We start from the raw sequence: 97,959 nt of genomic DNA on the forward strand, positions 1-97,959 counted from the left end.
CTTCTCGCAGCATTCGGGCATGGTGATCGTGTGTGATGGCACCGACGAAGCGGCCGAACGCATTGCCCGCGTGCTGCACAACGACCCGGCCACCGGGGTGATGCGCCACGCCGACGCGGGGTACGACATCGCCATTGACTGCGCCAACGAGCAGGGTTTGAACCTGCCGATGATTAACGGCTAAGCCGTATGTTGATGACGCGCGTGCGCAGGCGTGGATGCGTCCCCCTGCGAGCACGTCAGCCCACAATAAAAACGTCATTTATCAACACGCGTGAAGGAGTATTAACGTGCTTGAGTTAAACCTGATTCCCGGCCAATTGAGCCTTGCCCAGCTGCGTGACATTTATCAGCAGCCAGTGGCCCTCACGCTGGATGAAAGCGCATCGGCGCAGATCGATGCCAGTGTTGCGTGTGTTGAACAGATCCTTGCGCAAAACCGTACCACCTACGGTATCAACACCGGTTTCGGGCTCTTGGCATCGACGAAAATCGCCAGTGATGACCTCGAAAACCTTCAGCGTTCTCTGGTGTTGTCCCACGCTGCGGGGATTGGCGAGCCGATCAGTGACGACCTGGTGCGCTTGATCATGGTGCTCAAGGTCAATAGCCTGAGCCGCGGCTTCTCGGGTATCCGCCGCGTGGTGATCAACGCATTGATCGCCCTGATCAACGCCGAGGTGTATCCGCACATTCCGCTCAAGGGATCCGTGGGTGCATCGGGCGACCTGGCGCCATTGGCGCACATGTCGCTGGTGCTGCTGGGCGAAGGCAAGGCGCGCTACAAAGGTGAGTGGCTGGACGCACGCACTGCCTTGAAACAGGCCGGTTTGGAGCCGCTGACGCTCGCTGCCAAAGAAGGGCTGGCGTTGCTCAATGGTACGCAAGTGTCCACCGCATTTGCGTTGCGTGGCTTGTTTGAAGGCGAAGACCTGTTTGCCGCTGCCATGGCCTGTGGCGGCCTGACGGTTGAAGCGGTGTTGGGTTCACGCTCGCCGTTCGACCCGCGCATTCACGCAGCGCGTGGCCAGCGTGGGCAAATAGATGCAGCAGCCATTTATCGCGACCTGCTGGGTGAAAGCAGCGAAGTGTCGCTGTCCCACAAGAACTGCGACAAGGTCCAGGACCCGTACTCGCTGCGCTGTCAGCCGCAGGTCATGGGCGCTTGCCTGACCCAGTTCCGTCAGGCGGCCGAAGTGCTGGGCATCGAAGCCAATGCGGTTTCGGATAACCCGCTGGTGTTCGCCGAGCAGGGCGACGTGATTTCCGGGGGTAATTTCCATGCCGAGCCCGTGGCCATGGCTGCCGACAACATGGCGCTGGCCATCGCTGAAATTGGCTCGCTGAGCGAGCGTCGCATCTCGCTGATGATGGACAAGCACATGTCGCAATTGCCGCCGTTCCTGGTGGCCAATGGCGGGGTCAACTCCGGTTTTATGATTGCTCAAGTGACCGCCGCCGCGTTGGCCAGCGAGAACAAGGCGTTGTCCCACCCCCACAGTGTCGATAGCATTCCGACGTCGGCCAATCAGGAAGACCACGTGTCTATGGCTCCTGCTGCGGGCAAGCGTTTGTGGGAAATGGCTGAAAACGTGCGCGGTGTATTGGCTGTTGAGTGGCTGGCGGCCTGTCAGGGGCTCGACTTGCGCGATGGCCTGAAAACCTCTCCGAAGCTGGAAATCGCACGCACCACGTTGCGTGAAAAAGTGGCGTTCTATGAAAAAGACCGTTTCTTCGCCCCTGACATTGATGCAGCCATGCAATTGCTGGCGTCGCGTTGCCTGAACGCGCTGGTGCCTGCGCGGATTCTGCCAAGCCTGTAATCACGTCGCCGCAGAGGGCGTTTAGCCCTCTGTGCGGTGGTGTGCGCCGACAAAAATAATTAAGGACGCGCGAAATGCACAAGCAAGCTCAAGGTTTGAAGCGCGGGCTGACGGCTCGCCACATCCGTTTCATGGCGCTGGGTTCAGCGATCGGGACGGGTTTGTTTTACGGTTCGGCGGCGGCCATTCAGATGGCCGGGCCAGCGGTTTTGCTGGCGTACCTGATAGGTGGCGCGGCCGTGTTCATGGTTATGCGCGCATTGGGCGAAATGGCCGTGCGCGATCCGGTTTCAGGGTCGTTTGGCCATTACGCCAGTACTTATTTGGGACCGATGTCGGGGTTTATCCTTGGCTGGACCTACGCATTTGAAATGATCATCGTGTGCCTGGCCGACATCACGGCGTTCGGCATTTACATGGGGTTCTGGTTCCCCGACGTGGCGCGCTGGATCTGGGTGCTGGGCATCGTGCTGCTGATTGGCGGCCTGAACCTGTGCAGCGTCAAAGTCTTTGGTGAGATGGAGTTTTGGCTGTCGCTGCTCAAGGTTGCCGCTATCGTCGCGATGATCCTGGCCGGTTTCGGCATCATGCTGTTTGGCATCGGCAGCGCGGGCAGTGCAGACGCCGCAGCTACCGGGATCAGCAATTTGTGGTCGTTCGGCGGGTTTATGCCCAACGGCGTGGGCGGGTTGATTGCCTCGTTTGCCGTGGTGATGTTTGCCTTTGGCGGTATTGAAATCATTGGCATCACAGCCGGCGAGGCCAAAGACCCGCAACGTGTCATCCCGAAAGCCATCAATGCTGTGCCGTTGCGTATTTTGCTGTTCTACGTGCTGACCCTGTTCGTGCTGATGGCCATTTACCCTTGGACGCAGATCGGCAGCCAGGGCAGCCCGTTTGTACAAATTTTCGACAGCCTGGGCATCAGCTCGGCAGCGACGATCCTGAACATTGTGGTGATTACAGCGGCGGTGTCGGCAATCAACAGTGACATCTTCGGGGCGGGTCGCATGATGTTTGGCCTGGCCCAGCAAGGCCAGGCACCTAAAGGCTTCGCGCAGATCTCGCGCCATGGCGTGCCGTGGATGACGGTGCTGGTGATGGGTGTGACGTTGCTGGCCGGTGTGGTGCTGAACTACCTGATCCCGGAAGACATCTTCCTGGTGATTGCCTCGATTGCGACGTTCGCCACGGTGTGGGTGTGGCTGATGATTCTGGTCACGCAAATCGCCATGCGCCGCTCGATGACGGCCGAAGAAGTGGCACAGCTCAAGTTCCCGGTGCCGTTCTGGCCGTATGCTCCAATCGCGGCCACCGTGTTCATGGTGTTTATCTTCGGCGTGTTGGGCTATTTCCCTGACACCCGTGCGGCACTGATTGTGGGCGCAGTCTGGATTGCATTCCTGGTCGTGGCGTACCGGTTGTGGGTAAAACCGTTGGCTGCGCATGCGGTCAAACCCCAGCCTGAGTTGTCCTGATCCCAACGATTAACTGCGGAGTGAGTGAATGAAAACGCTTTGGCAACACTGCAATGTCGCAACCATGGCCGGTGGTGCGTACTCGATCATTGAGGACGCAGCCATTGTTACCTGTGAAGGCTTCATTGAGTGGATCGGCCCTCGGTTGCACGCTCCGCAAGGTGCGTACAGTCACACCTATGGCCTAGAAGGTGCGTGGGTGACACCGGGGCTGATCGATTGCCACACGCACACGGTGTTTGGCGGTAACCGCAGCGGCGAGTTCGAACAGCGCCTGCAAGGCGTGAGTTATGCCGAAATTGCGGCAGCAGGGGGCGGAATTGCCAGCACTGTGCGTGCAACCCGTGCAGCCAGCGAGGAGGAATTGTTCGCCAGCGCACGTCAGCGGCTGATGTGTTTATTGCGCGAAGGGGTGACCAGCGTCGAAATCAAATCCGGCTACGGCTTAAGCCTTGAAAGCGAGCGCAAAATCTTGCGGGTGATTCGCCGCCTGGGCCAAACGCTGCCGGTCACGGTACGCAGCACCTGTCTGGCGGCGCATGCGTTACCGCCGGAGTTCAAGGACCGCGCGGACGACTACATTGACCTGATCTGTAATGAAATGCTGCCCGCGTTGGCGGCTGAAGGGTTGGTGGACGCGGTGGATGCGTTCTGTGAATACCTGGCGTTTTCCCCGGCGCAGGTGGAGCGTGTGTTCAAGGTTGCGCAGGCCTTGGGATTGCCGGTCAAGCTGCATGCAGAGCAACTGTCGTCGCTGCACGGTTCCAGCCTTGCAGCACGTTATCAGGCGTTGTCGGCGGATCATCTGGAGTTCATGACCGAAGAAGACGCCATGGCCATGGCCGCGTCCGGTACGGTCGCGGTGCTGCTGCCGGGTGCGTTTTATTTCCTGCGTGAAACCCAGCTGCCGCCGATGGAAGCTCTGCGCAAGCACGGTGTGAGCATCGCCATTGCCAGCGACCTCAACCCCGGCACCTCGCCTGCGTTGTCATTGCGTTTGATGATGAACATGGCCTGCACGCTGTTTCGCATGACGCCTGAAGAAGCGTTGGCCGGCGTCACGTTGCACGCGGCCACGGCGCTGGGCATGGGCGAGACCCATGGTTCGCTGGAACCGGGAAAAGTGGCCGATTTCGTGGCCTGGAACATTGATCGTCCGGCGGATCTGGCGTACTGGCTGGGTGGCGATCTGGACAAACGTGTCGTGCGCAACGGCGCCGATGTAGTGCTTTAGGAGAAAGGCGTGTGGAGAAGGTTCTGACATTCAAACAAGGCCGCGTGCCATTGCTGATCAGCATGCCCCACGCGGGGCTGCGCCTGATGCCTGAGGTCCGGGCCGGGTTAATCCCCGAGGCGCTCAGCCTGCCGGACACGGACTGGCACATCCCCAAGCTCTATGAGTTTGCAACCGAGCTGGGGGCCAGCACGCTGGCGGCCGAGTATTCGCGTTTCGTGATTGACCTCAACCGCCCGCAGGACGATGCGCCGATGTACGTTGGCGCGACCACGGGTTTGTTTCCGGACACGCTGTTTACCGGAGTGCCGTTGTTTCGCGAAGGGCTGGCGCCTTCAAAGACAGAGCGGGCCACGTACCTTGAGCAGATCTGGAAGCCCTATCACCAGACCTTGCAGCAAGAGCTGGCGCGGCTGAAGGACGAGTTTGGCTATGCATTGCTGTTTGATGCGCACTCGATCCGTTCATTTATCCCGCACTTGTTTGACGGCAAACTGCCGGATTTCAACCTGGGAACATTTAATGGCGCCAGTTGTGATCCGCAACTGGCCAGCGATCTGGAAGCAATTTGCGCGCAGCACCCTCAATACAGCCATGTGCTGAACGGGCGCTTCAAGGGAGGGCACATTACCCGCCATTACGGGAACCCGGCTGCCAACATTCATGCCGTGCAACTGGAGTTGGCCCAGAGTACGTATATGGAGGAGTTTGAACCGTTTGATTACCGCGAAGATCTGGCGAAGCCCACGCAGGTGGTGCTGAGGCAATTGCTGGAGCGGATTATTGCGTGGGGACAGGCGCGCTATGGGCGTGCCTGAATTCACAGGGCCTCAGCCACAAGCATCAGGAAGATAGACGGGGTTGGGGAGCGCGGCAGGGAAACGCCGCTGATCTTCAACCCTTGTTTCTATAAGGACATGCTCATTGCCGCGAATCGGGTTTATGATGCCGGACGGCAACATTTTTGAAGTCCCCCCAGGGATGACCTCAACCCCATGGAGTGCGCAATGCAGACCTTGTACCCGCAGATCAAACCCTACGCCCGGCACGATCTGGCTGTCGATGAGCCGCATGTTCTTTATGTCGATGAAAGCGGCACGCCAGATGGCCTGCCGGTGGTCTTCATCCATGGGGGCCCGGGCTCGGGCTGCGATGCCAACAGTCGTTGTTATTTCGACCCCAACAAGTACCGCATCATCACGTTCGACCAGCGCGGGTGCGGGCGCTCCACACCGCACGCCAGCCTTGAAAACAACACCACGTGGGATTTGGTCGCCGACATGGAGCGTATTCGCTCGCATCTGGGGATCGACAAATGGGTGCTGTTCGGTGGTTCGTGGGGCTCTACGCTGGCACTTGCCTACGCCCAAAGCCACCCGGACCGAGTGCATGGGCTGATTCTGCGCGGAATCTTTCTGGCCCGGCCACAAGAAATTGAATGGTTCTACCAGGCAGGGGCTAGCCGACTGTTTCCCGATTATTGGGAAGACTACCTGGCGCCTATCCCTGAAGACGAACGCCATGATTTGCTCTCGGCTTATTACAAGCGCCTGACCGGCAATGATCAGATCGCGCAACTGCACACCGCCAAAGCCTGGTCGACATGGGAAGGGCGCACGGCCACCCTGCGGCCCAATCCGCAGGTAGTAGACCGTTTTTGTGAGACCCAGCGCGCGTTGTCGATTGCGCGCATTGAATGCCATTACTTCACCAACAACGCCTTCCTTGAACCCAACCAACTGATTCGCGACATGCACAAAATCGCGCATTTGCCCGGTGTGATCGTGCATGGCCGTTATGACGTGATCTGCCCGCTGGATAACGCATGGGCGCTGCACCAGGCCTGGCCGGACAGCGAGCTGCAAATCATCCGCGAAGCAGGGCATTCGGCCACTGAACCTGGTATTACCGATGCACTGGTCAGGGCCACCGATGAGATGGCGCGTCGTTTGCTCAACCTGCAACCGGATGAAGCATGAAGGGGCTTTTACAACGGGTTACCGGCGCGCGGGTTGACGTGGCGGGGGAGACAGTCGGTTCGATTGATCAGGGTTTGATGGTGCTGGTGGCCGTCGAACCCGGCGACACCGAGGCCAATGCCGCCAAGCTGTTGCACAAGCTGCTCAATTACCGCGTGTTCAGCGATGCCGAAGGCAAAATGAACCTGTCACTGATGGATATCGGTGGCGGTTTGCTGCTGGTGTCTCAGTTCACACTGGCCGCCGACACCAAAAGCGGGCTGCGGCCGAGTTTCTCTACGGCCGCGCCGCCAGGCCTGGCCGAGTCGTTGTTTAACCACCTGCTGGACGAAGCAAAGCGGTTGCACACGAACGTGGCATCAGGACAATTTGGTGCCGATATGCAGGTCCATTTGGTCAATGATGGCCCTGTGACATTTCTGCTACAAACCTAAAACCCTGAAAAAACGCGTTTTCGTCAGAAAACAGGGTTTTTTAAGCACAAATACTTGCTGACACTAGATGCGTTGTAACGCGGCCTACTAGATAATCGCGCGCTACACAGAGACTAATCCGATGCGTTCGGGGAATCATTCATTCCTTTGAAGGTCGGAACAGTGCTCGCCAACCCGGCATTCAATCGCTGGCGGTTGGTTTCATCATCTGTATTCGGCGAGGTTTGCTCGTGATTGTTAGTCCCTTTAATGCACCAAAAAAGTCTGCCAAGCGGTTACGCAACGCACTGGTGACGGGCTCTGCGCTCTTTTGCTTGTTCGGTGCGGGTCAACTGTGGGCATTCAGTCTGGATGACGTGGCGGCGGAGGCTAAAACCCTCGCCGAGCAGAAGTACCAGGCTCCGCGCAGCAATCTGCCTAACGAATTCCGCGACATGAAGTTCGCGGACTACCAGAAGATTCGTTTCCGCAACGAGAAAGCGCAGTGGGCTGACGACAAAACGCCTTTCAAATTGTCGTTCTATCACCAGGGCATGCATTTCGACACACCGGTGAAAATCAACGAAGTCACCGCCACCAAGGTGGAAGAGATCAAGTACGACGCCAGTCGTTTCGATTTCGGCGATGTGCAATTTGACCCTAAAGCCACCGAGAACCTCGGTTGGGCAGGCTTCCGTGTCCTTTATCCACTGAACAAAGCCGATAAGCAGGACGAAGTCCTGACCATGCTCGGCGCCAGTTATTTCCGTGTTGTCGGTAAGGACCAAACCTACGGCCTGTCGGCCCGTGGTCTGGCGATCGACACGGCCTTGCCGTCCGGCGAAGAATTTCCGCGTTTCACCGAGTTCTGGATTGAACGCCCGAAAGCCGGTGACAAGCACTTGGTGATTTTCGCCCTGCTGGATTCGCCACGTGCGACCGGCGCATATCGCTTCACACTGCGCCCGGGTGTCGACACGGTGGTCGACGTCAAAGCGCAAATGTTCCTGCGTGACAAAGTCGGCAAGCTGGGCATCGCTCCGCTGACCAGCATGTACCTGTTCGGCGCCAATCAGCCGTCGAAGGTCCTCAACTACCGCCGCGAACTGCATGACTCGTCGGGTCTGGCCATTCATGCCGGTAACGGTGAGTGGATCTGGCGTCCGCTGAACAACCCGAAACATTTGTCGGTGAGCAACTTCTCGGTTGAAAACCCGCTGGGCTTTGGCCTGCTGCAACGCGGCCGTGATTTCAGCCATTACGAAGACCTTGACGACAACTACCACAAGCGTCCAAGTGCCTGGATCGAGCCACAGGGTGACTGGGGCAAAGGTACGGTGGACCTGGTCGAAATTCCGACCGCTGACGAGACCAACGACAACATCGTTGCTTTCTGGAGCCCGGAAACCCAGCCTGAGCCGCTCAAGCCTTTCGATTTCGCCTATCGCCTGCACTGGACGATGGACGAAGCCGCCCTGCACCCTAAAGACAGCGCCTGGGCCCAGCAAACGCTGCGTTCGACCGGTGACGTCAAGCAGTCCAACCTGATCCGTCAACCGGACGGCAGCGTGGCGTACCTGATCGACTTCGAAGGCCCGTCCCTTGAGAAGCTGCCTGCAGACGCCGCCGTACGCAGTCAAGTCAGCGTGGGCGACAACGCCGAGCTGGTGGAAAACAACCTGCGCTACAACCCGGAAACCAAGGGCTGGCGTTTGACGCTGCGCCTGAAGGTCAAAGACCCGGGCAAATCCACCGAGCTGCGTGCCGCGCTGGTCAAAGACGAAGAGCCTGCCCCGGCGGCTCCGTTGACCAAGGCTGAAAAAGCCGCCGCCAAGGCTCAGGAAAAGAAAGACCAGCAAAAAGCCAAAGACGCCAAAGCGCCTGCGGCCGAGGCTGCCCCTGCCACCCCAGCGCCAGTCAAGACTGAAAAGGTTTTGACCGAGACCTGGAGCTACCAGTTGCCAGCCGATGAGTAATGCTCAAGCACAGTCAGTCTCGCTCAGCGAGTACCTGGCGCACCTTCCGCTGAGCGATGAGCAGCGCGCCGAACTGGCGAACTGCGCATCCTTCGAGGAGTTGCATGAGCGCCTCTCGGCCCGTCCTGACGCGAACACCGCCGAGGCCGCTCAGGCGTCGGTGGGTTCGCGCTTGAAGCTCAGCACGGCTCAAGCCCTGGAAGACGCCGAAATGCTCGGCGTCGATGCCAGTGGCCGGGTCATGCTCAAGGCCACGCCGCCGATTCGTCGTACCAAAGTGGTGCCCGAGCCGTGGCGCACCAACATTCTGGTCCGTGGCTGGCGGCGTCTGACCGGGCGCAGCAACCCACCCGCACCGCCGAAAGATGAACGCGTGTTGCCCAAGGCGCGCTGGCGTACGGTGGGGTCTATCCGCCGTTATATCTTGCTGATCCTGATGCTCGGCCAGACCATCGTCGCTGGCTGGTACATGAAAGGCATCATGCCGTACCAGGGCTGGTCGTTTGTCGATCTGGACGAAGTGATTCATCAGCCGTTGCTGCAAACCGCGCAACAGGTGCTGCCGTATGCGCTGCAAACCAGCATCCTGATTCTGTTCGGGATTCTGTTTTGCTGGGTGTCGGCGGGTTTCTGGACGGCCCTGATGGGTTTTCTGGAACTGTTGACCGGTCATGACAAGTACCGCATCTCGGGCGCCAGCGCCGGCAATGAGCCGATCCCGCAAGACGCCCGCACCGCCTTGGTCATGCCAATCTGTAACGAAGACGTGACTCGCGTGTTTGCCGGTTTGCGTGCGACCTACGAATCAGTGGCGGCCACCGGTGACCTGGACCGTTTCGATTTCTTCGTCCTCAGTGACAGTAACGATCCCGACATCTGCGTGGCTGAACAGCAAGCCTGGCTTGACGTGTGCCGCGAGACCGAAGGCTTCGGGCGGATTTTCTATCGCCGTCGCCGTCGCCGTGTGAAACGTAAAAGCGGCAACCTCGACGACTTCTGCCGTCGCTGGGGCGGCGATTACAAGTACATGGTGGTGCTCGACGCGGACAGCGTGATGAGCGGCGAATGCCTGACCAGCCTGGTGCGCTTGATGGAAGCCACGCCGGACGCGGGCATCATTCAGACCGCGCCACGGGCGTCGGGCATGGACACGCTGTATGCGCGCATGCAGCAGTTCGCCACGCGGGTCTACGGCCCTCTGTTTACGGCCGGTCTGCACTTTTGGCAGTTGGGTGAATCCCACTACTGGGGCCACAACGCCATCATCCGCATGAAGCCTTTTATCGAGCATTGCGCCCTCGCGCCATTGCCGGGTAAAGGCGCGTTTGCGGGTGCGATTCTGTCCCACGACTTTGTTGAAGCCGCGTTGATGCGCCGTGCGGGTTGGGGCGTGTGGATTGCCTACGACTTGCCGGGCAGTTATGAAGAATTGCCGCCGAACTTGCTGGACGAACTCAAGCGCGACCGTCGCTGGTGCCACGGTAACTTGATGAATTTCCGTCTGTTCCTGGTCAAAGGCATGCACCCGGTTCACCGGGCCGTGTTTCTGACGGGCGTGATGTCATACCTGTCGGCGCCGCTGTGGTTCTTCTTCTTGCTGCTGTCGACAGCGTTGTTGGCGGTCAACACGCTGATGGAACCGCAGTACTTTATGGAACCGCGTCAGCTGTATCCGTTGTGGCCTCAATGGCACCCGGAAAAAGCCGTGGCGTTGTTCTCGACCACCATCGTGCTGCTGTTTTTGCCCAAGTTGCTGAGCATCATCCTGATCTGGGCCAAAGGCGCGAAGCAGTTTGGCGGCAAGTTCAAAGTCACGCTGTCGATGCTTCTGGAGATGTTGTTCTCCATGCTGCTGGCGCCGGTGCGCATGATCTTCCACACCCGTTTCGTATTGGCCGCTTTCTTGGGCTGGGCCGCGACGTGGAACTCGCCACAACGTGACGATGACTCTACGCCCTGGAGCGAAGCCGTGCGCCGCCATGGTCCGCAAACCCTGCTGGGTGCGGCCTGGGCAGCGTTGGTGTTGTGGTTGAACCCGAGCTTCCTGTGGTGGCTGGTGCCGATTGTGGGCTCGTTGATGTTGTCGATTCCGGTGTCGGTGATTTCCAGCCGGGTGAAGCTGGGCCTCAAGTCCCGTGACGCCAGCCTGTTCCTGATCCCTGAGGAATATGCGCCGCCCCGTGAATTGTCGGCCACCGCCGAATACACCCACGAAAATCGTTACCACGCGTTGCACGACGGGTTTATCCGTTCCGTGGTGGACCCGCAGCAGAACGCGTTGGCTTGTGCACTGGCGACCTCGCGTCACCGTCAGGCCGAACCGATTGAGTGGTTGCGTGCCGAGCGGGTGCGTCATGCCTTGAAAGTGGGGCCTGGCGGGCTTAACAACAACGAGCGCATGGCGCTGCTGAGCGACCCTGTTGCTCTGGCACGCTTGCACGCGTTGGTGTGGGACGAAGGCCACGAAGACTGGCTCAATGCCTGGCGCGAGTCGATCGCCGCCGACCCTCATGCGCCGCTGTTGCCGTTACAACCGGCCGCCTGATGCAGACAAACCCCACTTCGGTGGGGTTTTTTTTGGTTATCGCACAGGCCATGGCGCTATGTTCAACAGCAATCGCGGATATATATCCCGATGCGCACAACGCTTTTCTTACGCAAAACCTTTGTGCTCCCTCTGCTCTGAGTTAGCATCCGTCTCCGAGTGGGCGAATGCCCGGCTGTGTTGGCTTTGAGTATCGGGCCCGCCGTTGGCCAACGCCTTTTTTAAGTAGTTTCCGGGGAGTTGATGATGAAGAAGTTTCTGTCGAAACTGATGTTCGGTGTCACTGCACTACTGGCGGTCAGCGCAGCCCACGCAGGCGCTATTGATGATGCGGTCAAACGCGGTACGTTGAAGGTGGGCATGGACCCGACTTACATGCCGTTCGAAATGACCAACAAGCGCGGTCAGATCATTGGTTTCGAAGTCGACTTGCTCAAAGCCATGGCCAAGTCCATGGGCGTCAAGCTGGAGCTGGTTTCCACCGGCTATGACGGCATTATCCCGGCGTTGATGACCAATAAGTTCGACATGATCGGCAGCGGCATGACCCTGACTCAGGAGCGCAACCTGCGCCTGAACTTCAGCGAACCCTTCATCGTGGTCGGTCAGACCCTGCTGATCCGCAAGGAACTGGCTGACAAGGTCAAGAGCTACAAAGACCTCAACGATCCGCAATACCGCCTGACCTCGAAGTTGGGCACCACGGGCGAAATGATCGCCAAAAAGCTGATGTCCAAGGCCCAGTATCACGGCTATGACAATGAGCCTGAAGGTGTGCTGGACGTGGTTAACGGCAAGGCCGATGCCTTTGTTTACGACGCGCCTTACAACGTGGTGGCCGTTAACAAGTTCGGTGACGGCAAACTGGTGTTCCTCGATCAGCCCTTCACCTACGAGCCGTTGGCCTTCGGCCTGAAGAAAGGCGACTACGACAGCATCAACTTCATTAATAACTTCCTGCACCAGATCCACGAAGACGGCACCTACGATCGTATCCATGACAAGTGGTTCAAAGACACCACTTGGCTCAAGGACATGGAATAAACGCGGTCTCCTGTAGTCGCTGCCCAAGGCTGCGATAAGGCCCGAGGGCCTTCTGACACCTGGGCTGGCGCGCAGCCCATCGCAGCCTGCGGCAGCGACTTCACACAGTCTGCCGCGCTGACCTCGACGGAAATATTGCAACGTGATCAAACAAAAAAAAGCACAGTGGCCCTGGCATGTGTTGACCGTGCTGGTGCTTATCGGCCTGGCTGGCGCGCTGTATTACGCCACCTCGCTGATGTCCTACGAGTGGCGCTGGAACCGAGTCCCGCAGTACTTCGTCTATCAGGCGGAGGAAGCTCAGCGGGCAGCTGAAACCTCGACGGTGATTGAACTGGTACGCAAAGGCGATCAGGCCGAAGTGGTCTTGCGCGCCGACGATGGCACCGAACAACGCCTGACGGTGGCCGATAACAGCGTGCAACTGGCTGAGGGCGACGACGTTGCCGAAGGCGATGTGATTGGCGTCACCCGACATTGGGCCGCTGGCCCTTTGCTGCTGGGGTTGTGGACCACGGTGTGGTTGTCGCTGGTCTCGGGGGTGCTGGGGCTGATCATTGGCCTGACCACCGGCCTGTGCAGGCTGTCGAATAACCCGACCCTGCGCGACCTGTCGACCCTGTATGTCGAGCTGGTACGTGGCACGCCACTGCTGGTGCAGATTTTCATCTTCTACTTCTTCATCGGCACCGTACTCAACCTGTCCCGCGAGTTCGCCGGGATTGCAGCGCTGTCGCTGTTCACGGGCGCGTACGTGGCTGAAATCATACGTTCTGGCGTGCAGTCCATTGCCCGCGGGCAAAACGAAGCGGCGCGTTCATTGGGGCTCAATGCCACCCAGTCGATGCGTTACGTGGTGTTGCCGCAAGCCTTTAAACGCGTGCTGCCTCCGCTGGCCGGGCAGTTCATCAGCCTGGTCAAGGACACTTCGCTGGTGTCGGTGATCGCGATTACCGAGCTGCTCAAGAGCGGGCGCGAAGTCATTACCACCTCGTTCTCGCCGTTCGAGATTTTGTTCTGTGTGGCGGGCCTGTACCTGTTGATCAACCTGCCGCTGTCCAACCTGGCCAGCCGTCTTGAGCGGAGGCTCGCGCAAAGTGATTGAAGTCCGCGAACTGGTAAAAGTCTTCGACACCCGTGGGCAGATTGTCCGCGCGGTGGATAACGTCAGCACCACGGTCGCTAAGGGCGAAGTGCTGGTGGTGATTGGCCCGTCCGGGTCGGGCAAGTCGACGTTTTTGCGGTGCTTGAATGGCCTGGAAGATTTCGACTCGGGCTCGGTCAGCATTGACGGGGTCGACCTCGCCAACCCCAAAACCGACGTAAATGCTTACCGCCGAGAAGTCGGCATGGTGTTTCAGCATTTCAACCTGTTTCCACACATGACCGTGCTTGAAAACCTGTGCCTGGCACAGAAAGTCGTGCGTAAGCGGGGCAAGGCCGAGCGCGAAGCCAAGGCCCGTGCACTGCTGGAAAAGGTCGGTATCGGCCAGAAAGCCAATGAATACCCGTCGCGCCTCTCGGGCGGGCAGCAGCAACGGGTGGCGATTGCCCGGGCGCTGGCGATGGAACCCAAGGTTATGCTGTTTGACGAGCCCACCTCGGCGCTCGACCCGGAGATGGTCGGCGAAGTGCTGGACGTGATGAAAACCTTGGCGTTGGAAGGCATGACCATGGTCTGCGTGACCCACGAAATGGGCTTTGCCCGGGAAGTGGCGAACCGCGTGCTGTTCTTTGACCATGGCAAGTTGCTGGAAGATTCTGCCCCGGAGGACTTCTTCAATTCGCCAAAAGACCTGCGTGCCCAAGCGTTTTTGCGGCAGGTGCTGTAAGTACACGTTGCCCTCTGCCCGTGACAGCGGCAGAGGGCAAGCGGCCTACACTTTGAAACGGCCCACCAACCCTTGCAAATGCGTGCCCAGTCGCGCCAATTCAATGCTCGAAGCAGCCGTTTCCTCACTGGCTGCCGAGGTCTGCTCTGACACGTCGCGCACGTTCAAGACGCTGCGGTTGATCTCCTCGGCCACTGCACTTTGCTGCTCGGCCGCTGCGGCGATCTGCTGGTTCATGCCTTGAATCGTCGAGACCGTACGTGTGATGTTGCCCAGCGACTCACCCGCGCGGCGGGTCAGCTCGACACTGCTGTCGGTCAGGCTGCGGCTGCTGTCCATGCTATTGGCGACTTGCAAGGTGCCACTTTGCAGGCCCGCAATCAGTTCTTCGATTTCTTCGGTTGATTGCTGGGTGCGTTGCGCCAGGCTGCGCACTTCATCGGCCACCACGGCAAAACCGCGTCCCGCTTCGCCCGCCCGGGCCGCCTCAATGGCTGCGTTGAGGGCCAGCAAGTTGGTTTGCTGGGCCACCGATTTGATCACGTCCAGCACGCTGCCGATCTTGTCGCTTTCGCGTTTGAGGTGGCCCATGGCCTCGGTGGAGTGACCGACTTCAATCGCCAGTCTCTCGATCTGGGCGATGGCTTCTCCCACCACCTTGTCACCTTCACGCGCCTGTTGATCGGCGGCAACAGCGGCTTCTGATGCCTCTTCGGCATTGCGCGCTACTTCCTGCACGGTAGCGGCCATTTCATGCATCGCGGTGGCCACTTGATCGGTTTCGACCTTTTGGCTGTTGACCCCGGCGCTGGTCTGTTCGGTGACGGCGGACAGTTCCTCGGCCGCACTGGCGATTTGCGTCACGCCATCGGTAATGCCGCTGATCAACTCCCGCAGGCCCACGGTCATGCGCTGAACGGCGCGTTGCAACTGGCCCATTTCGTCGCGACGCGGTGTGTCGTAGTTGTGTGTCAGGTCGCCTGCGGCCACGCGCTCTACGGTTTCCAGGGTCTGGCGTAGCGGAATCACAATCTGGCGCGTGATGCTCCAGGCCGCGATAGCACCCAGTAGCAGCGCCAGCACGGTGCAGCCGAACAACAGGTTTTTCGCGTGCTGGCTGTCACTGTCGCGCTTGGCAGTTTGCATGCCCGAGAGTTGCTTGCTCAAGTCGATCAGTGTGGTGCCCAGAACGTGCATGCGCTCGAGCACTTGAGTATTGGCGACCTGAGCGTCACGGAAGCTGGCAACGGCCGCGCGGTAACTTTGCAGCGACTGGCTGGCCTGTTGCAGGTTGGCGATGTGTTCGCCTGGAAGCCGCGCGGGCAGGCTGTCGATTTCTTTGAGGGCGTTGTCGATTGCGTCCAGCGCCGGTTGTTCGGCCTCCGGTTTTGCGCTGTAGGTGTAACCGCGCACTTGGAAACGGGCTTGTTGCAGCAGTCTGCTCAGTTCAACCACGCTGTTGAACTGCGCCACGCTGTCGCCTTGCAGCAGGGCTTTTTCGATGTCTGCCACTTTGGCTACCGCGTTGTCAGCGGTCGCTCCCAGCTGGGTTCGGCTGTTCTCGCGCGCCTGGGTGGCCTGGGTGATGTCAGCCACGGCGCGGCGATAGTCAGCCACGGCTGCCAATTGCTGTTGCACCAGTTCGATATCTGCTGGCTGCGTCAGTTGCCGACGCGACGTCTCCAATGCGTCGTCCAGCCCGGCCAGGCTGGCGTTGAGTTCGCCAGGGCCGTGTTCGCCCCTGTCTCGCTCGTAATCCAGCCGCGCGATGCGCAAGTCTTTGGTCAGCGCGATGATTTTAGAAATATTCGCCAGCTTATCGCCGCGGTCGATCACAGACACCAGACCGTTCCAGCCTGTGGCGGTAATCAGCAGCGTCAATAGCAACACCAGGCCGAAGCCCAGACTGAGTTTACGATTGACGCTGACATTGCCTAGCGTGTGGGCTAACCAACGGTACATGGCGCAGCTCCTTTTTTTGACCGACTCGACTCCATAAGAGGCTGTCCCATGTATCGCGGTCTTTTTATTGGTTATCAGGCCATCGGCGCCGCGCCCCATAACTGAAGGCGCAGTTGCTCAGAGTGTGATGGACATCGCAGGCTTTATGCCATCACGCAGTGTAGTTGCTGCCGAACAGCAGCGAGGTTGCGAGTAGGCCGCTGCAAGCAGCCCCTCGCGGCAGGATTTAAACCTTGAACCGGCGTACCAGCCCTTGCAGGTGAGTACCCAGCCTCGCCAGTTCGACACTGGAGGAGGCGGTTTCTTCGCTGGCGGCGGCCGTTTGCTCAGATACGTCGCGCACGTTGAGCACGCTGCGATTGATCTCTTGCGCCACGCTGCTTTGCTGTTCGGCGGCGGCGGCGATTTGTTGGTTCATGCCCTGAATGGTCGACACCGTGCGGGTGATGGTGCTCAGCGATGCACCGGCGCGGCGCGTCAGTTCGACACTGCTGTCGGTCAGCACGCGGCTGTTGTCCATGCTTGCAGACACCCGCTGTGTGCCGTTTTGCAGGCCAACGATCAGCTCTTCGATCTCCTCTGTGGAGGCCTGAGTGCGTTGGGCCAGGCTGCGCACCTCATCGGCCACCACGGCAAAGCCGCGCCCGGCCTCGCCTGCACGGGCGGCCTCAATCGCCGCATTAAGCGCCAACAGGTTGGTCTGTTGCGACACTGACTTGATGACATCAAGCACGCTGCCGATCTTGCCGCTTTCCTGGCGCAGGTGCGTCATCGCCTCCGTGGATTTCTCGACTTCGGCGGCCAGATGTTCGATTTGTTCCATGGCCTGAGCCACGACCGTGTCCCCTTCACGCGCTTGCTGGTCGGCTGCGACGGCGGCAACCGACGCGTCTTCGGCATTGCGGGCCACTTCGTGCACGGTGGCGGCCATTTCATGCATCGCCGACGCGACTTGGTCCGTTTCGATTTTCTGACTGTTTACCCCGGCGCTGGTCTGTTCGGTCACGGCGGACAACTGTTCGGCGGCGCTGGCGATCTGGGTCACGCTGTCGCTGATGCCGCCGATCAGTTCACGCAGCTCGCCGGTCATGCGCGCAATGGCGTGTTGCACCTGCCCCAGCTCGTCGCGGCGTTGGGTCGGGTGATCCTGGGTCAGATCGCCAGCGGCCACCGCTTCGACAATGCGCAACGTGTGTTGCAGCGGGTTAACGATTTGCCGGGTAATCAGCCACGCCGCCAGCGAGCCGAGCACCAGCGCCAGGACGGCGCACAGCGCCAGCGCGGTTTTGGCATATTGCGCGTCGCTGTCACGTTTTTCGGTTTGCGATTGAGCCAATTGATTACTCACGTTCACCAGGCTGTCACCCAAGGCTTTGAGCTTGTTTTGTTGTTGGTCGCTGAGCACTTGCGAGTCACGAAACTGCACAAATGTGTCGCCATAGCGAGTCAGCGCTGTTTTGACTTGTTGCAGCTGCGGGGCGTATTCGGTTGGCAGGGTGCTCGACAGGCGGGTGAGTTCACTTTGGGCGCGGCTGATGGCGTCCAGTGCGGGTTGAGCCGCCTGTGCTTCACCACTGTGGGTGTAGCCGCGCACTTGATAGCGCGCGTTTTGCAGTTGGCGCAGCAACTGATCGACCCGGTTGAGCATGGCCAGGTCATTGCCCTTGAGCACGTCCTGCTCAATGGTGTCGATATGCGCGACGGCACTGTCGGCGCTGGTGCCCAGCAGCGCGCGGCTCACTTCACGGGCCTGAGTGGCCTCGTCGATCTGGCTGAAGATTTTTTTGTATTCACCGATGGCTTTCACTTCTTGAGTGATCATCGCCACATCTTGAGACAAGACCAGTTGTGTCCTGGCTTGCTTGAGGTTGTCTTCGATCCGGTTCAACAGATCGTTGACCTCGGTGGGGCCATGTGCGCCATTGTCGCGGTCATAAGAGACGCGGGCGATTCGCAGGTCTTTGACCAGTGCGACGGTGTTGGAAATGGTGCTGAGCTTGTTGCTGCGATCAATGATCGATGCCAGCCCGAGCCAGCCTGTGACGGTAATCAACAGCGTCAGCACCAGCACCAGGCCGAAGCCGAGGCCAAGTTTACGATTGACGCTGATATTGCCCAACGTGGTAGTCAACCAAGTGTTCATGGTGATGCTCCTTCTCTGATCGATTCACATCGATACAAGCCGTCCATGGCCACTGAGTATCTTTTTGCGGAGCCTGTCTATCGGCTGCCCGCGGGGCAACTTGAGGGATATGTACGAATTGTATTTATTGCAGGATGTTTTCCAGCAAACGAAACCGTGTTGGATGCCGCTGCATGGGCAGGAGCTGCAATCGGGTGCGAGGCACCCGCAAACAGTGATGAACGCCTTAAAAAAGACGGGCGAGGAGGGCGGTGACGGCTGTTTCGACCCGCAGGATGCGCGGCCCCAGTTGCACCGGTTGCAGGCCGGCGTTGGTCAATAAATCAATTTCGTAAGGGATCCAGCCACCTTCCGGGCCGATGGCCAGGGTCACGGCTTCGTCCAGCCCGCGCGGGCATTCAGGGTAATTGCCCGGATGGCCCACCAGCCCCAGCGTGCCTTGCACCAGGGCGGGCAGGCGATCCTCGACGAAGGGTTTAAAGCGCTTTTCGATGATGACTTCAGGCAGCACGCTGTCCCTGGACTGTTCCAGCCCGAGGATCAGTTGCTCGCGAATTGCGTCAGGCTCTAGGAACGGGGTCTGCCAGAAGCTTTTTTCAACCCGGTAACTGTTCACCAGTACCACGTTGGGGACGCCCATCGACGCCACGGTTTGCAGCACACGGCGCAACATTTTCGGGCGAGGCAGGGCCAGCAACAGGGTCAGGGGCAGTTTGGCCGGTGGCGGTTGGTCGAGACGGTGGATGACCAGCTCCGCCTCTTTGGCTTCAAGGCGCACCAACTCGGCAGTGCCCATCAAGCCGCCAATCCGACCGACTCGCAGGCTGTCGCCAACAGCAGCGCGGTGAACGTCTTGCATGTGTGTCAGACGTCGATCGCGCAGGATCACGCGGTCGGCGGCGATGAAATCAGCCTCTTCGAGGAGCAGCAGGTTCACGCGTGTGGCGCTGGCGGTTGGGCGTTTTGATCGGCCGGTTGATCGTCTGCGTCGCCGCGTTTGTTTTTGCTCACGAGGCTGCCGAACAGAATGCCGATTTCAAACAGCATCCACATCGGGATCGCCAGCAGGGTCTGGGAGAAGATGTCCGGCGGGGTCAGGATCATGCCGACCACAAAGCAGCCGATGATCACGTATGGGCGGATCTTGCGCAGGTAGCTGACGTCGACGATGCCGATCCACACCAGCAGCACCACGGCCACCGGGATTTCAAAGGCGACACCGAAGGCGAAGAAGAGGGTCATGACGAAATCGAGGTAGCTGCTGATGTCGGTCATCATGGCCACGCCTTCCGGGGTGGCGGCGGCGAAGAACTTGAACACCAGCGGGAACACCAGGAAGTAAGCAAAGGCCATCCCGGCGTAGAACAAAAAAATGCTGGAGATCAGCAGCGGCACGGCGATGCGTTTTTCGTGCTTGTACAGGCCGGGCGCAATGAAGCCCCAGATCTGGTGCAGGATCACAGGGATCGCAATGAACAGCGAAACCATCATGGTCAGCTTGAGCGGCGTCAGGAAGGGCGAAGCCACGTCGGTGGCGATCATCGTGGCGCCAACCGGAAGGTATTCGCGCAGCGGCGTGGAAACCAACGTGTAGATCTGCTGCGTGAAGGCGAACAAACCGGCGAAGATGATGAAAATCGCCGCGATGCAGCGCAACAGGCGGGTGCGCAGCTCGGTCAAGTGCGAGACCAGCGGCATCGGCTGGTCATTTTCAGGAATGTCGCTCATGCGCTTAAGGGGCTCGCGGTGGCAGGGTTGGGTCGTGTGGCGCTGCCGGTTCAGGCGCAGGCTCGGACGCGGTTTTGCTCAGGCTCACAGGCGCGGGGCTGGCGGGTTCGGCAGGCGCGGCCGCCACGGGAGTCGCAGGCGGCTCCACCGGTGTGACCGGCTTCAACGCGTCTTGCACAGGCGCCATGATCTTCTTGGCTTCCTCTTCCATCGACAGGATATGTTCGTTGTGCAGTTGCCGACGGATTTCGTCGGCCCCGATTTCACGTTCAACTTCCTGTTTTATCGCGTTGAAACTGCGTTTCAGGCGCCCGACCCACAGACCTGCCGTGCGTGCGGCCCCCGGCAGCCGCTCGGGACCGAGCACCAGCAAGGCCACGAGGCCGACGAGCAGCAGTTCACTGAAGCTGATACCGAACATGGGTTTTGGCTCACACGTCTTTGCGGGTTGGCTCTTCGACTTTTTGTGCCTGCACGTCGATGGTGTGCGGCTCGTTCAAGGTCGACGTGGTGTGCGGCTGCGGCGCGGCAGTAGGCTGCGCAGGCGGCACCACAGGCTCGGCCGGCTTCTCGTCATCGTTCATCGCCTTGCGAAAGCCTTTGATCGACTCGCCGACGTCAGTGCCCAGGTTTTTCAGTTTTTTGGTGCCGAAGACCAGTACCACGACTACCAGAATGACGATCCAGTGTTTCCAGTCAAAAATGCCCATGATCTGTTCCTTTGCAAAAGAGGTTAGGCGGACGGCCGCGAGGCTTTTTCCACGTGGCCGGAGGTGCCGATGCGACGCTCCAGTTCATCCAGCACAGCCTGGGGATGCTGCCCCAATTGGGCGAGCATGATCATGCTGTGGAACCACAAGTCAGCGGTTTCGTAGATCACATCGCTGCAATCGCCGCTGATGGCGGCGTCTTTGGCGGCAATGATGGTCTCTACCGATTCTTCACCGACCTTTTCCAGAATCTTGTTCAAGCCCTTGTGGTACAGGCTGGCGACATAAGAACTGCCCGGTTCGGCATTTTTACGTTCTTCAATGACCTGGGCAACGCGGCTCAAGGTGTCAGTCATGGGAGTGCCCTGCTTGGTAAATGGCGTGCGGGTCTTTAAGGACCGGATCAACGGTCTTCCACTCAGCGTTTTCATACACGCGGTAGAAGCAACTCTGACGTCCGGTGTGGCAGGCGATGTCGCCAATTTGCTCAACCATCAAGATGATGACGTCGGCGTCGCAGTCCAGGCGCATCTCGTGCAACTGTTGCACATGCCCTGATTCTTCGCCCTTGCGCCACAGCTTGCCACGGGAACGTGACCAGTAAATGGCACGGTTCTCGGCCGCAGTCAGGCTCAGCGCTTCGCGGTTCATCCAGGCCATCATCAAGACGCGCCCGGTTTTATGGTCTTGGGCAATCGCCGGCACCAGGCCGTCGCTGCCCCATTTGATCTCGTCCAGCCAGTCTTTCATGTTTGACTCCGACAACGGGCCCGAACCTGATGGCCCGGACCGGCGAATGCACAGTTTGCCAGCCTCACCTGGGGCTGGCTATCGGCGCACGATCAGATACAAGCCCACGGCCAGCATGATGCCAGCGGGCCAATAGCCGAGGGTGTGCAGGGGGCCAACGGAGGCCAGCAAAGCACCTGCGGCCAAATGTCCCGCCCCGAGCAAGCGCAAGAACCAGCTATCCCGAGGTTCAGTGACCACCAGTTTCTGGTTTTTCGCGTGAGGCTGCGAGAGGCGCTCCAGCAGGTCGCGGGTCATGCCAGCCAGATGCGGAATTTGCTCGACCTGGCTGTGCAAGTTGCGCAACAGGGTTTTGGGGCTGACGCGTTCACGCATCCAACGCTCAAGGAAGGGTTGCGCCGTGCTCCACAGATCGAGGTCGGGGTAAAGCTGGCGTCCGAGGCCCTCGATGTTGAGCAGGGTTTTTTGCAGCAACACCAACTGCGGCTGGACTTCCATGTTGAAACGTCGCGCCGTCTGGAACAGGCGCATCAGCACCTGACCAAAGGAAATTTCTTTCAGCGGTTTTTCGAAAATCGGTTCGCACACCGTACGTATGGCCGCTTCGAACTCATTGAGTTTGGTGTGTGCTGGCACCCAGCCCGAATCAATGTGCAATTGCGCCACACGGCGGTAGTCACGCTTGAAGAACGCGAACAAGTTGCGTGCCAGATAGTCCTGATCTTCAGGCGTAAGGCTGCCGACGATGCCGCAGTCGATGGCAATGTACTGCGGGCTCCAGGGGCTCACAGTGCTGACGAAAATATTGCCGGGATGCATGTCTGCGTGGAAGAAACTGTCGCGGAACACCTGGGTGAAGAAAATCTCGACGCCGCGTTCAGCCAGCAGTTTCATGTCGGTGCGCTGATCGGCGAGGGCGGCCAGGTCCGTGACCTGAATCCCGTAAATGCGCTCCATGACCAAAACTTTCGGGCGACACCAGTCCCAATAAATCTGCGGTACATACAACAGTGGCGAGCCTTCGAAATTACGCTTGAGCTGACTGGCATTAGCCGCTTCGCGCAACAGGTCGAGTTCGTCGTAAATGGTTTTTTCGTAATCGCTGACCACATCCACCGGGTGCAACAGACGGGCATCTGCGCTCAGACGCTCGGCGGTCTTGGCCAGAATGAACAGCCACGCCAGATCAGAACCGATGATCGGCTTGAGACCCGGGCGAACGACCTTGACCACCACTTCTTCGCCGGTCTTGAGCTTGGCGGCGTGCACCTGCGCGACGGATGCCGAAGCCAGCGGTTCGATATCGAAGCGGCTGAACACGTCACTGATTTTGGCCCCCAACTGCTCCTCGATCAGTTTCACGGCCAATTGCGGGTCGAACGGCGGTACGCGGTCTTGCAGCAGCATCAACTCGTCCGCGATGTCGGGCGGCAGCAAATCGCGACGAGTGGAGAGGATCTGCCCGAATTTGATAAAAATCGGCCCCAAATCCTGCAACGCCAGGCGCAACGCAGCGCCTCGGCTGAGTTCAAGCTTTTTGCGCGGGAACCAGCGCCACGGCAACACATAGCGCAGCGACAGCATCCACCATGGCAACGGCAGGGCGAACAGCAGGTCATCCAGTCGGTAACGAATGACAACGCGCTGGATGCGAAACAGACGACGAATGGCAAGCAGCTTCATGCGGGATCGCTGGAATTGAGGGATCGAGAAAGGCGCTCAACGCGCGCTTCCAGTCGGTCCAGGTCGAGTTTGAGTTGGTCCAGTTCGTTAAAGCGCGCTTGCGCTTCACGTTCTCCGACCAACGTGCGGGCTTCTTCGCTCAGGTATTCGGCCAGGTTCTGATTAAGGCTGGCGAACCCGTGTTGATACCAGTTGGCGCGGCTGCGCACATGACCGGCGATCAGGGCGGTCGCGACCGGGCCGATCCAGCGTGAGAGCTCGAACTCCCAGTCCAGCTCCAGATCTTGAAGGATTGCCGCCAGTTCCATCAGCACGTGGCTGTCGCCTTCGAGGTCGACCTGCGGGCCATGTAACACAGCGGTTTTGTCTTTGCTCAAGGCCAGGCGCAGCAAGCTGGACGCCGGGGCGCGCAGGGTGCAATCGGCGTCAGCGGCCCATTGGCCAGCCAGCAGCAATCCTTCATCGCTGGGCAGGATGAACAGCTGCAGCGCGGGGCTCGCGCATTCAACCGCAATAACCTTGCCGGTCAAAGGTCGCATGCGCGCCAGTGCAGTGCTGTCCAGGCGCAAGACACGGTTTACACCGCTCTCGACGCTGGCGAGAAGGCCGCTGAGCAGCATCAGGGCTTGATGCCGCGGTGCAAGGCAACAATGCCCGAGGTCATGTTGTGGTACGTCACACGGTCAAAACCGGCTTCGACCATCATTGACTTCAGGGTCTCCTGATTCGGGTGCATGCGGATCGATTCAGCCAGGTAGCGGTAGCTTTCCGGGTCGTTGAGCACCAGCTTGCCGACCATGGGCATGAACGCAAACGAATAGGCGTCATAGACCTTGGACATCAGGGCGTTGGTCGGTTTCGAGAACTCCAGCACCAGCAGGCGACCACCGGGTTTGAGTACGCGCAGCATCGAGCGCAGGGCGTCCTCTTTGTGGGTCACATTGCGCAAACCGAAAGCGATGGTCACGCAATCGAAGTAGTTGTCCGGGAACGGCAGCTTTTCAGCGTCGGCCTGAACAAACTCGATATTGCCGGCCACACCTTTGTCCAGCAGGCGGTCACGGCCGACTTTGAGCATCGAGGCGTTGATATCGGCCAAGACCACCTGACCGGTGGGACCGACCAGATGCGAAAACTTGCGCGCCAGATCGCCCGTGCCGCCAGCGATGTCGAGCACCTTGTTGCCCGGACGAACGCCCGACAGCTCGATGGTGAAACGCTTCCACAGGCGGTGCATGCCGCCTGACAGAACATCGTTCATCAGGTCATATTTGCCAGCTACGGAATGGAATACCTCGGCGACTTTTTCCGCTTTCTGGCTTTCCGGAACGTTTTTGAAGCCGAAGTGTGTGGTGGGTTCGGCATCGCTGCCTTTGCGCTGATCAGTCATATCGCTGTCACCAAAAGAGAATGCTGGCCATTCTAATCCCGGAGGCTGACTTTGTCTTGGCGAGGGTCAATGTAAGTATAGTGAGCGGCTTATTTATGAGGAGAACCGCCATGGCGCACATCAACGTTGAACGCACCCATACCCTTGGCCTGGAGGTCGCACGCGTGAAGGCGCGGGACGTGGTTGCCAAGCTTGAGTCGCAATACGGGCTCAAGCCTCAATGGTCGGGAGACAAGGTCGCCTTCAAGCGCTCAGGTGTGGATGGTGTGCTGGAAATCAGCGAGAACACCGTCAAGGTCGATGTGAAACTGGGCATGTTGATGTCAGCGATGAGCGGCATGATCAAATCTGAAATCGAGCGTTCGCTGGATAAGGCGCTGGCGTGAATTGACATCAGGCTTGCTGCCCCTGCCGTTCCCACTCGGCTGGGTGGCAAGTGGAAGTAAGGGGTGTGAACGCATGTGTTGGAGGCAGTCACTTTATTGTGTGCGAGGCGTCGGCGCTTGACGCTGATGACGTAAGCCATTGAGCGGGAAGTTTCTTAAGTTGTTTATTTGTATAGGGTTTAGTTGAAGGGAGTAGAGGTTTTCTTATTTTTGATAATTTCATGTTTGTGGGTATTGTTTGGCCAGAATTAACAAAACCAACAGGGAATTATTGAATGTCTGTTTATCGCTATATGGTTGTGCATGCCCCTAAAGTTGATCACAAAGAGGCGATTGAAAAGGCGCGAGCCGTGATCCATGCCTTCGTCAAGAATCGTGAACATCTAATCGTCGATGAGCAGCGAGAGGACGAAGATCTCACCAAGTTTTCCGTCCAGGATACGAGCGAGCTGAATGTCGGCTGTATTATTGTCTATCGCAACAGTGTGATGTTCACATTGATGGGGGAGGTTGCAGAGAAAGACAGTTGGAGCATGGAGATTGATGCAGTTGATTTAATGGAAGAAGCCTTCCCCGAGTCGCGTCTACAATAAGTATTGCCTCCGTACGGTACGCATTGTCGATAACGTCATCCCTTCCAGAAAGGGATGGCGTTTTTGCCTTGCGTGGAACCTGCGTACATGAAATGTGCTGCCTCGGCGGTTTTTTAGCAGATGAACGGCTTGATCACTCGACTGTTTGACAATGCCAGAGCAATTGGGCGTTGGGGCCAAGGCGCTCGCTCAAGAACAGGTCGGTGCATAGACGGCGTTGGTCGCGGGTCAAAAGCAAGTACGGTACGCTGATCAAAGGTTTATTTGGCATGAGCAACGCTCCCGACGGATGCTCGCCACACGACTTGCAGGTCTGAAAAGAACAATCCTTGTTTGATTTGTAGTGGTTTATCACTCTTTAAGTACGCTTGGGTGCTCTAAGTTGTAGGGGGTTTTACTTTTAAGCGCTTTAAAGCATGAAGTTAAAGGGATGAAAGATTTGTTAGGTGCATGTTAGAGCACTTGCATTAAAGGTCGGTCATTAGCTTGCTCGTGTTGTGGGTTTTTGGGAGCGCGCTACAGTTATTTATAGCGAATAAAGCAGTGATTATTGAAGGTCGAAGCTTTATTGGTTGCAGTCTTACTTGGAATAGTCCGGTACTCAGTTCTGTATGTTATCGGTGTCATGTGTGGCTGTGCTGCTCGCCCGGATTGGCGGGAGACTCATTTAATTAAATCAGCGAGATAATGTAACTATTTCTAACAGGCGCCTGGATGGCGTTTGATCTTGGTGATTAACACCTACTATTAAAAGGATTTATTTTATGGCGAATGTAAAGATTACACGTGAGCACAATTTGGGCCTTGATAAGGCATTGGCGAGCGCGCGCGCCCTGGTCGATGGCTTGGCTGAACAGTATGGTTTGACAACCTATTGGTCTGATACGGGCGTGACGGTTAAACATGGGCTGACCGGGATTACCGGTACGCTGGAAGTCACAGACAAAGTGGTGACGGTATTCGTGGAGCTGAATTTTTTACAAAGCGCATTCAAGGGCGTTATTGAGTCCACGATCAATTCGATCCTGAATAAAGAATTGGGTTGAGGCCTGGCGCCTCAAGCTCATACTTCTCGAAAACCATGGCCTTCGCAGGCCATGGTTGTATCTGGCGTAGCCGCCCCTTGAATTACACGGCTTTAGCGTCTAAACCTGTTGGAGGTGAACATTTTGTTCATCTTGATGATTCGACAGTTTGGCTACGTATGTCGCGACTGAACATTGAGGGGAACACGATGGCTGCTAAAAAACCGGCTGCACCTGCTAAAGAAAGCCATTCATGGGTAGGCAAAGTAGAAGAATATTCGCGCAAAATCTGGCTGGCAGGTCTGGGTGTGTATTCGAAAATTGACACCGATGGCAGCAAGCTTTTTGACAGTTTGGTCAAGGATGGCGAGAAGGCCGAGAAACTGACCAAGGCCGCTGAACCTAAATCAACCAAATCGGCCACCCGTTCCAAGGTCGAGGATGTAAAAGAGTTGGCCTTGGGTAAATGGGGTGAGCTGGAAGAAGCGTTCGACAAGCGCTTGAGCAATGCCATTTCTCGCTTAGGCGTGCCAAGCCGTGATGAAGTTAAAGTCTTGCAGGCTAAAGTTGAGACGCTGACCAAGCACATTGAAAAGTTGTCGACAGCAGCTGCCAAAGTAGCGGCAACCAAAACGCCAGCACCCAGCAAGCCTGCGCCAGCTAAACCAGCGGCCAAGCCTGCTGCCGCCAAAGCAGCGCCAGCCAAACCTGTCAGCAAACCTGCGCTCAAGCCAGCAACTAAACCTGCAGCCAAGCCAGCGGCCAAAAAAACACCTACTGCGGCCAGCAAATCTGCGGCTAAACCGGCAGCTCCCAAATCCGCCACGCAAAAGCCAGCAGCAAGCAAAAAGCCGACGCCACCCAAGACCACAGCAGCCACCCCTCCAGCAGCCACCCCGCAAAAAACTGAAACACCGGCGTCCTGACGAACGCTAAGCTTCGCAGCCGCTGACGAGCAGCACGAGATTGCGCCTGGCGTATGACCCCGCTACGGCGCAACCTCGCAATGAGCCGATGAAAGCCGTTTGGTGTGAGTCGTCAATTACAGCCAGTGTGCAAAGCAGGCAGCCAAGCCTCTCACAACATTAATTTGACGATTGACTCGGACGGGTCGCGAGACTTTCCGGCTTTTTTAAGTTCAGCCAGGTAGTCGTCCCAAAGCTCAGTCTGACGCCGCCCCAGCTCATGCAAGTACTCCCACGTAAACAGCCCGCTGTCGTGCCCGTCATCAAAGGTGATCTTTAGCGCGTATTGGCCTGCGTGCTCAACTTTGTTGATCCCCACATTGATCTTGCCCGTTTGCAGGATTGGATTGCCGTGGCCTTGAACCTCGGCGGACGGTGAGTGCACACGCAAGAACTCGGCAGGCAGATGGTATTCCTCGCCTGAGTGGTACTTGAGCGTGAGTGTTTTCGAGGCTTTATGCAGGTTGATGGCGTTCGGAATCATGGTCATAACCGTTGGTCTCCATAAACACCGTAGCCGCGGGTGCAGGTCACGAACAGGCTTAAGTCCTCTTCGCAACCTGCGCCAGCGGCTACAGGTGTCATGTTTGCCCTTGCGGGCACGTGGCTTACAAGATGTAGCGCGACAGGTCTTCGTTTTCTGCCAACTCGCCCAAGTGGCTGTTGACGTACTCGGCGTCGATCCGGATCGGCTCTTCTTGTTGCGCGCTGGCGATGTCGCCTGCGCTGAAGGACACCTCTTCCAGCAAGCGCTCAAGCAGCGTGTGCAAACGGCGCGCACCGATGTTTTCGGTTTTCTCGTTCACTTTCCAGGCAATCTCGGCCAGGCGCTTGATCCCTTCAGGCATGAACTCGATGTTCAGGCCTTCAGTTTTCAGCAACTCGCGGTATTGCTCGGTCAATGAGGCGTGCGGCTCGCTGAGGATACGTTCGAAGTCTTCAGGCGACAACGCTTTGAGCTCGACACGGATCGGCAAACGGCCTTGCAGCTCAGGCACCAGGTCGCTTGGCTTGCTCAGGTGAAATGCGCCCGAAGCAATGAACAGGATATGGTCAGTTTTGACCATGCCCAGCTTGGTGTTGACCGTGCAGCCTTCGATCAGCGGCAGCAAGTCGCGCTGTACGCCTTCACGGGAAACATCGGCGCCGCCCACGTTGCCGCGCTTGGCCACTTTGTCGATTTCGTCGATGAACACAATGCCGTGTTGCTCAACAGCTTCCAGCGCTTTGGCTTTGAGCTCTTCGTCATTGACCAGACGGCCGGCTTCTTCGTCACGCACCATTTTCAGGGCTTCTTTGACTTTCAGCTTGCGGCTCTTGCGCTTGCCTTTGCCCATGTTGGCAAACAGGCTCTGCAATTGGTTGGTCATTTCTTCCATACCTGGCGGCGCGGAGATATCGACGCCAACGGCATCAGCCACTTCGATTTCGATCTCTTTGTCGTCCAGCTGGCCTTCGCGCAGGCGCTTGCGGAACAGCTGGCGAGTGTTTGTGTCCTGCGGGGCAGCGGCTTCTTCACCAAAGGTACGCGCCGGTGGCAGCAACGCATCGAGGATGCGTTCTTCGGCAGCGTCTTCGGCACGGTGACGAACTTTGACGATTTCCTGTTCGCGCAACAATTTGATTGCAGCGTCTGCCAGATCACGAATGATCGACTCGACGTCGCGGCCCACATAGCCCACTTCAGTGAACTTGGTGGCTTCTACCTTGATGAACGGTGCATTGGCAAGTTTGGCCAGGCGACGGGCAATTTCGGTTTTACCGACACCGGTCGGGCCGATCATCAGGATGTTCTTGGGCGTCACTTCAACGCGCAGCTCTTCAGGGAGCTGCATGCGGCGCCAGCGGTTACGCAGCGCAATAGCGACGGCACGCTTGGCATCGTCCTGGCCGATGATATGGCGATTGAGTTCGTGGACGATTTCGCGGGGGGTCATGGACATAGTAGTTGGCGTTCCTCTAGCTGAATGAAGGGCACGAACGGGTCGATGAATTGACCCGGCAGGCTGTTTATTCAGCGAGGTCCTGCTCCTCAATAGTGATGTTGTGGTTGGTGAATACACAGATGTCGCCAGCGATGCCCAAAGCGGTTTCGGCAATTTCGCGGGCCGACAGCTCGGTTTTCATCAGCAGGGCGCGTGCAGCGGCTTGAGCGAATGCACCGCCCGAACCCATGGCGATCAAGCCGTCTTCAGGCTCAACCACGTCACCGTTGCCGGTGATGATCAATGAAGCATCTTTGTTGGCAACGGCCAGCATGGCTTCAAGGCGGCTCAGCGAGCGGTCGGTACGCCATTCTTTGGCCAACTCGACAGCAGCGCGAACCAAATGACCCTGGTGTTTTTCCAGTTGGCCTTCAAAACGTTCGAAGAGGGTAAATGCATCAGCGGTGGCGCCAGCGAAACCGGCAATGACCTGACCGTGATAGAGACGACGGACTTTTTTCGCATTGCCTTTCATGACGGTGTTGCCAAGTGAAACCTGGCCGTCGCCAGCCATGACAACTTTGCCGTGACGGCGTACTGAAACGATGGTGGTCAAGGGAAGAGTCTCCACGCAGCGGGGCGAAAATGCCTGTTGGAGATACATATGGGGGTGCAGTCGAGTATTTCAACTGCGAGAAGGGAATGTGGATGAGCGGTGAAACAACAATCGCCAGCCAACCTGTGCCTGAAGATCCTGAGTGGGATCTGCAAGCACGGCGGGCTGACGAGGGTTAGCGGCGCTGCTGTAGCAACAGGTTACTAAAGCCGCTGCCCGCCAATTGCTTTTGCGCAACGGTGAGCTGGTCGCGGTTGCTGAACGGCCCCACCAGCACGCGGTACCAGGTTTCATCCTTCACGGTACCGGCTTCGACCGTGGCGGTCTGGCCGAGCAGGATGATCTGGGCGCGCACTTTTTCTGCGTCCGCTTGTTTGCGGAACGAGCCCGCCTGCAAGAAGAACTTGGTGACCGGTGCTGCTTTGGCCACCGGTGGCGCAGGCGGTGGTGTGATGCCGCTCAATGCCGCCTGGGCACGCGCGGTGTCGATCTTGGCCGCTTCAGCCGGAGTCACGGGTGCCAGCGGCGCGGTTTGCGGCGTCGGCGGGGTTTTCTCCGGCACGGCTTCTGGCGGCACGATCACTTCAGACTCGGGCAGCAACGTGTAGAAGTCGTACTTAGGCTTGGCCGGTTGCGTCGGGCTTGGCGGTGTTTTATTAGCTTGCGCCGTTTGCGAAGCCTTCTGCTGCTCTTGCTTGACCCGTTTGACGTCGTCGCCCTTGCCGGGTTCGAGTTTCATCAGAAACACGATAAATGCGCCCACGGTCAGGCCGATGGCCATCCACAGCCAACCCGGAATCGGTTGCTTGGCGGGCGCCTGATACCGACTGGCGCCGCGCTTGGGTGCAGGTTTTTTCTTGGCGGCCAACTTACATGCGCTCCAGAGTTTCCAGGCCCAGCAATTCCAGACCTTGCTTGAGGGTACGGCCCGCCAGGGCTGCCAGGCGCAGGCGGCTTTGTTTTTGTGTTTCGTCTTCTGCGTTCAGGATCGGGCAGTTCTCATAGAAGCTGGAGAACAGGCCCGCCACTTCGTACAGATAGGTACACAGAATATGCGGCGTGCCTTTCTCGGCCACGTTGTTCAGCACTTCGCCGAATTGCGCCAGCTTGGCTGCCAGCTCGAGTTCTTGCGGCGCTTGCAGCACGATGTGACCTTCAACTTCGTTGAAGTTTTTGCCCAGTTTGCGGAACACGCCCGCCACACGGGTGTACGCGTACAGCAAGTAAGGCGCGGTATTGCCTTCGAAGTTCAACATCAGATCGAAGTTGAAGCTGTAGTCGCTGGCACGGTGCTTGGACAAGTCGGCGTATTTGACCGCGTCGATGCCGACCACTTTGGCGATGGCGCGCAGTTCTTCTTCCGGCAGCTCCGGGTTTTTCTCTTTAACCAGCGCGTAGGCGCGCTCTTTGGCTTCGTTGAGCAGGTCGATCAGTTTGACCGTGCCACCGTCGCGGGTTTTGAACGGGCGGCCGTCAGCGCCGTTCATGGTGCCGAAGCCCATGTGCTCCATGTCCATCGGGTGCGTCACGAAACCGGCCTTGCGCGCTACGGCGAACACTTGCTGGAAGTGCAGGGCCTGACGCTGGTCGACGAAGTACAACGCGCGGTCGGCTTTGAGGACGCCGCTGCGGTAGCGGATGGCCGCCAAGTCAGTGGTGGCATACAGGTAGCCGCCGTCGGCCTTGACGATGATCACAGGCAGCGGCTCGCCTTCAGCGTTTTTAAACTCATCGAGGAACACGCATTGTGCGCCGTTGCTCTCGACCAGCATGCCTTTGGCCTTGAGGTCGTTGACCACGTTGATCAAGTCGTCGTTGTAGGCACTTTCGCCCATGACGTCGGCCATGGTCAGTTTGACGTTCAGCAGTTCGTAAATTTTCTGGCAGTGTGACAGCGAGATGTCCTTGAACTTGGACCACAGCGCCAGGCAATCCGGGTCGCCGGCTTGCAGCTTGACCACCAGGCTACGGGCACGGTCGGCAAACTCGGGCGACTCGTCAAAACGCTGTTTAGCGGCACGGTAGAAGTTTTCGAGGTCAGACAGCTCGTTGCTGGTGATCGGGTTCTCTTCCAGATAGGCCATCAGCATGCCGAATTGGGTGCCCCAGTCGCCTACGTGGTTCTGACGGATCACTTCGTCGCCCAGGAACTCCAGCACGCGGGCTACGCCGTCGCCAATGATGGTCGAACGCAGGTGGCCAACGTGCATTTCTTTGGCCAGGTTGGGGGCGGACATGTCGATGACGGTGCGCATGGGCGGGGTGGCCTTGCGCACGCCGATTTTTTCGTCGGCCAGCGCGGCATCGAGACGCGATGCCAGCGCCTGGGTGTTCTGGAAGAAGTTCAGGAAACCGGGGCCGGCGATTTCAGTCTTGCTGATTTGTTCATCGGCCGGCAGGGCAGCGATGATTTTTTCAGCCAGGTCACGCGGCTTCATGCCCGCAGGCTTGGCCAGCATCATGGCGATGTTGCTGGCGAAGTCACCGTGGGTTTTGTCACGGGCGTTTTCCACCTGAATCGCTGGCGTCAGGCCTTCAGGCAACACACCTTCTGTGACGAGTTGAGCAAGGGCTTGTTGAATAAGCTGGCGAATGGTGTCTTTCATGGTCTTCTCTTTCGACCGCAAGCGCGGTAGCGCTTCATTGCGCAGGTGGAAAAACTGGGCATTATCCGTTGCCGGGTCGGCCTTGCCAACCTTGGCAGTCGGGTAATGGATCTGTGGTGGCGATCCCTTCGTGATCCGGGATCCGTTCACACCTTCAAGGGTGCCTATATAGATAGGGGCGCAGTTGCTCTCGATCAACAACTGTGCGGTCAATAGAGGTCAACCGGATCAACGTCCAGCGACCAGCGCACTTGTCGTCCGCCAGGCATTTGTTCGAGCACCAACAGCCATTGACTTAGCAACCGGTGCAACGGCGCACGGGCATTGGCCTGCAACAATAATTGAGCGCGGTAGCGCCCGGCACGGCGTTCCATTGGCGCGGGCACTGGGCCAAGCAGTTCGACGCCGGTCAGGTTCAGTTCGCCCAACAGGCGTTCGGCCTCGCTGCACGCTTCATCCAGAAACCCTTCGGCCTGCCCCGGTTTATGGGCTTCGGCCCGCAACAAGGCCAGGTGCGCGAACGGTGGCAACCCGGCCGCGCGGCGTTCACTGAGCGCTTGCTCGGCAAAGGCGAAGTAGCCTTGCTCTGTCAGCTGGATCAGCAGCGGGTGGTCGGCCAGGTGGGTCTGGATAATCACCTTGCCCGGCTCTTCGGCGCGCCCGGCACGTCCGGCCACCTGCACAATCAACTGCGCCATGCGCTCGCTGGCGCGAAAATCACCGGAAAACAGACCACCATCGGCGTCCAGAATTGACACCAGTGTGACCCGCGGGAAGTGATGGCCCTTGGCGAGCATTTGCGTGCCGATCAAAATGCACGGTTTGCCTTTCTGGATGGTGGCGAACAGTTGGTTCATCGCATCTTTGCGTGAGGTGCTGTCGCGGTCGACACGCAGCACCGGGTAGTCCGGGAACAAAATCCCCAGCCGCTCTTCGGCGCGCTCGGTGCCCGCGCCAACGGGGCGTAAGTCAACCTTGCCGCATTGCGGGCAATTGCGCGGGACACGTTCGACATAGCCACAGTGGTGGCAGCGCAACTCCCCCGAGCGCTGATGAACGGTCATGCGCGCATCACAGCGCTGGCACTCCGACATCCAGCCGCAGTCATGGCACAGCAACGTGGGTGCAAAACCCCGGCGATTGAGGAACACCAACACCTGCTGACCTGCTGCCAGCGTCTGACCAATCGCTTGTTGCATCGGCCCGGAAATGCCGCTGTCCAGCGGACGACTTTTTACATCGAGCCGCAGGAAGCGTGGCTGTTTGGCTCCACCAGCGCGTTCATTCAGGCGCAGCAAACCATAACGGCCGGTGTAGGCGTTATGCAGGCTTTCCAAAGACGGGGTGGCAGATCCGAGCACGATCGGGATGTTTTCCTGTCGTGCTCGCACCAGTGCCAGGTCGCGGGCGTGATAACGCAAGCCTTCCTGCTGTTTATAAGAGCCGTCGTGTTCTTCGTCGATGATGATCAGCCCCGGGTTTTTCATCGGGGTGAACAGTGCCGAGCGGGTGCCAATAATAATGTCGGCTTCGCCATCCCGGGCGGCCAGCCAGCTTTCAAGGCGTTCACGGTCATTGACCGCCGAATGCACCAGCGCGATGCGCGCATTGAAGCGCTGCTCGAAGCGGGCCAGGGTTTGCGGGCCGAGGTTGATCTCCGGGATCAGCACCAGCGCTTGCTTGCCGGCTTCCAGCGTCTCGCGGATCAGTTGCAAATACACTTCGGTCTTGCCGCTGCCCGTTACCCCGGCCAACAAAAATGCATGAAAGCTGCCGAGCCCGGCGTGGATGGCCTCATACGCGGCCCGCTGTTCACTGTTGAGTGGCAGTTCGGGCTGCGCCAGCCAGTGCTCGTGGCGCTCGCTTGGGGCATGACGGCGGATTTCCACGGTGACCAGCTCTTTGGCCAACAACAGGTCCAGGCTGTCTTTGCTCAGCATCAGCTTGCTCAACAACTGATGTGCAACGCCATGCGGATGCTGCGACAAGGTCGCCAGCGCCTCCCGTTGACGGGGTGCACGGGCGATGCGCGGGTCGTCCAGGCGAGCGCCGGGGGCCACCTGCCAAAAGCGTTCCTGACGCGCTTCGGCCAATTCGCCCTGACGCAACAGAACCGGCAATGCCCAACTCAGGGTGTCGCCCAGGCTGTGCTGGTAATACTGCGACGTCCACAGGCAAAGTTTGAACAGCGAAGGGGGCAGGGGCGCGGTGGTATCAAGCAGTGCAATCGCGGGCTTGAGTTTGTCGGCGGGCACATCGCTGTGATCGACCACTTCTACCAACATGCCAATCATCTCGCGTCGACCGAACGGCACCCGCAAGCGCATGCCCGGCTGCAGTTGATCGCGGCGTACGCCCGCAGGCGCCCGGTAATCAAACAAGCGGCGCAAGGGGGAAGGCAGGGCAAGGCGCAAAATGGCGTCGGGCACGCGGGGCTCTCAAGTGATGAACGGCAAAGATGGCCCGGAGACTAGCAGACAAAGCACTTCGGGACTAAAAGGCAGGCCGTTTAAAGATGAATGATTTTGGAGGGAGCATGCTTGGCCGCTTGCGTCAATGCAAAGGTCTGGTATTATCGGCGCCCTAAATTTACGTGCGGTATTCAACAATGGTGTTGAGTGGCGGCACGCTAGCCTGAGGAATACCCATGAAAGCCGATATCCATCCAGCGTACGAAGTCATCGAAGTAACTTGCAGCTGCGGCAACAAGTTCGAAACCCGTTCGAACCTGTGCAAGCCACTGAACACTGACGTATGCAACGAGTGCCACCCGTTCTACACCGGTAAGCAGAAAACTCTGGACGTTGGCGGTCGTGTTGATCGTTTCAAAACTCGTTTCGGTGCTTTCGGTACTACCAAAAAAGCCGCCGAGTAAGGCGTATGACTCTGGACAGGCTCTTGGGTCTGACCGGGTTATTGAAAAAGGCGTCCCTTGCGGGCGCCTTTTTTGTGCCCGCGATTTGGCTTTCTTGCGTTCAGGCCGAGGTATTGTGCCCGGCGGCGCGTGCTGTAACGCCAGCTCAGGTGGAGCGCGTGGTCGACGGCGACACCCTGCGGCTCAAAGACGGTCGCAGTGTGCGGATGATCGGCCTCAATGCGCCGGAAACCGGTAAAAAAGGCCAGAGCGCCGAGCCCTATGCTGATGCTGCCCGCAAGCGTTTGCAGGCCTTGGTAGCACGTAGCGACGGACGCGTCGGGTTGCTGATGGGCAAGCAGGCCAAAGACCGCTACGGTCGCACGCTTGCCCACGTGTTCGGCGCGGATGGCAGCAATTTTGAAGCGCAACTGCTGGCCGACGGCCTCGCCTATCAGGTCGCAATTGCGCCCAACGTAGAACTGCTGGCGTGCCAACAAACGGCCGAACAGCGCGCACGTTCGGCCGGGGCGGGGTTGTGGCGGCATTCGCCAGTGCTGGCGCCGTCGCAAATCAGCCGCTCGGGCTTCGTGCTCGTGAGCGGTACGGTGCGCAACGTTCAACGCAATCGCGGTGGATTTTGGATCGACCTTGATGGGGGTTTGGTGTTGCACATTGCACCCAATCATTTGGCCAGTTTCGACCCAAAAACCCTATCGCGATTGCAGGGAAGGCAACTAGAGGCGCGCGGTTGGGTGCTTGATCGCTCGCGCCGGGGTAATTTGAAAGCGGGGCAGGCACGCTGGATGTTGCCTTTGACGCATCCGGGAATGCTAAAAGTCAGTTTTCGCTAAAAATTGTAGACAATTTTAAATGTAGATTGTGAACACTCAAGCCCTTGCTGGCTGCGGGTCTTGGCCCAAAGTCGTAGGGTAAAGCCCTTGACACTGCTGACCGGCCAGTCTTGTCGGGACTTTACGACACGCGTATGCTCGGCGATCCGTCTGTCCAACAGCAAAAAAGCGGAATGCCCACATGTCTGATTTGAAAACCGCCGCTCTCGAATATCATGCCCAGCCCCGTCCAGGGAAACTGAGTGTCGAGCTCACCAAAGCCACCGCAACTGCCCGCGATCTCGCGTTGGCATACAGCCCGGGTGTAGCCGAACCAGTGCGCGAAATCGCCCGCGATCCCGAGCTGGCCTACAAGTACACTGGCAAGGGCAACCTGGTTGCCGTTATTTCCGACGGTACCGCCATTCTGGGCCTGGGTAACCTCGGTCCATTGGCTTCCAAACCTGTGATGGAAGGCAAGGGCGTACTGTTCAAGCGCTTCGCCGGTATCGATGTGTTCGATATCGAAGTCGATTCCGAGAGCCCTCAGGCTTTCATCGACACGGTTAAACGCATTTCCATCACCTTCGGCGGTATCAACCTCGAAGACATCAAGGCCCCTGAGTGCTTTGAGATCGAACGTGCTCTGATCGAGCAGTGCGACATCCCGGTATTCCACGATGACCAGCACGGTACTGCAATCGTGACCGCAGCCGGCATGATCAATGCCCTGGAAATCGCCGGTAAAACCCTGTCTGACGCCAAAATCGTCTGCTTGGGCGCTGGCGCTGCAGCCATCTCCTGCATGAAGTTGCTGGTGAGCATGGGTGCAACCATCGAAAACATCTTCATGGTTGACCGTACCGGCGTGATTCACTCCGGCCGTGATGACCTGAACCAGTACAAGGCAGTGTTTGCCCACGCCACCGAGAAGCGTTCCCTGGCTGACGCCCTGGAAGGCGCTGACGTGTTTGTCGGCCTGTCCGGTCCAAACCTGCTGAGCGCTGAAGGCCTGAAATCCATGGCGGCCAACCCGATCGTGTTCGCATGCTCGAACCCGGACCCGGAAATCGCCCCGGAACTGGCGCACGCCACCCGTGACGACGTGATCATGGCCACCGGCCGTTCGGACTACCCGAACCAGGTCAACAACGTGCTGGGTTTCCCGTTCATCTTCCGTGGGGCACTGGACGTTCGCGCCAAGCGCATCAACGAAGAGATGAAGATCGCTGCGGCCAACGCCCTGCGCGAACTGGCCAAGCTGCCAGTGCCACAGGACGTGTGTGACGCCTACGGCGGTATCAAGCTGGAATTCGGTCGTGAGTACATCATTCCGAAACCAATGGACGCTCGCCTGATCACCGTGATCTCCGACGCTGTGGCCAAAGCTGCCATCGAGACCGGTGTTGCAACCCTGCCGTACCCGAAGAACTACCCGCTCAAAAGCGTGGATGACGTGTTCAACGGCTAAATTGCGACAGCGCTAAACAAAAAGCCCCGGCACGCGAGTGCCGGGGCTTTTTTGGTTCTGCAGAAGGGGCATCCCAGCGTGCAGTGTTTAAGCGTGAGAGGCCGATTCCTTGGGGCTCGGCCTCTGGTGGGTGCGATACGTCAGAACAGGTCGATCGGGGCGCCATCTTCAGCGGGCAGCGGGCTGCCCGGTGCAACGCCATTGCCCAGCTCGCTGTTGGACGGTGGCGTGTCTTCACTTTTGAACAGTTCAAAGTACGCACCCGGTGTGCCCGGTGACGCGACGCGGCCGCTGATTGGGTCAACCCGCAGGCTGAGAATTCCTTCGGGCTCGGCCTGGGTATGAGCCGGTTTGCCTTTCAGCGCGCCGCCCATGTAGTTGATCCAGATCGGCAGCGCTACCGTGCCGCCATATTCACGGCGTCCAAGACTTTCGGGCTGGTCGAAACCGGTCCATACCGTGGTCACGTAATCGGCGTTATAGCCCGAGAACCACGCATCCTTGGATTCGTTGGTCGTACCGGTTTTACCGGCCAGATCAGTGCGGCCCAGCGACAAGGCGCGACGGCCGGTACCGAGCTTGATCACGTCCTGCAGCATGCTGGTCAGGATATACGTGGTGCGCCCGTCGACGATGCGCTCGGCCACGGCCTGGGTTTCAGTCGTTGGCAGGCCCGGCGCGGCATTGATCGTGTCGATGGTCAGTTCTTCGGCTTCAGGCGGTACATCCTTGCTGGCGTTTTTCGGTACGCTCGGCGGGTTGGCCACGAACAGGGTCTCGCCGTTACGGCTTTCTATCTTGTCGATCAGGTAAGGCGTGATTTTGTAACCGCCGTTGGCAAAGGTGCTCCAGCCCATGGCGATCTCCATGGGCGTCAAGGTCGCGGTCCCCAGCGCCAGCGACAGGTTGCGCGGCAAGTCCTGTTTGCTGAAACCAAATTTGCTGATGTAGTCGACGGTCTTGTCGACGCCCAGGCTCTGCAGCAGGCGGATAGACACCAGGTTGCGCGACTTGTACAGCGCTTCGCGAACACGGATAGGGCCGAGGAACGTGTTGTTGTCGTTTTTCGGCCGCCAGACTTTGTCCTGGTAGTCGTCAACAAATACGATGGGCGCATCGTTCACCAGCGTGGCAGCGGTATAGCCGTTATCCAGTGCTGCGCTGTAAATGAAGGGCTTAAAGCTCGAACCCGGCTGACGCTTGGCCTGCATTGCACGGTTGTAGTTGCTCTGCTCAAACGCGAAACCGCCCACCAATGCGCGGATGGCCCCATTGTTCGGGTCAAGTGAAACCAGCGCGCCTTGTACTGTCGGCACCTGGCTGAACTTGAAACTGCCATCGGGTTGTGGCTGGACGCGAATCAGATCGCCCACCTGCGCCACGTCGGCTGGCTGCTTGGGCATCGGGCCCATGCTGTTGGTGTTCAGGAAGCGTCGTGCCCACTTCATGCTGTCCCAGCTCACGCGGCCTTCACCCGTGCGGGTCAGGACGTGCAGGCCATCTTTGTCGACCTCGGTCACGATGGCAGGCTCAAGCCCGCTAATCGGGCGCTGCTTGGCCAGCTCTTGCTTCCATACGGCCAGCGTCTTGCCCGGGAAGCGTGATTCAGGGCCGCGATAGCCGTGGCGCTGGTCGTAGGTAATCAGCCCGTCTTCGACAGACTTGTTGGCCAGTTCCTGCAAGTCGCTCGGCACCGTGGTGGTGACGCGATAACCTTCTGTGTAGGCCTCGCTGCCATAACGACCGACCATTTCGGCGCGGGCCATCTCGGCAATGTAAGGGGCGTTCACTTCCGGTGTCGGCACGTGATAACTGGCGTTGACCGGCTCGGCAATGGCAGCTTCGTAGCTGGCCTGATCGATTTTGCCCAACTTGTACATGCGGCCCAGAATCCAGTCGCGGCGCTCTTTGCTGCGCACCGGGTTAGCCAGCGGGTTGAAGCGCGAGGGGGCTTTGGGCAGGCCTGCGATCATGGCCATTTGCGCCAGGCTCAAATCGCGGATCGATTTGCCGTAATACACCTGGGCGGCCGATTCGATGCCGTAGGCGCGATTACCCAGGTAAATCTTGTTCACGTACAGCTCAAGGATTTCGTCCTTGGTCAGCTCGCGTTCGATTTGCAGTGCCAACAGGATTTCGTTGGTTTTGCGGGAAAAGCTCCGCTCACTGGATAGGAAATAGTTCTTCGCCACCTGCATCGTGATGGTGCTACCACCCGATTGTATGTGTCCGCTTTTTACCAACTGGGTGGCGGCACGCATCAGGCTGCTGGGGTCGACCCCGTAATGATTGGCGAAGTTGTCATCTTCAGCCGACAGCAAGGCATTAATGAAATTGGGGGGAATGTCGGCGAACTTGATCGGAGAGCGGCGCATTTCGCCAAACTCTGCAATCAACTTGCCGTCGCTGGTGTAGACCCGCAAAGGAATCTGCAACTGGATGCTTCTCAACGACTCTACAGACGGCAAGCCAGGACTAAGATAGAGAAACGCGCCGCTTAGCCCGAGCACGAGCCCGCAGATCACAGCAACGAATGACCACCCGAAAAACTTCAGCAGACGAATCAAGGCTTTTGGATTTCCAGATTAAGAAATGGGTTGCACGTCAGGGTTGTGCGCAGGCGCGCCGGGTCGACAATGCGGAAAAAAACGCCCGGCATTATAAGCATTTTTCGGTCATGGGCGTCAGGGACCTCATGTCGGAACGGATTATGAACGGATCTCATTTTTCACCCTCCGTAAGCCACGGATTGCATTAGGGAAAATAGCTGTGCCCGGATTGTTCACAAAAAAACCTCAGCGTTACGCGGGTGTCGAGGTTGGACCAGACTCGATCAATATCGTCGAATTAAGCCGCTCACGCAGTGGCTATCAGCTTGAAGCCTATGCCATGGAGCCCTTGCCAGTCATGCCGTTGCACGATCTGACAGGTCTTACGGCAAAAAGTGTCGCGCAGGTTGTGTCTATCGCGTTGAACAAAGCGGGCATACAGGCACGCAGCGCTGCGATATCAATGCCCGACACGCAGGTGATTTGCAAAATCATCGAGGTGGAACCGGGCCTGAGCGAGCAGGACCTCGAACTGCATGTGCGCCTTGAGGCCGAACAGTACGTTCCGTATGACCTTGATGACGCCGCACTTGATTTCCAAGTGCTGGGGCCTTCACTCGAGAACCCACACCGCATCAGCGTGTTGCTGGCTGTGTGCCGCCAGCAAGCGCTTGAATGGCATCAATCGGTGCTGGCGGGTGCCGGCTTGCAGGCGAAGGTCATTGAGGTGCGCGATCACGCCCATGCCCGGGGCGTGCAATGGTTGAGTGGCTTGCCCGGTTATCAGCCTGACAACCCGCTTGCCGGGGTGAACGTGAATCCTCGCCTCGCACCCGAAGCGCTCTTCTGCGATGCTGCGCAGCTGTTGACAGCCTGTGGTCTGGCCTTGAGGGGGTTCGATTGATGGCGCGAATCAATTTGTTGCCATGGCGTGAGTGGCTGCGCGAAAAGCGTCGCAAAAGGTATGTGGGCATGCTGGTGGCGTTGCTGGTGGTGACGGCTGCCGGGTTGTTTGTGCTGGATCATTTCGTCGACCGCGCTGTGGAGCGACAGTTGGCGCGTAATGATCTGATCCGAAGTTCAATGGTCCAACTGGATGGACGTGCGCAGCAGATCGATCAGTTAAAAGTGCGCCGTGAGCAATTGTTGGAGCGCATGCAAACCATCGAAACACTGCAAGGCAATCGCTCCGGCAGCAGCATCGTGTTCGATCAACTGGCGCGCAGTTTGCCGGAAGGTGTGTATTTCACCGACGTGAAGATGGTCGAACGCACCATTGCGATTACGGGGGTGGCGCAGTCCACTGCACTGGTTGCCGAGTTGATGCGCAATCTGGACGCCTCCCATTGGCTGGAGGCTCCCACGCTGATTGAGGTGCGGGCCAAAGATGGGCAGGGGGACAGCCAGGCACGGTTATTTCAGATGACCGTGCTGCAATCCCAAAACGGCCATGATGGCGGGCAGTTTTGATGGGCGCGCAATGGCTGGAGAGCCTGCGTACTTTTGACCTGCAAGAATTGAATCTCAAACACGCCGGGATGTGGTCGCCCCGGCGTAAAGCAGTCGTCGCAGCGGGTCTCGCGGCGCTGCTTCTGCTGACGGGGTATGGGCTCTGGCTGAAGCCGGGGCTGGCCCGGTTCCATGAGCAGCGCAATGCCGAGCCCGAACTCACTGCTCAATTGGCGACCCGTGCCCGTGAGGCTGCGTCACTGGTTGACCATCACCGGCATCTTGAAGCGCTACAAGTGGCCTTCGACGATGTAATGCGGCAACTGCCGCGTCAATCCCAAGTGCCGGGTTTGCTGGACGAAGTGTCCCGGCTCGCCCAGAACAGCGGCCTGATCATCGAACAGATCCAGTGGCTGCCTGAAACACTACAACCCGTTTATAGCGAACTTCCCCTGCAATTGATGGTGGTGGGCGGGTATCACGACCTTGGGGTTTTTCTCAGTGGTATTGCGGATTTACCCCGGATCGTCACCGTGCATGATTTCACCCTGACGGCAGCCACCCCGGCAGCGAATGGCCCATTGCGCATGACGTTACTGGCCAAAACCTATCGCGCCAATGATCAAGGACTGATCCCGTGAGAGTGATGTATCGATGTGTGCTGGCCGGTGCGCTGGCAAGCCTCGCGGGTTGCGACAACCCGCAGGGTATTGAGACGCTGGAGCGTGAACTGCATGCGCTTCAAGCCATTGATGGCATTCCCGTGCCCCCCCTGCCAACCCGTGTGCAGCACCGAGCGTTTATCTACGAAGCCACTGCACTGCGCAGCCCTTTTCAGGGGGCGTTCGGGGTGGAAGGGGCTCGCTGGCAGGTGAGTGATGCAGACCACAGTGACCATGAGGGGCGCAGCAAAAGCGTTTTGGAAGACATTGATCTTGAGCAGTTCGAGATGGTTGGCACCTTGTCGGACCTGTATCAGGACAACGTCCTGTTACGCGCCAAGGGTGTCGTGCATCGTTTGCAGTCCGGTGACTATTTGGGTCGTCATAACGGCCGGATTGTCGCGCTTAACCCGCAGCACGTTGAAGTGTTTGAAGTGATTTCTGATGGTCGGGGCGGTTGGCTGGAAAGAACCCTGACGATTCCTTTGAAACAGCAGTCTTAACGGAAATAAACCATGAAAAGGATTTTCCCGGTCTGTGGACTGGCGCTATGGAGTGCGCTGAATTCACAGGCAGTGTTGGCCAGTGCGCCTTTGATACTCCCTGATGCGTCGACGCCTTGGGTTGTTCAGCCTGAGCAGGCCAAGGCTCAAACCTACGAGGGCGACCTGCTGTCGCTCAACTTTCAGGACATTGAAGTGCGCACGGTGCTGCAGATTCTTGCGGACTTTACCCGGTTCAACCTGGTGGTCAGCGATGGCGTTGAAGGCAATGTCACGCTCAACCTGCAAGACGTGCCCTGGGATCAGGCGCTGGACCTGGTACTCAAAAGCAAAGGCCTGGATAAACGCATGGAAGGCAATGTGATGTTGATTGCGCCAGCGGATGAAATAGCCGCCCAGGCGCGTCAGGCGCTGGAGGCACGTAACCAGATAGCCGACCTTGCCCCCTTGCGTCGGGAGGTGGTGCAGGTCAATCACGCCAAGGCTGCGGACATCGCCAAGCTGTTTCAGTCTGCGACCGGCCATGCCCCAGGCGTGGAAGGGCAAGGCTCGATCACTGTGGATGAGCGCACTAACCACATCATCGCGTTCCAGACTGCCGAGCGGCTCGGCGAACTACGGCGCATCGTGGCGCAACTGGATGTACCCATGCGTCAGGTGATGATTGAGGCGCGTATTGTCGAAGCAGGGGTAGATTTTGAAAAGAAACTGGGCGTGCGATGGGGTGGCGAGATTCGTAATGCGGGCAATTGGAAAGCAGGAGGCATCAACAAGCCCGTTGTAGAGGGCGCCGCTGAAGTCAGCGCACCGTTCGTGGACTTGGGCGTTGCCAATCACACCTCAGGGTTGGGCATCGCTTTCATCACCAACAATGTCTTGCTGGACCTCGAATTGAGCGCCATGGAAAAGACGGGCAATGGCGAAATCATCTCGCAGCCCAAGGTGGTTACTTCTGACAAGGAGACCGCAAAAATTCTGAAGGGCACTGAAATTCCCTATCAGGAATCCACCTCCAGCGGCGCCACCTCCGTGTCGTTCAAAGAAGCCTCGCTGTCACTGGAAGTGACCCCGCAGATCACACCGGACAACAGCATCCTCATGCAGGTGGTGGTGACAAAAGACGAGCCGGACTACATGAACATGGTCAACAACGTACCGCCCATCAAGAAGAACGAAGTGCGCGGGAGGGTGCTGGTCAAAGACGGAGAAACCATCGTGATTGGGGGCGTGTTCTCAAATACGCAAAGCAACGTGGTAGATAAAGTGCCATTTTTGGGCGATCTGCCGTATGTTGGCCGACTTTTCCGTCGGGACCTTGTCCTCGAAAAAAAATCCGAGCTGCTGGTGTTCTTGACTCCGCGTATCATGAACGACCTGGCGATTGCTGCGAGTCATTGATTCTGTGCGAAATTTGATTCTTGTTGGGCCGATGGGCGCGGGTAAAAGCACCATTGGACGTTTGCTGGCCAAGGAACTGCGGCTGCCGTTCAAAGATTCCGACAAGGAAATCGAACTGCGCACCGGCACGAATATCCCGTGGATCTTCGATAAAGAAGGTGAGGCGGGGTTTCGTGATCGTGAGACGGCCATGATTAAAGCGTTGTGCCATGAAGATGGCATTGTGCTCGCAACTGGGGGCGGGGCCGTGATGCGGCCTGAAAACCGTAAGTTCCTGCATGCAGGTGGGCGCGTGGTGTATCTGCATGCCTCCATCGAGCAGCAGGTGGCGCGTACGTCGCGCGATCGTAATCGCCCCCTGTTGCGCAATGCGAATCCGGAGAAAATCCTGCGCGATCTGCTGGCCATTCGTGATCCGCTTTATCGTGAAATCGCCGATGTGGTGGTCGAAACCGATGAACGGCCGCCGCGGATGGTGGTTTTGGACATTTTGGAGCGTCTGGCCCAGCTTCCTCCTCGTTAAAGCTTGGTACAAAATGCGCTATCCTCGGCGCCGGTCCTGCCCGCAAGCGGTATGACCCAAAGCTACTGGGCAGCGTCCCCACCGGCGCTGCCAACACTTGATAATTGCGAAACAGGGCGCCAGCCGTCCTTTTTCAATGCGGGGATTCATGCAGACACTGAAGGTTGATCTAGGCGAGCGCAGCTACCCGATTCATATTGGCGAGGGTTTATTGGATCAGCCTGAGCTGCTGGCGCCGCACATCGCCGGGCGCCAGGTGGCAATTGTGACCAACGAAACCGTAGCGCCTCTGTATCTCGAGCGTCTGACCCGCAGCCTGGCGGCTTATTCGGTGCTGCCGATCATCCTTCCCGATGGCGAATCATTCAAAAATTGGGAAACCCTGCAGCTGATTTTCAATGGCTTGCTCACGGCGCACCATGATCGGCGCACCACGGTCATTGCACTGGGTGGTGGCGTGATCGGTGACATGGCCGGTTTTGCCGCATCGTGTTACCAGCGCGGGGTCGACTTCATTCAGGTGCCGACCACTTTGCTGTCGCAAGTGGATTCGTCCGTAGGCGGCAAAACCGGCATCAATCACCCGCTGGGCAAAAACATGGTGGGCGCGTTTTACCAGCCAAATCTGGTACTCATCGACACCACCAGCCTGAACACCTTGCCAGCACGCGAACTGTCGGCAGGGCTGGCGGAAGTGATCAAGTACGGCCTGATTTGCGACGAGCCTTTTCTGACCTGGCTGGAAGAAAACGTTGACGCCTTGCGCGCCCTGGATCAGGCCGCGCTGACCACGGCCATTCAGCGTTCCTGCGCAGCCAAGGCCGCCGTGGTGGGTGCCGACGAACGTGAGTCGGGCGTGCGCGCCACCCTCAACCTGGGCCACACCTTTGGCCATGCCATCGAAACCCACATGGGCTACGGGGTATGGTTGCATGGAGAGGCTGTGGCGGCTGGCACGGTGATGGCGCTGGAAATGTCGGCGCGTCTGGGCTGGATCACCGAGGCCGAACGTGACCGTGGCATTCGCCTGTTCCAGCGTGCGGGTCTGCCGGTGGTGCCGCCCACCGAGATGACGCCTGCCGATTTCATGGAACACATGGCAATAGATAAAAAAGTGATCGACGGCCGCTTGCGCCTGGTGCTGTTACGCCGCATGGGCGAAGCCACAGTGACCGACGATTATCCACAAGAGGTTCTACAGGCCACGCTGGGTGCGGATTACCGCGCGCTGGCTCAGCTCAAAGGTTAATAAGATCCCGATGACTAGTTTGCATGCCGACGAGGCGTTTCTCGGTCACTTTCAACTCAACCACGACCCCTTTGCTCCACGGGTGCCAGGGTTCAAGTTCTTCCCGGCCCAGCGCAAGCCGGTGCTGGGGCAGTTGCACCACCTCGCCCGTTACAGCCAGCTGCTGCTGGTAGTCACCGGGCCTGAAGGCAGCGGCAAGACGTTGTTGCGTCAGGCGCTGGTCGCCAGCACCAACAAACAGTCAGTGCAAAGTGTCGTGGTTTCAGCGCGTGGCGCCGGTGATGCGGCCGGTGTGATGCGCCAGATTGCGCAAACCCTGAATGTCGCCAACCCCGACATCGGCTCAATTCTGGCGCAAGTGGTGCAACTGGCCCTGACCGGCCAGGAAGTTTACTTGCTGATCGATGATGCCGAGCAGCTTGACGACTCGGCGCTCGAAGCCCTGCTGGCGCTGGCGGCCGGGACGCCTGAAGGCCGACCGCATGTGTTCCTGTTTGGCGAGCCTTCGATGATCGCCGGTCTTGAGCAGCTCAGCGCGGACGAAGAGCGCTTCCACGTCATCGAATTGCAGCCGTATAGCGAAGAAGAGACCCGCGAATACCTGGCGCAGCGTCTTGAAGGCGCCGGGGCCGGAATCGAACTCTTGAGCGCGCAACAGATCTCAGATATTCACGAGAGCTCCGACGGCTGGCCTGGGAACATCAACCAGGTTGCCCGCGATGCAATGATCGAAGCCATGATTGCCAGCCGCACTGCGGTCAAGCGTCCAAGTATGGGGTTCAACATGCCGAAAAAACACGTATTGGCCATTGGTGCCGTAGTGGTAGTGGCCGTCGCCGCTGCCATCCTGATTCCGGGTCGCGGCAAAACGCCGACCACCCCAAATGCTGAACAGGCCCAGTTGCCGCTGGGGCAAGCCGCGCCGAATGCTGGCGCTAACCCGTCGGTAGATTTCGCCGGTTCTTCGCAGCCCATGCCGCTGCCGCTGGTCGGTCAGTCGCAGCCGGTGATGCGCGGTCCGCTGGCCGAGGCGGCCGGTGGTATTTCTGAAGGCGATGACGGTGGCGTGCCTGCGGTTGAAGGGGGCGCTGATGTGCCACCTACCGTGACCACCACGGCACCACCTGTCGGCGTTCCTGCGGGCGCTGAGCCCGTGCCGGCACCTGCTCCGGCACCACGTCCGGTACAGCAAGCGCCAGTGGCTGCGGCCAAGCCGACCCCCGCCCCGACCCCGGCTGCCAAGCCAACCCCTGCGCCTGTGGCCAAACCAGCAGCCAAACCGGCAGATAAACCCGTCACCCTGGCCAAGGCCGCGCCGGGCAGCAGCTGGTACTCCAGCCAGCCAGCGGGCAACTATGTGGTGCAGATCGTCGGCACCAGCTCTGAAGCCTCTGCGCAAAATGTCGTCAAAGAAGTGGGCGGTGAATCGCGCTACTTCAAAAAAATGCTTAACGGCAAACCGTTGTATGTCGTGACCTACGGCAATTTCCCAAGCCACGCCGCGGCCACTGCCGCCATCAAGAACTTGCCAGCGAAGATTCAGGCTGGTAAACCTTGGCCTCGCACTGTCGCCAGCGTCCAACAAGAACTGGCAGCAGCTCGCTGATGCTCCGGCGACCTTACCCAGGTCGCCGTGCTTCACACCTAACATTCCTGCTTGAGCATGCGGCTTTTTGGCCGTGTGCCTTGTGGTGTCTGCGCCTTGTGGCGGTCAACATCAAAAATGTTTTGACTAGCACAAGTAATCTCTTTAAACCTTTCACAAATGCGACACGAATTTACGGTTAATCGCCGCTTAATTTGTGGGCGTTTCTGGCGGTGTGTAGAATGACCACCCTTTTGCCCCTGCCAAGCTGGCGTACGTTCAGCGCGGGAAGCAAGTGGTTGAATTAAAAAGAAATTTGCCCCTTTTTGGGGCAGCCTGGTGAGAAAGTGTCTATGAAAGCAGGTCTGTACCACCCCGACGAATTCAAGGATAACTGTGGTTTCGGCCTGATTGCCCACATGCAGGGCGAACCCAGTCATACCCTTCTACAAACAGCCATTGAGGCACTGACCTGCATGACCCACCGCGGTGGGATCAACGCAGACGGCAAGACCGGCGACGGTTGTGGCCTGCTGATTCAAAAACCTGATCTGTTCTTGCGTGCAGTCGCCAAGCAACAGTTCGGCAGCGATTTGCCCAAGCAATACGCGGTCGGCATGGTGTTTTTCAACCAGGACCCGATCAAGGCCGAAGCGGCCCGCAACAACATGAACCGCGAAATCCTTGCGGCCGGCCTGCAATTGGTGGGCTGGCGCAAGGTGCCCATCGACACCAGCGTGCTGGGTCGTCTGGCGCTGGAGCGTTTGCCGCAGATTGAACAGGTGTTCATCGCCGGTGAAGGCCTGAGCGATCAGGACATGGCGATCAAGTTGTTCAGCGCACGTCGTCGTTCGTCAGTAACCAATGCTGCCGACACCGACCATTACATCTGCAGTTTTTCCCACAAGACCATCATTTATAAAGGCCTGATGATGCCGGCGGACCTCACCGCCTTTTATCCGGACCTCAGTGACGAGCGCCTGCAAACCGCCATCTGTGTGTTTCACCAGCGCTTCTCCACCAACACCTTGCCGAAATGGCCGCTGGCCCAGCCGTTCCGCTTTCTCGCCCATAACGGCGAGATCAACACCATCACGGGCAACCGCAACTGGGCATTGGCCCGTCGCACCAAGTTTGCCAACGACCTGATCGGTGATCTGGACGAACTCGGCCCGCTGGTTAACCGCGTGGGCTCTGACTCCTCAAGCATGGACAACATGCTGGAATTGATGGTCACCGGCGGCATCGACCTGTTCCGTGGCGTGCGCATGCTGATTCCGCCTGCCTGGCAAAACGTAGAAACCATGGACCCCGACCTGCGGGCGTTCTATGAGTACAACTCCATGCACATGGAGCCGTGGGACGGCCCGGCAGGTGTGGTGATGACCGACGGCCGCTACGCCGTCTGCCTGCTCGACCGCAACGGCCTGCGCCCGGCGCGCTGGGTCACGACCACCAACGGCTACATCACCATCGCCTCGGAAATCGGCGTGTGGAACTACCAGCCTGAAGACGTGATCGCCAAAGGCCGCGTAGGGCCGGGCCAGATTCTGGCTGTCGACACCGAAACCGGTCAGGTGCTGGACACCGACGCCATCGACAACCGCCTGAAGTCGCGTCATCCGTATAAGCAATGGCTGCGCAAGAATGCCCTGCGCATCCAGGCCACCATCGATGACCACGACCACGGTTCGGCGTTCTACGACGTCGATCAGCTCAAGCAATACATGAAGATGTATCAGGTCACGTTCGAAGAACGCGATCAGGTGCTGCGCCCACTGGGCGAGCAGGGCTACGAAGCGGTCGGCTCCATGGGCGATGACACGCCAATGGCCGTGCTGTCCCAGCGCGTGCGTACGCCGTACGACTACTTCCGCCAGCAATTTGCGCAGGTCACCAACCCGCCCATTGACCCGCTGCGCGAAGCCATCGTCATGTCGCTGGAAATCTGCCTGGGTGCAGAGCGCAACATTTTCCAGGAATCCCCTGAACACGCCTCGCGCGTGATCCTCAGCTCGCCGGTCATCTCGCCTGCCAAATGGCGCTCGTTGATGAACCTCGACCTGCCGGGCTTTGAGCGTCAGATCATCGACCTCAATTACGACGAGAGCCTCGGGCTCGAAGCGGCTGTGCGCAACATCGCGGATCAGGCCGAAGAGGCTGCCCGCGCGGGCCGTACGCAAATTGTCCTCAGTGACCGTCATATCGCGCCAGGCAAGTTGCCGGTTCACGCTTCGCTGGCGGTCGGCGCGGTTCACCACCGCTTGACAGAAAAAGGCCTGCGGTGTGACAGCAACATCCTGGTCGAAACCGCGACCGCCCGTGACCCGCATCACTTTGCGGTGCTGATCGGCTTTGGTGCGTCGGCGGTGTATCCGTTTTTGGCCTACGAAGTACTGGGCGATCTGATCCGCACAGGCGAAGTGTTGGGCGACCTTTACGAGGTGTTCAAGAACTACCGCAAAGGCATCACCAAAGGCCTGCTCAAAATCCTTTCGAAGATGGGTATTTCGACCATCGCGTCGTACCGCGGCGCGCAGTTGTTCGAAGCCATCGGCTTGTCTGAAGAAATCTGCGAGCTGAGCTTCCGTGGCGTGCCGAGCCGCCTTAAGGGTGCACGTTTTGTCGACCTTGAAGCCGAGCAAAAACTGCTGGCCGCCGAAGCCTGGAGCGCGCGTAAGCCGATCCAGCAAGGCGGGCTGCTCAAATACGTGCATGGCGGCGAATACCACGCCTACAACCCGGACGTGGTTGCTACCCTGCAAGCCGCTGTGCAGCAGGGCGACTACAACAAGTTCAAGGAATACACGTCACTGGTCGACAAGCGCCCGGTGTCGATGATCCGCGACCTGTTGCAGGTCAAAACACTCGATACGCCGCTGGCCATCGAAGAGATTGAACCGCTGGAATCCATCCTCAAGCGTTTCGACTCTGCCGGTATCTCGCTGGGCGCATTGTCGCCCGAGGCGCACGAAGCGTTGGCTGAAGCCATGAACCGGTTGGGCGCACGTTCCAACTCCGGTGAAGGCGGTGAGGACCCGGCGCGGTACGGCACGATCAAGAGCTCGAAAATCAAGCAAGTGGCCACTGGCCGTTTCGGTGTCACGCCGGAATATCTGGTCAACGCCGAAGTGCTGCAAATCAAGGTAGCCCAGGGCGCCAAACCGGGTGAGGGCGGGCAACTGCCGGGCGGCAAGGTCAACGGCCTGATCGCCAAGCTGCGTTATGCCGTACCGGGCGTGACCCTGATTTCGCCTCCGCCGCACCACGACATCTATTCGATCGAAGACTTGTCGCAGCTGATCTTTGACCTCAAGCAGGTCAATCCCAAAGCGCTGGTCTCGGTCAAGTTGGTGGCGGAAGCCGGGGTCGGCACGATTGCAGCCGGTGTGGCCAAGGCCTATGCCGACCTGATCACCATTTCCGGTTATGACGGCGGCACCGGTGCTTCGCCGCTGACCTCCATCAAATACGCGGGCGCACCGTGGGAACTGGGGCTGGCTGAAACCCACCAGACCCTGCGCGGCAACGACCTGCGCGGCAAAGTGCGGGTACAAACCGACGGCGGCCTGAAAACCGGCCTCGATGTGATCAAAGCGGCAATCCTGGGTGCTGAAAGCTTCGGCTTCGGCACCGCGCCAATGATCGCCCTGGGCTGCAAATACCTGCGAATCTGCCACTTGAACAACTGCGCCACGGGTGTGGCGACGCAGAACGAATCCCTGCGTAAAAACCACTACATCGGCACTGTCGACATGGTGGTCAATTTCTTCACCTACGTGGCCGAAGAAACCCGCGAGTGGCTGGCTAAGCTCGGCGTACGCAGCCTTGAACAGTTGATCGGTCGTACCGACCTGCTGGACATCCTGCCGGGCGAAACCGCCAAGCAGCATCACCTCGACCTGACCCCGTTGCTGGGCAGCGACCACGTGCCTGCCGACAAGCCGCAGTTCTGCGAAGTGGACCGCAACCCGCCGTTCGACAAAGGCCTGCTGGCCGAGAAAATGCTCGACATGGCACGCCCGGCGATCAACGACCTGAGCGGTGCCGAGTTTGAACTCGATATCTGCAACTGCGACCGTTCGATTGGCGCGCGGATCTCCGGTGAAATCGCTCGCACCCATGGCAATCAGGGCATGGCCAAGGCACCGATCACGTTCCGCTTCAAAGGGACGGCAGGTCAGAGCTTTGGTGTGTGGAACGCCGGTGGTTTGAACCTCTACCTGCAAGGCGACGCCAACGACTACGTAGGCAAAGGCATGACGGGCGGCAAGCTGGTGATCGTGCCGCCGACTGGCAGCGTCTACAAAACCCAGGACAGTGCGATCATCGGCAACACCTGCCTGTACGGCGCCACGGGCGGCAAGTTGTTTGCCGCTGGTACGGCGGGCGAGCGTTTCGCTGTGCGCAACTCGGGCGCCCACACCGTTGTGGAAGGCACGGGCGACCATTGCTGCGAATACATGACGGGCGGCTTTGTCTGCGTACTGGGCAAAACCGGTTACAACTTCGGTTCGGGCATGACCGGCGGTTTCGCCTACGTGCTGGATCAGGACAACACGTTCGTTGACCGGGTGAACCACGAGCTGGTTGAAATCCAGCGCATCAGCGGCGAAGCGATGGAAGCCTACCGCAACCACCTGCAACACGTGCTGGACGAATACGTCGAGGAAACCGACAGCGAGTGGGGCCGCAACCTCTCGGAAAACCTTGATGATTACCTGCGTCGTTTCTGGATGGTCAAGCCCAAGGCTGCCAGCTTGAAATCGTTGCTTTCCAGCATCCGTGCCAACCCGCAGTGATATGCGCCTGAAGAGTGTGATGAGGTTTTAACCATGGCTGAACGTCTGAGTAACGACTTCCAGTTCATCGATGTCGGGCGCAAAGATCCGAAGAAGAAACTGTTACGTCAACGCAAAAAAGAGTTCGTGGAAATCTACGAACCGTTCAAACCCCAGCAGTCAGCCGAGCAGGCTCACCGTTGCCTGGGTTGCGGTAACCCGTACTGTGAATGGAAATGCCCTGTGCATAACTTCATTCCCAACTGGCTCAAACTGGTGGCCGAGGGCAACATCCTCGCCGCCGCCGAGCTGTCGCACCAGACCAACACCCTCCCTGAAGTGTGCGGCCGGGTGTGCCCGCAAGACCGTCTGTGCGAGGGGGCCTGCACCCTAAACGACGGTTTTGGCGCAGTGACCATCGGTTCGGTCGAGAAGTACATCACCGACACCGCTTTCGCCATGGGCTGGCGCCCGGACATGTCCAAGGTCGTGCCCACCGGCAAGCGCGTCGCCATTATTGGTGCCGGGCCTGCGGGCCTGGGCTGCGCTGACGTATTGGTACGTGGCGGCGTAACCCCGGTGGTTTTTGACAAGAACCCGGAAATCGGCGGTCTGCTGACCTTCGGTATTCCCGAGTTCAAACTCGAAAAAACCGTGCTCAGCCACCGCCGCGAAGTCTTTACCGGCATGGGGATCGAGTTCCGCCTCAACACCGAAATCGGCAAAGACATCAGCATGCAACAGCTGCTGGACGAGTACGACGCGGTCTTCATGGGCATGGGCACCTACACCTACATGAAAGGTGGCTTTGCCGGTGAAGACCTGCCAGGCGTGCACGATGCGCTGGACTTCCTGATTGCCAACGTCAACCGCAACCTGGGCTTTGAAAAGTCGCCGGACGATTTCGTCGACATGAAAGGCAAAAGGATCGTGGTTCTCGGGGGCGGTGACACGGCCATGGACTGCAACCGCACCTCCATCCGCCAAGGCGCCAAGTCCGTGACCTGTGCGTACCGTCGTGACGAAGCCAACATGCCGGGTTCGCGTAAAGAGGTGAAAAACGCCAAGGAAGAAGGCGTGAAGTTCCTTTACAACCGTCAGCCAATTGCCATTGTGGGCGAAGGTCGGGTGGAAGGCGTGAAAGTGGTCGAAACGCGTCTGGGTGAGCCTGATGCCCGTGGGCGCCGCAGCCCTGAGCCGATTCCGGGTTCTGAAGAGATCATCCCGGCGGATGCCGTGATCATCGCCTTCGGATTTCGCCCGAGCCCGGCACAGTGGTTTGAACAATTCGACATCCAGACCGACAGCCAGGGCCGCGTCATTGCGCCCGAGCAGTCGTCGTTCAAACACCAGACCAGCCACCCGAAGATCTTCGCCGGTGGTGACATGGTGCGTGGATCAGACCTCGTAGTGACCGCAATCTTTGAGGGCCGTACAGCGGCCGAAGGGATTCTGGATTACCTGGGCGTCTGACCCGGCATTCACCTGCCCCTTTCTCTGCGGGAGAGGGCGCGGGTTGAGGGAAAAGTGCTCGCCCTTGCGCGTCAAATCGCCTCGATAGATAAAAGGCACGGCTCTTGCCGTGCCTTTTGTGTCCGTCTCTGAGAAAATGCCCGCACTTTTTTTCCGGATGCTGACATGACTGATCTCAAGAATGACCGTTTCCTTCGCGCTTTGCTCAAGCAACCCGTTGACGTAACGCCTGTGTGGATGATGCGTCAGGCCGGTCGCTACTTGCCGGAATACCGTGCCAGCCGCGCCAAGGCCGGTGATTTCATGAGCCTGTGCAAGAACGCCGAGTTCGCGTGCGAAGTCACCATGCAGCCTCTGGACCGCTTCCCGCAGCTTGATGCGGCGATCCTGTTCTCCGACATTCTGACCATTCCGGATGCCATGGGGCAGGGGTTGTATTTTGAAACTGGCGAAGGCCCACGCTTCAAAAAGGTGGTCAGCACCCTGGCCGACATCGAAGCTTTGCCGATTCCGGACCCGCAAAAAGACCTCGGTTACGTAATGAACGCGGTCAGCACCATCCGCAAGGAACTCAACGGCCGCGTGCCACTGATCGGTTTCTCCGGCAGCCCGTGGACGCTGGCCACCTACATGGTCGAAGGCGGCTCGTCCAAAGACTTCCGCAAAACCAAAGCCATGCTCTACGACACCCCTCAAGCGATGCATTTGCTGCTCGACAAGCTGGCGCAGTCGGTGACGTCGTACCTTAACGGCCAGATTCTGGCGGGCGCACAAGCGGTGCAGATCTTCGACACGTGGGGCGGCAACCTGTCCTCGGCGGCCTATCAGGAGTTCTCCCTGGCCTACATGCGCAAAATCGTCAGCGGCCTGATCCGTGAACATGAAGGCCGTAAAGTGCCGGTCATCCTGTTCACCAAAAACGGCGGCCTGTGGCTCGAAAGCATTGCCGACGCAGGTGCGGACGCATTGGGTCTGGACTGGACCTGCGACCTGGGCGAAGCCCGCCGTCGCGTTGGCAACAAAGTTGCCTTGCAGGGCAACATGGACCCGACCGTGCTGTACGCCAACCCGGAAGCCATCCGCACTGAAGTCAAACGTATTCTGGCCAGCTACGGCAAGGGTTCTGGGCACGTGTTCAACCTCGGTCATGGCATCACGCCTGAAGTGAAACCCGAACACGCTGGCGCCTTTATCAGCGCAGTGCACGAGTTCTCGGCGCAATACCACGTTTAAGTATTTCGCTAACTTCCAATGCCCGGCTAATGCCGGGCATTTTTGTTAGTGGTGACTTTGTAATGCAGTGCCGATGTGGGCGTACATATAAATAGCGCTGATTGCATTAAAGTCATGGATTAAACACTCCAAAGCCTAAGACTTTTCCTGCTTGAAATAGCGTGACCGCTTACAGATTAATCGTTGTAAGACGGTAAAATCTCCCACCTCTCGGGTAGGTGTTGACTGAACTTAAACTGCAATTAAGGAAAATATTGAAGGAATTTTCTTTGTGTTATGTAGTTTTGGTTTTGAGCGTTAAATGTTCATCGTGTTGAGTTATTTGTGGTCGTGCATTGAATATATGCGCGCCATTTTTTGTCTTAATAAAAATTAAGAGGGGATTTAATATGACGTCTTCACGCTCCAGGTCTTTGACGTTGACCGGCTGCGTTTCTTCGTTAACGCTGATGGCGGCGATGTTTGCATCGCAGCAAGTAGCGGCGCATGGCTATATGGACAGCCCGCCTTCCCGCGCTTACGCCTGCAAGCAAAAGCTGAATGCAAACTGCGGCCCCGCCGAATATGAGCCTCAAACCGTTGGCGAAGCGCCTAAAGGCTTTCCGGCATTGGGCCCGGCTGATGGCAAGATTGCCAGTGGCGAAAACGCCATGTTTGCAGCGATGGATGCCCAGTCCCCGGATCGCTGGCATTTGACCGAAATCAGCAACCGCAATACCGAGTTCAGCTGGTTTTTCACAGCGGCCCACAAAACCACCAAGTGGGAATACTTCATTACCAAAACCGGCTGGAACCCCAACCTGCCGCTGACCCGTGATGCCTTCGAGCTGACGCCGTTCTGCAGCGTAGAGGGCGGCGGCGCTGTGCCGATCGAAGGTGCGGCGGGTGGCAATGGCCAGATCAAGCAGAAGCACGCGTGCACCATTCCGGGCGATCGTAGCGGCCATCACATCATCTTGGGTGCCTGGACAGTTGATGACACCGGCGCATCGTTCTACGACGTTGTTGACGTGAATGTCACGGCCGAAGCCGAGCACGAGCCCGACCCTGATGGCTGGAAGCGTGTCAGTGAGCTGGCCCCAACCCAGGCACTGTTGCCAGGTGATTCGGTCAAGGCTCGTGCGTTTACCGGGAGCTCCGAAAGCGCTGAGTACAGTTTCTCGGTAGGCATCGATTCGGTTGAAGAAGGCAAGCCGCAAAACTGGTCGCTCAAATTGGCTCAGGCAATCAATGCGGCTGACAAATCGGTGCGTGCAGGCATTCGTAATGCTGAAGGCAACATTGAACCGATCAAGGGCACCAACATCTTCTACGTTAAACCGGAAACGGGCGTGACCAGCTATCAAATGCTGACCACCATGGTTCCGGACCCTGCTGCGTACATGCATGTGCATGACGTTAAACCGGAGTATGCGCTGGAAAAAGGCAAAGGCAATGTAGGCTTCACATTGATGACCAACAAGGATATCAACGTTGATGCCACCGTTTACGATGCCAACAACAAGTCCGTCGGCACCGTCAAACAGACCCTGAATGCATCCACCGAACAAGTCATTGTCCCTGTGATTAGCGCACCGGGCGTGCATACCTTGAAGTTGATTGCCAGCAGCCAGGACGGTCGTGAAAACTTCCAGGAAGCCAAGTCCCTTAACCTGACGGGCGATGGCGCCGAGCACGACTTCGATGCTGTATTCCCTGAAGGTATGAAGGACTACAAGGCAGGGATTAAAGTGTTGCATCCACGAACCAATAAGGTCTACGAGTGCAAGCCTTTCCCTTTCTCCGGGTACTGCTCTCAGTATTCGAAGACGGCCAATGGCTTTGAGCCGGGTGTCGGATCGAATTGGGCTGATGCCTGGACGGAACTGAAGTAAAGCGGTTGAAGACCGGGCCGTTTTACAAGACGGCCTGGTCTTCTTGTTCGCGATTAAGATGAAAGAGAGCGAGAATTTTTTTAAATTTTCGAGGCTGACGCTGTGAATCATTCGACGTATTCATATTTACAGAAATGGTTACATGCTATTTCGATGATTATTAGTGCGTGGTTGATGTCGTCGGGGTATTACGCGGCGTTGATATCCCGTTCCGTAGACGTTAAAGGTGCCATCAGTACTTTTAATGTCGCGTTGGCCACCCTGTTTGCTCCTGTGTTCTTTTTTCGAATGTATTTATCGTTCGGTCAAGGGTACGCCGATGTTTTCAGATCAGGAGATGCTATGCGTTATGCGGCGTTTCTTGTTCACAACCTGATGTATTTAACGGCCTGCGTCGTCATCGTCTCGGGATTTCTGATGAGGAATCGCGAGATCGATATATTCGGCCTGTTTTACCTGCCTGCCGTAATAACAGACCTGCAACTACGTGGATGGTTTTCCTTTTCTCATACCTGGGGCTGTTGCGTATTGGCGCTGCTGCTGGTCGTGCATGTCGTGGCGGTCATCAAGCATCAACTTGCTGGCAAATTGATTCTCAAGGGCATGTTTTCCTAAGCCTTTCCACGTGTCGACACATCAATGACAGCTCATACAGCATGCGGACGGTCAACGTTGGGTAGTTCAGCATTCGTTTTTACCCGTTCCTTTCGGCTGGTCCTGAGGGCTTGTCTGGTGGCGTTGCCTTTGAGTGCGGGAGGCTGGCATCTCTGGCAAGAGTGGTCGTATCGCATGTCATTACCCGACCTGATCGTTTTGAAACCTCTTGAAGCCGCCGCCCCTTTGACACCGGTTGCGTTCAGCCCGGATGCCATCGCGACGGTACTGGGCTTTGCACCACAAGGCGCAGCTGTGCGTAGCGCCGAGGCCCTGACGCTGCGCGCGAGCCTGGTTTCCAGCGAGGGACAGTCCCGTGCGCTATTGGCGGGTGCCAACGAGGCTCGTTTCTACGGGGTGGGCGAACGCTTGCCGGGCGGCAGTGTTTTACGCCGTATTGAAGTGTCCCGCGTGGTGCTTTGGCGCAATGGCCGGGAAGAAAGCCTGGTTCTCGAATCCGCCGGGCAGTACCTGCTGCCGGTCACACGTGCTGATGCCCCCAAGGCGCAGCCCGCTTCCACTTATTTGCGGCCCGTTGCCGAACAACCTTAGAGACTCACCATGAACAGGCCAGACAGGTTCGGCATCGGCCGCTTCTTACTGCGTAGCACGCTTTGCACCGCGCTTTTTTTCGCAAGCTCGACGCTCGCTCAAGAGCAATCGTGGCAACTGGCGATGAAAGACGCCGAGTTACGCGATGTGGTACAGCAAATGTCCAGTGTGCTGGGCGCTACGGTTGTGCTCGACCCGCGTGTCCAGGGGCGCATTACTGTGATCTCTGATCAGCCACTCAATCGTGAAGGCGTGCGCAACTTGTTCTACGCGGTGCTGGAGGCCCAAGGCTTTGCCGTGGTCGATCAGGGTGAGCGTTTATTGATAATTCCGGCAGCTGACGCCAAAACCCGGGCCAGCACTGCCGACACCCGGCAAGCGCTGAATGAGGAATTTGTCACCCAAGTCATTGAATTGAACACCAGCGTCGCCGCCGATTTGTCCGGGTTGCTGCGGCCACTTGTGTCTAACAATGGCTATGTCGGGCCTTCGACATCAGCCAATGCGCTGATCGTCACTGACACGGCGAGCAATATCGAGCGTATTGCCCAGTTGGCCAGACAACTGGACGCCGGCGGGCAGTTCGGGCATTCGGTTATTGAGCTGCGCCATGGCCTGGCCAGCGACATTGCGGGCGTGATCGAGAAAACCCTCGACAAAAAGAACACCGGTGGCGGTCAAGTGATTGCTGACAGCAGTTCCAATCGTCTGGTGATTATCGGCACGGAGCCGGTGCGCATGCGCTTGAATACCCTGGCCCACTCGCTGGATAAGCCCGCCACAATCAAGCAAGAAAATGCACGCGTGATTCGTCTGCGTCACAGCGATGCGAAACAGCTGGCCGAGGTGTTGGCGGCTGTCGGGCAGGGCGTACATCAAAATGCTCCGCTGGGGGGCGCGACACCCGCTGTGACTCAACGCGAAGCAATGGTGGCGGCTGATATCAGCCAGAACGCACTGGTCATCATGGCCGACCCGGCACAGGTGCGTTCGCTGGAGGCCATCGTCAAACAGCTCGATCAGCCTCGCTCACAGGTCTTGATCCATGCCGCCATTGTTGAAATCTCTGGCGACATTACCAAAACCCTTGGCGTGCAATGGGGCGTGAACACCGGCGCTGGTCAAGGCGCGATCACCTTCCCGGGGACCAATATTCAAATCGGCCAACTCTCCGATAGCAACGCGCAGTTGCCTGAAGGGGCGGTCTTGCAGATCGGCAGCGATCGGTTTAATGCCTTGATTTCTGCACTGGCCAGCGATGCCAACAACAATGTGTTGTCCACCCCGAGCCTGCTTACCCTGGACAATCAGGAAGCCGAAATTCTGGTCGGGCAAAACGTACCCTTCAAGACCAGCAGCTACGTTCCGCCCAGCGAGGGTTCGCAAACCCCGGTCACCAACTTCACCCGTCAAGACATCGGCATCAGCCTCAAGATCAAGCCGCACATCAATGACGGTTCTTCATTGCGCCTGGAAGTCGAGCAAGAGAGTTCCGAGCTTGCCCCTTCGCTCGAAGGTTCCAGCGACCTGATCACCAACAAGCGGAAACTCAAGAGCACCATCCTGGCCGAGGACGGTGAAATCATCGTGATCGGCGGTCTGATTAAAGACAGCGTGCGCACCCAAGTCAGCGGCGTACCGCTCTTGCGCAGCATCCCGTATCTTGGGGCGCTGTTTCGCTGGAACAAAGACACCCTGACTAAAACCAATTTGATGGTCTTCCTGCGCCCGACCATCGTGCGCAGCAAGGAAGACATTCACGGCCTGAGCCAAAAGAGCTACGACGCGTTGCGCTCACTCAGCCAGCCTGTAGCCAAAGCCAACAACACGTTGCTGCTGCCCCGCGATCCGCAACAGCTGTTTGACGGCAACCTGTCGACGCCTGCTCAGCCATGAGCGAATCCACTCCACGTTTGCCGTTCAGTTTTGCGCGGCGTTTTGGCGTCGTACTGGAGGCGGCTAGCACCCCGGCCACACTGTTGATGCGCAGTGACACCCCGTTGAGCGTAGTGGCCGAAGTGCGGCGCAAGGTCGCCACAGCGCTGGTGCTCAAGCGGGTTTCGGACGCCGAGTTCAATACCGCGCTGGCCAGTACCTACAGCGCAGGTCAGAGCGCCGCCGAGCAAGTCGCGCTTGGCCTGGACAGTGAGCTGGACCTGATGAGCGTGGCCGAACAGGTGCCGCAAACTGCCGACTTGCTGGAGCAGGAAGGGGACGCCCCGATCATCCGTCTGATCAACGCGTTGCTGCGCGAAGCCATGCGTGAGAAAGCTTCCGACGTGCACCTCGAAACGTTTGAACATTACCTGTCGGTGCGCATGCGCATTGATGGTCAACTGCGCGAAGTGCTCAGGCCAAAGCGTGAACTGGCCAATTTACTGGTGTCGCGCATCAAGGTTATGGCCCGGCTGGACATCGCTGAAAAGCGCGTCCCGCAAGATGGCCGTATCAGTTTGCGCCTGGCCGGTCATGAAGTGGATGTACGCGTCTCGACCTTGCCTTCGTCCCACGGCGAACGGGTCGTGATGCGATTGCTCGACAAACAGGCGGGCCGACTGGACCTCCAATGCCTGGGCATGCCCGCCGATACGCTTGCCTGCTTTGAGCAGGTGCTGGCCCGTCCCCACGGGATTTTCCTGGTGACGGGGCCGACCGGCTCGGGCAAAACCACCAGCCTGTATGCCGCCCTGAGCCATCTCAATCACGCTTCGCGCAACATCCTGACCGTTGAAGACCCTGTGGAGTATCACGTGCCGGGCATTGGCCAGACGCCGGTCAACACCAAGGTCGACATGACCTTTGCTCGCGGCTTGCGGGCGATTTTGCGTCAGGACCCGGATGTGGTCATGGTCGGCGAAATCCGTGACCGGGAAACCGCCGACATTGCCGTACAGGCCTCACTGACCGGGCACCTCGTGTTATCGACCCTGCACACCAACAGCGCCATCGGGGCCGTTACCCGACTGGTCGACATGGGCGTCGATGCGTTTTTGCTGGCCTCATCGCTGGTCGGGGTGTTGGCCCAGCGTCTGCTGCGCACTTTGTGCCCCGCATGCAAGGTGCCGTACACCGCCGACCCGGCTGTGTGTACACGGCTGGGGCTTGATCCGCAGGCGGCCGTGACCCTGTATCGGGCTCATGGCTGTGACCATTGCCAACAAGGGTATCGGGGGCGTATCGGGATTTACGAGTTAGTGCGGGTGACCCCGGCGTTGGCGGGCCTGATTCATCAGGGCGCCAGCGAGGCGCAGTTAACGCGCGAAGCGCGCGGGGGCTCGCTGAGCTTGTTTCAGGATGGTCAACGGCGGGTACTCGAAGGCCTCACCAGCCTTGATGAACTGCTACGCGTCACCCAGGAAGACTGAGCATGCCTGCTTTCGACTATCACGCGCAGGATGCCAATGGCCGCACGTGCCGGGGCCAGCAGCACGCGGACAGTGCACGGCATGCGCGGCAGTGCTTGCGCGAACGTGGCTTGCGTCCGCTGCAGGTGAGCGAGGCCCGCGGCGGCCGGACGGCGGGGCGTTTCGGGCAGGCCGGGACGCGGCTGGGCGTGCCCGGTCTGGCCCTGTTGACCCGTCAATTGTCGACGCTGGTTCATGCCGGCCTGCCCCTTGAAGAGGCCTTGCTGGCCGTCGCTGCGCAAACCGACAAGCGCAAGGTCGGCAGCTTGCTGGCAGCGGTGCGCAGCCGTGTCCTGGAAGGCCATTCGCTGGCCACCGCGCTGTCGGGGTTCCCCCGTGCATTCCCCGAGCTGTTCTGCACCACCGTCGCGGCGGGTGAACGCAGCGGTCATTTGGGGCACGTGCTTGAACAATTGGCCGACTACACCGAAGCACGTCATGCCGCGCGCCAGAAGATCCAGCTGGCGCTGGTGTACCCGATGATCTTGTTGTTCGCGTCCCTGGCCATCGTCGGATTTTTGCTGGGGTATGTCGTTCCGGATGTCGTGAAAATTTTCGTCAACAGCGGCCAGGCCCTGCCCGTGCTCACCCAGGCCATGATTGCCCTGAGCACAGGCTTGCGCAGCTACGGCTGGCTATTACTGATCCTCGTGATCGTGGGGGCGGGTGCCGCACGCTGGGCCTTGCGCCAGCCCCGGCTGACCGTGCGCTGGCATAGGCTGCTGCTCAATGCGCCTGTGGTGGGCGGCGTACTGCGGGCAATGGAAGCGGCGCGCTTTGCCAGTACCTTGTCGATCTTGGGCAAAAGTGCCGTGCCGTTGGTGGATGCGCTTGAAATCTCGGCCACGGTTATCGCCAACCTGGCGATCCGCCAACGCCTGCACGAGGTCGCCCGTTCGGTGCGTGAAGGCGGGACCCTGGCCCGGGGTCTGGAACGCAGCGGGGATATCCCGCCCATGATGCTGCACCTGATCGCCAGCGGTGAACGTGCCGGTGAGCTGGACAACATGCTGGCCCGGGCCGCCGAACAACAGGAGAAAACCCTCGCCGCCCGCGTCGCCCTGGTGGTGAGCCTGTTCGAGCCCATCATGCTGGTGCTCATGGGCGGCGTCGTTTTATTGATCGTCATGGCCATCTTGCTGCCCATTCTTAGCCTCAATCAACTGGTGAACTGACTGATGAAAACCTCCTCCAAATCCACTCAACGCGGCTTCACCCTGATCGAAATCATGGTGGTCGTGGTCATCATCGGCGTGCTCGGCGCCATTGTGGTACCGCAATTCATGAGCCGCCCGGATCAAGCCAAAGTCACGGCGGCACGCACAGACATTCAGGCCATCTCCACGGCGCTGGAAATGTACCGCCTGGACACCTTCAACTACCCCTCCACCCAGCAAGGCCTCGAAGCGTTGAGCGCACGCCCGTCCGGAACACCGCTGGCCAAAAACTGGAACCCTCAGGGTTATCTGAAAAGTCTGCCACTCGACCCTTGGGGCACGCCCTATCAATATGCCAACCCCGGCACCCATTCGGCCGGTTACGACCTCTTCTCCTTGGGCGCTGATGGCGTCGCCGGCGGCGAAGGGTTTGCAGCCGACATTGGTAACTGGAGCGAGTGAGCCATGCGGCGCGCGGCGGCAGGCTTTACCTTGATCGAAATGATGGTGGTCATTGTGTTGATCGGCGTGATGGCATCGATGGTGCACATCAGTCAGGGCGACAACACCGCACGCCTGGCGCGCCAGGAGGCTGACGTGCTGTTGAATTTGATGCACGGCCTGCGTGAAAAAGCCGTCCTTGAAGGGCTTGAGTTCGGGCTGCGGCTGGAGCCGAAGGCTTACCAGTTGATGGCGTTCACGCAGGAACAATGGCAGCCATTGCAACCCGCCGTGCAACTGCCCCAAGGGGTGCAACTGGCCTTGACCCTCGAAGGCCAGCATCACCCCCTCAACGACAGCGCCCAGTTGCCCCACGTGGTATGGCTGAGCAGCGATGAAAATACCGCCTTTGATTTGCACTTCGACAGCCCGCCGGTCCGCTGGCGCAGCATCGTCAGCGACGGTCTGAATGACGCGCGCATTGACGACAACGGGTCGCTGCCATGAAGGCGGAAAAAGGCTTCACCTTGCTGGAGATCATGGTTGCGCTTGCCATCTTTGCCACCCTGTCGGCCGCGATTATGTCGGCCAGCAGCTATGTGCTGGGGCAGAGCGCTCGGGTCGAGTCGCGCTTGTTCGCCGCCTGGTTGGCCGACAACCACCTGAGCGACTTGCAACTGCACCCGCAGCCGCTGACAGAAGGTCAAACGGTCCTCACCCTGAATTTTGCACAACGTGACTGGCGCGTGCAGCAGCGCATCGCCCGCGAGCCCGGCACAGGGCTGTGGCGGGTTGAGCTGGAGGTCAGCCCGGTTGGCAGTTCACAGGTGATGCAGTCCGTCGTGCAGTGGTTGGCGGTGAAAGATGCGCCCTAAAACGCAGGCAGGTTTCACCTTGCTCGAACTGGTCATAGCCATGGCCATTTTTACCCTGCTGGGGATTGGCTGTTGGCGCCTGTTTGATGGTGTGGTGCGTGCCGAACGCACCAGCAATGCCCATGAACAGGCGTTGCGCAGCCTGCAACGGGCGGTGGCGTTGATCGAACGGGATGCGTTGCACGTGCACACGTCGGCCAGGCAGCCCGGCCTGACGCTGTACCCCGACCGGCTCAACCTGCGCCGTGGTAATTGGCGCAATCCGCTGGGCCAGCCGCGCAGCGAATTGCAAGACGTCAGCTACCGGCTTGAACAGGGTGTGCTGTGGCGTTACAGCCAGGGCGTGGACGTGCCCGGTGTGCAAAAACAGCAACTGTTGAGCGATGTGCGCACTGTGCGCTGGCGCCTGTTTGATACCCAAACCGGCTGGCGCAACGCGTGGCCTACCAGCAAGGCCTTTGCAAAAAAGACCCCGAAAGCCCTTGAACTTCAGTTGTCCGTGGGCCGCTTTGGGCAGGTACGCCGCGTGATGTTGCTGCCGGAGGGTGAATGAAACGCCACGCCCAGCAAGGCGTGGCCTTGATAACGGTGCTTCTGGTCATGAGCCTGGCCTTGCTGATTACGGCCGGGATGCTGCGCAGCCAGCGGTTGTCGTTACACAGCAATGCCCAACAGATCCATCAATTGCAGTTGCGCCAGCTGGGTTTCTCCGGCGAAGCCTGGGGCCGCGAGCGCTTGCGTACGTTGTTGCCCGATCCCGCGTCGCCGGTGGCGGTCGGGCAAGCCTGGGCTCAGGGCAAACCGGGCTTGAACGTTGAGGGGGGCCGGATCCAGGTTGAAATCGAAGACCTCAGCGGGCGCTTCAACGTCACCTCTTTGCTGACCAAGGGCCCGCCCGACGAGGCGAGCGCCCAACGCTGGCTGCGTCTGCAAAAACGGCTCAAGGTCCCGGTGATAGAGGCCACCGCTTTTCAGGGCCTGAGCCTGAATGACATCAGCCAGTTGCGTCAGGTGCCGGGTGTCGATGCCCAGTGGTTATTGCGCATGCAACCCTGGATCGCCCTGCTGGACAAAGGTGCGCGGCTCAACGTCAACACCGCTTCAGCCACGCAGCTGTCCTCCCTGACGGGGATCACCCCCGGTCTGGCCCGCCGTCTGGTGGCTGAGCGGCCTGCACACGGCTATGCCAGTGTTGAAGACTTCACCTTTACCCCGGCGCTCAGAGGGCTCGGCATTCAGGCCACAGGTCTGGGCATCGACAGTCACCGGTTTCGGATCACCACCCACGTGCGTCTGGGACAAAGCCGTTTACGTCTGGAAAGTGACGTAGCGCGCAACCTCACCACGGGCCAATGGCGTCTTTTGCAGCGACGCTTTCTCGCGCCCCTACACAGCGAACCCCACGAATGAACAGCTGGCTCTACCTTTCCGCCGAGGACTTTGCACGCAGCGACGCCACCGACTTGGCTCGCGCTTGTGTTCACTTCTGGCAGGACGACACAGCCGTGTGCCGTGGCCTGCTGGAAGAAGCCGCCGCCGCTTTCCAGCACAGCGCAGTGCAACTGATCGTACCGATGGAAATGTGCAGCTGGTTGCTGACCGAGCCCTGGCCGAATAAGCGGCGGCCCGGCCTTCAGGCGCTGGCGTTTGCCGTCGAGGAGCAGTTGGCTGACGACCTGGATGCGCTGCACATCGCCGTTGGCCCGATGGATGCGCAGCGCCGCTACCCCTTGTGGGTGACGCATAAACAGCGCTTCACCACGTTGCTCAATCAGTTGCAGGCGCTGGGTTTGCACATCGCCTGCGTGCGCGTGGATGCCGACATGCTGCCCCGTGTGCAGCGCGTTGTAATGGCCGCTGGCTCGTCGGCGGTGCGCTTGATCTCAGGCTGGCGCTCTCTGATCACGACTTTAAGGCTGTGAAAGCCGAGTTACCGGTGGACCTTATCGAACTGCCGGGCGACCCGCTCAACACGCTGCTGAGTGCGTCCGGCCGCGAGGCGATCAACCTGTTGCAAGGGCCATTTCGTCCTGCCGCCCACGCGCTGCCGTGGCGCGACATCTGTGTGTCGTTGGGGCTGACGTTCGCCCTTGCGCTGGGGTTTATTCATGGCCGCAGCAGCTACCTCGAAAGCCAGGCCGCCCGCCTGTACGCGCTGAGCGAAGAGCGCTTCAAAATGTTGTACCCGGGCGAAACCGGCACCCAGGAGTTGTCCACGCAGCTCAGAGGGTTACAGCAACGGGGCGCCGCGACAGCCGACGGCCATATGGCGCGTCTGGCCCATTTGACAGAACAGGTGATCGGCGCCAGCAGCGTCGACGTCCAGCGTCTTGAGTGGCGTGAGCATGGCGGCTGGGCCCTGACCATCACCGCCTCCAGCTTTGCCGAGCTTGAGCAGTTGCGTGAGCGGGGCGAGCAAAGCGCGCTGCCGATCACCGTGGGCAATGCCCGTCAGCAAGGCAACCGGGTGCAAGCCTTACTCACACTGGAGGACGTTTTATGAAGGCTCGTCTGCGTGATTGGGCGCGACAGTGGCAGCAACTCCCGCGCCGTGACCGGCAACTGTGTGTGGCACTGGCGGTATTCCTGTCGGGCGTGTTGGCTGTGTACGGGCTGTGGCAACCGTCGCAACAGCGCCTGCAAACGGCGCAGGCGCTCTATTACAAAAACCTCGCACTGGCCGGTGAAATACAGCGCGCACGGCCAGTCAAGCCGATGAAGGTACCCGATCAACCCCTGCCCACCCGCCTCAGTGAAAGCGCCGTGGCTGCCGGGTTGAACGTGCAACAATTTGAGATGGATACCGCGGTGCTGCGCATCACTGTCAGCGCAGAGGCGGATGTATTACTCACCTGGCTGGCGCGTATTGAGCATGAAGGCGCTGAATTCCAGAGCCTGCACCTGGAGAAACGCGACCGCCTCCTGGAAGCCCGGCTAGTGATCAAGCGGGTTTGATATTGCCCGGCAGGGCGGGCAAACGCGCCAGGTGCAGCGCCACCAGCAGTGCAACCACCAGCAGCCCGCCAATGAACAGGCCGATCCCGTTCCATCCCGCCATGTGCCAGAACACCCCGCCCAGTGTCCCGGCCACGCTCGATCCGGCGTAATAGCTGAACAGGTACAGCGACGACGCTTGCCCTTTGGCCTTGGTGGCGCGGCGGCCGATCCAGCTGCTGGCCACCGAATGCGCGCCGAAGAAGCCAAACGTGAACAGCAACATGCCGATCACGACAAACGCGATGGGCTCCAGCAAGGTCAGGGCGATCCCGGCCAGCATCAGCACAATCACGGCCCACAGCACTTTGCGACGTCCCAATTTGTCGGCCAGCGCGCCAATCTGGGCGGAGCTGTAAATACCTGACAAATACACGATGGACAGCAAGCCCACCACGGCCTGATTCATGTTGTAGGGCTCGGCCAACAAGCGATAACCGATGTAGTTGAACAGCGTCACAAAGCTGCCCATCAGCAGAAAGGCTTCGAGAAACAGCCACGGCAAACCGGCATCGCGAAAGTGCATGGTGAAACCGTCCAGCAGGCTGCGCGGGTTCATGGCCCGTGGCCGGAAATTGCGCGATTCGGGAAGGATTTTTACGAACACCAGCGCCGCTGCCATCGCCAGCCCGCCGATCACCAGCATTGCCGTGTGCCAGCTGACAAAATCGATCAGCACGCCGCTGATCAAACGCCCGCTCATGCCGCCGATGGCATTACCGCCAATGTACAAGCCCATGGCCAGCCCGATGTGCTGCGGGTGGATTTCTTCGCTCAGGTACGTCATCGCCACGGCCGCCAGCCCGCTCAGCGACAACCCCACCAATGCCCGCGTGATGAGCACGCCTTCCCACGTCGGCATCAGCGCACTCAATACGGTAAAGATCGACGCGGAAAACAGCGCAAACACCATCACCGGTTTGCGCCCGAAGGCGTCAGAAATTGGCCCGGTAATCAGCAGGCCGATCGCCAGCATCGCAGTCGCCACCGACAGGATCAGGCTGCTTTGCGCGGCGTTGATGCCGTATTCGTGGGACAGCACCGGCATCATCGGTTGCACGCAATACAACAGCGCAAACGTCGCGAACCCGCCCGAGAACAGCGCCAGTACCGTGCGCATAAACATCGGGGTGCCTTTTTCGATAAACACGTCATTGAGTTCAGCGACAACATCATCCAGCGCAGAAGGCCGGACTTCGTGGGCGAGAGGGGCGACAGCAGTTTTCACGGGGGACCTCAAAAAACGGGTAAAGCCGAGCGGCAATGGCAAAAGAATATAGGTGGCTAACGATTCTTTCCAATATATTATTCGACCTGTTTAATAGGTTTTACGACTTAATGGAGGGTGTATGGAACTGCGTCACTTGCGCTATTTCATCGCGGTTGCCGAAGAGCTGCACTTCGGTCGCGCTGCTCAGGTGCTGGGCATCTCGCAACCGCCGCTTAGCCAGCAGATTCAGGCGCTGGAGCAGGAACTCGGGGCTCGCCTGTTTGAACGCACCAACCGCCGCGTTGAACTCAGTGAAGCGGGGCGGCTGTTTCTGGAGGAGGCACGTTTGGTGTTGGCACAGGTCGACAAAGCGGCCGACGTTGCGCGGCGTGCGCAACTGGGAGAACTGGGCGAACTGAAGATCGGCTTCACCTCATCGGCGCCGTTCAGTTCCAGCATTCCGCAGGCGATTTTTGCCTTCCGGCAAGCGTTCCCGGCCGTGCACCTGAACCTTAAGGAAATGAGCAGCCGCGAAGTGGCCGAAGGGTTGGTGGACGAATCCATCGAAGTGGGCATGATGCGGCCGTTGGTCTTGCCCGATTCACTGCACGCCGTGGAGTTGTTTCGCGAACCGCTGGTGGCCGTGATCCGTGCCGATCACCCGTTGGCCGATGGCAGTGAAGAGGGGTTGCACCTGGCGGCGCTGGCCGAAGAGCCGTTTGTGTTCTTCCCGCGCAGCTATGGCAGCGGGTTGTATGCGCAACTCCTGAGCCTGGCGCGGCAGGCCGGGTTCAGCCCGCATTTTTCCCAGGAAGCTGGCGAGGCCATGACCATCATCGGGCTGGTGTCGGCAGGGTTGGGTGTTTCGGTGTTGCCTGCGTCGTTCCAGCACATGCGCATCAAAGGGGTAGTCTACCGGCCACTGCTGGACCCGGACGCCAACACCGCCGTGTGGCTGGTGCAGCGCAAGGGCAACCCGTCACCGATGGCCAAGGCGTTCGCAGACCTGCTGACCCGCAAAACCGTGGCCCCGGTATAAGTCACGCCAATAATTTATCCACAGCCGTTCGGGCTTGTTGAATCAGGTGCACCACCGCCAGCGCCACATCGCGGTTCAAGCCTTGCAGGTTGTCCGCCGAGGCGTACGCCGTCGCAAGCGCGCAGCGCAGTAATTCGTGGGTGTGTTCGAGGTGTTGTTCGTATTCGGGGGTGTGGTTCATGCGCAGTTCCTTAAGTGATAAGAGCTGACGCTATTTGCTTGCACACAAAGAGGGTGGCAGCTGTATGCGGGTGTGCAAGACCGGAGGAACGCAAACCGGCAGGCCAAAGACCTCCCACATACAGCCGCCATAAATCGGGCTTCTGAAAGTGACATTTGCGTATTTCGAACTTGCACGTCCGGTCACCCATGGGGGATGACGAACCGGAGGCTATCGATCGAAAGAGACAGACGCAAGGCCCGTGGATTCTCTAGGAAACGTCCTGCAAAGGAAAGCGACAACCCCTCCGACCCCGCCCGCAGCCGAGGCACGAAGCGGCGATCGATTGCGCATCGATCGCACACCTGCGTACCACTTCGACGGCTACGCGCTAAAAAGCCAGGCTCAGTTCACCTTCGCCAGATCACCTTTCAACGCAACACCTGCAATCACGGCGCCCGCATGGCACTCGTAGGTTTTCGGGTCTTTGCGCTCGTTACGTTTGTAGAAGCTGGCGATGTTGGTTACAGCGTTGGCGCCGACTTTTTTCGCGGCTTCATGCAGCGTGATCAGCGCCGATTGCAGGGCCCACGAACAGGCCTGTTCGTCGCTCTTGTTGAAGGCGTTGGTCTTTTTGTTGGTCACCGCGCCGGGGCTGACCACGGTCACGTTGCCGCGCGGGGTATTGCCGGCCAGGTAGAACTTGACGCTGCCGTCGATCTTGCCAGTGCTGATGGCTTCGGTCACGACCTGGTCGAAGGGCAGGTACAGCGCGGTGTCGCGGGCCTGGCTGACGGCAGGCAGGGTGCACAGCAGCAGGGTGGTGGCGGCTGCCAGAGTTTTGAATTGCATTGAAGTCTCCATGACGTCGTGATGAGTGCGTTACTGCGGTGTGGCCAAAGCCGATTCCGACAGCTTTCGGGCTGTCTGCTCGTTTTGGTGGTCTTTGAGTTCACGCAGGATGCCCTTGTCCAGCAGGCGCACCCAGCGGATGTAATTCTTGTGAATCTTGCCGTCCTTGTAGTCCAGGCCGCTGCTGTCACGGTACTGGATGCGGTAATGGTTGGCGCTGTAGGGAATGTCGATTTCAGCGTGGTACTGGCCGCGCACCGTGATTTGCGCCTGCACCCCTTGCGGGGTGATTTTTTGCACCGTCCATTGGCGCGCCACCAACGTTTTGACGATGGCCTGTTGCACCTGTGCCCGGTCGGCCTGGATGGACACGGGCAGGGTGCGGTCCGGGGTGAGCAGGCGTTTGCTGCTGCAGGCCACGGTGCTCAAGAGGGCGAGGGCGATCAGTGTTGCGCGTAACAGATAAGTCATTCCATTGGCTCCAGCGGGTTCACGCCCAGCGACGGAAAATCAACGATGTGTTGACCCCGCCGAACGCAAAGTTGTTGTTCATCACGTAATCGTTGCGCATCGAACGGAACTCGCCGCGCAGGTAATCCAGCTCGCCACAACGCGGGTCGATGTGGTCCAGATTGAGGGTCGGGACGTAGCGGTCGCGGTTCATCATTTCGATGCTGAACCACGATTCCAGCGCGCCACAGGCGCCCAGGGTGTGGCCCAGAAAACTCTTCTGCGAACTGATGGGCATGCGCGCCCCGAACAGTTCATGGGTGGCCAGGGTTTCGGCAATGTCGCCCTGTTCGGTGGCGGTGCCATGGCCGTTGACGTAGCCGATAGCTGCGGCGTCCAGGCCTGCGTCTTCGAGCGCCAGTTCCATCGCCCGGCGCATGGTGCTGACTTCCGGGCGCGTGGTGTGCTGGCCGTCGGCGTTGCTGCCAAAGCCGACGATTTCAGCGTGGATGTGCGCACCACGCGCCAGCGCGTGTTCCAGTTCTTCGAGCACCAGCATGCCGCCGCCTTCCCCGATCACCAGCCCGTCGCGGCCATTGTCGTAGGGCCGCGGGCTGGTCTGCGGGGCGTCGTTTTTCAGGCTCGTGGCGTACAGCGCGTCGAACACCATAGCTTCGGTCGGGCACAGCTCTTCGGCGCCGCCGGCGAGCATCAGCGGCAAACGTGCGAACTTGATCGCCTCGTAGGCGTAGCCGATGCCCTGACTGCCGCTGGTGCAGGCGCTGGAGGTCGGGATCAGGCGCCCGGTGAGGCCAAAAAAGATGCTGATATTGGCCGCCGTGGTGTGCGGCATCATGCGCACGTAGCTGTTGGCGTTCAGGCCCTCGGCCACGGAGTTGAGCAGCATGTTGCCGAACGCCTTGATCTCGTCAGTGCTGCCGGTGGACGACCCGCATGCCACGCCCATGCGCCCGTCGCGAATGATGGGGTTGCCCAGTAACCCTGCGTCCTGCAACGCCTGTTCGGCCGCGCCCACGGCCAGCCGCGACACCCGGCCCATGCTGCGCAGCTGTTTGCGGGTCCAGTGTTTAGGCACCGCAAAGTCATCAATGGGGCCGGCCAGGCGGGTGTTAAGTTCGGTGAACCGGTCCCACTCGTCCATGCGCCGGATGCCGCTGCGCCCGGCCACGAAGTTGGCCTCGATGCTGGCCCAGTCGCTGCCCAGCGAGGTGATTCCGGACATGCCAGTGACTACAACGCGCTTCATCAGCACAAGCCTCCGTTGACGGCCAGCACTTGGCGGGTGATGTAGCCCGCTTCGGCGGACATCAGAAAATTGACCGCCCCCGCGACTTCTTCCGGGGTGCCCATGCGTTGTGCGGGGATCATTTTCATCAATTCTTCTACGGGGACGTTTTCGTCGAGCATGGCGGTGTCGATCAACCCCGGCGCGACGCAGTTGACGGTGATCTTGCGTTTGCCCAGTTCAATGGCGAGGGCCTTGGCGGCACCGATCAGCCCGGCCTTGGAGGCGCTGTAATTGACCTGCCCGCGGTTGCCGATCAGGCCCGACACGGAGGTGATGCACACAATGCGTCCTGCTTTGCGGCGGCGGATCATGGGCATCATCACCGGGTGCAACACGTTGTAAAAACCGTCGAGGTTGGTGCACATCACCACGTCCCAGTCGTCCTCGCTGAGGGCAGGAAACGCGCCGTCACGGGTCAACCCGGCGTTGAGCACCACGCCGTAATAGGCGCCGTGGATCTCGACGTCGGTTTCGAGCGCGGCCTTGCAGGCCGCACGGTCCGCTACATCAAATTGCAACACGCGGGCAGTGCGGCCCAAGGCTTGAACCTCTGCCATCACGGCATCAGCTTGCTGGCGGCCACTGCGGCAATGCAGCACCAGGTCGAAACCGGCGTGTGCCAGACGCAAGGCGATGGCGCGGCCGATGCCACGGCTGGAGCCAGTGACCAGAATGGACTCAGACATGACGGGTCTCCGAGGTGGATTGAGCAAGGTAATGGTCAGCCTGAGGCGGCCGGAACACGTTCAGGCGGGCGGTGGCATGGATGCCGGGGCCGGTGAGGTGGCACTCGAACACGCCCATGCCGTTGTCGTCTTCCAGCGAGCGCAGCGCGTGGATATGCAGCTCGGCGCCCAGCGGGAAGTGCTCAACATTGCATTCAAATTTGCGTGTACCGAGCAAAAAGCCCAGCACGACCGGGTCGCCCAGCAGGCGTGCACGGCAACCGGCGTAGGCAGCCACGCTTTGCGCCATCAGTTCGACGCCGACCCAGGCGGGCAGGCTGCCGTCTTCACGGTTGAACAAGCCGCCCGCGCGCACGGTGAGGCGGGTGCGGATCTGTTCTTCATCAAATGCCAGCACCTGATCAATGAGGATCATGTCACCGGCGTGGGGCAGTAAGTCGGCGAGCGGCCAATCGATCATGGGGCGTCTCCGATAATCAGGCTGACGTTGTTGCCGCCGAAGGCAAACGAATTGCTCATCAGGCAGCGCTTAGTGGCACACGTCAGGGTCTGGCCGGGCGTCACCCAGCTCAGGGCTGGCAGTGCCGGGTCGGGTTGGGCGTCCCACACGTGCGGCGCCAACGCATTGTGGCGGCTCAGGCTCAGCCAGCAGAACGCGGCTTCCAGGGCACCGGCGGCACCGAGGGTATGGCCGGTCATGGGTTTGGTCGATGAGCAGGGCACGCCGTCAGGGAACACCTGCGTTACGGCATGGCTTTCCATCGCGTCATTGTGTTGAGTCGCGGTGCCGTGCAGGTTGAGGTAACCGATGTGTTGCGGCTGCAACTGCGCCCGGTTCAAGGCTGTGCGCATGGCCTGCACGGCGCCGCGCCCGGTGGGTTCGGGCGCGGAAATATGGTGCGCGTCAGAACTGGCGCCCGCGCCCAGCAGGGCGATGGCGTGGGTCTTCGCGGGTTGCTTGCTCATCACAAACAGCACAGCAGCTTCACCGATATTGATGCCGCGCCGGTTGATCGAAAACGGGTTGCAACGTTCTTGCGCCACCGCTTCCAGCGCACTGAAGCCATTGAGGGTCAGCGCGCACAAGCTGTCGACGCCGCCGCACAGCACCACGTCGCACAGGTTCATGTCCAGCAGCCGCTGCGCGCTCATCAGGGCGCGGGCGCTGGAGGTGCAGGCGGTGGAAATCACGTAGGCGGGGCCGCTGACGTTCAGCCACTCGGCCAAAAAGGTCGCCGGGGCGCTGAGCTCTTGCTGCTGGTAATCGTAATCGCCGGGGAAGTGCTGCGTTTGCAGGTAGTGGGCGATGCCGCGGCTGGCTTCATCGATGCCCGACGTGCTGGTGCCCAGCACAATGGCCACGCGGTCAGGGCCGTAGGTGCGGATCGCTTGCCGGATGTCATCTTCAATCTGCAACGCGGCTTCGAGCAACAACTGGTTGTTGCGGCTGCTTTGCGGGTTGAGACCGCTCGGGATCGGCGCCAGCGCCCCGTGCACCGCGCCCACGGTCAGCGAGCGCCCCGGCACCCAGCCGCTTTCGCGTTGCATGCCACTGCACTCCCCGGCAAACAGGTTGCGTGCCACCTCGTCCTGACCACGACCCAGCGCGCAAATAACGCCCAATGCATTCAGGTAGGCGGTCATCGGGCGGCCTCGTCATCCAGTGGACTGATGTCGTAATACACACCGTCCCGGGTATCGATACGCAACACCTGCGGCTGCTCGTATTGAATCTGCCAGCGGTGGGTCAGCACGCGCACATTGGACATGGCTTTGGCCTGTGGATAATTACGTTTCAATTCGTGGGCGGGGGTCAGCGCAAACAACAGCGCGGCGAACAGCTCCCTGGCTTCAGGGTTGGGCGCCAGCAAGCCGTCGGCGTGCCAGCGGTTGTCCTTGAGCAACTGACGTGCCAGCGGAATCCCCAGCGGGTCCATCAATGACCAGCGCAGCCCGGCGTCTTCCTGCTGGATCACCAGCAGCCAGTCTTGACGCTGATCGGCCTGCTGGCGCTGCACATGCAACTGCATCGGCAGCGTCAGGGTCGGAGTTTGACGGGGAAGCGGCAGGGTGCTGCACCCGCTGAGCAACAGCAGCAGGCACATCCAGAGTGACAGCAACAGCCTGTTGCGACCTGAGGCCGCCACGGCAACGCAGGCATCCATCATGCCGGTGCGCCTTGCAAGGGCTTGCGCGCCACGACGTTGACCAAGGTTTCTTCGCGCTGGCCCACCGGTTTTGGGCGCCGCAGGCCCAAGCGCTCCAGCAGCCCGAAATCTTTTGAACGGCTCCACCACAGGTACGGGTACGACACGTTGCGCGCGTCAAATTCAAACCCTTGGTCGCGGATCATTTCGAGGTATTGCGCGGCACTTTTTTGCACGTGCATCGGGTGGCGGAACAGCCAGCGGATCACCCAGGTGTCGATGTAGGCTTCGGTGGACTCGGCAAACAGCAAATAACCGCCCGGCTTGAGCACCCGGTAAAACTCGGCCAGTGCGCGGTCCTGCTGCACCAAGTGGTGAAACGTCTGGTGACAGAACAGCAGGTCGACGCTGGCATCGGGCATGTCGAGTTCGGCGCAGTCACTGCCGATCAGTTCGATGTCGAGCCCCTGTCTTTTGGCTTCTTCGCGGCTCATTTCAAGGCTCAGCGGGTCGGCATCCAGACCGATCAAACGCTGGGGTGCGAAGGTTTTTTGCAGGTACTGGAACGACTTGCCCTGACCACAACCGGCGTCAAGCAACACCGGCGCAGATGGCAGCTTGTTACTGAAGAGGCTGCACAAGTCGTTGATGGCCACGCGCAACACGTGGTGCTGCCACGTGTGACTGCGCAAAAACCAAAAGCCGAAACGGGTTTCTTCAACGTAGGTGTCGCTCAGAGGTTTCATGCGGGCTCCGTGGCGCAGATATCTGACAGCATGCGCAACCGGCGCTTGGGTTCGCTGACAAAGGGGTTGCGTTCATCCCAGGCGTAGCCGGCCAGTATCGCGCTGATCATGCGGCGAATCTGGGGCGAGCTGCCGGGGTGGAAAATCACGTCCTGAAAGGTGCCGGCGTACCAGCCTTCGACATAGCAGCGGAAGGTGTCGACGCCGCGCTTGAGCGGGTCGGCAAACTCGGTTTGCCAGTCCACGGCTTCGCCTTGCAACTGGCGGTGCAACACGGCTGCGGCCATGCTCGCCGAGCGCATGGCGATGGTCACGCCCGAGGAGAACACCGGGTCGAGGAACTCGGCGGCGTTGCCCAGCAGCGCAAAACCCGGGCCGTGCAGGGTTTTGACGTTGGCCGAGTACCCGCCGATGGTGCGCGCCGGGGTGTCCCACACGGCGTTGGCCAGCACCCGTTGCAGGCTCGGGGTTTCGTCAATGAAGCTGCGCAGGCGCTCGTCGAGCTGCTCGCTGCGGCCTTCGAAAAGCTCCGCCGCCGCGACCACGCCCACCGAGCAGCGGCCATTGCTGAACGGGATGCTCCAGAACCAGATGTCGCGTCGGGTGGGGTGGGTGGTGACGAGAATTTTGTTGCGATCAAAACCTTCGCAATCGATACGGTCTTCGACGTGGGTGAACACCGCCTGACGCACCGGGAAATTGGACGGCGCTTCAAGGTCGAGCAGGCGCGGCAGCACCCGGCCATAGCCGCTGGCGTCGAGGATGAAATCGGTTTCGACCTGATAGCGGCTGCCATCCTCGCGCTCGATCTCCAGCACGGGTTTGACCGGTTCAATGTCGGTGGCAATCACGGTGTGGCCGTAGCGGATCTCAACCCCTTGCAACGCGGCCTGATCGGCCAGCAGTTTGTCGAAATCGGCACGCTGCACCTGAAGCGTCGTGGGTTTGCCGTTGCTGAACGTGTCGCCAAAATCGAAGGCGCTGTACTGATCGCCCCAAGCGAACGCTGCGCCGTTTTTCACCTGGAAACCAGCGGCTTGCACGGCGTCCAGCATGCCCGCTTCTTCGATGAAATCGATGCAATGCGACAACAGGCTTTCGCCGATGGAGAAGCGCGGAAAGTGCTGGCGCTCGACGATCAACACGTCGTGGCCTTTGCGCGTGAGCAAAGCCGAGGCGATCGCGCCGGACGGCCCGGCACCAATGACCACAACCTGACGACGTTCCATTTCTACTACTGACACAAGGGCTCCTTGCCGGGGGTTACGGCAGACTTCAACGGGGTTTTATTCATACCCGCCAACGCCGGTAACAGCGTGGCGATCAGGCCCATCAGCATCAGCGCGAAATACAGCGCGGGGCTAATGAGCTGTTGTTGCAACAGCAGGTTGAGAAACACGATTTCGCTCAACCCGCGAATGTTCAGTAACAGGCTTTCACGCCAGCGGCTGGCACCGGCAAACGAGGGCGTGGCCCAACTCAGGCCCAGCCAGTTGCCCAGTACTTTGCTCACCACGGGCAACAGCAACAGGGCGCTCATTTGCAGCGGGCTGATGTCGCTCAGGGCACTGTGGACGTTGATCTGCACAATGCCGAACGTAAGAATCAGCGGGATCGCCAGCCAGGTTTGTAAACGTTCACGCCAGACAGCGTTTAACGGCATCACCAGCGGCACCTTGAGCGCAGCCATGCACAATAGATAGCCAACCCCGAAAATCAGCGCATTGAGGCGGTAATGCTCGGCCACCACCAACCCGGCAAAAAAAACCAGGCTGTAATACAACGGCTGACGAATCCGCAGGGCGCGCCCTAGCAGCGGCAGCAAGGCCCCGGCGAGCGGCAGCAGCAAACTGCCGAGGTCCAGACTGCCTTGCGCCAGCCCGAACAGGGTCCAGCACGTGAGGTCGATCAAGATTGCGCTTTGCACCAATCGCCGGGTGGCGGCGGGCGGATAACCGATGTGGCGCAGGTACAGGTACAGCACCGGGATGGCAGTAATGGCAAACACCAGACCCACGGCCAGCGAACTCAACCAGGGTTGTTCAGGCAACAGCCACACGGCGCAGGCCAGCCCGCAGGCGAAGGGCACGAGAAAGCTGGGCAGGGCGATCTTCACGCTTTGGCGGTCGAGGCGCAGGTCGATCACGTCGCTCAAAATGTGCCCCAGCAATAAGGCGAAACTCAGGCTGTACAGGCCCTTGAGCCAGGTCGGGGCGACCAGTTGCGCCCCGCTGAGGTGCCAGTGCGGCCCGATCCACAGCAGCATCAATAACGGCAAGCCGATGGATGCCAGCAGCAACTGGCTGACAATCGGGATCACACCAAACTGGCGACCCACGCGGGTTGCCAGCGCAAACAACGCCAACGCCAGCAGCCAAAACACCAGCGTCATCACGCGTTGTGCTCCTGACGTCCGGCCCACGGCGCGAGGATGAAACTGAACGCCAGCCCCAGGCTCACGGACAGGCCAAAGTTACTCACGGCAGGCGTGCTGGACACGGCCAGCAAGCCAAACGAGAGCCACGTGGTCAGCGCCGCCAGTAACGTGCCGAGCAGGCTGACGGCCGCTCCGCCGATTTGCTCGCGCATCAGAATCGCGTAATCGACGCTGATTGCTGTCACCAGCAACAGGCCGAAAAGGCTGAACAGGGTCAGGGGTTGGCCCAGCCAACCGAGGCTGGCGAGGCTGCACAGCGCGGCCAATAGGGGCAAGGCGACAATGCGCACAGCGCCGCCAAACCCGAAGGGTGCGATCAGTAACAACACGATCAAGGCGCAAGACAACAGCTTGAGTTCGGCGGCGCTGAGTTGCGTGGCGGCGAACACCTTGTTCAAGTCCCCGAGGCGGTCCACCAGTTCGACGCCGGGCAAATCCTGGGCTTGTACCCGCAGCAGGCTGGCATTGTTCAACCCTTGCAGGCTGACCATCGCGGCCACGCCATCAGCGTGATGCCCCAGCCACAACAAGCGCCACGGCTCGGCCAGCGGGCCGTTCAGTGCATCGTCGATACGTTGCTCGGGCAAGGCTTGCAGCTGGGCCAGTTCGTTTTGCAGTGCAGCCAGCGGCACGCCCAGTTCCAGCAACGGCTGCCAGTGTTGGGGCAACGCACTGAGCGCAGCCTTTACCTGCTGTTGCTCGCGGGGCTGGCTGACCAGTTGGTTTAATGCCAGATACCCCTGCAACTTGCCCATGCTGATCAATTGGTCGAGCCGTTCGCTGAGCGCGGTCTGGCGCTCAAGCAGTTGTTGCTCCGTGTCGGCGCGCACCAGAAAGAACTGGCTGGTGGGCTGATACCCGGTGATGCGAGCGATGGCTTGGGCTTGGGCCATTAACGACGGCGGCGCGCCGACCCATTGGCGGATGTCGTTTTTGCTGTTCAGTTGCCACAGACCGGCCGCGCAAAACATCAGCAACACGGCCAGCAGGGCCGGGGTCGGGATCTTTTTCAGCAAGGCTTCACGGGCGTTGAGCAGGGTCTGGGCGACGTTGAGGGGCCACTGCGCAGGTCGCAGTTCCACGCCTTTGAGCAGAGCAGGCAACAGGCAAACAGCGCTCAGGTAAGCACCGATCAGCCCGGCGGCAGAAAAAATGGCGATCTGGGTCAGTGCCGGAAACGGGGTAAAGGCCAGCGCCAGATAACCGATGCAACTGGTGGCCAGGCTCAGGCTCAGGCCGGGTAACGTCAGGCGCAGGGCAGGCCAACTGCGCCAGGGTTTCAGGCTCCAGCTTTTGGACAGGTAATGCAGCGGGTAATCCACCGCCACGCCGATCAGGCTTGAGCCCAACACCAGCGTCATCACGTGCATGCTGCCGAAAAAGGCCACGCAGGCCACGGCACCGAACAGCATGCCCACCATCACCGGCACGAACGCCAGCAACACGCGCCAGCGGCGGAAGACCAGCAGTAACAGCAGCAGGATGCCGGCGGTGGCGCCGCCGCCGACCCAGGTGATCTCACGGGTGGCTTGTTGCTGACCGCTAGCGGCGTACAGCAAACCGCTGGCCGCCAGCAGCTCGACCTGTTGTGTGGCGGCCTGCTCGCGGCTGTGCTCCAGCAAGGCGGCGACTTGCAAGGGCAGCGTCATGTCAAACGCGTTGCCTTGGGTTCGGGCGCGCACCAGCACCCAGCTTTTGCCGTCCGCATCAGCAATCAGCGCGCCGCTGCCGATGTCCAGCTGCACCGCGCCGCGCTGCGGCTGGCTGTTTTGAATACGCCCGGTCAGGCCCAGCCAATCGTCCTGGCTGGGCACCAGGCTGAACCCGGTGAAGGGGTCGAACAAGGCTTGAACCCGTTGCTGAATGAACGCGTCCGGGTGCTCGATCAACTGTTCGCGGTCGGCGGCCGAGAGCATCGCCAGCCGCCCGCGCAGCAGTTGTTCGCGCAGCGCCGGGAGATCGGCTTGCAGGTTCCATTGCACCGTTTCAAACAGCCCGCTGGCCTGCCATTGCTCACCCAACTGCTGGGCCATGCTAATGGCCTGCTGACGGTCCGCGCTGCCCACCAGCACCAGCATTTCGCTGTTCAGCGGCTCTTGCATGCGCTGTTCGGCGCGCAATTGCAGCGCGTCCGGGGCGTCACCGGGCACCAGTGCCATGAGGTTGGTCGACAAAGGCGCGCCATGGCGCCACTGCCAGCCCGCCACAGCAAGCACGGCCAGCAACAGAATCAAAAAGCCCCGTGGCAACCAGCGTTCACTGCGCAAAGTCGTGCTGCTCCGCTTCACTCAACGGTTGATCGCTGACACTGTTGAGCATTTTCAACAGCGTGCTGTCGCCTTGGGTTTCATGCAGCTCGATGCGCTGGACCAGTTTGCCGCCTTGGATGTCGATGTGGTTGAACACCTGTTTGAGCAGCAGTGAACGCGGGGTCAGGGTCAGGCTCCAGTGATCGGCTTGGCCGTGCAGTTGCAGGTCGAAATCCCGTTGCAGGCCGCTGCTGTCGCCTTGCAACACAGCGAGGAACAATCGGTTCTGTTCCGCCCCCGCGCTTTTGCCGGGGAGCATTTGCCACTGCGTGCCCTCACGCCGCGCAATGCCGAGGGCTGTGATGCGGTAATCCTGTTGCAAAGGCGATTTGAGTTGCCACAGCAGGCCGTGGTCCTTGGCCAGCACAAAGGTGCCGGTGCTGGTGAGGGGCTTGGGCAGGGCGCGCAGGTGCTTTTCCTGAATGAAGTCGCCGTGGATCACGGGGTGCCTGGCCAGTTGCTCGCTCAGCTGTTGCAGGTCGAAGGCGTGGGCCAGAGGGGTGAAGGCCAGCAATGCAGTGAACAGCATGCAGAGACGGGAACGGCCCTTGCCCTGCGTGTGAGGGGTGATGGTGTTTAACTGCATCGTCATGGCAACACGCTCTCTACCGCATCGATAAAGCATTTTGGCGACACCAGTTGCATCTCGCGGCTGGCAATCTCGACGGCCACTTGCACAGTGCAGGCACGGGTCAAACGCTCCCCCGTGGCCAGGTCCGTGATCAGGTAGCTGATCTTCAAGCGGTTCTCCCACTCCACCAGGTTGGCACGCACGTTGATGCGCTGGCCAAACGTGGCGCCGCGCACGTAACGCAGTTGCAGGTCGATGACCGGCCACGCATAGCCCGCCTCCTGCATCCGGGTGTAGTTGTGGCCGATGTGGTCGAGCAGTGCACAGCGCGCCACTTCGAGGTATTTGACGTAATGCCCGTGCCACACCACGTGCATGGTGTCGATGTCGAAAAACGGCACCAACACTTCGGTATCAACGTGCAACACGCCTTTGCTACGCATGCAGCCTCCAGTGTTGTGCAGCGATGCGGCTCAGGCACAGGCGAAGTTCGCGTTCAAGGGCGCGGTCTTCGACCACGGGCGGGAAATCTGTGGCCAGTTCGGCGTGCATCGCTGCCAGGGCGGGTGGCAGCGGGCGAGCGTCTTCGGCGCGGCTGCGCAGCCAGACGCCCTGATTGGCCGCCAGCAAGGTGGCGGCGGCGACCTGTTCGGTCAGCTCCAGTACGCGGATCGCGTCACGGGCGGCGATGGTGCCCATGCTCACTTTGTCCTGGTTATGGCATTCGGTAGAGCGCGAGAACACGCTGGCGGGCATGGTGTTTTTCAACGCTTCGGCGGTCCAGGCGCTGGTGCCGATTTGCACGGCTTTGAACCCGTGGTTGAGCATGGCGCGTTCGGTGCTGGCCCCCGACAGGTTGCTCGGCAAGCCATGGTTGTAACGCACGTCCACCAGCAGCGCGAGCTGGCGGTCCAGTAAATCGGCAACGTTGGCGACCAGGGTCTTGAGGCTGTCCATGGCGAAGGCAATGTGCCCGCCGTAGAAATGCCCGCCGTGCAGCACGCGCTCTTCTTCAGCGTCGATGATCGGGTTGTCGTTGGCGCTGTTGAGTTCGATCTCGATAAACCCGCGCAGCCAGTTCAGGCTGTCGGCCAGCACGCCAAGTACATGGGGGGCGCAACGCAGCGAGTAACGGTCTTGCAGGCGATGCAGCGGCGCGGTCGGGGCGTCGATGGCCAAATCCTGACGAATCCACGCCGCCACTTGCATCTGCCCGGGGTGCGGCTTGGCGGCAAACAGGCGCTCGTCGAAGTGTTCCGGGTTGCCTTGCAGCGCTACCACGTTGAGCGCAGTGATGCGCGTGGCGAGTTTGAGCAGGTAATCGGCGCGGGCGTAGGCCAGGCACGCCAGCCCGGTCATGACGGCGGTGCCGTTCATCAGCGCCAGCGCTTCTTTGGGCCGCAGCACCAGCGGCGTCCAGCCCAGCTCGCGGTGCACGTCGGCCGAAAAGCGCTGCTCACCTTTGAACAGCACTTCGCGCTCGCCGGATAAGGTCGCCGCCACGTAGGACAACGGCGTCAGGTCGCCACTGGCGCCTACCGAGCCTTCTTCGGGGATCAGCGGCAGGATGTCGTGGGCGATAAAGGCCTGCAGCCGTTCCAGCAGCTCGATGCGTACCCCGGATACCCCGTGGCACAGCGACTGCAAACGCGCCGCCAGCACGGCACGGGTCGCCTGGGCATCGAGCAGTTTGCCCAATCCGCAGCCATGGAAGGTGTACAGGTGGCGCGGCAACGCTTCGACGTGCTCCAGTGGCACCGCCACCACGCACGAATCGCCGTAGCCGGTGGTCACGCCATAAATCACGCCTTCCTTGTCCAGCAGCGAGTCGAGAAAACGTGCGCCCTTGGCGATGCGCTCGCGGTATGGGGCGTCATCTTGCAGTCGGGTCGGCGCCTGACGATTGGCCAGCGCCAGCACGTCTTCAATACGCAAAGGGGTTTGGCCGAAGGTTACTGGCTCATGCGGATGCGTCGTCATCGGTCTTCCAGAATGGGTAAAAGTTAAACCATTGGTGCGGCGCTTCGAGGCAGTAATGCCCCAGGCGCTCGGCGTAGCGGGCGGTCCAGTCTGCAATCACCTGCTCGCGGTCGCTGCGCCGCCAGTGCACGGCGTCGGCGAACGGTTCGAGGATCACGCGATAGCGGCCGGCCTGTTTCAGGCAGAACATCAGGTTGACCGGGCATTTCAACAGCCCCGCCAACAGCCACGGGCCTTGCGGAAAGGCGGCCGGATGGCCGAGGAAATTGACCTGCACGTTGCGCCCGCCATGCAGGGGCACGCGGTCGCCGGCAATGGCCAACCACTCGCCGTTTTCCAGGCGCTGGTTGAGTTGCAGCATCACCGCGGGGTTGAGTTCGCTGACCTGAATCAGCCGCAGGTGGCTGGCGCCGGCTTCGCCCAGCAGGCGGTTGAACTGCTCGGCATGCTTGGTGTGAACCAGCACATTCATGGTCACTTGCTCGCCCAGCTCTGCGAGGGCACGGCACACCTCAAGGTTGCCCAGGTGCGCGCCCACCAGCATTTGCCCGCGTTCGCCGCGGAGTTGGTCGCGCAGCCGCGCAGGGTCGACGATTTCGATGTCGTGGATGCTCAGCTTGCCGTTCCAGACATCGAGCTTGTCGAGCAAGGCGTCAGCAAAGCTCATGAATTGACCGAACACGCGGCGGCGTGTGGGGCGCAGCGATGCTTGCCCGCTCCAGTCGGCCAGACGCTGCTGGTATTGCCAGATGCTGCGCCGCGCGCGGCCGCCAAACAAAAAGAAGTACAGCACGATGGCGTACAACACCGGCGCGAGGACGCGACGGCCCAGCAGTTTGACGCCGAACGCGGTGAGCTTCATCAGCCGGAAACTGCCGCGCTCCTTGTGGTCAGCCCAATGCTGTTGTGGGTCGCTCATGCTGTGCAGCGTCTCCACAGAATGCTTGGTAACCGCAGCAACATGCCGAAAAACAGCCGGGTGTGCATGCTGGAAATCAGTGCGTTGTCGTGGAACAGACGAAAGTGCGAAAGCCCGTCCTGCGGGTAGTGCACACGGGTCGGCAGCCAGCGCATCGGCTGGTTACGCCAGGCCAGACGCACGAGAATTTCGGGGTCGAAGTCCATGCGTTTGCCCAGCTTGACCGCATTGATCAGCGCCAGGGTCGGGGTCAGCGGGTACACCCTGAAGCCGCACATCGAATCGGGGATCTGCAACGACAGGCTGTTGATCCATACCCAGACGTGGGTCAGGTAGCGCGCATACAAACGGCCTTTGGGCACGCTGGCGTCGTACTGTGGATAACCGCAAATCAGCGCGTCAGGGTTGTGCTGCGAGACGTGCAGAAACGTGGCCACATCCCGCAGGTCATGCTGGCCGTCGGCGTCCACTTGCAAGGCGTGGGTGAACCCCAGCCGCGCCGCTTCGCGCAGCCCGGCCATTACCGCACCGCCCTTGCCCTGATTGACCGCCAGGCGGATCAGGAAGACCTGTTCGCGCACCGCCAGTTGTTCAAGCACGGCGCAACAGGCCGGGCTGCTGGCGTCGTCTACCAATACGCACGGCAGACCGGCTGCGAGCAGCGCGTCGACCACCGCAGGTACGGCGGTTTCGTGGTTGTAGACCGGGATCACGGCACAGGGGTTATGCATGGGCGATGCCTTGTTAGCGGGCACGGTGTACCCAGTGAAGCCTGAAGACTTATCCACAGGCTGGTGCCAAGAGGATGCGGCCGCTGGAACACGCTGCCGTTTCGTTGCGGTAAGCGAAGTGCAGCTTCTGGCGTTCGTGGTCGAAGCGCAGGATCAGTTCAATGGCATCGCCGGGGCGTACCAGTTGCTGGAATTTGAGCACTTCCATCCCGGCAAAGCGTGGCGGCAGGTCGAGCAGTTGCTGACCCAGCGCCAGCGCCCAATCGATTTGCACCACCCCCGGCAGCACGGGGGTTTTGGGGAAGTGACCACTGAAAAAAGCCAGGTCCGGCGGGATCGACAGGCTCAGCGTCCATTGACCGTCGGCCTCGGTCTGGCTCAGGACGTCGGGCATTTTCGGGCGCGGTGCCAGCAACCAGGCATCGACCTGAGCCTGAGGCAGCTTGCCCTGGCTGGTGAGCGGCAAGTGGCTCAGCAAGCGCCAGCGGCGTGGCAAGGCCAGCGCTTCGCAGTGCTGGCTCAGGTGCTGGCGCAGGGTGTGGGTCAGCGTCCGGCGTCCGTGTTCGCGCAGGGCAAACAGACCGCTGGCACTGAGCACCAGCAGCGCGCCCAGCGACGCCCGGTTTTCGTTAACCACGCCCAGGCGCGCTTCCGCCACCCAGTCGTGGTTGACCAGCGCCTGTTCCAGCATGGGCAAGGAAATGCGTTTTTCTTCGAGTTTGACGATGCGGTCCAGTCGGCCCAGCAGCTCAAAGCGCCCGTCAGCCTCAATGCGGGCCGCGTCGGCCGTGTGTTCGACATGGCCCGCAGGCAGGTACGCCGATGCAATGCGCAAGGCGCCGTCCTCGCCCTGACTCAGTTGCACATCGGCAAACGGCTGCCACAGGGTTTGGCCCTGGCGCCAGGCGATGCCGCCGGTTTCCGAGCTGCCGAGGATTTCGGTAGGCCACTGGCCCAGGCGTTCAAACAGGGTAGCGGCTGCATCGGCTGGCAATGCGCCGCCTGATGAAAATACCCGGCGCACCTGGCTCAGGGCGGCCCAGTCGAGGTTGTCAGCGGTGCGTTTGAGCAAAGCCGGGCTGGCAATCCAGACGAAAGAACGGTGCTCGCGGCTGGCGCGTTGCATGTCTTCGGGGAAGGCCAATTGACGGCGCACAAAGGGACGGCCCGCGCACAGAGGCCACAGCACGCGGAACAGCAACCCATAAATGTGTTGCGCCGCGACACTGGCGATGATGCACGCGTCGCCCAGTTCAGCCCCCCACAGCGCCTCCAGTGCCTGCACTTCATTGGCCATCTGGCGCAAACTTTTGTCGATACGCTTGGGCGCGCCGCTGGAGCCCGAGGTACATAGGCTGAGCTGGCAGGCGTCGAGGTCCAGTTGCGCCGCAGGCAGCGGGTCGGCGGACAGCCCGTGCAGATCACTGCTTTGCGTTATCCACAGGTCAACTTGAGCGTCCCAGCGTTGACGGGTTTGTGCTTGCAGGTCGGCGGGCAGTAATACGCTGACCCCGGCCCGCCATGCGCCCAGCAGCGTGACGGCCAGCTCGGCGGCGTCCTCTAGGTGCACAGCCAGGCGCTGCACACCGCGCTGTTGCAGGCCGCCGGCCAGGCGCAACGCCTGATCGCACAGCGCGGCGTGGTCCAGAGCGGGTTCAACAGTGACGGTGCGTCCTGCCTGCCCCTTGAGCAACAAATGCTCAAGTTTTATCCAATTCATGCCCGGCCTCTTACCTGTTGTCGTATCAGCCATTCAATGGCAAACAGCAGCCCCATCAACCCGTAGGCGATCAGGCCGTTGTACAACGTCCACCAACTCAAAGGCGCCCACAGCGTCAAACTGGCGGCGACAAACCCGTTGAGCAGAAAAAACAGGCACCAGACCTTGGTCACCTGTCGCGTGTAGTGAATAGCGATGTCGGGCAGCACGGGCTCGCGCAGACGCGCCAGACGCTCGATCATCGGTGGGCCGAATTTCAGGCTCAAACCGAACAGGCTGAGCATGAACCCGCTGATCAACACCGGGTACCAGCGCAGCAGCGCCGGGCTGTTGAACAGCGCCAGCAGCGCGCAAAACACCAAGGCGACGACCGCCATCCACATGCTGCCGGGGCGACGCTCGCCGGTCAGTGCGCGGGCCAGCCACAGGCCACCGAGCAACAGCGCAAACTGCCACGGGGCGAAATGGGCCATGCCGAAATACACCGCGAAGGGGTACAGCAGTCCGGCCAACAACAGGCCAAGGCCAATCAGTCGACTCATGCGTCAGCGTGAACCAGACGGTAAACCGCCTCGACCACGTCATTGACGGTGCGCACCGACTTGAATTCGTCGGCGGCGATTTTTTTGCCGGTTTTGCGCTTGATGTGATCGATCAGGTCGACGGCGTCGATGCTGTCGATTTCCAGGTCCTGATACAGGTTGGCGTCCAGGGTGACGCGTTCGGGTTCAAGCTCAAAGAGTTCGACCAGAGCGTCGCGCAGGGTGTTGAAGATGTCGTCACGGGTTTGCATGGGTCGGTCTCAGGCTGCCTGTTTGGCCGTGACAAAAGCCGCAAGGCTGGCCACGTTGGAAAAATGATCGCGGGTGTCTTTGGCGTCGGCGTCTATTTTGATGCCGTAGGTTTTTTGAATCGCCAGGCCCAGTTCCAGCGCGTCGACCGAATCCAGTCCAAGGCCTTCGCCAAACAGGGTTTGCTCGTCGTCGATGTCGTGGGTGCTGATGTCTTCGAGGCCCAGGGCATCGATGATCAGCTGTTTAATTTGCGTGTTTAGATCGCTCATCTGTGGCGAGCTCCTTAATAAAGTAGTCATGCACGAAGTCATTGAGCAGGCGCGAGGCCTTGGGTGGCGGGCCTAGCGCAGCAAAGGTGTGTGGGTCTATATCGGCCCCCACGCGAAAACTGAAGTGCACGCGGCGATCCGGGATGCGATACCAGGGTTCGGCCTTGGTCAGCGTGGTCGGGCTGACTTTGATGATCACCGGTGTCAGAACCTTCGCACCCCGCAACGCAATCGACGCGGCACCGCGATGAAAGCCGGGTGTTTGCCCCGGCGGCGTGCGCGTGCCTTCAGGAAAAATAATCAGGGTCTGGCCTTCTTGCAGGGCGCTGGCGGCGGTATCCAGCATGTCGACACTGCCGTCATTGCTGATGTACTGCGTGGCGCGCACCGGGCTTCGGGTAAACGGGTTTTGCCAAAGGCTCTGTTTGACCACGCAATTGGCGTTTCTCACCAGCCCGATCAAGAAAACCACGTCGATCAGCGACGGATGGTTGGCGATGATCATTTGCCCCGGCCGCCCGAGCCGGTCGGCGCCTTGCACGTCATACGTCAGCACGCCCATGCGCGCCATCGAGCGGATAAACAGCCAGAACAGCCGACTGACGGTGGCGCGTGCGCGCTCGCGGCGACGAACGGCATTGCCCGGCAGGCAGCTCAAGAGGGGAAAGATGATTAAACGCAGGCCCAGGCAGCCCAGCCCGAACAGTCCGAAACTGAGTGCGGTGGCCATCAGGCGCCAATACCAGGCGTCGCGTCGCGCGCTCACAGGCTGCGTTGCCAGGTCCATACGCGGGTTTTCCAGGCGTGTTGGAATGAAGCCTGCTCGTCGAACAGGTGGCGCACCAGGTTCAGGGCGTGAGGCCACGGCGCTTTATCGGCGTATGCCGGGCCCGTCTTGAGGGTCACTTGCCATTGCTGGCCAGGGGTCAGGAGCAGCCCCACGGCATAAGGGAAGGGCACATCATCGATCCAGGACGCGTAGGCGTCGGGCGGTTGTTCTTCGGTAATCACCAGCAAGACGGCTGGCGCGCCTTCATTGAGCAGCGCGCAGGCTTCAATCAGGCCGTGTTCCAGACCATCCCCGGCGGCAGCCAGCGCCGTCATCTCACTGGTTTCGCCGCGCAGGATCGACCACAGGCCTATCACCGCGTTATGCACCGACAGGCTGAACTGCGTGGGGGACAACGGCTGTTCGGCGGCCAGGTCGCTGAGGATGTCGAACGTGCGCGGGGTTTCACCGTGGCGGGAGGCGAACACCAGGGGCAGCGCTGGATGGCCTTCAGCCAGTGGCCAGCCGACACTGAACGCCATGCGCGCCAAACGGCTCAGGCGGCGGCGCTGCATGGCGGGTAAAAACGAAACATCGGGGGCGGCACCGCTGGTGGCCAACAGGCCGGGTTGCTGGCTCCAGGCCTGCCAATCGGCCACGCTGTCGAGGCCCGGGGCCCAGGCGCGCCACGCGGCGATATTGAAATTGATCACTGGAGTTTCATCCCGCCTTTGCAGGCTTCCTTGATGCGAAAGTGGGCATCGATCGACGCCTCACCTGTAACAGAGTGGCGGCATTATCCCGGTGCAGTTGGCTGGTAGCAAATATTGCTTACAGTTTTAGTATGGTTTTTCCGCGATCTACAAAAAAGACACTGTCTTTTTGCCAGTATTGGTCTATGGGTAAGGCAAAGCTGTCACAGGAATGGGAGATATTCGTGAATATTCGAAGATAAGCGACCTGGAGCTGTAGTTCATTTCGCGACGAGGTAGCGAATACGCGCGAAGGGCATCTACACTCGGGCACTCATTGATACACGGAGGTTTTCAAATGCGTCGGGTGGTGTTCAATCAAAAAGGCGGTGTGGGGAAGTCCAGCATCGCGTGCAACCTGGCGGCCGTCAGCGCCAGCGAGGGTTACCGCACCCTGTTGGTCGATCTCGACGCCCAGGCCAACTCCACTCAATACCTCACCGGATTGACCGGCGACGACATCCCGATGGGGATCGCAGAGTTTTTCAAACAAACCCTCTCGGCCGGGGTCGGTAGTAAGAAGAATCGGGTCGACATTTACGAAACGCCTTTCGAAAACTTGCACGTCATTACGGCCACCGCAGAACTGGCGGACTTGCAGCCCAAGCTGGAAGCCAAGCACAAAATCAACAAGCTGCGAAAACTGCTGGATGAGCTGGCTGAAGATTACGACCGCATTTACATCGACACCCCGCCGGCGTTGAACTTTTATGCGGTATCAGCGCTGATCGCCAGTGATCGTGTGTTGATTCCTTTTGATTGCGACAGTTTTTCCCGCCAAGCGCTGTACGGGCTGCTGTCCGAAATCGAAGAGCTGAAAGACGACCACAATGAAGACCTGCTGGTCGAAGGCATCGTGGTCAATCAGTTTCAGGCTCGCGCCAGCCTGCCGCAGCAAATGCTGGAGGAGCTGATAGCCGAAGGCCTGCCGGTGTTGCCGGTCTACCTCAGCAGCTCAGTGCGCATGCGCGAATCGCATCAGGCCAGCCAGCCGCTGGTGCACTACGATCCCCGGCACAAGCTGACCCTGCAATTTATTGAGTTGCACGACTATCTGGATCAGAACGCTTAAGCGCTGATGCCCTGGCTTTGTAGCCAGGCCTTGAGTTGAGGTAACGGGAAGGCACCGCTCTGGCGGGCGATTTCCCGGCCGTTTTTGAACAGAATCAGGCTGGGAATCGAGCGGATGCCCAGTTGTCCGGCCAGTTGCTGATTGGCCTCGCTGTCGAGTTTGGCCAGGCGGCATTTGCCCAGCAGTTGGCTCGCTGCCTGCTCAAACACGGGCGCAAACGACTTGCACGGCCCGCACCATTCGGCCCACACATCCAGCAACAACGGCAGATCGCCCTTGATCTGGCTGGCGTAGTCGGCCTGGTTTAAATCGAACGGTTTGCCCTGCAACACCGCATTTTTGCAGCGTCCGCATTTGGGATGTTCCCCCACGCGTGCGGCGGGAATGCGGTTCAAGCCGTTGCAGTGAGGGCAGGGGATCAGCAGCGGGTCGGTCATGGCAGAGCTCCATAAAAAATTGATCACGACGAACGCAGGCTCGCGCTGCTCGGCAGCGGCCACAGGTCAGTGGCGTGCAAGTTCAGCAGATGAATGCTCAACCTGCCACTGTGAGGCAACGCGTGCCAAGGAAGTCCTGTCACGCATTGATCGCGTTTATGACGAACAACTGATCTCCAGGTGCTTGCCCCATTCCGGCGGGCGCTCGGCGTAGGCTTGCATACCCGGTTGTTCGGTAAAGGGCTGCGTCAACACCGCGTGCAGTCGGCGGACTTCGCTGTAGTCCCCGGCTTCGGCGGCGTCGATGGCTTTTTGTGCCAGGTAGTTGCGCAGGATGTACAGCGGGTTGACGGCGTGCATGCGTTCGCGCCGCGCCTGTTCGTCGGTATCGCCTTCTCGTGCAACCCGTGCCACGTAGTGCGCCGCCCATTCATCGAAGCCTTTGAGGTCTACAAAGTCTTCGCGCAGGCGAGCCACGGCCTGTTCTGCCGGACGTTCACCTAACTGGCGGAAAAACAAGGTGTAGTCGATGGCACTGCCTTGCATCCGTTGCAGCAGCGTCTCGATCAATGCCTGATCCGCGTCTTCAGCGGTGGTCAGGCCCAGGCGGCGGCGCATGAGGTCCAGGTAATGGGCTTGGTACAGCGGCAGGAACAGGCCGAGGGTTTCGCGCAGGGCGTCGACGCTGATGAACGGCGTCAGCGCTTGAGCCAGCGCGCTGAGGTTCCATTGGCCGATGGGCACTTGGTTGCTGAAGGCGTAACGCCCTTCGTGGTCGGAATGGTTGCAGATGAACTTCGCGTCGAAGTCGTCCAGGAAAGCGAATGGCCCGAAGTCGAAGGTAATGCCCAGTATCGACATGTTGTCGGTGTTCATGACGCCATGACAAAACCCGTAGGCCTGCCACTTGGCGATCAGTTCGGCATTACGCTCCACGATCTCGCGGAACATCGCCAGGTAGGGCTCGAGCTGTTCCAGGCATTCGGGGAAGTGCAGGGCCAGCACGTGTTCGCCCAGCTGTTTTTGCTGTTCCGGTTGCTGGGTGTAATAGAAGTATTCGAAATGCCCGAAACGGATATGGCTGGGTGCCAGCCGCGGCACCATCGCGGCGCGTTCCTGCTTTTCGCGCCACACCGGGGTGTCGGAGCCGATGACGCACAACGCCCGGCTGCTGGGGATGCCCAGTGCGTGCAACGCTTCACTGGCGAGGAACTCGCGGATCGAGGAGCGCAAGACAGCGCGGCCATCGCCCATGCGCGAGTAGGGGGTCATGCCCGCACCTTTGAGGTGCACGTCCCAATGCTCGCCCGCGTCGTTGTACACCTCGCCCAGCAGCAAGCCGCGGCCGTCGCCCAGTCGCGGGTTGTAGGAGCCGAATTGATGACCGGAATACACCATGGCACGCGGCTCGGCGTCGGCCCACAGCGTGTGCCCGCCAAACAGTTGCGCGAACACCGGATCGTCAGCCACGGCCGGGTCAAGATCAAGCAACGCCATGGCCGATTCGCTGGCCACCACCACGCGTGGCGCGTCGATGGGTTCAGGCAGAACGTGGGTCGAAAACCCGTCGCCCAAGCGAGCAAAACGGTTGTCGAAGGTCAGTTCGTCGAGGGCTTTCAATGGCCTTCTCCCACATGAATTAAAGATAAGTCGCGTTGCAGTCGCAGCCGCAGGCTACAAAGGGTTGCCGGGCAACCCCTGGTCCTGAAGCCCCCGTCGCCCGCTGCCTACAGGGTTTTGGGTGCGCTGTCGGGCTTGTCCAGTTGCGGCGGCGGGTTCGGCACTTCTGGTCCGACCGGCACCAGCTTGTATTCCTGGCCCTGCAAGTTCTTGAGGTACACCTCCATCTGTTGGAACGAGATGTTGATGTTGTGGTTCTTGAACTCGCGGTTGATGAAGCGGTTGACCTCATCAATCACCGGGTTACGGTCGCCCAGATCGCGAACATGCATGCGCAGCTCATGATCGAGGGTGCTTTGCCCGAAGTTGAGGAAGTAGACGTGCGGCTCCGGGTCTTTAAGCACCCGCGGGTTCTCTTGTGCGGCTTTGAGCAGCAGATGCTTCACCAGGTCCAGGTCAGAGCCGTAATCGACCCCCAGCTTGAGGGTCACGCGGGTGATGGTGTCGGTCAGCGACCAGTTGATCAATTGACCGGTGATGAACGTTTTGTTCGGGACGATGATGTCTTTGCGGTCGAAATCCGTAATGGTGGTGGCGCGGATGCGGATTTTGCTCACGGTGCCGGAGAGGTTGCCGATGGTGATGGTGTCCCCGATACGCACCGGGCGTTCGAACAGAATCATGATGCCGGAGATGAAGTTGGCGAAAATCTCTTGCATCCCGAAGCCCAGGCCTACCGACAGCGCGGCCACCAGCCACTGCAACTTGTCCCAGCTCACGCCCAGGGTCGACAGGGTGGCGACAAAACCGATGCCGACGATCACGTAAGTCAGCAGGGTTGTGGTGGCGTAAGCGCTGCCTTGCCCGAGATCGAGCCGCGACAGCACCAGCACTTCCAGCAGCCCCGGCAAGTTGCGCGCCAGGGCGATGCTGATGCCGATGATCACCAGTGCACCAATTACGTCACCGATGCTGATGGGTACCATGCTGACGTTGGCGCCGGTGCCGCTGGTGTATTCGTACAGGGTGATGTTGTCGAGGTAGGAAAACACTGAAATCAAGTCTGCCCATACCCAGTACAAGCCACCGACAAACGCTGCGAGCAGCGCCAGGCGAATCAGCCTCAGCGATTGCTGGTTGACCTGCTCAATATCCAGCGTGGGTTCTTCGATGATGATGTCGTTGCCTTCGCCTGCTTCCTTGGCGGCCTGGCGTTTTGCCAGTGCGCGCTGATAAGCCAGACGGCGGGCAGCAACGGCAAGCCCGCGTACAAAGGCGGCTTCTGCCACCAGCCAGAACATCAGCAGGTAAAGCGTGTTGATCAGGCGGTCGCTGAGTTTGAGGGCGGTGTAGTAGTAGCCGAAGCACACGGCCACAAACAGTGCGAGTGGCAGCAGGGCGAAGGCGAAGCCCAGCAGTTTGCGCAGGCGGTAGGCTTTTTTATCGGTCTCGAAGTTGTTGAGCAGCAGGCGGCACAGTAGCCACGCCATGGCGGCGTAACAGCTCAGCACGATTACGATGCCCAGCACGTCGTCGGCCAGCGCGGCCGGTTGTTGTTCGGCAAATGCCACCACGGCCACCAGCGCCAGGACCACAAAACCCAGTTTGCGCACCCAGCGTTGCAGGAACTCGACCAGCGGTTTGGCCCAGCGGAAATGCAATTCGGCCACGCCACCCGGCGCCAGAATGCGGTACGCGGTGTAGAACACCAGCCAGGCCTGAGCCATCTGGATCAGTGCTGCGCCCAAGTTGGCATTCATGCCACGGGCATCGGTTTGCAGGGCATAGCCGCACAGGGCCAGCGCCAGTGAAATCGGCATGGCCAGCAGGACATTGATCAGGATTGCCATCGGGGTGTGCCATTGGCTGTCACGTTTGAAGTGGCCAATGTCCTGATGGATTTTGTTCAACTTGCCGTAGAGGTAACGGCGTTTCCACAGCAACGCCACGATCAACAATGCCAGTGGCGAAAACAGCCACGGTCGCTGGGCGAGACCATCGCGAAGCTCGCTCAGGCCGGAGGTCCAGGGCAAGGTCAGCAGTTGCTGTTTGAGGTAGTGCGGGGCCGTCTCGAGCCACTCCAGATCCAGCGGCTTGTTGCTGGGTATCCAGAACATTTGCTCATCGAGCGTGGCGCGCAGGCTTTGGGCAGTGCTGAGCAGCTGCTTCTGGTTCAGTTGCAGGGTGATGGTTTCGTTGAGCAGCGCGCTCAATTCGCGGTTCAGGCGTTCCAGCAATTCGCCCCGGGTGCCCACCAGTTCCAGCAGGGTTTTGCGCAGTTGCGGGGTGACTTGATCGGCCGGTTGGGTGCTGAGCAGGTTGTCCACATAGGCAACCGGGTTGCTGATCAGTTCGCGCTGCTGGTTGATCTCAAATTGATACAGGCGGATGTCAGCGATTTCGTCTGCCAGGTTTTTGTCCATCTTTTGCAGACGCGGCAGCGCTTGTTTCTGTTTGTAGAGGATCTTGGACAACAGAAGGCTGCCCTTCAGCACGCTGATTTGCTCATCCAGCGCCTGATCGCTTTGGGTGACGTTATCCAGTTGTTGTTTGGTTTCGAGGTTCTGCTGCGTGACCTCGTTCAAGCGGTCGGTGCTGCGCAACAGGTAGTCGGAGAGCTTGAGGTTCAGCGCGCTCTCGGTGGCCAGCAGGCTGCTGCTCCCAGACTTTTGCGCTTCCAGGGATTGCTGGGTCACGGTTTGTTGCGATTGCGCCAGGCGTTTCTGGTTGATCAGGGTTTGCAGCTCCTGAATCTCCTGGTCCTGACGCGCAGTTTTTTCCACAAGGAGGTCATGCTGGCTGCCGCTCAGGTCTTGCAGCAGGCTGTTGCCCGCCAGTTCCTGACGGCGCAAGGCAATCAGAGATGTCAGGGCCGAGGATTCGGCGTTGAGCAGGTTTCGCTGGTCTTGCGTCAGCACTTTGCCGTTATCGCGACCCAGCTTGAGGATGTTGTTGATTTGCTGGATACGTGTCTGGCTGGTGCTGATCTCGGCCTGCGCCCGTTCAGGTCGGGTTTGGGCGGCAATGGTCATGCTGTTGGCACTGGCCAGGGATTTTTGCAATTCGCCCTGCTGCGTGGTGCGATCCGCCACCAGTTGCTCTAGCTCGGGCACGCTCAGGCTTTTGTAACGCTGAGCGACCGGAACAACAGTGCTGGCCTTGAGTCGCGCCAGTTCACGCTGATTTTCGAGGGTTTGCTGCTGCGCAGTGCCGAGCAGTTGTTTGACCTCGCTCAGGCTCTGGTCGTAATCCGCCTTGTTGGCCAACTGGGCCAAGGTCTTTTCGAGGATCGCTTGCAGGGCCTTTTGGTCGGCGTCAGGCAGCTTTCGATCGGCAATTTTGTCCAGGCTTTGCTGAACCGACTCGGTGGTCAGGGGTTCAGCCGCCTGCAGCGAACCCACACAAAGGCTCAGGCCGAGCAGGACGGTGGCGAAAAACGTGCGCAGAGTAGGCATAGATACCGGTCATACAAGGGGCGGAAGGGGGCAGTTTAGAGGAACAACCCCGGACCCGGGGCACTTCCTTCGGGGAATCTGACGCCCACTTTGGCGATCTTGTTCCCGTCCATCACCGCCACGGTCCAAATGGTGTTGTTCCATTCCACCTGATCGCCCACGACGGGCGCGCCGCCGACCTTCTGCGCAATGAAACTGCTCAGCGGCAAGTTGGGGTCGATACCGTCGAGCTTGAGGCCATATAGCGCTGACACCGCGCCCAGATGGGCGTCGCCCTCAAGCACGAAGTCACCGAAAAAGCGCAGGTCCAGGCCACGGGTCGGTGGTTGGCTGAACAATTTGCCGAGGGCGGGCAGGTTGTGTTCATGGCCGATCACGCAGAGCAAATCGCCAATTTCGAGGGTCGTACTGCCCGACGGATGGAGCAGTTGCTGGCCGCGAAACAGGGCAGCGATGCGAGTCCCCTCGGGCATTTTCAATTCACGCAAAGCGGCGCCGATGCACCAGTTTTGTGCGTCAAGACGGTACACAAACAGCTCCCACTCGCTGGTCACGTGAACCTCAAGGGCTGCGCGGGAGATGGGGGCCAGGTCGGGCGGTACTGTCACTTTCAGCAGTTTGGCGACCCACGGCAGGCTGGTGCCCTGCACCAACAGGGAAACCAGCACGATAAAGAAGGCGAGGTTGAAATACAGCTGCGCATTCGGCAGCCCGGCCATCAGCGGGAACACGGCAAGAATGATCGGCACCGCACCGCGCAGCCCGACCCACGAAATAAAGGCTTTTTCACGGGAGTGGAAGGCTTTGAAGGGCAGCAGGCCCACCACCACGGACAGCGGGCGGGCGAACAGAATCATCCACAGCGCCAAGGCCAGTGCCGGGACTGCGATGGGCAGCAAGTCGTGAGGCGTGACCAGCAACCCCAGCACCAGGAACATGCCGATCTGTGCCAGCCAGGCCATGCCGTCGAGCATGTGCAAAATGCCGTGGCGGCTGCGGATCGGGCTGTTGCCGATCACCAGGCCACACAAGTACACCGCGAGGAAGCCGCTGCCGTGCAGGGCGTTGGTGAGTGCAAACACCACCAGACCGCCCGCCACCACCAGAATCGGGTACAGGCCGTTGGCCAGATTAATACGGTTGACCAGTTGCAGCATCATCCAGCCACCCGCCAGACCGATGGCGCCGCCAATGCCGAACTCACGCAGCAAATTAAGCAGCAAACTCCAGTGCAGGCTGGTTTCGCCACTGGCCAGCATGTCGATCAGGGTCACAGTGAGGAACACGGCCATCGGGTCGTTGCTACCGGACTCGATCTCGAGGCTGGCCGACACCCGTTCGTTCAGCCCTTTGCCGCCGAGCAGGGAGAATACCGCCGCGGCATCGGTAGACCCGACGATGGCACCGATCAGCAGGCCTTGAATCAGGTTCAGGTTGAACAGCCAGGCGGCCATCAGACCGGTCAGTCCGGTGGTAATCATTACCCCGACCGTGGCCAGCGATAACGCAGGCCAGAGCGCGACGCGGAAACTGGAAACCCGGGTTCGCAAGCCGCCGTCGAGCAGAATCACGGCCAGTGCCAGGTTGCCCACCAAATACGCCGTCGGGTAGTTGTCAAAAATAATGCCGCCACCGTCGACGCCAGCGGACATGCCCACGGCCAGAATGATCACCAGAATCGGGATCCCCAGGCGCGAAGAGAGTGAACTCACCAGAATGCTTGCACCCACCAGCAACGCGCCGATCAAGAACAGGCTGTTGATGGTCGTCGCATTCAAAGGCAGTACTCCAGAAAACTCAAAGGCAGGGCGCATACCGATCTAGCAGTTTGCGTGCCAGCGATTCTAACCTGCGCGATTGCCGGGCTGTCAAAAAGGTTTTGCGAGAGGACTGTCGAAGGCCCTCAGGGCAGATCGGCTCGATTCTTTTGAAAGTTTGGGAGTCTTCCTACAACGACTCTTAGGGTCTATCCGTTAGCGTTCACCTTCTTTGCCGAGGGGTGGCTTCATGATCGGGCGCACCCTCAGTTTCTAAGGAACCAAGGATGTCCACCTTTACCCGCCAAACCCGCTTCGAGTTCACCCTCATGGGCAACGACCAGCCCTTCTCGGTGCTGGCCTTCAAAGGTGAAGAGGCCATCAGCGAGCCGTTTTCATTCGACATTGAACTGGTCAGTGAGCGGGCCAGTCTTGACCTTGACGCCCT

At 59.6% G+C, this 97,959-nt stretch carries 92 protein-coding genes and 2 pseudogenes; 47 read left to right on the forward strand and 47 right to left on the reverse strand.

Features of this window, described 5'->3' with window-relative positions:
• From HBN68_RS19725 to HBN68_RS19780, 12 genes and pseudogenes are all read left to right on the forward strand, one after another.
• Positions 1–184 (forward strand): annotated as a pseudogene (locus HBN68_RS19725) (urocanate hydratase); the annotation flags it as partial.
• Positions 185–290: 106 nt separating this feature from the next.
• Positions 291–1,823, forward strand: a complete 1,533-nt coding sequence (hutH, locus tag HBN68_RS19730; protein WP_094993724.1) for a histidine ammonia-lyase — start codon at positions 291–293, stop codon at positions 1,821–1,823.
• 74 nt (positions 1,824–1,897) lie between these two features.
• The gene (locus HBN68_RS19735; protein ID WP_094993723.1) at positions 1,898–3,301 is read left to right on the forward strand and encodes an amino acid permease; all 1,404 of its coding nucleotides are present in this window, start codon (positions 1,898–1,900) and stop codon (positions 3,299–3,301) included.
• A gap of 28 nt (positions 3,302–3,329) precedes the next feature.
• Positions 3,330–4,535 carry an imidazolonepropionase gene (hutI, locus tag HBN68_RS19740; protein WP_094993722.1) on the forward strand — a complete coding sequence of 402 codons (1,206 nt, stop codon included), beginning with the start codon at positions 3,330–3,332 and terminating at the stop codon, positions 4,533–4,535.
• 11 nt (positions 4,536–4,546) lie between these two features.
• Positions 4,547–5,353: an N-formylglutamate deformylase gene (hutG, locus tag HBN68_RS19745; protein ID WP_094993721.1), complete on the forward strand. Its 807-nt coding sequence runs from the start codon at positions 4,547–4,549 to the stop codon at positions 5,351–5,353.
• Positions 5,354–5,542: 189 nt separating this feature from the next.
• Positions 5,543–6,514 carry a prolyl aminopeptidase gene (gene pip / locus HBN68_RS19750; protein ID WP_169965822.1) on the forward strand — a complete coding sequence of 324 codons (972 nt, stop codon included), beginning with the start codon at positions 5,543–5,545 and terminating at the stop codon, positions 6,512–6,514.
• The gene (dtd, locus tag HBN68_RS19755) at positions 6,511–6,948 is read left to right on the forward strand and encodes a D-aminoacyl-tRNA deacylase (RefSeq protein WP_094993719.1); all 438 of its coding nucleotides are present in this window, start codon (positions 6,511–6,513) and stop codon (positions 6,946–6,948) included. The genes pip and dtd overlap by 4 nt, the downstream gene beginning before the upstream one ends.
• A gap of 230 nt (positions 6,949–7,178) precedes the next feature.
• Complete coding sequence (locus tag HBN68_RS19760; RefSeq protein ID WP_346010222.1) at positions 7,179–8,903, forward strand: glucan biosynthesis protein G; 1,725 nt, start codon at positions 7,179–7,181, stop codon at positions 8,901–8,903.
• Positions 8,896–11,448: a glucans biosynthesis glucosyltransferase MdoH gene (gene mdoH / locus HBN68_RS19765; protein WP_169965824.1), complete on the forward strand. Its 2,553-nt coding sequence runs from the start codon at positions 8,896–8,898 to the stop codon at positions 11,446–11,448. The genes HBN68_RS19760 and mdoH overlap by 8 nt, the downstream gene beginning before the upstream one ends.
• A 246-nt stretch (positions 11,449–11,694) precedes the next feature.
• Positions 11,695–12,492, forward strand: a complete 798-nt coding sequence (locus tag HBN68_RS19770) for a transporter substrate-binding domain-containing protein (RefSeq protein ID WP_094993717.1) — start codon at positions 11,695–11,697, stop codon at positions 12,490–12,492.
• A gap of 142 nt (positions 12,493–12,634) precedes the next feature.
• Positions 12,635–13,597, forward strand: a complete 963-nt coding sequence (locus HBN68_RS19775) for an amino acid ABC transporter permease (protein WP_169965826.1) — start codon at positions 12,635–12,637, stop codon at positions 13,595–13,597.
• Positions 13,590–14,324, forward strand: a complete 735-nt coding sequence (locus HBN68_RS19780; RefSeq protein ID WP_169965828.1) for an amino acid ABC transporter ATP-binding protein — start codon at positions 13,590–13,592, stop codon at positions 14,322–14,324. Before HBN68_RS19775 ends, HBN68_RS19780 begins: the two co-directional genes overlap by 8 nt.
• Before the next feature lie 45 nt (positions 14,325–14,369).
• Here the strand turns inward: HBN68_RS19780 and HBN68_RS19785 are convergent, their stop codons facing one another.
• The 11 genes from HBN68_RS19785 to ubiE form a co-directional block, all read right to left on the reverse strand.
• The gene (locus tag HBN68_RS19785; protein ID WP_169965830.1) at positions 14,370–16,286 is read right to left on the reverse strand and encodes a methyl-accepting chemotaxis protein; all 1,917 of its coding nucleotides are present in this window, start codon (positions 16,284–16,286) and stop codon (positions 14,370–14,372) included.
• Positions 16,287–16,512: 226 nt separating this feature from the next.
• Positions 16,513–18,429, reverse strand: a complete 1,917-nt coding sequence (locus tag HBN68_RS19790; RefSeq protein WP_169965832.1) for a methyl-accepting chemotaxis protein — start codon at positions 18,427–18,429, stop codon at positions 16,513–16,515.
• Positions 18,430–18,655: 226 nt separating this feature from the next.
• The gene (locus HBN68_RS19795; RefSeq protein ID WP_094993712.1) at positions 18,656–19,366 is read right to left on the reverse strand and encodes a 16S rRNA (uracil(1498)-N(3))-methyltransferase; all 711 of its coding nucleotides are present in this window, start codon (positions 19,364–19,366) and stop codon (positions 18,656–18,658) included.
• Positions 19,363–20,157 carry a twin-arginine translocase subunit TatC gene (tatC, locus tag HBN68_RS19800; protein WP_094993711.1) on the reverse strand — a complete coding sequence of 265 codons (795 nt, stop codon included), beginning with the start codon at positions 20,155–20,157 and terminating at the stop codon, positions 19,363–19,365. Before tatC ends, HBN68_RS19795 begins: the two co-directional genes overlap by 4 nt.
• Before the next feature lie 4 nt (positions 20,158–20,161).
• Positions 20,162–20,578 (reverse strand): Sec-independent protein translocase protein TatB, encoded by a 417-nt coding sequence (tatB, locus tag HBN68_RS19805; RefSeq protein ID WP_169965835.1) that lies wholly within the window; start codon positions 20,576–20,578, stop codon positions 20,162–20,164.
• A gap of 10 nt (positions 20,579–20,588) precedes the next feature.
• Positions 20,589–20,867: a twin-arginine translocase TatA/TatE family subunit gene (locus HBN68_RS19810; RefSeq protein ID WP_019825245.1), complete on the reverse strand. Its 279-nt coding sequence runs from the start codon at positions 20,865–20,867 to the stop codon at positions 20,589–20,591.
• Positions 20,868–20,890: 23 nt separating this feature from the next.
• Entirely contained in the window at positions 20,891–21,223 is a 333-nt protein-coding gene (locus tag HBN68_RS19815) for a phosphoribosyl-ATP diphosphatase (protein WP_048364568.1), read from the reverse strand.
• Positions 21,216–21,617 carry a phosphoribosyl-AMP cyclohydrolase gene (gene hisI / locus HBN68_RS19820; RefSeq protein ID WP_169965837.1) on the reverse strand — a complete coding sequence of 134 codons (402 nt, stop codon included), beginning with the start codon at positions 21,615–21,617 and terminating at the stop codon, positions 21,216–21,218. Before hisI ends, HBN68_RS19815 begins: the two co-directional genes overlap by 8 nt.
• 78 nt (positions 21,618–21,695) lie before the next feature.
• Positions 21,696–23,300 (reverse strand): ubiquinone biosynthesis regulatory protein kinase UbiB, encoded by a 1,605-nt coding sequence (ubiB, locus tag HBN68_RS19825; RefSeq protein WP_094993708.1) that lies wholly within the window; start codon positions 23,298–23,300, stop codon positions 21,696–21,698.
• Positions 23,297–23,920 carry an SCP2 sterol-binding domain-containing protein gene (locus tag HBN68_RS19830; protein ID WP_169965839.1) on the reverse strand — a complete coding sequence of 208 codons (624 nt, stop codon included), beginning with the start codon at positions 23,918–23,920 and terminating at the stop codon, positions 23,297–23,299. The genes ubiB and HBN68_RS19830 overlap by 4 nt, the downstream gene beginning before the upstream one ends.
• The gene (gene ubiE, locus HBN68_RS19835) at positions 23,920–24,690 is read right to left on the reverse strand and encodes a bifunctional demethylmenaquinone methyltransferase/2-methoxy-6-polyprenyl-1,4-benzoquinol methylase UbiE (protein ID WP_047272976.1); all 771 of its coding nucleotides are present in this window, start codon (positions 24,688–24,690) and stop codon (positions 23,920–23,922) included. The genes HBN68_RS19830 and ubiE overlap by 1 nt, the downstream gene beginning before the upstream one ends.
• Positions 24,691–24,800: 110 nt before the next feature.
• Between ubiE and HBN68_RS19840 the strand changes: the two genes are divergently transcribed.
• The gene (locus tag HBN68_RS19840; protein ID WP_047272977.1) at positions 24,801–25,076 is read left to right on the forward strand and encodes a polyhydroxyalkanoic acid system family protein; all 276 of its coding nucleotides are present in this window, start codon (positions 24,801–24,803) and stop codon (positions 25,074–25,076) included.
• Between the two features lie 275 nt (positions 25,077–25,351).
• Positions 25,352–25,669, forward strand: a complete 318-nt coding sequence (locus tag HBN68_RS19845; protein WP_169965841.1) for a hypothetical protein — start codon at positions 25,352–25,354, stop codon at positions 25,667–25,669.
• A 133-nt stretch (positions 25,670–25,802) separates the two neighbouring features.
• Here the strand turns inward: HBN68_RS19845 and HBN68_RS19850 are convergent, their stop codons facing one another.
• Positions 25,803–25,940, reverse strand: a complete 138-nt coding sequence (locus HBN68_RS19850) for a hypothetical protein (RefSeq protein ID WP_169965843.1) — start codon at positions 25,938–25,940, stop codon at positions 25,803–25,805.
• A 493-nt stretch (positions 25,941–26,433) separates the two neighbouring features.
• On the opposite strand from HBN68_RS19850, the gene HBN68_RS19855 reads away from it, so the two are divergent.
• Entirely contained in the window at positions 26,434–26,715 is a 282-nt protein-coding gene (locus HBN68_RS19855; RefSeq protein ID WP_094993705.1) for a polyhydroxyalkanoic acid system family protein, read from the forward strand.
• Positions 26,716–26,903: 188 nt separating this feature from the next.
• Positions 26,904–27,620 (forward strand): phasin family protein, encoded by a 717-nt coding sequence (locus HBN68_RS19860; RefSeq protein WP_169965919.1) that lies wholly within the window; start codon positions 26,904–26,906, stop codon positions 27,618–27,620.
• A gap of 151 nt (positions 27,621–27,771) precedes the next feature.
• Here HBN68_RS19860 and HBN68_RS19865 read toward each other — a convergent pair whose 3' ends face one another.
• The 6 genes from HBN68_RS19865 to HBN68_RS19890 all read right to left on the reverse strand — a co-directional run bounded on the left by HBN68_RS19865 (position 27,772) and on the right by HBN68_RS19890 (position 35,235).
• On the reverse strand, positions 27,772–28,149 hold the full coding sequence (locus tag HBN68_RS19865; RefSeq protein WP_169965844.1) for a DUF971 domain-containing protein: 378 nt from the start codon (positions 28,147–28,149) through the stop codon (positions 27,772–27,774).
• A gap of 118 nt (positions 28,150–28,267) precedes the next feature.
• Positions 28,268–29,602 carry an ATP-dependent protease ATPase subunit HslU gene (hslU, locus tag HBN68_RS19870; RefSeq protein WP_094993702.1) on the reverse strand — a complete coding sequence of 445 codons (1,335 nt, stop codon included), beginning with the start codon at positions 29,600–29,602 and terminating at the stop codon, positions 28,268–28,270.
• A 67-nt stretch (positions 29,603–29,669) separates the two neighbouring features.
• Entirely contained in the window at positions 29,670–30,200 is a 531-nt protein-coding gene (gene hslV / locus HBN68_RS19875; protein WP_016783176.1) for an ATP-dependent protease subunit HslV, read from the reverse strand.
• A gap of 175 nt (positions 30,201–30,375) precedes the next feature.
• Positions 30,376–31,068 carry an SPOR domain-containing protein gene (locus HBN68_RS19880; protein ID WP_047272983.1) on the reverse strand — a complete coding sequence of 231 codons (693 nt, stop codon included), beginning with the start codon at positions 31,066–31,068 and terminating at the stop codon, positions 30,376–30,378.
• Between the two features lies 1 nt (position 31,069).
• Positions 31,070–32,806, reverse strand: coding sequence for an arginine--tRNA ligase (gene argS / locus HBN68_RS19885; protein ID WP_169965846.1), 1,737 nt, complete (start codon positions 32,804–32,806; stop codon positions 31,070–31,072).
• Positions 32,807–33,015: 209 nt separating this feature from the next.
• Positions 33,016–35,235 (reverse strand): primosomal protein N', encoded by a 2,220-nt coding sequence (locus tag HBN68_RS19890; protein ID WP_094993700.1) that lies wholly within the window; start codon positions 35,233–35,235, stop codon positions 33,016–33,018.
• Between the two features lie 218 nt (positions 35,236–35,453).
• On the opposite strand from HBN68_RS19890, the gene rpmE reads away from it, so the two are divergent.
• The 3 genes from rpmE (at position 35,454) to HBN68_RS19905 (ending at position 37,964) form a co-directional block, all read left to right on the forward strand.
• Entirely contained in the window at positions 35,454–35,681 is a 228-nt protein-coding gene (rpmE, locus tag HBN68_RS19895; RefSeq protein WP_047272986.1) for a 50S ribosomal protein L31, read from the forward strand.
• A 5-nt stretch (positions 35,682–35,686) separates the two neighbouring features.
• Complete coding sequence (locus HBN68_RS19900) at positions 35,687–36,514, forward strand: thermonuclease family protein (RefSeq protein ID WP_169965848.1); 828 nt, start codon at positions 35,687–35,689, stop codon at positions 36,512–36,514.
• A 181-nt stretch (positions 36,515–36,695) separates the two neighbouring features.
• Positions 36,696–37,964 (forward strand): malic enzyme-like NAD(P)-binding protein, encoded by a 1,269-nt coding sequence (locus HBN68_RS19905; RefSeq protein WP_094993698.1) that lies wholly within the window; start codon positions 36,696–36,698, stop codon positions 37,962–37,964.
• A 140-nt stretch (positions 37,965–38,104) separates the two neighbouring features.
• On the opposite strand, the gene HBN68_RS19910 is transcribed toward HBN68_RS19905, so the two are convergent.
• Entirely contained in the window at positions 38,105–40,531 is a 2,427-nt protein-coding gene (locus HBN68_RS19910; RefSeq protein ID WP_094993697.1) for a penicillin-binding protein 1A, read from the reverse strand.
• A gap of 202 nt (positions 40,532–40,733) precedes the next feature.
• Between HBN68_RS19910 and pilM the strand changes: the two genes are divergently transcribed.
• The 25 genes from pilM (at position 40,734) to gspM (ending at position 67,281) form a co-directional block, all read left to right on the forward strand.
• Positions 40,734–41,417 (forward strand): type IV pilus assembly protein PilM, encoded by a 684-nt coding sequence (pilM, locus tag HBN68_RS19915; RefSeq protein WP_094993696.1) that lies wholly within the window; start codon positions 40,734–40,736, stop codon positions 41,415–41,417.
• Positions 41,417–41,983: a PilN domain-containing protein gene (locus HBN68_RS19920; protein ID WP_094993695.1), complete on the forward strand. Its 567-nt coding sequence runs from the start codon at positions 41,417–41,419 to the stop codon at positions 41,981–41,983. Before pilM ends, HBN68_RS19920 begins: the two co-directional genes overlap by 1 nt.
• Positions 41,983–42,603 (forward strand): type 4a pilus biogenesis protein PilO, encoded by a 621-nt coding sequence (pilO, locus tag HBN68_RS19925; RefSeq protein ID WP_169965850.1) that lies wholly within the window; start codon positions 41,983–41,985, stop codon positions 42,601–42,603. Before HBN68_RS19920 ends, pilO begins: the two co-directional genes overlap by 1 nt.
• 5 nt (positions 42,604–42,608) lie before the next feature.
• A complete protein-coding gene (locus HBN68_RS19930) occupies positions 42,609–43,127 on the forward strand; it encodes a pilus assembly protein PilP (protein WP_169965921.1) in 519 nt (172 codons plus the stop codon).
• A 12-nt stretch (positions 43,128–43,139) separates the two neighbouring features.
• Positions 43,140–44,525 carry a type IV pilus secretin PilQ family protein gene (locus tag HBN68_RS19935; protein ID WP_169965852.1) on the forward strand — a complete coding sequence of 462 codons (1,386 nt, stop codon included), beginning with the start codon at positions 43,140–43,142 and terminating at the stop codon, positions 44,523–44,525.
• Positions 44,526–44,529: 4 nt separating this feature from the next.
• Complete coding sequence (gene aroK, locus HBN68_RS19940) at positions 44,530–45,048, forward strand: shikimate kinase AroK (RefSeq protein WP_094993727.1); 519 nt, start codon at positions 44,530–44,532, stop codon at positions 45,046–45,048.
• Between the two features lie 148 nt (positions 45,049–45,196).
• Positions 45,197–46,297, forward strand: coding sequence for a 3-dehydroquinate synthase (aroB, locus tag HBN68_RS19945; RefSeq protein ID WP_169965854.1), 1,101 nt, complete (start codon positions 45,197–45,199; stop codon positions 46,295–46,297).
• 10 nt (positions 46,298–46,307) lie between these two features.
• Positions 46,308–47,903, forward strand: a complete 1,596-nt coding sequence (locus HBN68_RS19950; RefSeq protein WP_169965856.1) for an AAA family ATPase — start codon at positions 46,308–46,310, stop codon at positions 47,901–47,903.
• Between the two features lie 332 nt (positions 47,904–48,235).
• Entirely contained in the window at positions 48,236–52,684 is a 4,449-nt protein-coding gene (gltB, locus tag HBN68_RS19955) for a glutamate synthase large subunit (RefSeq protein WP_169965858.1), read from the forward strand.
• A 33-nt stretch (positions 52,685–52,717) separates the two neighbouring features.
• Positions 52,718–54,136, forward strand: coding sequence for an FAD-dependent oxidoreductase (locus HBN68_RS19960; RefSeq protein WP_169965861.1), 1,419 nt, complete (start codon positions 52,718–52,720; stop codon positions 54,134–54,136).
• Between the two features lie 165 nt (positions 54,137–54,301).
• Positions 54,302–55,369: a uroporphyrinogen decarboxylase gene (hemE, locus tag HBN68_RS19965; protein ID WP_047279886.1), complete on the forward strand. Its 1,068-nt coding sequence runs from the start codon at positions 54,302–54,304 to the stop codon at positions 55,367–55,369.
• A 389-nt stretch (positions 55,370–55,758) separates the two neighbouring features.
• Positions 55,759–57,243 carry an N-acetylglucosamine-binding protein GbpA gene (gbpA, locus tag HBN68_RS19970; protein WP_169965863.1) on the forward strand — a complete coding sequence of 495 codons (1,485 nt, stop codon included), beginning with the start codon at positions 55,759–55,761 and terminating at the stop codon, positions 57,241–57,243.
• Between the two features lie 102 nt (positions 57,244–57,345).
• Positions 57,346–57,858 (forward strand): cytochrome b/b6 domain-containing protein, encoded by a 513-nt coding sequence (locus HBN68_RS19975; protein WP_169965865.1) that lies wholly within the window; start codon positions 57,346–57,348, stop codon positions 57,856–57,858.
• A 174-nt stretch (positions 57,859–58,032) separates the two neighbouring features.
• The gene (locus tag HBN68_RS19980) at positions 58,033–58,449 is read left to right on the forward strand and encodes a type II secretion system protein N (protein ID WP_094993685.1); all 417 of its coding nucleotides are present in this window, start codon (positions 58,033–58,035) and stop codon (positions 58,447–58,449) included.
• Positions 58,450–58,458: 9 nt separating this feature from the next.
• The gene (gene gspD, locus HBN68_RS19985; protein WP_169965867.1) at positions 58,459–60,345 is read left to right on the forward strand and encodes a type II secretion system secretin GspD; all 1,887 of its coding nucleotides are present in this window, start codon (positions 58,459–58,461) and stop codon (positions 60,343–60,345) included.
• Entirely contained in the window at positions 60,342–61,814 is a 1,473-nt protein-coding gene (gspE, locus tag HBN68_RS19990) for a type II secretion system ATPase GspE (protein ID WP_169965869.1), read from the forward strand. The genes gspD and gspE overlap by 4 nt, the downstream gene beginning before the upstream one ends.
• A gap of 2 nt (positions 61,815–61,816) precedes the next feature.
• A complete protein-coding gene (gene gspF / locus HBN68_RS19995) occupies positions 61,817–63,028 on the forward strand; it encodes a type II secretion system inner membrane protein GspF (protein WP_169965871.1) in 1,212 nt (403 codons plus the stop codon).
• A gap of 3 nt (positions 63,029–63,031) precedes the next feature.
• Entirely contained in the window at positions 63,032–63,472 is a 441-nt protein-coding gene (gspG, locus tag HBN68_RS20000) for a type II secretion system major pseudopilin GspG (protein WP_169965873.1), read from the forward strand.
• Positions 63,473–63,475: 3 nt separating this feature from the next.
• A complete protein-coding gene (gene gspH / locus HBN68_RS20005) occupies positions 63,476–63,958 on the forward strand; it encodes a type II secretion system minor pseudopilin GspH (protein WP_094993680.1) in 483 nt (160 codons plus the stop codon).
• Positions 63,955–64,326, forward strand: coding sequence for a type II secretion system minor pseudopilin GspI (gene gspI / locus HBN68_RS20010; protein ID WP_169965875.1), 372 nt, complete (start codon positions 63,955–63,957; stop codon positions 64,324–64,326). The genes gspH and gspI overlap by 4 nt, the downstream gene beginning before the upstream one ends.
• A complete protein-coding gene (locus HBN68_RS20015) occupies positions 64,316–64,879 on the forward strand; it encodes a type II secretion system protein GspJ (protein ID WP_169965877.1) in 564 nt (187 codons plus the stop codon). Before gspI ends, HBN68_RS20015 begins: the two co-directional genes overlap by 11 nt.
• On the forward strand, positions 64,876–65,736 hold the full coding sequence (locus HBN68_RS20020) for a type II secretion system protein GspK (RefSeq protein WP_169965879.1): 861 nt from the start codon (positions 64,876–64,878) through the stop codon (positions 65,734–65,736). Before HBN68_RS20015 ends, HBN68_RS20020 begins: the two co-directional genes overlap by 4 nt.
• Positions 65,733–66,248: a type II secretion system protein GspL gene (gene gspL / locus HBN68_RS20025; protein ID WP_169965882.1), complete on the forward strand. Its 516-nt coding sequence runs from the start codon at positions 65,733–65,735 to the stop codon at positions 66,246–66,248. Before HBN68_RS20020 ends, gspL (HBN68_RS20025) begins: the two co-directional genes overlap by 4 nt.
• Entirely contained in the window at positions 66,215–66,829 is a 615-nt protein-coding gene (gene gspL, locus HBN68_RS20030) for a type II secretion system protein GspL (RefSeq protein WP_262373577.1), read from the forward strand. Before gspL (HBN68_RS20025) ends, gspL (HBN68_RS20030) begins: the two co-directional genes overlap by 34 nt.
• A complete protein-coding gene (gene gspM / locus HBN68_RS20035) occupies positions 66,826–67,281 on the forward strand; it encodes a type II secretion system protein GspM (protein WP_094993675.1) in 456 nt (151 codons plus the stop codon). Before gspL (HBN68_RS20030) ends, gspM begins: the two co-directional genes overlap by 4 nt.
• Here the strand turns inward: gspM and HBN68_RS20040 are convergent.
• The gene (locus HBN68_RS20040) at positions 67,268–68,548 is read right to left on the reverse strand and encodes an MFS transporter (protein WP_169965886.1); all 1,281 of its coding nucleotides are present in this window, start codon (positions 68,546–68,548) and stop codon (positions 67,268–67,270) included. The genes gspM and HBN68_RS20040 overlap by 14 nt on opposite strands.
• A gap of 121 nt (positions 68,549–68,669) precedes the next feature.
• Here HBN68_RS20040 and HBN68_RS20045 point away from each other — a divergent pair, with 121 nt between their 5' ends.
• A complete protein-coding gene (locus HBN68_RS20045) occupies positions 68,670–69,569 on the forward strand; it encodes a LysR family transcriptional regulator (RefSeq protein ID WP_094993673.1) in 900 nt (299 codons plus the stop codon).
• 1 nt (position 69,570) lies between these two features.
• On the opposite strand, the gene HBN68_RS20050 is transcribed toward HBN68_RS20045, so the two are convergent.
• The 23 genes from HBN68_RS20050 to HBN68_RS20160 form a co-directional block, all read right to left on the reverse strand.
• Positions 69,571–69,750: a hypothetical protein gene (locus HBN68_RS20050; protein WP_070412431.1), complete on the reverse strand. Its 180-nt coding sequence runs from the start codon at positions 69,748–69,750 to the stop codon at positions 69,571–69,573.
• Positions 69,751–70,134: 384 nt separating this feature from the next.
• Positions 70,135–70,581, reverse strand: coding sequence for an excinuclease (locus HBN68_RS20055; protein WP_169965888.1), 447 nt, complete (start codon positions 70,579–70,581; stop codon positions 70,135–70,137).
• Positions 70,582–70,611: 30 nt separating this feature from the next.
• A complete protein-coding gene (locus HBN68_RS20060) occupies positions 70,612–71,052 on the reverse strand; it encodes a hypothetical protein (RefSeq protein WP_169965890.1) in 441 nt (146 codons plus the stop codon).
• 19 nt (positions 71,053–71,071) lie between these two features.
• Positions 71,072–72,298 (reverse strand): beta-ketoacyl-ACP synthase, encoded by a 1,227-nt coding sequence (locus HBN68_RS20065; protein WP_169965891.1) that lies wholly within the window; start codon positions 72,296–72,298, stop codon positions 71,072–71,074.
• On the reverse strand, positions 72,298–73,026 hold the full coding sequence (gene fabG, locus HBN68_RS20070) for a 3-oxoacyl-ACP reductase FabG (protein WP_169965892.1): 729 nt from the start codon (positions 73,024–73,026) through the stop codon (positions 72,298–72,300). The genes HBN68_RS20065 and fabG overlap by 1 nt, the downstream gene beginning before the upstream one ends.
• Positions 73,019–73,486, reverse strand: a complete 468-nt coding sequence (locus HBN68_RS20075) for a hotdog family protein (protein WP_094993668.1) — start codon at positions 73,484–73,486, stop codon at positions 73,019–73,021. The genes fabG and HBN68_RS20075 overlap by 8 nt, the downstream gene beginning before the upstream one ends.
• Positions 73,483–74,670 carry a beta-ketoacyl-[acyl-carrier-protein] synthase family protein gene (locus HBN68_RS20080; RefSeq protein ID WP_169965894.1) on the reverse strand — a complete coding sequence of 396 codons (1,188 nt, stop codon included), beginning with the start codon at positions 74,668–74,670 and terminating at the stop codon, positions 73,483–73,485. The genes HBN68_RS20075 and HBN68_RS20080 overlap by 4 nt, the downstream gene beginning before the upstream one ends.
• Positions 74,667–75,131, reverse strand: coding sequence for a DUF3261 domain-containing protein (locus tag HBN68_RS20085; protein ID WP_169965923.1), 465 nt, complete (start codon positions 75,129–75,131; stop codon positions 74,667–74,669). Before HBN68_RS20085 ends, HBN68_RS20080 begins: the two co-directional genes overlap by 4 nt.
• A gap of 59 nt (positions 75,132–75,190) precedes the next feature.
• Positions 75,191–75,919: a class I SAM-dependent methyltransferase gene (locus HBN68_RS20090; RefSeq protein WP_169965895.1), complete on the reverse strand. Its 729-nt coding sequence runs from the start codon at positions 75,917–75,919 to the stop codon at positions 75,191–75,193.
• Positions 75,916–77,163, reverse strand: a complete 1,248-nt coding sequence (locus HBN68_RS20095) for a tryptophan 7-halogenase (protein WP_169965897.1) — start codon at positions 77,161–77,163, stop codon at positions 75,916–75,918. Before HBN68_RS20095 ends, HBN68_RS20090 begins: the two co-directional genes overlap by 4 nt.
• Positions 77,154–78,314, reverse strand: a complete 1,161-nt coding sequence (locus HBN68_RS20100; protein ID WP_169965899.1) for a sodium:proton antiporter — start codon at positions 78,312–78,314, stop codon at positions 77,154–77,156. The genes HBN68_RS20095 and HBN68_RS20100 overlap by 10 nt, the downstream gene beginning before the upstream one ends.
• Positions 78,311–80,623 carry an MMPL family transporter gene (locus HBN68_RS20105; RefSeq protein WP_169965901.1) on the reverse strand — a complete coding sequence of 771 codons (2,313 nt, stop codon included), beginning with the start codon at positions 80,621–80,623 and terminating at the stop codon, positions 78,311–78,313. Before HBN68_RS20105 ends, HBN68_RS20100 begins: the two co-directional genes overlap by 4 nt.
• Positions 80,613–81,194 (reverse strand): outer membrane lipoprotein carrier protein LolA, encoded by a 582-nt coding sequence (locus HBN68_RS20110; RefSeq protein WP_249275358.1) that lies wholly within the window; start codon positions 81,192–81,194, stop codon positions 80,613–80,615. The genes HBN68_RS20105 and HBN68_RS20110 overlap by 11 nt, the downstream gene beginning before the upstream one ends.
• Before the next feature lie 59 nt (positions 81,195–81,253).
• Complete coding sequence (locus tag HBN68_RS20115; protein WP_094993662.1) at positions 81,254–81,679, reverse strand: acyl-CoA thioesterase; 426 nt, start codon at positions 81,677–81,679, stop codon at positions 81,254–81,256.
• The gene (locus tag HBN68_RS20120; protein ID WP_169965905.1) at positions 81,672–83,216 is read right to left on the reverse strand and encodes an aromatic amino acid ammonia-lyase; all 1,545 of its coding nucleotides are present in this window, start codon (positions 83,214–83,216) and stop codon (positions 81,672–81,674) included. Before HBN68_RS20120 ends, HBN68_RS20115 begins: the two co-directional genes overlap by 8 nt.
• Positions 83,197–84,135 carry a glycosyl transferase gene (locus tag HBN68_RS20125; RefSeq protein WP_094993660.1) on the reverse strand — a complete coding sequence of 313 codons (939 nt, stop codon included), beginning with the start codon at positions 84,133–84,135 and terminating at the stop codon, positions 83,197–83,199. The genes HBN68_RS20120 and HBN68_RS20125 overlap by 20 nt, the downstream gene beginning before the upstream one ends.
• Positions 84,132–84,866 (reverse strand): glycosyltransferase family 2 protein, encoded by a 735-nt coding sequence (locus HBN68_RS20130; RefSeq protein WP_094993659.1) that lies wholly within the window; start codon positions 84,864–84,866, stop codon positions 84,132–84,134. The genes HBN68_RS20125 and HBN68_RS20130 overlap by 4 nt, the downstream gene beginning before the upstream one ends.
• A gap of 49 nt (positions 84,867–84,915) precedes the next feature.
• Positions 84,916–86,586, reverse strand: a complete 1,671-nt coding sequence (locus HBN68_RS20135) for an acyl-CoA synthetase family protein (protein WP_169965907.1) — start codon at positions 86,584–86,586, stop codon at positions 84,916–84,918.
• Positions 86,583–87,128: a hypothetical protein gene (locus HBN68_RS20140; RefSeq protein WP_094993657.1), complete on the reverse strand. Its 546-nt coding sequence runs from the start codon at positions 87,126–87,128 to the stop codon at positions 86,583–86,585. Before HBN68_RS20140 ends, HBN68_RS20135 begins: the two co-directional genes overlap by 4 nt.
• Positions 87,125–87,379, reverse strand: a complete 255-nt coding sequence (locus HBN68_RS20145) for an acyl carrier protein (protein ID WP_094993656.1) — start codon at positions 87,377–87,379, stop codon at positions 87,125–87,127. The genes HBN68_RS20140 and HBN68_RS20145 overlap by 4 nt, the downstream gene beginning before the upstream one ends.
• A 9-nt stretch (positions 87,380–87,388) precedes the next feature.
• Positions 87,389–87,649: a phosphopantetheine-binding protein gene (locus HBN68_RS20150; protein ID WP_047273033.1), complete on the reverse strand. Its 261-nt coding sequence runs from the start codon at positions 87,647–87,649 to the stop codon at positions 87,389–87,391.
• Entirely contained in the window at positions 87,624–88,436 is an 813-nt protein-coding gene (locus HBN68_RS20155; RefSeq protein ID WP_169965909.1) for a lysophospholipid acyltransferase family protein, read from the reverse strand. Before HBN68_RS20155 ends, HBN68_RS20150 begins: the two co-directional genes overlap by 26 nt.
• Complete coding sequence (locus tag HBN68_RS20160; RefSeq protein WP_169965911.1) at positions 88,412–89,131, reverse strand: beta-ketoacyl synthase chain length factor; 720 nt, start codon at positions 89,129–89,131, stop codon at positions 88,412–88,414. Before HBN68_RS20160 ends, HBN68_RS20155 begins: the two co-directional genes overlap by 25 nt.
• Positions 89,132–89,468: 337 nt before the next feature.
• Between HBN68_RS20160 and HBN68_RS20165 the strand changes: the two genes are divergently transcribed.
• Positions 89,469–90,242 (forward strand): ParA family protein, encoded by a 774-nt coding sequence (locus HBN68_RS20165; protein WP_094993653.1) that lies wholly within the window; start codon positions 89,469–89,471, stop codon positions 90,240–90,242.
• On the opposite strand, the gene trxC is transcribed toward HBN68_RS20165, so the two are convergent.
• The 4 genes from trxC to HBN68_RS20185 form a co-directional block, all read right to left on the reverse strand.
• Entirely contained in the window at positions 90,239–90,679 is a 441-nt protein-coding gene (gene trxC / locus HBN68_RS20170; RefSeq protein ID WP_094993652.1) for a thioredoxin TrxC, read from the reverse strand. The genes HBN68_RS20165 and trxC overlap by 4 nt on opposite strands.
• A gap of 156 nt (positions 90,680–90,835) precedes the next feature.
• Complete coding sequence (locus tag HBN68_RS20175) at positions 90,836–92,299, reverse strand: protein adenylyltransferase SelO (protein WP_169965913.1); 1,464 nt, start codon at positions 92,297–92,299, stop codon at positions 90,836–90,838.
• Between the two features lie 107 nt (positions 92,300–92,406).
• Positions 92,407–95,754 carry a mechanosensitive channel MscK gene (gene mscK, locus HBN68_RS20180; RefSeq protein WP_094993650.1) on the reverse strand — a complete coding sequence of 1,116 codons (3,348 nt, stop codon included), beginning with the start codon at positions 95,752–95,754 and terminating at the stop codon, positions 92,407–92,409.
• A gap of 35 nt (positions 95,755–95,789) precedes the next feature.
• Entirely contained in the window at positions 95,790–97,532 is a 1,743-nt protein-coding gene (locus HBN68_RS20185; RefSeq protein WP_169965915.1) for a potassium/proton antiporter, read from the reverse strand.
• A gap of 266 nt (positions 97,533–97,798) precedes the next feature.
• On the opposite strand from HBN68_RS20185, the pseudogene HBN68_RS22315 reads away from it, so the two are divergent.
• A pseudogene (locus HBN68_RS22315) lies at positions 97,799–97,959 on the forward strand (hypothetical protein); the annotation flags it as partial.

Origin of the sequence: Pseudomonas sp. WS 5078, from assembly GCF_012985745.1 — a bacterium.
Lineage (GTDB): Bacteria > Pseudomonadota > Gammaproteobacteria > Pseudomonadales > Pseudomonadaceae > Aquipseudomonas > Aquipseudomonas lundensis_A.

Coding starts and splice junctions, on each gene's coding strand:
- HBN68_RS19735 (WP_094993723.1), top strand. CDS start 1,898: ATGCACAAGCAAGCTCAAGGTTTGAAGCGCGGGCTGACGGCTCGCCAC.
- hutI (WP_094993722.1), top strand. CDS start 3,330: ATGAAAACGCTTTGGCAACACTGCAATGTCGCAACCATGGCCGGTGGT.
- pip (WP_169965822.1), top strand. CDS start 5,543: ATGCAGACCTTGTACCCGCAGATCAAACCCTACGCCCGGCACGATCTG.
- dtd (WP_094993719.1), top strand. CDS start 6,511: ATGAAGGGGCTTTTACAACGGGTTACCGGCGCGCGGGTTGACGTGGCG.
- mdoH (WP_169965824.1), top strand. CDS start 8,896: ATGAGTAATGCTCAAGCACAGTCAGTCTCGCTCAGCGAGTACCTGGCG.
- HBN68_RS19770 (WP_094993717.1), top strand. CDS start 11,695: ATGAAGAAGTTTCTGTCGAAACTGATGTTCGGTGTCACTGCACTACTG.
- HBN68_RS19785 (WP_169965830.1), bottom strand. CDS start 16,286: ATGTACCGTTGGTTAGCCCACACGCTAGGCAATGTCAGCGTCAATCGT.
- HBN68_RS19790 (WP_169965832.1), bottom strand. CDS start 18,429: ATGAACACTTGGTTGACTACCACGTTGGGCAATATCAGCGTCAATCGT.
- tatC (WP_094993711.1), bottom strand. CDS start 20,157: ATGAGCGACATTCCTGAAAATGACCAGCCGATGCCGCTGGTCTCGCAC.
- tatB (WP_169965835.1), bottom strand. CDS start 20,578: ATGTTCGGTATCAGCTTCAGTGAACTGCTGCTCGTCGGCCTCGTGGCC.
- HBN68_RS19810 (WP_019825245.1), bottom strand. CDS start 20,867: ATGGGCATTTTTGACTGGAAACACTGGATCGTCATTCTGGTAGTCGTG.
- HBN68_RS19815 (WP_048364568.1), bottom strand. CDS start 21,223: ATGACTGACACCTTGAGCCGCGTTGCCCAGGTCATTGAAGAACGTAAA.
- hisI (WP_169965837.1), bottom strand. CDS start 21,617: ATGAAAGACTGGCTGGACGAGATCAAATGGGGCAGCGACGGCCTGGTG.
- ubiB (WP_094993708.1), bottom strand. CDS start 23,300: ATGAAGCTGCTTGCCATTCGTCGTCTGTTTCGCATCCAGCGCGTTGTC.
- HBN68_RS19830 (WP_169965839.1), bottom strand. CDS start 23,920: ATGCTGCTCAGCGGCCTTCTCGCCAGCGTCGAGAGCGGTGTAAACCGT.
- ubiE (WP_047272976.1), bottom strand. CDS start 24,690: ATGACTGATCAGCGCAAAGGCAGCGATGCCGAACCCACCACACACTTC.
- HBN68_RS19840 (WP_047272977.1), top strand. CDS start 24,801: ATGGCGCACATCAACGTTGAACGCACCCATACCCTTGGCCTGGAGGTC.
- HBN68_RS19845 (WP_169965841.1), top strand. CDS start 25,352: ATGTCTGTTTATCGCTATATGGTTGTGCATGCCCCTAAAGTTGATCAC.
- HBN68_RS19850 (WP_169965843.1), bottom strand. CDS start 25,940: ATGCCAAATAAACCTTTGATCAGCGTACCGTACTTGCTTTTGACCCGC.
- HBN68_RS19855 (WP_094993705.1), top strand. CDS start 26,434: ATGGCGAATGTAAAGATTACACGTGAGCACAATTTGGGCCTTGATAAG.
- HBN68_RS19860 (WP_169965919.1), top strand. CDS start 26,904: ATGGCTGCTAAAAAACCGGCTGCACCTGCTAAAGAAAGCCATTCATGG.
- HBN68_RS19865 (WP_169965844.1), bottom strand. CDS start 28,149: ATGACCATGATTCCGAACGCCATCAACCTGCATAAAGCCTCGAAAACA.
- hslU (WP_094993702.1), bottom strand. CDS start 29,602: ATGTCCATGACCCCCCGCGAAATCGTCCACGAACTCAATCGCCATATC.
- argS (WP_169965846.1), bottom strand. CDS start 32,806: ATGAAAGACACCATTCGCCAGCTTATTCAACAAGCCCTTGCTCAACTC.
- rpmE (WP_047272986.1), top strand. CDS start 35,454: ATGAAAGCCGATATCCATCCAGCGTACGAAGTCATCGAAGTAACTTGC.
- HBN68_RS19900 (WP_169965848.1), top strand. CDS start 35,687: ATGACTCTGGACAGGCTCTTGGGTCTGACCGGGTTATTGAAAAAGGCG.
- HBN68_RS19905 (WP_094993698.1), top strand. CDS start 36,696: ATGTCTGATTTGAAAACCGCCGCTCTCGAATATCATGCCCAGCCCCGT.
- HBN68_RS19920 (WP_094993695.1), top strand. CDS start 41,417: ATGGCGCGAATCAATTTGTTGCCATGGCGTGAGTGGCTGCGCGAAAAG.
- pilO (WP_169965850.1), top strand. CDS start 41,983: ATGGGCGCGCAATGGCTGGAGAGCCTGCGTACTTTTGACCTGCAAGAA.
- HBN68_RS19930 (WP_169965921.1), top strand. CDS start 42,609: ATGTATCGATGTGTGCTGGCCGGTGCGCTGGCAAGCCTCGCGGGTTGC.
- HBN68_RS19935 (WP_169965852.1), top strand. CDS start 43,140: ATGAAAAGGATTTTCCCGGTCTGTGGACTGGCGCTATGGAGTGCGCTG.
- aroB (WP_169965854.1), top strand. CDS start 45,197: ATGCAGACACTGAAGGTTGATCTAGGCGAGCGCAGCTACCCGATTCAT.
- HBN68_RS19950 (WP_169965856.1), top strand. CDS start 46,308: ATGACTAGTTTGCATGCCGACGAGGCGTTTCTCGGTCACTTTCAACTC.
- gltB (WP_169965858.1), top strand. CDS start 48,236: ATGAAAGCAGGTCTGTACCACCCCGACGAATTCAAGGATAACTGTGGT.
- HBN68_RS19960 (WP_169965861.1), top strand. CDS start 52,718: ATGGCTGAACGTCTGAGTAACGACTTCCAGTTCATCGATGTCGGGCGC.
- hemE (WP_047279886.1), top strand. CDS start 54,302: ATGACTGATCTCAAGAATGACCGTTTCCTTCGCGCTTTGCTCAAGCAA.
- gbpA (WP_169965863.1), top strand. CDS start 55,759: ATGACGTCTTCACGCTCCAGGTCTTTGACGTTGACCGGCTGCGTTTCT.
- HBN68_RS19980 (WP_094993685.1), top strand. CDS start 58,033: ATGTCATTACCCGACCTGATCGTTTTGAAACCTCTTGAAGCCGCCGCC.
- gspD (WP_169965867.1), top strand. CDS start 58,459: ATGAACAGGCCAGACAGGTTCGGCATCGGCCGCTTCTTACTGCGTAGC.
- gspE (WP_169965869.1), top strand. CDS start 60,342: ATGAGCGAATCCACTCCACGTTTGCCGTTCAGTTTTGCGCGGCGTTTT.
- gspF (WP_169965871.1), top strand. CDS start 61,817: ATGCCTGCTTTCGACTATCACGCGCAGGATGCCAATGGCCGCACGTGC.
- gspG (WP_169965873.1), top strand. CDS start 63,032: ATGAAAACCTCCTCCAAATCCACTCAACGCGGCTTCACCCTGATCGAA.
- gspH (WP_094993680.1), top strand. CDS start 63,476: ATGCGGCGCGCGGCGGCAGGCTTTACCTTGATCGAAATGATGGTGGTC.
- gspI (WP_169965875.1), top strand. CDS start 63,955: ATGAAGGCGGAAAAAGGCTTCACCTTGCTGGAGATCATGGTTGCGCTT.
- HBN68_RS20015 (WP_169965877.1), top strand. CDS start 64,316: ATGCGCCCTAAAACGCAGGCAGGTTTCACCTTGCTCGAACTGGTCATA.
- HBN68_RS20020 (WP_169965879.1), top strand. CDS start 64,876: ATGAAACGCCACGCCCAGCAAGGCGTGGCCTTGATAACGGTGCTTCTG.
- gspL (WP_169965882.1), top strand. CDS start 65,733: ATGAACAGCTGGCTCTACCTTTCCGCCGAGGACTTTGCACGCAGCGAC.
- gspM (WP_094993675.1), top strand. CDS start 66,826: ATGAAGGCTCGTCTGCGTGATTGGGCGCGACAGTGGCAGCAACTCCCG.
- HBN68_RS20045 (WP_094993673.1), top strand. CDS start 68,670: ATGGAACTGCGTCACTTGCGCTATTTCATCGCGGTTGCCGAAGAGCTG.
- HBN68_RS20050 (WP_070412431.1), bottom strand. CDS start 69,750: ATGAACCACACCCCCGAATACGAACAACACCTCGAACACACCCACGAA.
- HBN68_RS20055 (WP_169965888.1), bottom strand. CDS start 70,581: ATGCAATTCAAAACTCTGGCAGCCGCCACCACCCTGCTGCTGTGCACC.
- HBN68_RS20060 (WP_169965890.1), bottom strand. CDS start 71,052: ATGACTTATCTGTTACGCGCAACACTGATCGCCCTCGCCCTCTTGAGC.
- HBN68_RS20065 (WP_169965891.1), bottom strand. CDS start 72,298: ATGAAGCGCGTTGTAGTCACTGGCATGTCCGGAATCACCTCGCTGGGC.
- fabG (WP_169965892.1), bottom strand. CDS start 73,026: ATGTCTGAGTCCATTCTGGTCACTGGCTCCAGCCGTGGCATCGGCCGC.
- HBN68_RS20075 (WP_094993668.1), bottom strand. CDS start 73,486: ATGATCGATTGGCCGCTCGCCGACTTACTGCCCCACGCCGGTGACATG.
- HBN68_RS20080 (WP_169965894.1), bottom strand. CDS start 74,670: ATGACCGCCTACCTGAATGCATTGGGCGTTATTTGCGCGCTGGGTCGT.
- HBN68_RS20085 (WP_169965923.1), bottom strand. CDS start 75,131: ATGTGCCTGCTGCTGTTGCTCAGCGGGTGCAGCACCCTGCCGCTTCCC.
- HBN68_RS20090 (WP_169965895.1), bottom strand. CDS start 75,919: ATGAAACCTCTGAGCGACACCTACGTTGAAGAAACCCGTTTCGGCTTT.
- HBN68_RS20110 (WP_249275358.1), bottom strand. CDS start 81,194: ATGCTGTTCACTGCATTGCTGGCCTTCACCCCTCTGGCCCACGCCTTC.
- HBN68_RS20115 (WP_094993662.1), bottom strand. CDS start 81,679: ATGCGTAGCAAAGGCGTGTTGCACGTTGATACCGAAGTGTTGGTGCCG.
- HBN68_RS20120 (WP_169965905.1), bottom strand. CDS start 83,216: ATGACGACGCATCCGCATGAGCCAGTAACCTTCGGCCAAACCCCTTTG.
- HBN68_RS20125 (WP_094993660.1), bottom strand. CDS start 84,135: ATGAGCGACCCACAACAGCATTGGGCTGACCACAAGGAGCGCGGCAGT.
- HBN68_RS20130 (WP_094993659.1), bottom strand. CDS start 84,866: ATGCATAACCCCTGTGCCGTGATCCCGGTCTACAACCACGAAACCGCC.
- HBN68_RS20135 (WP_169965907.1), bottom strand. CDS start 86,586: ATGAATTGGATAAAACTTGAGCATTTGTTGCTCAAGGGGCAGGCAGGA.
- HBN68_RS20140 (WP_094993657.1), bottom strand. CDS start 87,128: ATGAGTCGACTGATTGGCCTTGGCCTGTTGTTGGCCGGACTGCTGTAC.
- HBN68_RS20145 (WP_094993656.1), bottom strand. CDS start 87,379: ATGCAAACCCGTGACGACATCTTCAACACCCTGCGCGACGCTCTGGTC.
- HBN68_RS20150 (WP_047273033.1), bottom strand. CDS start 87,649: ATGAGCGATCTAAACACGCAAATTAAACAGCTGATCATCGATGCCCTG.
- HBN68_RS20155 (WP_169965909.1), bottom strand. CDS start 88,436: ATGGACCTGGCAACGCAGCCTGTGAGCGCGCGACGCGACGCCTGGTAT.
- HBN68_RS20165 (WP_094993653.1), top strand. CDS start 89,469: ATGCGTCGGGTGGTGTTCAATCAAAAAGGCGGTGTGGGGAAGTCCAGC.
- trxC (WP_094993652.1), bottom strand. CDS start 90,679: ATGACCGACCCGCTGCTGATCCCCTGCCCTCACTGCAACGGCTTGAAC.
- mscK (WP_094993650.1), bottom strand. CDS start 95,754: ATGCCTACTCTGCGCACGTTTTTCGCCACCGTCCTGCTCGGCCTGAGC.